We start from the raw sequence: 114,435 nt of genomic DNA, 5'->3' as shown, positions 1-114,435 counted from the left end.
TCGACTTGCATGTATTAGGCACGCCGCCAGCGTTCGTCCTGAGCCAGGATCAAACTCTCCATAATAGTTGAACGATTGCTCGTCCTTATTGAAAGCTGAATAGCTCAATTGACTTGCTAGCGAGATTGTTAATCTCATTAATGAACGATTGCTCGTTCATGTTTACTCACTCGTTGTTCAGTTTTCAAAGATCAATGTCTTTCGTACACTGCCGCGTTTCCGAAGCAGCGAGAAGTAATATACCACACTAACTTTTAAAATGCAACTTTATTTTATCAAGTTACTTTTTTATATCTCGCAACTTCATTTTATCAAGTTACTATTTCCTGTCTTACGACCGGATTGATAATATACCATGTATATCTCTTGTTTTGCAAATGTTTTATTTTCCCAATCCCCAATCTAATTTGGTTCGTTATCATCTCGCGGCAGCCATCTCCTCATATAGCTTCAATCATTCAACATATAGAACATCCATCTCTTCTAATTGTTGACTGTTATAACCACTTAAATGATCTGATGACACCCACTCATAATGGGTTAAACCAATTCTTTGAGCTATTAGATAAGCAGGTGGGTTTTCATAGCTTAGTTTACTATCTTTAAAGTCGAAGATTTGTTCTAGATCGCCAATGGGATTTCCCTGGGCTAAAATCAAATTCTCCAAATACGGGAGATTAAACAAATCCTTTTCGATGACCAGACTTTCTCCTGCCCAGTCCGCTTTATAATCAAATACAAGCTCATCTTTCTCATAGATCTTTAATGACCACATATGGTCCTCAAGGTAAACGTAATGAATGAATAGACTCGGATTACTTTCACTTAAAACATCATTTGCGTTTCTTCCTCTATAATCAATTACAAAGGAAACCCATCCATTTTGTTCACCAAAGACATACCCGCTCATTTCTGAGTCTCGTAAAAGAGTCACTGCCTTCGTTTGATCCAAAGTCTTGAGATGATAACTTTCACTAAATTCACTCATCTAACGTTTAGCCTCCAATTGTAGTTCTCCGATCTGTCAACAATAGAACCAGCATCCGAGGCATTCGCGCTCCCCAGTCGCCGCTAAAAAACTTCGTTTGATGCGAGCGAAGTTTTCTATTATCGAGCATCTTAAGTAGAATCGTCCCTCTCCGGTCCGCCGCCCAAGCGAGCTTCTCGGACAAGGCGCGCGGCTTCGCTGCGATTCTGGACCTGCAGCTTGCCCAGAATGTTCGTCACATAGTTGGCCACTGTCTTGCCGCTAAGGTCCAGCTTATCGGCAATACTGCCGTTGCTCGCCCCGTCGGCGATCAAATACAGCACTTCCCGCTCGCGCACCGTCAGTTCGGGGAACACTTCTTCATTCGCTGCAGGACGCGCCATCGCGAAATAGTCAATCATGCGTGCGGCAATGTTCGGGCTGAAGATCACCCCTCCACCGGCGACGGCACGAATGGCCCGCATCAAATCGTCCTTCTCCGCGTCCTTAAGGACATAGCCGCGAGCCCCGGCCCGCATCGCAGTGAACACGGATGCGTCGTCCTGAAACATCGTCAGGATCAGCACGCTGACGTTCGGGTGCTTGGCGACAATATGGCGCGTCGCTTCAATGCCGCTCACGCCCGGCATGCGGATATCCATCAGGACGACGTCCGGTTGCAATTCGCCGGCCAGGCGAACGGCCTCATCCCCGCTCGCCGCCTCACCGATGACTTCCATATCCGTCATACCGGCAAATAAAGTGCCGACACCGCGCCGAAACAACGGATGGTCGTCGGCAACAAGAATACGCAGCTTATGCTTCTTCATGAGGCGACCCCCTCGTTCGTCGGTTTCACCTGAATCGCCGGTTCCTCTTCCTTGAGTGGCAGCCACGCCGATACGATTGTACCGCCTTGGGCCGGCCGTTCAATACGACAGTCTCCGCCCAGCTCGGCTGCCCTCTCACGCATCGTGACCTGGCCGAGCCCGCCCCCGCCTATCCGCAATTGCGGAGGCCGCTCCGCCGAGGCGGCGCCGACGCCATTGTCGCTGATCGTAAGCTCCATCTTCCCGTCCACCGTCCGCAGCGTGACTGCGCAGCGGGTTGCGGATGCATGCTTCGCGACGTTGACAAGAGCCTCCGTCGCAATGCGGTACGCCGCCACCTCGACGGCGGCGGGCAGCGGTGGGAGAGCTTCAGGCGCATCAAGCTCGATGCGCAGCTGCGGCGCTCCCACCGCCGACCCGCTCAGATCGGCGATGCGCTCGCGAATCGCGCCGATCAAGCCAAGCTCATCGAGCGCAGGCGGCCGCAGATCGTACACGAGCGTGCGGATGTCTGCAATCGTGCGTCGAATGTGCCCGCGCAGTTCGGCGATCATCGACTTAGCGTCGTTGGGTTCCGTATCGACGCGCATCTCGGCCGCCGCAGACGTATACAGAAGCGCGGCGAGCCGCGGCGCGAGGTCATCGTGCAGGTTGTGGCGCAGCCGCCGGCGCTCATCCTCTCGTGCTAGCACAAGCCGTTCGCGCGATTCCTGCAGATCCGCCGCAAGCTGCTGTACGGCGTACGTCGCCTGTACGCCGTGCACGATTGCACCGGCGTGGCGGCTAAGCAGCTCGAGGAACCGCCGGTCTGCTTCGGCCAAGCCGTCACGGTCGGGGTCCGCACCGGTTCGGGGCAGCGCGGGCAGATGCAGCTCGCCGACCTGTTCTCCTCGGTGCACGAGCGGCACACGCCGCACATCCTCCGGCACCTCCCCGTCTTCCGCAACCGGCCGGCCGTTGCCGTTCTCTTGAAAGAATCCGGCATTGGAGGTACCGACTCCAACCGAAATGCCTGTATAAGATAACCGCAGCGCTTCACGGACCGACCGGGCGACGGCGAATAGCGCTTCCTCCGGCTTAAGCGGCTTGGCGAGCCGCTCCCCAAGATCGGCTAACGTTGCCACGGGATCTCCTCGTTCGCCGTACATCCACCTGTCGACCGCCCGCTGCAATCGTACTCTGAGCGGATGAAACAGCACCGCCACGAGTCCCGTCGCTGCGAACGAGACGAACCATGACCCCGACGTCTGAAACAGCAGGCTTAAATAGCCAACCGTTCCGCCGTATAAGGCGATGATGCATAAGGTCAGCAAACCGTATACAACCGTCCGGTTGACAAGCGGATCGATGTTCCACAACCGATACCGCAGCAGCGCAACGAGCAGCGTCACCGGAATCACACACATCGACATCTGTACCCCTATTTCCAATACATACAACAAGTAGGGGCTTTCTACCCACGCCTGTTGGTTCAATAAATAAACGGCCGACCATCCGGCGAGACCGCCTAAGGCGATGACGAAGCCGTAAACCGCCCACTTCGTTTGGAGCCGTTCCGTCGGACTCAACTTGAGACGATACCGGTAGACGACTAGCACAATCAGCGAACAGATCCATCCGACGAACCAGGCATGAAATAATGGCGTAAACTGCTGCAAATCAGCCCATGTGCCGGGAGCGAGCATTCCCGGAATGCGAAGTGCCATGATGACGCCCAGCAGCCAACCGGTCCAGGGAGGAGAAAATTTACCGTTCGGGAATGTCCCGCAAAACAGCATGAAGCCGACCATCCCGAGAGCGCCGATCGTCTGGACGGCCAATCTCCATACTGGACCCGCTTCTTTCAATACGTCCATAACCGGAATGAACGTAGCGCCGCAAATGATAAGCGTCAAAGTGCCCAGCAGCCCGACCGCATCGCCCCGTTTATACGCAAACAACACAGCACCTGCGGCAAAGAACAGCAGCGAAAACAATACATAAAGCCAAGTATACGCAGATGCATACGCCGTTGGCGTCAAGCCATGGGCGTCAAGCCACTCCATTCCGGGGGGCGGATTATAGAAAAAACGGCATTCGCTGACAGCGCAGCGATCGCGCATTTCCCGAAAAAAAAGCGGCACTGCATATGCATAGAGTGCCGCGCAGAGCGCCGAAATGAAAGCCACAACCCAACGGGCGGTTCGGATGAAAAGCAAAAGCGACAGCCTCCACGGACCAGATTAAATTCACTTTCAATTATAGCAGCAGCTTTATTTTTTAGTAAATGCTTTCACCCTCATCCGGAGAAAATACCCGGCCGAATTTCCCGGATTCGGGAATCGCCTCCTCTGCCGTTGGGATACCTCGGGAAGGTATGATGAAGCTATCAATTGAAGGAGGTATTTGCCAAATGAACGTATCAATCAGTCCGACATATTTCCGCCTGTCCGGCATCGCCATCGTGATCGGGGGGCTGATGGGAGCGGCCGGCCAGCTCATCCATGCCGAAGACACACCGGCCTCGGTCGCCGATATCCCTAGCTTCGTTTCTTTCGCTGTCAATACGCATGTGCTGCTCGCTTGGGCGTCCACCTTGCTGCTCCTCGGTCTGCCGGCGGTCTACCTGCGGCAAGCTGCAAAGCTGCGTTGGTGGGGATGGCTTGGTTTCCCGCTGCTTTTTATCGCGCTCATGTTCGAGATTTTCCACGGCCCCGTCCAAATTTTGGCGTACCCGATTATTTTCCATGACGTGACGACATTTGAACAGCTCCAAGCCGTTTCTGATCAAATCAACAACCTGGCCATCGACCAATATCCGCTGCAACTTGCCGTACTCATTCCCATCGTTCCTTTCCTGTTTCTCGGTCTCATTCTTACTGCTGCCGGGATTTTACAGACGCGCATGCTGACGAAAGGGCCTGGTATTTTCCTAAGCGTCGTAATCGGGATCGCCGTGCTCAGCCAATTCATTCATATTCATTTGCTTGAAGTTTCCTTTTCGTATATTCACCTCGCTTTCGTTTATATCGGCGCTGCGCTTGCATTCGGCCGCAGCGAAGCAAGCTCCTCCGCCGGGCACAGCCACATTGCCTGAACGAAGTCGACCTTCCCGAATTTCCCGATAAACTTCCCGGTTTCTTAGGTAGGGATGACTCTCGTGGCAAGGAATTCCTGTTTGTTATGATCATTTCAGGGGACGAATTAACAGATGTTCAATCGAATGCAGCACTTCATAGACGATAACCAATTCAAAGGAGAGATCAATCATGTCTTTTTCAAGCAAAAACGTAATCCGGAAATCCGTTATCGGACTTCTGCTCGCCGGCTGCTTGCCGTTCGGCAGCTACGCCGCCGCGTTCGGCGAAACCTCGCCTGCCGGCGTCCAGATCAAGGAATTCAGTCTGCTCGATACGGCGTCCGACGTTGTCGGCGCGGCGGACTTCACGCCGGAGGGTAACAAGGACGGCCACTTCAAGCTGCTTCTGAACCTGGCGCAAAAGACGGTCATCAATGCGGTCGTCCTGCGTTCCACCGACGATTACGGCAAAGATAATCAGCAAGGAGTCTGGAGGACGAACCGCGCCACCACCGGCTGGCTGCTCGGCATCGTGCAGGACAAAGTCGTAACGACAGCAAGCGGCACTACTCATGAAAGTGAAATCGTCAACCCAGGCTTTCGCAAAGATGTGAAAGAACCGGTCGGCGAGTTCGAAGGTCAGCTTACGCTCGACTTGTATGCCAGCAACAACGGCACGATCAAAGAAACGCAGTATTATGTGCTGGAGATCGAGACGCCGCAGGGCACGGTCGTATCCAAACCAATCAAATACATGAAACCGATGAAATCGGATGGATCTGCTCCAACATCATCACCGGCTCCAAGTCCGACACCTGTGCCTGTGCCTGTACCTGCACCTGTACCTTCGCCGAATCCGACGCCTTCACCGACCCCGGCTCCGGTTCCGGCTCCCGTCCCTGCTCCGGAGGATGGCTCGAAGGATATTGCGATCCATGTGTTTTTCAAAGGAACCGAGCTGCATTTTGAGAACGCGCAGCCTATCGTCAAAGACGGCCGCACCCTAGTTCCGTTCCGCAAACTGTTTGAAACCCTCGGTTTTACTGTGCAATGGGTGGAACATGGAGACGTTCGGAAAGCGATCGGTACGAAGAACGGTCTCTCCATCGAATTGACGATCGATAGCAAGAATGCGAGCGTCAACGGCAGCAACGTCGCCCTTGACGTCCCTGCCCAAATCATTGACGGAAGTACTATGGTGCCTTTGCGCTTCGTGTCAGAGAACAGCGGCTATCAAGTCGACTTCTCCAGCAGCGGCAATGTTTGGAATATTAAGATCGATGGCGCCGGAGATATCCCGGATCCCGGAACGAGTCCGGCACCGACTCCTGTGCCGACTCCTGCGCCAACACCGGTTCCTACGCCGGAACCAGCACCAACGCCCACACCTGTACCCGTACCGTCCGCAGGGGATGTTGAACCGTACGTCGTGAAGGGCTACTTGCTTAACGGGCAGGGTAACCCGATACCGGATGTTATCATAAATGCAGATAACTTATTGCTGTACGACAGCAATATGCAAGCGATAACCGACGAGAACGGATTCTACCGGCTTGACTTGGCTCACGTTCCCGCTACTTGGCGCATGAGTACGAGATTCTCCCTCGAATACCATGGCAAACAGCTCGATTTATGGTTAGCAGCCGACGGCGATAAACCGTTCGCCGGAAGCACAGGGGCCATCCGCAATTTCACCTTAACGAATCTAGTAGGAAAGTTTGAAATCCATCCCGATTTCTGGTCGTTTCCCGACAACTTGCCGCAATTCGATTCGGCCGACCTGGAAGTTACGCTTACGCCTGTCGGACCGTTGTTTGACGGAAGCGCCGGCCAAACGATAACGAGACACGCTGCAGCACTCGAAACAGGCGGGCACGGACTGGATCAAATCCCGCTCGGCCGCTACAAAATGTCGGCCAGATGGATGCCGGAAGGTCACGAGCCCATGCCAATGCTGGTAAAAGTCACAGGTACCAACCAATTTGCTCCATCTGTCGAGTTTGATTTTAATAATGTTCAGGGTGGAGGCTCCACCATCTTCGTCAACGCAATTGACGTCAAGCTTGCAAGTTCGACTAATAACTAACTCAAGAAGCCTCCGCTTTCACGGCAATCGTGAAGGCGGAGGCTTCTCTCTTTATTTAAAGCCATGAAAACGGCTTAACGGAAACCCTCGTACGTTCCGAGCGTTCCATTTCTTCTGCAATGATGCGAATGCCCTCTTCAATGTCACGTTCATCTGTCCGTATGATGCTCATGCGTAACAGGTTCATTTTCGGGAAAGTTGTAAGGAACTGCGGATCGGCCGCTAGAACGTCAACACCGCGATGGTTCAACTGTTGAATCAATTCCTCTTTATTAACGTCTGAAAGGCGTAAGGCAGAAAAGAGTCCTCCGCTAGACTCAATAGAATATAAGGAATCTTCGGGCAGCAATCTCCTGGCTATGTCTTTCAATTTATTGATCCGCTGATTATATAAAGATCTCATTTGCTTAGCATGATGGTCATACATGCCGGACTGTATATAAATCTCCAGCACCCCTTGAGAAAGAACGGAAGTACTCAAATCCGCCGTATGTTTGTACAACTGAAGGATTGGGATTAATGAGTTCGGTACCGCCGCAGCAGCAAGTCTTAATCCGGGCAGCATCACTTTAGAAAAACTTCGCAGATAGATGACATGACTGGAGCCATTATAAGCTCGAATGGGATCTGCTTTGGAGTTTGTTTCTAAATCTGCAAGGTAGTCGTCCTCAACAATGTAGACGTCGTAAGCCTGAGCAAGCTCTGCCAGCCTCTGCTTCTCTTCTTGTGTGTAGGAAGTCCCTAAAGGATTATGAAACCTTGGAATGGTATAAAAAAACTTGATTAGATTGCTTTGAAAATGACGCTCTAAAGTTAACCAGTCAATGCCGTCTGGCGTTCTTTCGATGCCAATTACGGTCTGTTGCTGCGCCTTTAAGGAAGCCAGCATCCCCCAATAGGTCGGCTGCTCAACCAAAATGTTCGTCTTCCCGTTCGGAAAAGGCATTCCGGCCAAAAGATGCAGAGCTTGCTGAGCGCCTGAGAATATAAAGACCTGCTGCTCCGAAGAAAAGACTTGCTGCTGGTGGAACAGCTTCACAATTTCCTGACGAAGAGAGAGTAAGCCTTGCGGATCGGGATAAGTGAATATGGAGGCCTCAAATAATTCCATGGCTTTGTTCATACATTGTCGAAAATCCTTTTGTGCTATGGATGAGGGATCCGGTGCCGCCGATGCAAAATCGATCCGCTTTGTTTGTATCAAAGGCAGCAGCGCTTCCTGGGCTACAACAAAGTAACCGCTCTTCGGGCGCGAATAAATCAGATACTCCTTCTCGAGTTCCTGATACACGCTAATTATTGTGTTCATGCTGCAATCAAATTTCCGGCTCTGCATGCGGATAGACGGCAATCTCTGGCCAGGTGCCATAAGACCTTTGACGATGTCGGAGCGGATACTTTGCAGAATCAATTCTTTTTTATAAGTCATATCCTCACCCTTTGATCTGTATCCATACAGATGAACCTTTTCTAGATATACACATGTTTTTGTACCCATTATAATGCAGATTATCATACAAAAGTATATCTGGGGTGACGATAATGAACAAATCGACGAACGGCTGGATCAACGGATTCTTAGGTGTGCTGATCTTCAGTGGTTCTCTGCCGGCAACACGTTTGGCTGTCATGGATTTTGACCCGCTGTTCCTCACGGTATGTCGTGCCGCTATAGCCGGGGTGCTGGCTGGCGTGCTAATCCTCATCTTCGGGCAGCAACAACGCCCATTCCGAAGCGACATTCTTCCGCTGTTGTTCGTAGCACTTGGTGTGGTAGTGGGGTTCCCTCTGCTGACAGCCTTAGCGCTTCAATATGTTACAACCGCGCATGCGATCATTTACGTTGGGCTTCTGCCGCTCTCGACTGCGATTTTTGGTGTACTGCGTGGCGGCGAACGTCCGCAGCCGATTTTTTGGGTGTTATCAGCTCTAGGAAGTTGCCTTGTAGCGGGGTTCGCTTTAGCGAACGTGGCTACCTCCTCACCCATAGGGGATGGACTCATGCTGGCTTCAATTCTTGCCTGTGGTTACGGTTATGCGGAAGGAGCACGACTCTCACGGAGGTTAGGCGGTTGGCAAGTTATCTGTTGGGCGCTCCTATTCTCGCTTCCCGTCATGCTATTGCTCTCGTTTTATTACATGCCTCAATCTTGGTCTAATATAAGTGTCGCGGCAGTTCTGAGCCTTGCTTATGTTTCTCTATTCAGTATGCTTATCGGTTTCGTGTTCTGGTATCGGGGTCTTGCTCAGGGAGGCATTGCAGCAGTCGGGCAGTTGCAACTCCTACAACCATTCTTTGGTTTGTTACTCTCAGCCGTCGTTCTGCATGAGTCCGTCGGTTGGCCGATTTTCATTGTCAACATTGGGGTCGTATTGTGCGTGGCGTTTGCCAAACGTTTTTCATCGAAATAGTTTCCCTTTTAGACCTCAAACAACTGGTTAAGCATCTTTTCCTTATTATTTACAAATTCTTTCATGATCACGTAATGCTCTGTTTCCTCCAAAGAAAGGCTTTCTATACCATCTGGCTTCAGATTGTATAGAATCGAATCCGGATATGCCATAAGAATCGGGGAATGCGTTGAAATAATAAACTGGGAATTTTGTTGAACTAATTCATGTATGCGAGCAAGCATCGCCATTTGGCGCAGAGGAGATAATGCGGCTTCCGGTTCATCCAAGATATATAATCCCTTACCTCCAAAACGGTGAACAAACGTAGAGAAAAACGACTCGCCGTGTGACTGCTCATGCAAAGACTTCCCGCCATATGCTTCTTTAATCGGAGGTCCAAATGAAAATTGACTATCGAGTTCATCCATATTTGTAGCAAGATTATAATAACTTTCGGCTCTAAAAAAGAAACCATCTTTGGGCCGACGAGGACCTTTGATCAAATGGATATATTCATATAGGTTAGAATGTGTAGATCGCGTCGAAAAGGAAAAATTGATGGTACCGCCCTCAGGGTTAAACCCCCACGCTACAGCAATCGACTCCATTAAGGTCGATTTACCCATGCCATTTTCGCCAACGATATAGGTTACTTTGGGGTGGAAATCAAGCTGGTTGAGGTTCTTAATCGCCCCTAGATTGAATGGGTAGGAATTGTAAGATGGGATCCCCTTTCTATTAAGCTGAATTTGCCTTAAGTAGGAGTTAGGAGAATTCATTTGTCAGCACTCCAGTGCAATCATATTTTCTGAGAAGCTTGTTTCTTTTCTCAATCTTACCATATAGCCAATCGCTAATTGTACTACTTAACAATGGCAAAAAAAGACCCGCAGCAGCAGGCCGAGGGTCGTAAAGCAAGCACTTATTTCCACTTAATCAACTGTCCTGATCACGATCACTGTGAACGCTTCCGGCTATTCCGCATGATCCCTGGTAACCGTCGTTCATTTGCATGTCCTCAAGATTCTCACGCATTTCCGCATCCCCGGCTATATCAGCCACCAGCTTTACAGGAGGTTGCCTGAACTCCACACGCCCTTTTCTTTTGTGCTCCGTCAATTCTGCTCACCTGCCGTTAATGAAGTTGCAATCCCAAGTAGTTTGTAACCAACCAAGGAATGCTATCCAATCTTTTCGATTCCAAACTCAGAACGAAACTTGATCAGCTGAAATAATAAAGTTAACTAAACCCATCTTGTTGTTTTGTAATAGGACATGAAACTCATATCGGTTATTGACTTTATATACTTCCTCATACAGCCACCATGAATCTTCCAATGACCCTTCTTGCTTTATTATATTAAAATTTTTGAAAGTGACTTGATTGATATTGGTAAAACCACCTGAGTTATCAAGGCGTATTACGAAGGACTTGTCTTCCTGTACGGTGTTTGTAATCGTACAATCATGGAATCTGAATTTGTTAATAATTTCTTTATCCATTGTATTGGAGACTTCCCGCATATATCTTCTATAATCTTCAATTGTCGCCTTTACCGACCTTTCGTTATCCTCACAATATGTAGTTACCGCATTTATTACTGCTCGGGTTGCTTTATTTAAAGTAAAAACCCTTATATCAGCGATTTGTTTCAATATTGCTGCTGGTAAATTCCTTTGTAAATGCTCTTGATTATAGTTGAAACTTTCATGAAATTGTTCGATACTCTTAGCTCTATTAAAGGGCTCATATCCATGATTATTATTTATAAATGCTGCTTCGTCGTTTTCTATTATAGAAGAAATTTCTTCTTGTAAATGAAGCCAACTATTTAACTCTGTGTTATAAAGTTGTTGAAAATACGGTTCTGAAAATGTTTCAGCGTGCTTTTCTTCCTCTAAGCCTAGATGGAAACTTGTTTTTTGACACAACTCATACCATTCTTTCGTAAAATATTTCATTGTATGTCGCCTCTCCGTTATTCAATTGTAACAAGATGATTCCGCATTCTTCCTCTCGCTGATTCTTTGTAATAATAATGGTGTGCTCATGCTGCGCCACAAAGCTATATGCAGGGCTTTCCCAATCCCGTGGCTGCGCAGATTCTTAATCCAAAGACTGCAACAGCCCACGAATAAGGCCGCGCAGCGAAGACGCGGTTCCAACATCTATAACATCCCCATCAGAACCTAGCTTCTTACTGGCAAATGGAACGGCAAGCGTTGCTTCCTCCGGAATCATCGCGCTCATCATCTTAAGAGTCAGTATCAAAGATGCCAGCGCCGTAGCGCCACCCTCCGGATGCGGTGATGCACTGATAACCGCGGTCGGCTTATTCATGAACTCGCCAGAGGATACAATCCAATCCAGTGCGTTCTTGAGCGAGCCTGGCACTCCACGCGCATATTCCGGCGTACAGATGACGATTGCATCCGCTGATCGCAGTTGTTCCCGCCATTCGGCCACCGCCTTATGCGGTCCGGATCCTTCAACGTCGAAGTCAGGGTTGAAATGTGGCAAATTCCCCAGCTCATCGTAAACACGATAAACTACACCTGGGGGCATCATTTTCTCCATAGCTGAGAGCAGGCGAGAATTGGTCGATTCCTTGCGAAGACTTCCGGATATACCTAACACGACAAGCTGTTGTTTTGTCATTCCGTTCACCGACTTTTCTTTTGATACCGCAAGTATAAACCATATCGTCAATGTTATAGTCAACAAGAATATCCTAGATGCATACCGCGGTAATGCTGCCTAGCCCTTATTCATTCATAGTTATCCTTATAATTCCTATTCATGACTCACTTCTTCTTCCGCAAGGGTGCAAAGAAAGCTTCCTCGACCTTACCAGCGGATAGCGGCTTGCTGTAGTAATAACCTTGAATCTTATTGCACTCATTATCCATTAGGATATCTAGCTGCTCTTTCGTTTCGATGCCTTCGGCGATAACATCCAAGTTTAGATTTTGCGCCATTGCGATGATTGTAGCCACAATGGCTTTATCATTCTGGCTTACCGCGATGTCACGGATGAAAGACCGATCAATTTTCAGTTTATGAATGGGCAATAGCTTCAAATAACTCAGTGAGCTATAGCCTGTTCCGAAGTCATCAAGACTAATACGGACCCCCATTGCAGTCAACTCGTTCAAAATGCTTCTTGAAATTGAGGCATCCATCATCATGCTCTCCGTAATCTCAAGCTCCAAATACTGAGGCTCCAGATTTACTTCCTCCAAAATCCCCTTGATATACGCTGCCAAATTGGTTTGGTGAAATTGTTGCGACGATAAATTAACCGAAACCGGTATCAACGGTCCGCCCGCTCGATGCCATTCCTTCATTTGCTTGCAGGCTTCTCGCAGCACCCATGTACCAATCTCATAGATCATCCCGGTTTCTTCCGCAATCGGAATGAAAATACCTGGAGAAATCATCCCCTTGATCGGATGATGCCAACGAACCAGCGCCTCAACTCCGATCATTTGACCGTCTACAGCTCGAATTTGCGGTTGATAATGAAGTGAGAGCTGTTTGCAAGCGATAGCTTTCCTCAAATCTGTTTCAAGTACAATCTTCTCTTGCAGCTGTGCATTTAAATCGCTGGTGTAGAACTGATAACCATTCTTCCCGTTTTTCTTCACTTCGTACATGGCAGTGTCTGCATTTTTAAGCAGCTGCACTGCATCTGTTCCGTCCGCAGGGTATACAGCAATTCCTATACTGGCTGTGACATAGAATTCATTATCCTTCAAGCGATAGGGAGTAGCAATCGCTTGAATAATGCGCTCGGCCAATTTGGTTACTCCATGATTGTCGTAACTGCTATCGCACAATAACGTAAATTCATCTCCGCCCATACGTGCGAGTAACACATTCGTTTTATCCATGCACTGTAGAATTCTCTCGCACACTTCCCGCAGGAATAGGTCGCCATACGTATGTCCGAGAGAATCATTAATTAATTTAAAACGATCTAGATCCAGTACCATAACCGCGAACTTCTCGTATTTATTTTCAATTAACTTGGAAATTTTTTCATTGAACATCCGCCTGTTTGGCATACCTGTTAGTTCATCATGATACGCCAAGTATTTAATTTTTTCTTTGCTCCTCTTTTCTTCGGTAATATCCTTGGCAATGATGTAGGTTCCCACAACTTGACCATCCAGAATAACCGGTGCATTCACGATACTAAGTTCAATCCTTCGCCCGTCTTGGCGGATGATTGCGGTTTGGAAATTTTGCATTTCACCCTCACTGGACTTTCGGAACATCTCCATCGTGTGCTCCTGCTCTTCTTGTACAATAAATGGCAGTAGTTTGTGAATCGTCTTGTTCCGAAACCAATCGGCTTTTACGCCTGTAAGTTCCTCTGTAGCAGAGTTGAAAGCAAGTATGCGATAATCCCTATTAATAGAAATAATGCCATCATGATTATTCTCAAATAAGGATCTGAACCATTTCTCATTCACCTCAATCTCAGAGTCTTTACTAGAGAAGCGGTTAGATATAAAAATGCCGAATAAAGACAAAGCTAGCGTAAACAGCGTTCCTCCCGCAATGACATATGCTAATAGTTTCTGGTCCAAAAGCATGCCGTTTGCAACAGTAAAGGCATCATCCATATGGAATTCAGCTGCATACATGCCCGTATAGTGCATCCCTACCACAGCTACTCCCATAATTAGGCCGCTTCCGAGTTTTTTCCACGATCTGCTAGGCCCATCCCCCTTGCGGAAGTAAAAAGCCAACCATAACGCTGTAATGGAGGCAACGACAGCAATGACTATCGATAATATAAAATAGCCTGGTTTATATGTAATTCCAATCTCCATAGCTGCCATACCAATATAGTGCATCGCCACGATCCCAGTGGCCAGCAGCAAGCCTCCCGTCAATAGTAGGTGCAGTGTCAATCGGCTACGTCCTACAACCCATAATGCCAGGAAAGAAGCTGCAATAACGACAACAAAAGAAAGGAAAATTGTTCTTACATTATAAGTAATCTCAACATTGAGGGAGAATGCAAGCATTCCGACAAAATGCATCGACCAAACGCCAAGACCCATCGCAATCGCTCCAAATAAAAGCCACGACCACCGATGCCGTCCCTTAGAACTGATGATTCTCCTTACAAGATCAAGAACCGTATAAGATGCAACTACCGCAACCATGTAGGAAAAAGCAACTAAAACCATATCGTAGGAGCCATGTAAGTGATTCATCATACGACCTCATTCTTTCATACGATAGTTTCGAATTTAATTAAAATGACTTTCAGTGAAGAAGCAGACGACTTTATTTCCATAAAGAAAAAGAACAGGAGCCCCGAAGGGCCCCTGCTTGTCCAGCTTCTTCTACCAGAGTGATTCAGGAATTAGCTTGCTTAATGTTTCCGATCCATCATCATTGCGCTTATACTCATGCGTATTCGCGCTTTCCTCTACCTGTTCGAAGCCCCAATAGGACGGCGACACGTCTGGGAAGGACTGACTCGCATTTTTAAGAGGTCCGCGGTGCAGCAGTCGATTGATCATCGTCACCGCTTCCGCACGAATCATGGCTTGCCCCGGTTGGAAAGAACCGTCAGGGTAGCCGTTAATAATATGATAACGGTAAATCTCTTCGATTTCATTCTTCGCCCAATGCGTTGCGATATCATTGAAATGAAGATTTCCAGAAGCATCTGAGCTTAGTTTCAGGAACCGAGCAATAACAGCCGACAGCTCGGCACGCGTGATGGCGTTATCCGGGCGGAAGGAACGATCCTCGTACCCGCCGAATAAACCGGCCCTCGTCGCGGCCTCGATATACTCGCTGCCCCAATAAGCGGCAGGCACATCCGGGTAAAGCACTTCCCCTTTGACTGTGCTGCGCAAATCCATGATTCTCGCGAAAATCGCTGCCACTTCGGCACGCGTAATATTGCGAAGCGGTTTGAATTCCAGATCAGGGTATCCCATGATATATCTCATATGTCGGCCATTCTCGTAGCGATTCGAGAATAACATCACTTGAAGCTTGGAACTATCGTCCTCCAGATGAGCTAATGTTGTCTGGCTCGTAATAGTCGCTTCATTAGTCACGTATTGCTCCGCTTTAGGCAGAACATTCGGTAGAACCTTCACTTTATAAGTCAAAGTCCCTTTTCCATTCGCAGCCAAATCGCCAATCGTCCAAGTTATGGTACTTCCGTTCACAGAACCGCCCGCCGCGTCAGCGATAGCTGTGTAGGCCGGGACTTGGGCAGTTACGGCCGTTCCCTGCGCCAACGTGCCTGTTTTGTTGCTGTACTCAATTGTGAACGTCAGTTCTTGACCTTCTCCATAGTTCGCTTTATCCGAGAATAAATGGACGGATAAATCCGTTTGCCCCGGCAGAACGATGGTATTGCCGTTGCCGATACTGCCGCCGCCGCCGCTGTCGGATGACTCCGGCTGCATCTGCAGGTCGTGTTTAACAATCGCGAATTCTACGGAAATCGTCGGGCTGACATACGTCACATACCCCGGTTTGGTGACTCGCAGGTAATAGTCGGAAGTCGGGAAGACCATGTAGGCATAGTCACCGGCAGCGTCTGTGTTCTGCGGATTTTTATTATCGTTCGGTGCGAACCCTGCTTGAATAGGAAGTGGTACCAACGTATGCTTCACTTTCCCGTTGCCTTCATTCCTTGGCGTATCCGCGTAATACAGCTCAACATGGGCACCCTCGATCACAGCGCCCGTAACGGCATCGGTTACTTTCCCATAGGGATCGATCAGCTCTAGTGCGATATTCAGTTCGCCGTCACGGCTGATTTGCAGCTTCGACAGCTCCCCTTGCGCATCTTCATTCAGAACAATGAACACACCCGGTTCGACTTCATAGCTGATCTCCACTTGGTATTCCCCTTGCGTCAGGCCGTTCACGCTGAATGTCCCATTCGATTGAAGCGGAGTACTCGCCACTTCATGATTCGAGCTGTCCAGCAGCCGCACCTTCATTTTATTCGTCATCTCCGCCGGGAATATGCCTACACTGCGGTTATCGTTACCCACTGCAATGAGACCGCTGGCCCCTTTGCTAGGTTTAAATTCTTCATATCCTGTTCCGGAAACCACACCTGCTGTTATCGTTTGCGTATAGGTGATAAGCTCCGTGTGCCCGCCGATTTGGACAGGCTTCGTAATTTGCATTTGATAATCGGCGCCTCCGCGCGGGATCGCGATCTTGTAATACCCTTGGTACGTATCCTTCGTAACCGTATAAGCTTCACCGGTAAAGTCGATGTCCGGATTCGCGTCGAAGTTAGCTGTAATGACGACGTGAGCTCCATTAACAGGCGTTACGACGCCGTCAATCATTTCGGTGACGACCCCTACAATACTTGCCGGTTCGAAGGTCATCATAATTTGCGCTTTGGCATGCAGATCGCGCGGGCTATCATCGGCGGTCGCTTGAATGGGGAACCGCTCAGAGATGATGCCCTCGATGACAGCAGACTTGAACGTTACTTTCGCTTCGCCTTTGTCATTCGTAACGGCCGATGAGCCTCCAACGAAGGTTCCTACTGGAGCACTGAAGTTAACCGGCACATTCGCAAGCGGATGACCCGCTTGATCCAGTACGACAGCCGTTAACATGGAAGTGGATTGCCCGTCGCCGACGATGGAGCTAGGGTCAGCCGTAAGAATCAGGCGATATTGACTAAGCTCGGCATCTACGATGACCTGGTTGCTGGCAACCGTGCTTGGAATCGCATAGAACGTCTTGCTCGCTTCCGCATAATTCTGGGCTGCTACCACAATGCTGTAACGTGCTGCCGGACGTTGGCCGAAATGATAGCCTCCGTTTGCATCCGTCGTTGCTTTCGCAACTTCTTGATAATTAGCATCATCGTTGAATAAAGTGACCGCAGCGCCAACAATAGGTTGGTGGTCGCCTGCATCGGTGATGGTCCCAAGAATTTCTATTGCATTCTTTACCGTAAAGCCATTATTGCCGCCGAAGACGCCCGTTGGCACATCCGTCTGTATATCTTGACCTCCGGTTGTTGAATCATAACCTTTGAATGTTAAAGTGAATGAAGCTGAAGGCTGATCGCCCAAAATATCATCCGGTAACCGCGTAAGCACGTTCTTCCATTCTTTGTGTCCATCAGCGATAAAAGTATCCGGATTCACCAGCACAAACGGAATGCTTACGGCGTTTGTGCCAAATACATAGGCAGCTTCCACTCGCTGCACATCATTAGAACTGATAGCCGACAGCTTTAGAGGATCTCCCGGTGAGAGCACCGGTTCTGCCCACGGCGAGCGCGGCTGGCTGCCCGACCATCCGTCAAGCGGATCACCGACAACATAAAGCTTGTCCTGAATACTTTCTTCTTTCCCACTCTGGACTGCAGATGCTTTCAAGCCAATCAGATGCGGTTGATCGTTGTCATAAGGCGTTCCTTCCGGAACATGGACGACTAGCTGCAGCGCCTGCTGCTGCCCGGCATTCAGATCGAAGCCTGGAACACCGCCTTGATTAACATCCGAAGAGAGGAACGTCCATTTCCACTGGCCTTGGTCAAGCGCCCACGTAGCGATTATTTGGCCGTTAACAACAACATCCGTGGCGAATGGTGTTTGTAAGGAAAGCTTGAAGAGATCTACGCCCGCCCCCGTATTTGTAATCGTATGCGGGAAAATAGCGGTTTGCCCGGCCTTCACGCGTTGGTCCGGAGCCGTATTCAGCGTGTGCTGCCCTAGTACAACGGCATTGATCAAGTTCGAGCTCAGCTCGTTATACTTCTTCCCGCCCTTCTCAGGGAGCGAGTAATACTCGTTCAGTGTGTATTTAACGCCATACACCGAGCTAACCACTGTAGCTTGATTCGCTTGTACTTTGAATTGTAATTCACTAGAATTGCCAGGCTGAATCACCGGACTTTCCCATGTCAAATCGTAAGTCGTTCCGCTTACCGTAGCCCCAGGAGCTGCCCAGGTGATGTGAATACCCTCTGGAAGCTGGATCGTCGTAAACGGATTAAATGCCGGGCTTTGCCCGTTATTCGTCAGCTTCATCGTGAAGAGAAGCTCTTCGCCGGCGGTGTCCAGCGGAATCGATCCGTCCGGACGGGCAGCCTTGCCATTGCTCAGCAGCAGGGAAATGTCAGGCTGTACGACATTCACGGATAACAGGCCTGCAGAAATCGATCGAGACGTGCCGGCGGTTTCCGCTGTTTGATAGTCAAGCTTAGGTGTGAACTGCGCAATGTAGCTGCCGGTCGGACCATCTGTTCTCAACCTGGTAACAACTTGATACTGCGCAGATGGCTCTGTGGGGCCGACATCCCCCGTAATATGGCCGAGCGGGTACGAATCTCCGACCTTCGGAATGTCGGTGACCGTGCCGGCACTGACCTTGCCTACCGAAACGATTTCCTGCTGAACGAGCCCAGTAATCGAATCAAGACCAACATGGTACACCGTCGTGTTGAGCGGTGCGTCCAGATTCAGGATGTAAGTTACTTCATCCCCAGGCCGTACCGTTGTTGTGCTGCTGTTCGTCGATTCCTTGATTGCCGCAGATAACGTCAATACATCCACGGAGAGAATCTGCGGCGCGGACACGACAGCGTCGTAGGTGGCAACCGGTTCGCCCTCCCGGGACTTATAACCGGTGACTTTACCATTGATCGTAATCCCCGTTGTTCCCGGCGCAACCTCCGGCTTAGTAGTTACGGTGAAAGTTACTTTCTTCGTGCCGCTTACGGCAAGATCAGGGAGCGAGGACCATGTAAGTTTGTCTCCATCGCTTAGCGAGCCGTTGTCCGAGATCGAGCCCGGCTTCACATGAAGCTCGCCCGGCAGCTTAACTTCTACCGATGGCTTGTACGCAGTCGCGTTGCCGGTGTTTTTCAGTTCAAACTCGACTTTAATTTCAGTATTTGTCTTAGAAAACTTCGAATCGGCAATCGCTACCGGCTCTATGGTCAGCTTCGGCTGCATAATCGCAATGCTTGTTACCTCAGCATCCGTTTGCGCCGGTTGGGAACCGCTTTGCTTGTTCCACTTGGCAACAGCCGATGTTAGATACGGGATAACTTCCCCAGAGGCGAAAATTCCTGCTTTCGCTCGCACCTGGAACGTGTATGTGAACACTTTCTCTCCCATGGATGCATCGGTTTCCGCATCGCTCAAAGCCTTGGAGAGCTTGTTTCCCGCAACGGTAAAGTTGTCGGGGTTGCCCGTTAATGTAAAGTTGCTTCCAAGAGAGTCAACTATATCCTCGACAACTACGTTATAGGCTCTTGTCCCTTCCGGAACCGTCACAACGACTTTATAGTCGACCGTATCCCCGGGTCGGATTGACGCCATATCTCCGCTCGATGTCGCTGTGATTACATTCGTAATCGTGACTCGCGGAACCTCTACCGCAGCGGCTCCTGTTACAAAGTCATATTTGAAGCCACCCGCTGCGAGACTGTCGTAGTCTCCTGTGGAAGCTTGTATCGTTTGTGTAGAGCCGGAACCTTTGACGTTGTCCAGTTGGACTGTAAACGCGTATGATTTCTCGGCATCCGCAGCAAGCGTAGTCACTTGCGGGAACGACATTGTAACGCCGGCAGGCGTGCCATCACCGGTTACGAAACTAAAACCGTCAGGCAGCGTCACCGTTGGAATGAAGTTATAGGCCGGATTCAATCCCTTGTTCTTCACTTTCACCATGTAGCCCTGGGTATCGCCCTTTTTCATAGAGGTTGAATTCGGATCCAAGGTGATTTCCAATTGTGGGGCTTTAATCGTTACCGTAGGCTTTTGTGCATTTTGGACGGACAAGCTTTTGGCCGTACCTAAAGGTTCCGTCTTCCATTTAAAGGTGGCACCGGAGGTATCGTTCTCCGACGTACCGGCATTAATTTTCTTGACGAGAGTTTTGACATAGTACGTGTACGTCCAGCCTGGTGTCTCATCCACTACGACAGGTTTAATGATTCCGGCTATTGCCGTATCGACAACAGGCGACCCTGTCCCTGTATCTGTCGAGGCATTATAACTTGTATATGTCGTGTCGTAGGTTTCATTACTTGGGACTTCAATCTCAAGCGAAGGCGTATAGGCCACGTTATTGGCAGGGACTTTCACTTCTACCTTGTACACAACCCAATCGCCCGGCTTCAGTGCGGTTGCCGTACCGGAGGTGTCCTCAACCGTCTTCGTAATCGTCGGTGCGGCCGCCGTCAGCTTGGTCGTCGTCGTTTCTTGTCCGTTGTACGGGCGGTTGATTACGCCTTCCGACGTATCATTTTGGCCATAGTAGGTCCATGTAGCATCTTTCAGCACAATCTCTCTGCTCGCGCCAATGGGATCGATCAACGCTGCCGTGTATGTCAGAGTCTTGGTCTCTCCTGGATCCATAAGAGGAATTTCATCGAACTTGATCGATGTACCTGTCTGCTCATAGCCTGGACTTACCGGCAAGTTCTGCAAGCCATCCGCCAATTTATCCGTCAACTCAACATGATAAGCTGGGGTTGATCCGTTATTTGTTAATTTAATGGTAATCTTAACAATCTCGCTCCCATGAAGGTTAGTTGTTTTATCCACCGTGCGCACCATTGTCACAGCAGGTTCCACATACGTTAGTTCAACTTCTGTACGCTTGCTTTCAACGATGCCTTCCGAGTTCTCAAAGGTAAGGACGACCAAATTTTTGGCCCCTTTGTCCTTGACGACGTGACTGGTATCATCCAGAATCCGCACCTTCAACTCCGCCGCAAGTAAGCCGACCTGATTCTCATCTATATCCGTATTCCCAAAATCCCATATCAGGGCTTGCATATCTGCTTCGTAGGTAGGTGTGATTGAGCCGATTCTATAGTCGGTAAGGGACCCTACATACGATGTGCCTAGAGGCAGATAGTCATAAAGCTTTACCTTATGCTGTTTCGCCGGTAGTCCGATGGCATCGTATGCCACTTCGAAGCTGGCCGTGTCACCTACGGTTACCGCTTGCTTCAGGGGATTAACCGCTTGTCCTCTCACCAATGTCCCATCGTTAACTTTAACAATCTTCTCATTGATTGCTGGTGTTGCTACATGAATCTCCGTTGAATCGGAATCAGTCACCGTTCCGGATGAATCGGACAGCCCGCTTACCTCTGCCGTATTAACCAGAATGTCTGCCGCCACGACGTTGTTTCCGCCCGGCTTCGCAGCCTTCCAGGTTGCGCGAACATTTGTTTCATAGGTAATCGTAAACTCACGATTCGTCGTACTCGCGTAAGTCATGTTCCCGAGCGTCCACGTTAATCCCGTTGTGCCGTCTTCCTCGTCTGTCTTGAAGAAGTCGGGGGATACCGCCGCGCCGGACGCATCCATGACCGCAATCGAACCGTTGACGAAATCCTGGCCGTCACCTAATGTATCTTTCACTGTGACTCCTGTCACTGGCACATACTCATTTACTTTCACATGCAGCGTATATACGAGCCTGTCATTGTACCCCGCATCGCTTCCCGCCGAGGAGCCCGCCTTCTTCTCTACACTTTTATAAATAACGATATCTCTTGCGGTAATCCTATGGGCTATAGATCCCATAAAAGTTTGGCCATCTACTACAGCCGTATAGGCAAACGTATCGTCTTTCTGCGTACCATGCGTCATGATCTGATTGCCTGCATCCGTATTCAGAAAAGCAGCCTGGTAACTAAACGTTTTCTTACCCTTCCCATTCTCGCCTGCCACTGTTAGTGTCGGAAGCGTCCAGTTAACGGTACGCACGCCGCTGGCGACCGATTGAGCCGGGGTTCCGGTCTGACCTGCAAAACCATAAAGTTCAACCGCTGCATCCGTCGTCTCTCGGAAAACCGTGAATGTTGTAGACGAACGTGCATTGTTAATCATCTCGATCGTATAAGGGAGTTCTCCCCATTCCGAGCCCCCTGCGCCAGGTGGCGAATCATCCGGACCGGCCCCTTTCACATTCTTCACATCGTCGACGATACGAATGGAGAATGGGGTGACCTTGATCGATTTGCTCCAAGTCTTGGTAGGTTGTGTGTTGTCATCGTACAGCTTCCGTGGATCACTACTGGCATATAGCCGAACTGTAGGCGTCAGCAAAGCCCCGAACGGAACAAGACCCCCGCCATTCGCTTTCCTGTAATTATTGGAAGCTTTAATTTTCACAGGGAAATCGAAGCTTTCTCCCGCAGCTATATCCTTAATATCTTTCCAAAAGGCGGTAATGGTTCCCGTAGTACTATCCGCAACCATCGTACTAGGACTCATATCCGATGCCAATTCGAGACCATCCGGCAGCACGACTTCAACGCCAACGTTGAAGGCCATCGCTTCAGAATCCTTATTATGGGTATGAATCAGGATATCTGTATCTCTCCCTAATACCGCTTCCGTTAACTCCTTCTTTTCCAGCCCATCCGGGTCGCCAGGGTCCGCATCATACCCCGTAACACGAAGCTCATCGAGCTTGCTTCCGTCAAATGCATGAGCTGCCGTGGCAGCCTGCACTGTGCCAAACATGCCGCTGAATAGCTGTATGACCAGCATGAGCGACATGAGAATGGCTATTTTCCTCCGATAATGCTGCATGTCTTACCTCCACAATCATTGTTGCAACCAATGCAATCCGCTTCATCTCCCGAAGTGAAAATATGCCATATATAAATAACTTGATGTCTTGACTTTATCTGTACGAATATGGGTATGGGTTGCCTTTCGACATTACACCACATTTCACTGAACATTCTCTGAACATTCGACAAAATTCCCGTTCATTCTGTTCCAAAAAACAAAAAAGCCGCCAAAGGCGGCCTTATTCTTATCCGTTCTATCTCTGCTCAAATAATTGATTCATCCATACCATCAATCCGGGACTTGGCCGTATGCCCAGCTCCTCATCGAGACGGCTGCACAGCGCCTCGTATTGCTGCTTAACTTCCGCATAATCGCCGCGCAGCTGATTCACCCTCATCAGCCCCCAATACCCGTCTTCGACAAGCGGGTTATGCTCCCGCATCTGCAGGTAGGCACTCCCCGCTTCTCTTAGCAACCCTTGAGCCAGGCAGAAGTCCGCATACGATTGGAGGTACTGCCACCTCAGCAGTCTTAATCGCTCTCGCTCCCCTTCTACCCAATGAAACTGAAAGTCAGCGAAATAATCGCCTTTGTACATATCCAGCAATTGTTTATATAACTCTACTGATTGCATATCAAGCGCTGGCGCTTTTGAAAGAGACTCCTCCCATACATCGACATCTACGTGAACTTGATCAAGTTGTAAACGGTACCCCTCTTGTTCGTATAGCACTTGAATTGGAACCCCAAGATCTTTCAGCATCTTTCGTATTTGGTACACAGTAGTATGCAACTGCACTGTAGCACGTACCGGATCGTGGTCAGGCCATAGAACCTCAAGGATGGCTTCCTTCCGGATGGTCGGTTCATGGCGGTGGTGAAGCAGAAGGATGAACAGTTCTTGAGACTTGCTTGTCCGCCATACAAATGATCGCTTATCAACTGCACTACTATGAATCCATCGCAGGGAATGAAAGCAAGTCAATTGCGTTTGCTCACTTTCTTTCATCGGGTCATGATGAGGGGGGACTTTGGCCTTGTACAATCTATCCATCGTTTTATCCAAACGCACTTGGGAAATGGGCTTTAAGAGGTAGTCCAAAGCGTTCAGCTCGAATGCTTCCACAGCGTATTGATTATATGCGGTAACGAAAACAAGCTGCACATCCGGCTGCACGGAGGAAATTCTCGCTGCTAATTCCAGCCCGCCAATCCCCGGCATCTCCAGATCAAGGATAACGGCGTCCACCTTCTTCTGTCTACTCAGTTTCAATGCTTCCATAGGATCTATTAGAGAGGCAATAATCTCAACATCCTCGTATTTGGCCAACATATTTTCGATAATCCTTAATGCTAGCGGTTCATCATCAACTAAAAGCACTTTCATGTACATCAACTCCACTCCATAATTCATTGTGGATTCAATATCGATCTCTGCTATGTCGACAAAATCCAAGTTATTTCGATGAAAGATGATATAATAAATTGAAAAATTTTTGTTGCTGAATAGAGGTTGATTGGATTGCTTACCAAGAAACGGACGTTAATGACCTTTGCAATTTTCATTCTAGTCCTAACAGGGATACGACTAACAGTGCTTAGTTTCCAGAAGCCCATCGATCATCCGCATGTTGCAAACGGAATCTTGGACCTGCGAGGGTGGACGATTCCGAAAGATAAAACAATTTCGTTAAATGGTGAATGGGAGTTTTTCCCGAATCAATTCGTAGTACCAGGAAAAGAGACCGGTTCTCCCCTACCTGAAACGACATATATTAAGGTTCCTGGTCCATGGGAACACTTTTTTCCAGCTGATGGCGATTCTTCTTTTCTTTATGGTACATATAGAATGCGTATTTTGATTGATGATCGTGTTGATCAAACTTTTAAAATTAGTACAACCGAAATCAACAATGCATCAGCTGTATTTGTAAACGGAGTGTTAGCTGCGGGTTCAGGGCAACCCTCGGATAAGCAGGATTTGTACAAACCTAAGGATACCCCCTACTCTTTCACATTACCTGCAGGCAGTAAATCGATAGAGATTAACATCCATGTTTCTAACCATGCAGGTGCTGGTGGTATAACGAAGGAGATACGATTCGGAACCCTTGAAGCGGATCATTATCGAGTACAGCTTTCCACCGGGCTGCAGATTGTTTTATGCATCGTATTTCTAGTACATAGTTTGTACGCACTTATGCTCTATTTCTTGGGAGCTGCGAATAAGGGATTGTTCTACTTTGCACTGGTGATCCTTTGCGCAATTCTCAGTGTACTTACAGCAGACGATAAACTACTGTTCGTATGGTTCCCCATACCATTTGAGATCTCAGTTAAATTAACCTTCCTTTCTTATATTGGCGTAGTTGCTTTCATGCCGCCATTGCTTAAACACATGTTTCCCGAATGCGGTAATGCCATGGTTATCCGCTTGTTTTCCTATTATTGTCTTATATATGCAACATTCGTCTTTTTTTCGCCATCGCAGTACACGATTCCTTCAATTAAAGTTCTAGGGACTGTCCTTCTAATTTCGGTAATCGTCTCAGGCCAAATTTTATACTCCGCAAGGAAACAGCAAGATGTGATCTATTTACAGTTAGCCTGTGTCAGCCTAGGCATTAATATTATATGGATTATGGCAAAAGCTCACTATGAAATGATGCATTACCCCTTCGATTTGATCATTGCGGTATTTACTTTTGCAGCTTTCTGGTTTAAACGTTTTTTTAGATCAGTTACACAAACAAAACAGCTTGCTGAGAAGCTTCAATTGGCTAACCAACAGAAAGATGACTTCCTTGTTAATACTTCACATGAACTAAGAAATCCGCTACATGGCATCATGAATATTGCACAAAGCGTTTTAAACAATCCGCTCCATACGATACATGAAGAACATAGAGCAAGACTAGAGATTCAGGTCTCTGTTGCCAGACGTATGACCTTATTGCTTGATGATCTGATTGATGCGGCTCGATTAAGAGAAAAAAATGTTCGTTTGCAGATCAGCAGCGTTAACTTGCAGTCCGTTGTTGCGAGTATCGTCCAAATGATTCGGTACCAAATAGAAGGGAAGCCCATTAGTCTTCATGTTGATATCGCTGATAATTTCCCGTTTGTCAAAGCAGATGAAAACAGGCTGATTCAGATCATGTTTAATCTTCTTCATAATGCCGTTAAATTTACAGATAAGGGTGACATTACAGTCCATGCAAACATTGTAAACGGAATGGCGCACGTTCAGATTAAGGACACTGGAATAGGGATGGATCAGGAAACATTGGAACGTATATTTCTACCGTACGAACAGGGAAATCTGAACATGACAGAAATTTACGGAGGTTTTGGACTTGGATTAAGTATTTGCAAGTGGTTGGTTGAGCTCCACGGAGGTTCCATTCATGTCGTTTCTAATATAGGGGACGGATCCGTCTTCACTTTTACCCTTCCAATATCTGAGAATGCTAATCTAGAGATAACAGAACTCACTTCGATTATCAGTCATACCGAGTTAACTGCCTCTGATAAGAATATGTCCGTTCAAGCAGCCCTAACTTCAAATGGTAATAAGAATAATCCGAAAATATTGGCAGTGGATGATGATAGTATTAACTTGAAAATATTGATAGATATCTTAGGCACCGCGCAATACGATATGACTACCGCTTTGAGCGGTTCCGACGCTTTGTCCAAGATGGAGAGGACAACTTTCGATCTCATTATATTGGACGTAATGATGCCTCATATTTCCGGTTACGAATTAACGCGCATGATTCGGGAGCGATATTCTATTTCTGAGCTACCCATTCTATTGTTAACAGCACGTAACCGATCCGAAGATATCATTCTAGGATTCCAACTGGGTGCTAATGATTACATTGCTAAGCCGGTAGAAACTTGGGAGTTACTATCTCGGGTTCGTGCATTAACAGAAATGAAGCGTTCGATCGAGGAACGTATGCGTATTGAAGGCGCGTGGCTCCAAGCTCAGATTCAGCCGCATTTCCTTTTCAATACCATAAACACCATTGCCGCGCTTGGAACTGTGGATATTCCTAGGATGCTATTACTACTTGAAGAATTCAGTAATTACTTGCGAACCAGCTTTGATTTTCATAATTCCGATCGTGTGATTTGGATTGAACGGGAACTCGCTCTCGTTCGTCATTACTTATTCATAGAGAACGAGCGGTTTGGTGATAGACTGAAAGTTCATTGGGACTTGGAGGCCAACTTACATTTCCTTTTGCCCCCTCTCTCCATCCAAACACTCGTAGAAAATGCTGTAAATCACGGAATTTTGCGTCGCTCTTACGGTGGAACGGTACAAATTAGGATTACAGAGACTTCAGAATCATATGAAGTTTCGATTTGCGATAATGGAGTAGGAATGGATGAGGAAACTTTGCGGGAATTGTTTACTAATTCGTTAGACATAAACAAGGGGATCGGACTTCGAAATACGGACCGGAGACTTAAGCAGCTGTATGGAAAAGGATTGATAATTCAGAGCAAACCGGATCATGGAACAACCGTGACCTTTCAAATTCCCAAACAAATAGCCTATACCTAATAAAAGTTGCTTCCTACCGTTTGTGCTTCTACAATAACAATGTCCAAGCGAAACATACCTCCCAGAATACATTGTTAGTGGAGGTGTATGTAGCGATGGCCAAATACTTGCATACTGGATCGTTTAACTATCCAACTGCTGGTATCAAAACGTTAGTTGTGGTCCCGGTAGGAGTTGACGCAACTCTCGCAATTGCAAATAATTCCAATCAGCCCTTTACTATTTTGCTGAGCGGGGCTGTTACTGTTGCAGTAAAACCTTATGGGATTGCACGAATTGGATTTGGCAGTGGTGGGTTTACGACAACTGTTGCAATAAGGACGAAAGGACCCAGCAACGGGGCGTTTATTGTTCAACAAACCGCGTCCACATTGAATAGAAAAAAATGATCTAAACAATTCTGAATCCCTATATTCCCCCAAATAAAAAGACGACCCATTTCCATTTTTATGGACTTGAGTTGTCTTTTCTTTTCTCTTACATCTTTAATGCTGAGTTTTATCAGTCATACAGCCTCAATCTTAGGCCATGCCAGTTCGATGCCGTTCGCCGTCAGTAAAGCTTGAAGTTCTTTGAGCTTTGCTGCGTCAGCGCGAACCTCACTAGGGGTCATGCCTTGGTTCAAACAAAAAGCAGCTGTATAGCCTGCTGACTCCCCGATATTCCATTCAACGGGATGAAGCCTGTAGCAGCCGTTGGTAATATGGGTTGTTCCTATATTTTTGCAGGCAGCCAGCAAATTCGTAACCTGCTTGGGAATCAGACTCCCTAATGGAATTTGAAAAGGTAACGAAGAAATATCGAGGAAATTCCGTCCCTTCATACTCGGATGCAAATCAATACGGTAACATCCGATGCCTACGCTGTCCGGGAACTCTACTGCCCCTTGATCGCCTCGTATGGCTGTGCTTACATGCTGTTCCAAAACGGTGAACTCCGCTTTGATCCTACGCGATTCCCGAACATACGGCGCCTGGGCCATGCCATCAGCGGTCCCGACGACGTCCGGACGCAGCCGAAGCCCCGGATAGCCCACTCCCCCGTCAGGCCGAGGAGCTTCCGTCTGCAGCCAGTATAACAAAGATAAGCTTAGCTGTTTCGCTTGATGCCGATGCTTTTCGGCCAACTGCTCAGGTACATCGTACACATTGCCAAGAAAGTAATCGTTCTGCGCCCAATTGACTAACGAAATATCCGACGGGTATGTCCCGGCTGCGAAGTTCGCTCTATCTACAATCCGGCGATAGATAAATAAAGGATATTTATCCGTACCGGGAAAAAGCGTTTCTTCTGTTGGTTCCAGCGTCTTGGGATCGGGCGATACCCAATTCAACTGTGGATTCGGCCAAAACGGGGCTTGAAAAGAGCGCCAGAACTCGTAATCGTCGGGTTTATCAATGACATGATTCTCACCCTCGATGTAATCCATCGCAAAGCAGTAAGTAAAAGCCTGTATATCGTGAGGATCTGGGTCACCCTCCAAGGCATGTGGCTCATTTGTTTCTAACTTCGATTCTGCCCCAACTACATATTCGACTTCCGCAAGTGGCAATACATCCCCGCATTCCGTTGCATCAAGAAAATAAGGTGCGTGAACCGTCAGCTCTTCCCCGTTGTCGCGTTTGACAGTAACTGCTTGGATCACGTTACCCTTTCTATGTGCATTTACAATTTTACAACGTGTATGAATGATAAGTTTCCCGCTGTTAACGAACGGGGCAAGCAGCTGCTGTAATACAGCATGAAAGACGCGTGGTTCGGCGCACAGCCGGCTTACCCCGCCATTTCCCGGATTTAAATAGTATGCCGAACGCCCGTACTCTGATAACGGATAGTGTTGACGGTAGTATTCTCTGACCTCGTCGCGGAACTTGCGATAGCTTCGCGTACAGCCGAATTGCTCAATCCATTTATGCTCATCTGGCGGCACTGCCTGACTCGTCAACTGACCGCCAATCCAGTCGTATTCATCGGTCATATACACATTCTTTCCCATCCTACAGGCGGCTAGAGCTGCAGCGCACCCCCCTACTCCGCCGCCTATAATTGCAACATCTGTGTGTAGATCACTTTTCATATTCACCATTCACGAATTACCTCCTTCATCCACATTAGTTAATTTAAACCTATTAAATAGACGGCAGGTACCTTCTTAAAGTTGCAAAATTAGCTGAACCTCATAAGCTTCTAAGGGTTCCTCGATCGAGGCCATTCAATGGGAGTATGTGCCCATTCATGCATCTAATTCCAAACGTTGGGAATCATACGTTCAATTGATTTCCAGTAATCGTGGGGGGGGTTCAGCATTGGCCTTCTTTTTTACCAAAGATAAAAAACGTAAACTCAACCGGATTCCACAAGGCTCATCCGCTATGTCCAATGAGCCGGACAAGCTCAATCCCTCTCTTTCCATGAATGTGCTGCATTGTCGGTAAGCACCAAAGGCGGACCTGTACGTTTCATCTCCGAGCCGCAGACAGAGGCTGTCGTGCGCGGCCCAAGGCAAGGTTTCTTATACCGAGGGAATCGCCAGCCCTAATGTGCTGGAAGAAGTTCGGGCCCGGCAAGCACAAATCGATGTGGATACGATTCTGGACAGTTGCTGTTTGTCAATCCTATTGGTCCAACCGGACTCCTAGCCATGATAAAATTCCTGATGAGCAAGGGTTTCGTCTTACGTTGATAGATTGGACCGCTAAGAACAAAGGTTAATCCGCAGGAAACGGTATTTCGCATCAAAGCGCTTTGGAATAAGCGCACACCAAAAAACCCCGGCATCCTTCATCCTTGGCTGGGGTTTTTTCGTTTATGGGCCGATATTATACGCGGAACCTATTGAACAAATGAATTGTTCCGCTCCCAATGCCCGCCTTCATCTGTGCTTCGATAACTCATTATTGCAGCTTGAAGTGCACCCTTTGCAGCTTCCTCTTGCGTTTTATAGCTGTTTTCCATCGCTCCCGCATAAACAGGACCAGCATTATCAGCACCTTTGTAAAAGTGACTGAGTTCATAAAAATAACTGCCCTCACGATTTTGGAGAATATGAATACCAATAGAAATGCCATCAACGCTAGCTTTCAAACTTCGAACAACCTCGTGAACGGATTCAATATCTGCATGAACATTCTCCAGCTCGGATAAATTTAACATGATCTATGCCCCTCCAACTCTCATCAAAAGATATCATGGATAGTTTATCCAGTGTTCTCAAAACGATTCAAATGACTTACATCAAGTAGAAAATGACCTGTTTTTAACAAAACTAAATTGCCAACGCCCATTAACTTAATGATTACAAATGATCGGGTAGACCATGAAGATACATATTTATGCAGTCCGTGCTGCTCCTTAACACGCCAATGGTCTTAGCATTCGGAGACTTATAAATGGTCAAGTAATCAGCTTCGTCATAATCTTCCCGGATCGGGAAAGCAAGTTTTTCCTCATCCAGTGAGAACTCTGCGTGAATGCCAGGTTTATTGCCTCTTGGGTCCAAGCGGATCCACTTTTCCAACTTCTGAACATAAACAGCGTTTAAAGCATGAATACAGTAGCCTGTGTCTGGAGTGTCTCCGAGCGTAAGTCGTTGATAACAGAAGCCAGCGGGTATGCCCGCTCTTCGTAATATCGCACATAAAAGGTTAGCTTTTGCATAGCAAATGCCTTCTTCATGAATCAATGTTTCCGACGCGGAACAAGTAATTCTAGAACTTTGGATATCCCAAGAATGATCAATCTCATCACGGACATATTCATAAGATTTTTTAATAAAATCCACTTGATCTTGTGATGAGGCTTCCAATTTGGAAGTCAATTCGGCAATCAATTGGTGATCATAATCAACCTCTTCTGTCACGATCAAGTAATCGTTAATGACTAGCGATTCACAGATCAGATTCATTATAACAACTCCTAAACGATTATTTGCCATATAGTCTATCTGAATAATTATGCATAATAAAGATAATATATTCAATAATTTCATTGCCCGTTACCTTAACAAAACTAGGGAACAGCTGCACCATTGCGAGTTGCTCCATCATTCTTCTAAGTGTACAGGGCAAATTATTTTTTCGACACATGAGACAACTATATCTAATATCCTAAATTAGCCCATTTATTTAAAGGAGAGTTTGGATGGAAAGGAAATTAATTTATGATTACATTGTTGTGGGTACAGGACCCGCAGGAGCGGTAATTGCGAAAACCCTATCCGACGATAAAAGAACATCCGTCCTTATTTTAGAAGCAGGCGGTAACAACGATAAAGACAAACCGATTAGCGACTCGACGATGGCTTCCGAGCTGGAAGAACAATTCTTTCCTCAGTATTTTTGGCAAGGAGAAGGTGTCCCGCAAGCCGGGCTGGACGATCGGACGTTCGAATGGACAACAGGTCGTCTCTTGGGAGGCGGTTCATCGATTAATGGAGAACAGTACGTGCGCCCAACAGGCAAGGTATTTAGAGAATGGGCAAGGCTGCTCGGACCTCTCTGGTCTCCTAATCGGGCGGTTCTGCGATTCAAAAGACTTGAGAAATATAACGGGAAAACAAATAATGCCTCTGCACGCGGTTATAGTGGGCGCATTGATATTCGCCAGGCTCCTCTAAATCCGACATCGATGGCAAATAAATTAGTTGCTGCAATCGAACGAGCTTCCGGCTTCCCTGAGATTTTGGATTATAATAACCCGAAAACCACAATTGGCCCCTTTACGCGATGGCAATTATATCAGAAACCGAATGGCAGGAGGGAAAGCTCCTCCACTGCATTTTTGTCCTCGGATGTCGTAGCGTTGAATGGCCGGGGAGTAAATGGCCGTAAATTAAGATTATTTTCTGATTCGACCGCTTTAAGGGTCATATTTTCTAATAAGCGCGCCCGCGGAGTGGAATTTCTAAAAAGTGGGAAGCGTTTAATCGCATACGCAAGGAAAAAGGTCATTATCGCGGCAGGGATTAACAGCGCTCAGCTCTTACTGCTATCCGGGATAGGATCTGCAAAAATACTTAAAGAAGCTGGTATTCGCTGCATCTTTAATAACCCCAATGTGGGGAAAAGCTTAAGAAACCATACACTTAACTTTGCTGTATTTCAATCGAATCCGAGCGACAGACCTTTACCTTCGAATGATCCCAACGCCCTTTATACCGGCGGGGCTTTCCTGCCTGACCCTCTAGGAATAAAGCGTCGAGCGGTTCAAATTCTGGGTATAGGCTCTGAAGACGATACGTTAACATTAGGTTTGATCTACTTGCGTCCGAAGAGTCGCGGTACCATCCGCATCCAAAACAAAGATCCTCTTAAACTTGTGCTCGCAGATGAAGGATTTCTAGATAATCCGAATGATTTGGAAGCCGTAAAAAACATTTATAAGATCTATGTAAAGAATATAGCCGCTGAGCTAATGGCCATTGATCCATTATATCGGCTCATTTCACCTACTGTTGAAACAATTGATAACGATGCCGAACTGGAACAATTTATTAAAGACAACTTTGATCATAATCATCACCAACAAAGCTCGCTTCGAATGGCCCCCTTACAAAATGGAGGGGTTGTTGATCGGCGTGGAAATGTTCACGGTGTAAAAGATTTAATTGTTGCGGATGCTTCAATCATCCCTTTTACAGTGGATGGAAACACTTCAGCGGCAGCCTATCTAATCGGATATACCATCGCTAAACAAGTCATATGGATAGATAAAAGGAAACAGCGGAGGAAGATTCGAGAGAAATTTGAAAATAGCGAAGAATAACTGAAAACATTTAAGTTCAGTTTTCATAAAGGCACTCTATACTCAGAGTGCTTTTTTTCGTGTTTTTTCTGTTCCATGGAATTCGCACATTTTTGAATCCATAGGGATTAGTCCAATTCGCTATTCTCCATTAAGAATACGCTATGCTGAACATGACTAAAGGAGGATTTATATGGCACAATCAGTGAAATTAAGTCCGCAATTCAGAAGACTTTGTATGCAGTTTGGCAGAATCTTAGGAGGAGAATCGGAAATTGAAGCAGGTCCTGTTTGTTTTGTGACGCGAATGACGAATTTAAAAGAAACGATCTTAGGAAGAAGAACGCGCTCCCCGCTGGTTCAAATGCAAATGTTCTCGTTTGAATCGCTGGATAGCTCGGGTCGTGCACTATGCTTGGGTGAGACTGCCGTTCATCAAGATCAGGTTAACCGTTTAATAACGAACCTCCGTAGACGCGGGATTAAAGTAACTGCGATTCATAATCACTGGTTAAAAGAAAATCCTCGATTAATGTATATGCACTGGGAAGCCATCATGAATCCTGTCGTATTTGCGAGAAGAACCAAGGAATCTATTGCATTCTTGGGTTAATTGCCGTTGAGTTTTATTCGTATTTTATTATGAAGGGATGATTACGTATGGCGAAACAAGTGCAAGTAAGTCCTGCCTTTAGAAGACTATGTGATCGGTTTTCAACCATTTTAGGTGCAACGGAGCATGAAATTACAAAAGGTCCCGTTTGTTTTGTTACTAGAAATCGGAGAGTAAACGCTGCCATTTTAGGAAGACGTACTACATCTCCTTTAGTCCGCTATCAACTGTTCTCTTTTGAATCATTGGACAAATCGGGTCGCGCACTCTGTTTGGGGGAAACGGCTCTCTTCCAAAACCAAGTCAATCGTTTGTTGACCAATCTTCGCAATAACGGGATTACAGTAACTGCAGTCCATAATCACTGGCTGTTCGAGAACCCGCGCCTTATGTATATTCACTGGGAGTCGATTGATAATCCTATTGAATTTGCAAAGAAAGTAAAACGTTCTATCGCTTTTCTGGGTTAGTTAATATCCCTTATTTATATAAGTTTTAATATTTTCTAATTTGCATTTTTGTTGGGCTCTTACAACAATTAATCCTGTTATTGGGGAACCTTAATTTATCGGGGTTCCCCATTCTTATTGTTCTGCATTATCTGCTTTAGATGAAGAATCATTATCACGATCCGCACGTATAGCGTGAAAGCAATTGCCACCGCGTTTACAAATACGTCCTTTTCGACTTAAAAACCTCCTGCACTTTCTTTAACTCTTAGGCGTAATCCGCATATGATGAAGAAAATCCTTAATAAGGGAGGTGTTTTTTTGTATTATCGTACTTATGACGCACCGAATGCCGCTATATATGCTCCCTACGATTTAATGTGGTGGAATTATCGCCCAAATGGCATGCAGCCGCCATATCAAGCCCTGCAGAAATCGCTGCACGCTATTCAAGAAGCTGTAGCTAACGAGAGCAACACTGAAAAGTTCTACCAGAAGCTGCTTGAGCTTTCCCCATCCGAGGAAGACCGCGGTGTAATTACTTCTATACATGAAAATGAACGAGCACATTTGCAAACGTTACGGGAGATTTATTTTGCATTTACAGGAAGCCAAGTTCCGGCATCTCCACCTACAACGGTGTATAAAGAACCGGCATCATATAAAGAAGGATTAAAGACGGCTATATTCAATAAATGGAAAACTAACCTGATTGCCGGAGAGCTGTTAGCTGCTATGCCTACTGGATATTATCAGAACTTGCTGGCAAAAATCGCAGTAGACAACGTGACGATTGTATCGAAATTTAATTATTTGCTAGCAAACCTGCGTTAAACGAATACAAAAGCTCACGAGGCAAATACTTGGTTACGAATACTTAGATCCTTAAGACAACCGATCCATACGACGGCTGTCTTATTTTATTTGATGGATGATTGGGGACGGTTTATAGCGTAGACGGCTCGGTTTGTTGAGACAGGCAATTTTTTTACCAAAAAAAGCAAACCAGAATCCTTAAGTTTCTACATTGTAATTTTTTTCCCAGAGCTACATAATAGGACTCCTCGAGCAGGGAAATGCTACGCGGGCAGGAGCAAAAAGACTTTTGAGATTTCTCGCATCTCGGGCTCAAATTTATCATACAGGTGCTTGTTCGAGTTGTTGCGAAAAGAGGCAAAATTCAATAAAAGTTGTTATAGAAACTACTGTAGAACCCCGTGTTTAGACAATTTATCTTGCCGAATAATGCTGTACATCTTTAATGCGTTTATTACGAGGTGACCCAATGTACTATTGCATCAAGTGTAAAGAAGTCCACTTGCGTTCTGAATCAGAGCAAATCCTCATTTTTATTTCAGGGTTCCATTACTTTAATTCAACCATTTATAATGCAGGAGTTTGTAATGCTGAGAAAAAGTGGGAATGTGATGTTCTTACAAAGGAATTAACGGCAGATTAAGTTTAAATTGAAACGTTAAAATTAAAGAAGAGGCTGTCTGAGAAGTCTGTATGACTTCATACGGATTACCGATATAGCCGGCCTAGAGGGGAATGTATATATTTTTTCATATACATTTACCGATGTAGCCGGCATGCAGCCGGATTCGAGACGAAGAGGGTGTCCCAAAAGCCATGAATATGACCTGGGAACACCCTCTTCTTCTTGCCGCCCCAATGGCAGATTTGCCAGGGACAGCCCTTATCGAGGAAATTTATGGATTAATCAGTTTTGCAGCTTGCAGCATGCGGCGTACAAGAGCAGCCGTTTCGGCACGAGTCAGATTAGCGTCAATCAACTTCCAGCTTTTCTCCTCGTCCGTTCATAAGGTTAAGGCTGATCGCAGCGGCGACGTTCGTCGTGCCCAGGGTATTCCCTCCTTATACATATGTGTAATTTTTATTGATAATCAGTACATTCACGCGCCACTGGGAGCTTGCGTTGGTGCTGAATCTCAGCTTCACGTATCCATCCTTCCTCTGTATGACAGGCAGCATGTCTGTTGCAAATTCGCCGGCCTTGAGAACACGCTCAGGCTTCCACGCGCATTGGCCGACAATCTCGACCTCTGTGTAAGAGGGCGCAGCTTGATCTCCCGTTACGAAGACCAGATCATACCTCCCCCTGGGCAGCTCCACCAGCAGCGTCGCCTCGCATTTGCCTCCGATAAAATCCCTGCGCAGCTCATCCGGCTCGCCGCGATCCTCGGCAATGAGGGCTTCCGCGGTCTCCCAGCCGATGCCTGAATACGGATGGAAGACAGACTCCTTGGATATTTGGCGGAACGTTTGGCCTAGAACACCTTCCTTATGAATCTGCCTAGGCAGTGCTTGGGTATAATCTTTGTCCAGCACATGCGAGCCCACGCCGAAGTCTAACCGGTAAGCGGCCAGCCTTGATTCACGGGAATTGCCGGCATAGTAGTCGAACGTGAAATGGTCGAGCAGCCTATAATGCTGCGTGTCTTTATCTTTGCCAAGGAACACGCGCCTCTGGGTATGGGCTGTGTGAACAAGCGGAGTTGTCCGCTGCTCGGGCACATGATCGGGGCTGGGTGCAAACGGCTCCATCGTTATAGGTTTCGAATGAGGATACAGCGCGTACTCGCCGTTTTTCTCCGTCTCGAATGAAATCCGTCCATTCTCCTCCCCATATTGAATAGGACTCCAGGCATTCTCGCTTTTCCTGACAACCGCCACCCTGTCATTGCACGGGAACGGGTTGCGAACCACCGCCCGATGACCTGCCTTGCTGCGCACATAAACCCACGCCGTGCGGCCGTCCTTGAGCTCCGCGCTTACCTCGAATGCGCCTGCGGCCAGCAAGCCTCGGAAGGAGCATTGACTCCACTTCTCATAGCGTCCGCCCAGCTTCTCTGCCTCATGGGCGTACAATCCTACCCAACGCTCGGGCTCAGCCTCCCCGGAGGGCAGCGCCGGAAACACGTCGATCACCCCATCGTAGCTTTGCAGCAGCATTTCGTTCACGGCAGCGACCATCTCACCGGAAGCCTCCATCATATGCGGATGGTATAACGGTTCATTCGTGATATTGCAATAGTTCATCCAGCGCTCCGTCTCTTCCGCAAACAAGCCGTTGCACCTGAGCGACAGGTCAATTCCTTGCTCATACAGCAGCCTTAGCGCCGTGCTGCCCTTCCCTAATCTGGATGCGGCGCAGGAAAGCCAACCGAACTGAAACATGCCGAATTCCGTCCGGTTCGCTGCATAGCGAAGTGTATTCTCAGCTCTCTTCCTCAACGTGGGGTCGCTATTTTTACCTATTTCTCCAATCGGGTAAATCGGCATAAGAAGTGAAGGATGGCGCAGATGCAGGTCAGCAGGCGCCCATTCGGAATCTGCCAGCACATCGCCGTACAGCTTGGAGTCTGCTGTTGGATACAAAGCCAGGTTATCCGCAATATGACTCCATTTAAGCCGGTCAGCTTCCGCTTCGCCCAGCAATTGATTCGATTCTATAGCAATCTGCATCAAATATTTAACGGCGGCCAAGGAGCAAGTCGAGTTACGGGTCAATGGCCCTTGTTCCGGCGAGATATCAGGGAAGATATGATACCGTCCCGTCTCAGCGTCAATCTGCAAGAAGCCTTCGAAAAATACGGCCAGCTGCTTAAACAGCGGATACGCCTTTTCCTTTAAGAATGCCATGTCCATACTATATCGGTAATAATCCCAAAGGAATTGCGCACACCATGGCCAGATGCTGACATACAGCGCATGCGGGTAATCCCCTGCAACGCCATCCAGACCATAGAATTGCTTCGCCATTTGCTCGGCAAGCTGAACATGAGAGAGCAATCCCTCGTTAAACGCTTCCGCCACTTCAAGGTGGTTCGCCGTATAGAGCGGCCAAAATGCGGCTTGAATGTTCACATCCCAATACCACATACTGCCCCATTTGGTTGGCTGCTTAATGTCCCATAAGCCGTTCAATCCGCACGCTTGCCCGCGCATTCTGCCGCCTTTTCCGCTGCAGCAGGCGATTGCATACAGGTTGATATACCAGAGATCTTCAACCATTTTATCCGGCAAGTCGATGGAAGAGCGAGACCAGAAGCTTTCCCAATGCGCTTGATGATGGGCTATGAGGTTCTGCACATACGAGGCGGTACTATTCAACCTCATCAGAGCGGTGGCGAGCAGTTCCTTCGTTTCCTCTTCCGTTACCACCGTTGTGAGCAAGGTTATCGTTGCTTCCGCATCCCGCAGATCCATGTGAAGACCCTCTTGGGAGCCGGCGATAACGCTGCCTTTGGCTCCGATGATTCTCATCATCACAAGGAAGGAAAACGGACCGTACTGCTCCTTATTTTCACCGTCAGGATAGAAGGACCCCATATAGTAGAATGTTGCATCATCCAATTGATGAAACTCCACTTTCATATCCACATATCTTCCCTGGGGAACAGCCATCGCAACTGATGATAATAATGACGGTTTCGTCTGGTTGACTGTGGTAATAACATAATCGCCGTCCTGGGAAATGACCGTGTCTATGCTGAGCTGATCCTGGCCTTGCTTCACTTGTAACTGAACAACAGCCCTTTCAACATCCAGACTAAGGGAATAATGTTCGGGTTCTACAAGCTCCGCCGAAGGCATGAGGTGAATTTCTCCAGTCGGATAATGGGATGCTCCGCCGGAAGGCTTGCCATACTTTCTATACATGCTGTTAGCGGATAACACATCGCCGTACAGAAAGACAGGCTCCTGTTCGGGATTTCGGTACATCGCTGCAGCCAGCTTCTTCAGCTCGTCATAGGTACGTCCGTATTGAAGCGTAAAATCTCGGCCTTCACTATTCCGGTATTTTTTACTGTAGCAATGAAGCTTCTGATAATAAACCTCGTAATGATTGAGCGCTAGGGTTAATTGGTTGTCTTCATAATAGGCCATACCGCCAAAATGCCCGTTGCCAAGCGGTAAAGCCTCATTCCAACTGCTCGGAGCATTCTCGAATGTAACGCCTCTCACTGGAACCTCTCCTTCTGCCTGAAGTCTCTTGGTGAAATGTTTCAAATTTACTCCTTAATAGCCCCAATCAACACGCCTTGGACAAAGTACTTCTGAAGGAACGGGTATAAACAAATGATAGGAAGTGTCGAGACCATAATTGCAGCATACTTGATCGTTTCTCCGATTGCATATTTATCATCGCCCCCGCCGGCCATCATGGAATCCGTATTGTTGGAGATCAGAATCTCCCGGAGCACAAGCTGAAGAGGATACGCCTCACGGTTCCGCAAATAGACCAGCGCGCTAAAGTAGGAATTCCAGTGCCCTACCGCATACCACAAAATCATGACGGCGATCACCGGCATCGAAAGCGGAATGACGATACGAAATAAAATTGTCCAGTCGTTAGCGCCGTCCATTCTAGCCGATTCCTCCAAGCTGACCGGGATGCCTTGAAACGAAGTCCGCATGATAATCATATTGAAGGTATTGATTGCACCAGGAATGAGGAGAGCCCACATCGTATTCATCATCCCGAGCGAGTTCACCAGCAAGTAACTCGGAATAAGCCCCCCGTGGAACACCATCGTCACGACAATCACCAACATGATCATATTTTTAAAATAAAGGTTCGGTCTGGACAGCACGTAAGCGCCGATCGACGTCATTAACAGGTTGATGGCTGTACCAAGCACAACGTACAATAGGGTATTTTGGTATCCTTTCACAATCATCGGATTCTCGAAAACGGCTTTGTAGGCGCCAAGATCAAAGCCCGCCGGTTTGAGCATAATTCCCCGATGCTGCAGCAGCGATGTGGCATCGCTAAGCGAAGCGAACGCTACATACAGGATCGGATACAGGGTTACTGCGCAAAGTATGAGCATCAAGAGCGCATTGAAGTAACCGAATGTTCGCTCTCCTCTGGTTGGTTTCATGTGCGAATCTCCTTACCACAGTTTGTTCTCGCTGATCCGCTTGACGAAGCTGTTGGCCGCTACAATGAGCACGAAGCTGATCACCGAGTTGAACAGCCCGACCGCTGCGGTAAAGCTGTAGCTTGCTTCCAACACCCCTTTACGGTAGACATAGGTCGAGATAACGTCCGCCGTTCCGTAGGTAAGCGGATTATAAAGCAAGAGCACCTTCTCACTGCCGACCGTCAGCATATTCCCCATTTGCAGAATAAACAAGATGACGATTGTCGGCATGATGCCCGGAATCGTGATATGCAGCGTTTGCTTCCAGCGGTTTGCGCCATCCATCCTGGCCGCTTCATACAGGGTTGGATCGATCGTGGCCATTGCCGCCAAATAAACGATCGAGCCCCAACCGATTCCCTGCCAAATACCGGACGAAACGAACAGAAAGCGGAACCAGTTCTCATCCTTCAAGAAATCGATCGCTTCGATGCCGAAGATTCCCAAGATTTGATTGATCAGACCGTTTCGGCTCAAGAAATCAATCATCATCCCGGCCACAACCACGATGGAGATGAAGTGCGGCAGGTAGGAGATGGACTGCACCACCCGCTTAAATACGCTGTGACGGATTTCATTCAGCAGTAATGCGAGAACGATAGCCGCCGGGAAGCCGAACAGGAGATCGTATAAGTTAATAAGAATCGTATTCTTGATTAACCGCCAGAAATAGATCCCGTTAAAAAAGCTTTCAAAATGTTTAAATCCGACCCAAGGACTTCCTATAATCCCTTTCGCCGGCGAGAAATCTTTAAAAGCAATTTGTAAGCCGTACATGGGCCCGTAGTGAAATATGAGATAATAAGCAATAACGGGAATAGCCATCACATAGATGGACCCGTGCCGTTTTACATCCGCACGTATGGTTTGCAGAACGGTTGGATCGCGGTTGATTTTCTTTGTTGTTACGGCATTTCCAGGCTTACCATTAACCGTACTTGGCCTCATCTTCTCCCTATCCTTTCTTCTCTGTTTCTAGGCGAGGACGGGGGATAAACCTCATCCCCTCTCCCTGTTCTACGCTTCCCTTAACGTTTATTGAAACGTTCGAGTGCGCCCTGCTGAATTTTAATCGCCTCATCGATCCCCATACTTTGAATCTTTTTCACGTATTGATCGAATTGATCGAGCGGTTCGACGCCCATGATGAATTTTAAGAGCATCTCATCTTGGTACGTTTGGATATCGGTGACAATGGAAGCGAACTTGCTGCTTTCATCCTGCGTCGGAGAAACAAGCGGGATTTTGCGCTCGGCGGTTGGCTTCGACCAAACTTCCAAGGCCTTCTTCTGCTGTGGAAGCGCGAGATACTGCATTTGGAAATTATCGCTAAGCACGAAAGGAGCGCTCCACGTTGCGCGGTTATATTTGGCAATGGCTTGCTGGATGCTGGTGCCTGCCGGCGGATTCAGTATTTCAGGCAGGAACGTCGCTTTGCCGTTCTCCATCTTGTAGCTGGCGCCTTCCACCCCATAGTTGAAGAGCAAATCCCCTTTTTCCCCGTACGCATAATCCAGCCATTTCACGGTTTCGATCGGATTCTTGTTAGCTGTCGTGATCGCTGCTCCAACCCCGTTATAGGCAAAATCCTTTTGTCCCCAGATCGCTTTATCGCCAGCCTTCAAGACGGGATAAGGCGCCGCTTCCAGATCGAATTTGGGATCCTTATCTTTCATGAGTCCTGCATATTTGCCGATTCCTCCCCCGTTAAAGGACGCGGTCGCCCCCAAGAGGTTGGTCGTCATTTTGTTGTCGAACAGCTTATCGTTCGGCGCTGCGAAATCTTTATCAAGCAGGCCCTCCTTGTACCACTTGTTCATGGTAGCCAAGAACTCCTTGTACGCCGGCTGGATCGGGCCGTACTTGACCTTGCCTCCATCCTGATAGAAGCTGTAGTTGATGCCCCATGCGCCGAGGAAAGGCGCGTCGGTTGCGAACAAGTTTTTATCCAAATAGATCGGAATTTCATCCGCTTTGCCGTTGCCGTTCGGGTCCTTCTCTTTAAACGCCTTCAAGACGTTGTACCATTCGTCGATCGTCTCCGGCATCTTCAGTCCCAGCTTATCCAGCCAATCTTGGCGAATCGACGGGCCGAAGAATACCCTGACTTTATCGTCCCCGCGCAGGAACGGGAATGCGTAAATGCTGCCTTCATCCGTTGAAATTTGTTTCTTCCAGTCGGGATGGTCGGCAAGCAGCTTCTTCAAGTTCGGTGCATACTGGTCGATCAACTCATTCAGCTTAATGATTTTTTTGTCCAAGATCGCTTTTTCCGGCCCGCCGGGATAACGAATGACCGCACCGCTTGTCGCCCCCCAGCTTGCTTCAATGACATCCGGAAGCCCGCCACTCGCAATCATTAAGTTGAATTGCTCTTGCGCCTGCGAAGCCTCGATCGGAGGATGCTGGAATTCAACCTTCACGCCGGTTACTTTTTCAAGTTCCTTATACATGCCCATTTCTGCATACGTTTTCATTTGTGAGGAAGCTGCGGTGTGGTTAGGAACCCAATACGTCAATTTCGTCAACTTGGGCGGCTGGGCTTCGCTGCCGGATTGCGGCGATGCGGAGGATTGCCCGCTTTCCGTATTACTGCTGCAAGCCGCTGCCGACACGACAACAGCAGATAACACAAGAACAGAACCAATCGATCTCAAACTTTTCTTCATTTTTCTTGCCTCCCTTTTCTCATCATAACCGGAGCCTAGCCGGTACCGGTCACCCGGCACCTGCACCTAAGTATGCTTCACCTGCACAGTTCTGAATACTGCCGACTTTTCATTTGCACTGTACTTTCGTAAGAAATCAGCCCATTCTGAGAAATCATCAGTCCGTCTTACAAATCGTCAGTTGCCGTTATATGAATAAAGCAGCCTCCTAGAGGCTGCCAATTATTAATCTGATCCAACGATTTCCGCCAACATCGCCTCACGATATTTGCCAGGCGTTACGCCCTCAAGCTTTTTGAATGCCCGGATGAACACGGCATCATTGTTGTAGCCGACCTTATGGGCAATCTGAACAATGGTGAGTTCCCTATGCTTCATCAGCAGCTTCGCTTGCTCCATTCGTTTGTTGGTGATGTAATCCAGCAGGTTTTGTCCATGATGCTTTTTAAAAAAAGTCGAAAGATATTGCGGTGTCATTTGAATACTCTCAGCTAATTGTGCAACGCCAAGGCTCGGGTCGCCAAGATGGTCATGGACAAGGCTAATGACTTCCTCCAGACGCTGCGTACTGTGATCGGATCGATCGATATTAAACGAACGGGTCAGCATCTCGTACAGGTCTATGGTTTTGGCGTACATGCCTTGCGCGGTTGGATAGCTGAACACTTCCTTGATCGGATCGAAGTCCGCGCCCAGCACTTCCACCTGATCCGTATGCGTGGAGTTCACAATTTTCAAGAGCGTACTCGTCACGTTGAAGAAAAGGGCTTTCCCTAACTCGGGGGAAATATGTCCGGAATCGAAATTCATCGAGTAAATTTTATCGAGCAGCTTCTTCACATTTTCAATATCCCCGCTGCGGACAAAATTAATGAGCTGTATTTCAATTTCAAGCGGATAATAATAATGGTGCTTAACCTCGAGAATATCTTGAAAATGGATCACCGTATGCTTGCCAAGAATTAACCTGTATTCAAGAGCTGCGAGCGCTTCCGGGTACGCATCGCGAATGGCTTTGGGCCCGGAATGAATACCGCCAACCGCGATCGTGATATCGATTTGAAATCTCTGGGAAATGATGCTAAGGAGTGATTCTGCGATTTCGCGAATCGTGCTCTCAGCCGTATGCTTGTGCTCTGCCGATATGTTCACGAGAAAGGCAATGCGATCCCGATCAAGCTCGACGTGGAAGCCTTTATGATGGACCCCAATGAGATCCGTTCCGATGTTGGATACGATAAACCTGGCATGTGCCCACTGCCGCTCAGCTTGTTCCTCCGAGAAATGAACATCCTCAATGTTCACAAGGAGAACGGTGAAGCTTTCGCTGATAAAGGCTAGATTCATAAATTGGAGTGAGTCTCTGCTTTCATCCGAGAGCTGCAGATCCATATAACCATTCAGCAAACGGGACAAGTAGTTAGCGCGGATGAACGGAACCTGCTGAGCTAATGTACTGCGCAAATTTTTCTCTTCATGAATAGAGCCTTCCACGGTCTGTTGAATAAACTCGTATTCGTTCGCAGCAGGGCGTCCGATCATTTCTTTTCCTCGCATAATCGCATTAACGGTCCTCTGCAGAGGCTTATACGTACGGTATGCTCCGATACTGACAGCAACCAGCCCGCAAATGAGACAAAGGATAAATAAACCGAGCGACCAGCGCTGGATCTGATTCACCTGCTGCATAAAAACGTCATTCGGCATAATGGACACATATTTCCACCCTGCTTTCTGCGAAGACGTACTCGAAACCACTTGATCGACATTCCCGAGCCGGTAATCGAATGGTCCGTTGCTTTCTTGAATGCGTGTCAGGAGCTCAGGAGGAAACGCTAGTTCACTGTTGCTCATAATCGTATTTCCTGCGCCGTCAATGATATAGATGGAGCTATGGCTGGCCGATTCCATCTGCGCGAACAGTTCCTTGACGTGATTGCCGTCAATCAGCACGATAAAGCTCCCGAGATTTTGAGATTGCGATTGAACGGGCAACGACTGCATATAGGTGATAACTTGCTTGGGGGCTTGATCAGTACCTTCGGATAAGGAAGCTAACGGCAGATAGGACATCTTATGCTCCTTGGCCAGCAGCTGGCGCCAGCTGTCATAGGTCAAGTTTTTATAAGGGTAGTAGATGGAATAAAAGGTGCGGGAGTCCGTCACCAGATCCGATTTCACAATCGTATCGCTGTTTGCGAAGAAAACATAGTAATCAAGGATGAAATCGCTAGTCATGCTGTGATATTTGCTCATCTTGTCGCGCATGAATTGAATAAATTCATACTTGTCCACGTCTTTGGCATCCACCGGAATTTTAAGCATGTAATCCAGCTTCGGGTCAAACACAACCTGGCGCATTAACGTATCCACTTCCGAAATTTTATTATCAAGTGACAGCTTAAGCTGCTCGAGCATGGCTACATTAGTTCTTGTCGTGCTCTTCTCCAGGCTTTGCTCAACCTTGCTGTACAAGAATACGCCCATTGCAAGCGGTACCAAAAGTATAAATAAATTCGAAGCGATGATCGTCGAAAGTGCGCTTTTGCGGCTATCGAGAAGGCGTAAAATAAAAGGAATTTTCATAATTAGCCACCCTCCCTTTCTGGAAAAGAATTTACTATAAATACTAGCTTCTCTTCTTCAGAGTTGCAAGACAACAAACTAAAATACACGCAGCCTTTCTACATACTGTCATCGCAGAGAATGCAAGAAGCCAGCAAACCCAATGGGCTGCTGGCTTCTTCGTGGATATAAATAAAGGCTTGAGTGGCGAGGGCTATTTCTCCAACTCATAGCGGGTCGCGATAATCCCCGACTTGAGCGTCCGGCTGGATAGCAGCTTGAGCCTGATTTTCTCGCCGCCGTCGAATGCCGATTTTCCGCCGCCAAGGACGACCGGACAAATCGTCAGCAGGAACTCGTCGATCAGGCCGAGCTCCAGCAGCGTCTTCGCCGCTCCCGGACTGCCGAAGATAACGAGATTTTTGCCAGGCTGCTCCTTGAGCGCCTTGATTTCCTCTGCGATATTGTCCTTGATCAGCGTCGTATTGTTCCATTCCGCCTTGTCCATCGTACTGGAAATGACGATCTTCTTAACATCCTGCACCCATTTGGCATGTTCCATATCGTGCCTCGACGCATTCGGGTTGTCCAGTACCGTGGGCCAGTAGCTCTCCATCATCCGATACGTCGTGCGTCCGTATACGGGAGAGCCGACTTCGGCTACGACCTCCTCGGCGTATTTCTCGATTTCCTCGTCATACGGGATCCAATCGAGTCCTCCGTTCGTATCCGACGCATACCCGTCCAGCGACACATGCATGAACAATACGAGTTTTCTCATGATTATTTCTCCTCCAATTTCGAATTTATTTTGTGCGATTTTTCGGCCGTTGGCCCGTGTTTCGTCCTGCTGTTACGTTCACTATAAATCATTACGTTACGTAAGGTTCAAGTAAAAATTAAAATTTCTTTTTGAAGACAACCATGTGGTGCAAAACTGCCCACTTATTCAATGAAACAAGGGTCAGCTGCCAGCCGCGGCGCTCTGTCCCATAATCTACTTATCTTCGGCGATTTCACAAATTTTATTAATAACAATCGGTACATCTTCTTCATTACGGGTAACGACAAAGAGGTGGTCAGCTTCGCTTATTTCTGGGGTAAGAACTTCGCTCTTTTGTTGTCGAGCAAGTACATCCCCGAACGTTGAGGCACTCCTAAAAATGTCTTTGCTTCGCTGACTTTCTGTTACTCGAACTTGTAGTACATGATCTGGAATATTAAAATAGACAAGAATGGTTATAAATCCATTCTTTCGAAAATAGTTTAGTACCTCCATACGACCGTTTCGTGCAAGATTAGAATTGCATAGAACGAGGTGAGAATCGGTCTGATTGACTGCGTAGTCGACTATCGTTTGAGTAATTGTGTATTTCAGCGTATTTGGACCTTCTTTCGGACGTAACGATTTATAGTAAGCGTTAATAAAAGATGCTTGATTATCTTGGTCAATAGTAACTGAGTTTTTCAAGTGCAATTCTAACTGTTTAGCGAAGGTCGTCTTACCACTATGCGTTTTACCTACCGTTACGACTACAATCCTATTCATTGTTTAACCCCCTTTAATTGTCATATATTCAGACGAATTCCTTTTTAGAGACGTTCAATCTTCATCCCTTCACAATAAGAATAAGCAACCTTACGGGAATGGCGGGTATCCGAACTCCATACCAAGTTATTTTTCAAAATTTACGCTTCCCAATCCATGAGACCGATGAATTCCCGGATTAGCTGTCGTCTATATAAACGAAGGCATAAATGAACACAAACTAATTTGACGAAGAGGTGTTTTGAAAATGGCATTAACGTCCGCATTCACGAGCTTCAACCTGCCTGTAAAAAACGTACAACAATCGAAAGCGTTCTTCACCGGACTCGGATTCGAGCTCAACCCGCAATTCCCCGATAACGAGAATTCGGTAGCCATCGTGATCGGCGACAACCTGCAGGTCATGCTGATCAATCAAGCATTCTTTAATACGCTCACGGAGAAGGAATCCGTCGATACGAGCAAGTACGCGCAGATGACGATCGCCTTGGCCTTCGAGAGCCGGGAAAAGGTCGATGAAATCGTGAATACCGCGGTCTCCTTGGGCGGGAAATTGCACGCTGATCCTGAAGATCATGGGTTCATGTATCATTGGGGCTTCGTGGACTTGGACGGCCATCTGTGGGCCATTAACTACATGAACACGGATGCCGCGCAAGGTTAAGGCTAACGGAGAGCACGCTCGTACTAGGGTTCAAAAAGAAAGACGCCGGGCATCTTCCCCGGCGTCTTCTTCGCGATGATTAATTTTGTTCGGTATAGGCTTTGAAATTGTCCATGATCGCTTGCCAGCCTGCTTGCTGGAACTCGACGGGATTGGAGCTTTCCGCGTCGAACGTTTCAATGACCTTCGTCTCATCCCCTTGATCGAAGAAAGCAATATCCACTCTTCTTCCGTCCTCCATGGTGTAGCCGATCGCCTCATGCCGATTCACGACATCGTAGACGCCGCCAAAATCAAAGCCCATGCTGCCATCCTTCGCTTCCATCCGTGTCAGAAACTTGCCGCCGACCCGCAGATCGTTTTCGGCTCGCGGCGCATGTCAGTCCTCGGACGCTTGATTCCACTTCGTGATGTGATCCGGCTCGGTCCAATAGCGCCATACCTTCTCGACAGGGGCTTGAATGACGGCTTGCACGGTTACTTTCGTCGGTTGACTCGTTTCCATTTTGAATAGACACCTCTCTCATGATATTCGTCGTTTGGTTATTCTCAATAATATAGACGTAAGCCAATGACGAAATTCATCGGTCAATTCGCTCAGGCAGCCCAAATCGCGAAAATAATGGCGTATGAATGAAGTTTTGAACGTGCAGGATTTGATTTTCTTTGGTTTCGATGACGTGGATGCCCCAGGGTACCAGGCCAGAGCCCTCTTTGCCCGGCATATACTGGGCCAACGCCGGATAACCTCCATTCACCGTAATGGGCACAAATCGCGAACCCTCGCAATGCCAGCGAGTAAGCGAATAGAAGGCGGCCAAATCTTCCTTGCCGCGGATCCACATCTCGAAGGGCGGCATCGACATGCTGCCTTCCTCGTGGAACAACGCGACGAGCGCAGCAATATCGAATTGCTCGAAGGCCTCCACATACCTGGACAGCAGCTGCTGCTCCGGTTGAACGTCCATGCTGCTGAGCTCATCCGAGCGAAGCTGCGCCCGGTCCATCGTCTCCCGTGCTCTTTGCAAGGCGCTGTTCACCGCTGCCGGCGACATCGCCAACGTTTCCGCGATCTGCTTGGAGGACCATTCAAATACATCTTTCAAAATGAGTACCGCTCGCTGCCGCGGAGGCAAGGTCTGCAGGAGAGCGATGAAGCACAGTTGAAGGGTTTCTCTGCGGACGAGCCGATCCTCCGGATTGCCCCCAAAGTCGGGAGACGGCCAAATCCAGGCAGAGTCCGGCAGCGTGTTGCGCGGCTCGACGATGGCGACGGCCGGGTCGAACAGGTCAACGGGAAGCGCGCGGCGTTTGGATTGTCTCAGCTTGTCCAAGCACAGGTTGGAAGCAATCCGATAGACCCAAGTTTTGAACGAGGAATCCTGTCTGAACGTGCTCCAGCTCTGCCAGACCCGAATACTCGTTTCCTGAACGGCATCGTCCGCATCGTCCATGGAGCCTAGCATTCGGTAACAGAACGAGGTTAAGCCCGGCTTCAAGCTTGTAAATAATGGTTCGTCAAATGCGGTCTCGTTCATCGCAGCCTCCCTTAACGATCTCCCCGAAGGGTGGTACCTTCATTATATGCAATGAAGCGGACGGCCTCAATCCGAACTTAAATATAATAAGCCAGCAAACTCGAGGGTCTGCTGGCTTTTTCATGAAATTATATTCACAAATAATTTATCCCGCGTATACTCATTCATTCACTCTAAGCATCACCTGGTTGATCGTGTGTATTATTTTGTGCGGACTGGTCAGGCGATTTTCGAGTTCGGGATTTCAGTTCCTTATCTACGGTTCGCTGAGATTTGGTTATCTTCGTTTTAGTTTTATCGGACATTAAGTTTACCACCTTTCTATTTTGTTCAAATTAGCAAAAAAAATCAGCCTGTTTGGTGGGAAATTTCGTTCTCAGGCTTATTGCATATATATTGTGCTCACTTAAAAAGTAATATAAGCAGGCACTTTGTGCCAATCACTTAGTTGGTCAGCGAAATGAAACAATCATTTCTTACTGTGAACTAAAGCTTTTCAAATGAGATTGTTCTTGCATAATCCCCCCTTAATCTCCACAAAATAAAGCACATTGTTTTTTCCGAAATTACTTTATTCGAATGACTACCTTTCCTTTAGCCCTTCCGGACTCAAGGTAATTAAATGCTTGACCGGCATCATTCAAATGGTACACCTTGTCAATAATCGGCTTAATGAGACCTCCTTCAATAAATCCCTTTAAAACTCTCAATTGTTCTCCGCTCGGTTTCATGAAAAGAAAATGATATCTCGTTTGGCTCTTCTTCTCTAGGGCCTTGATCTTACGGCTCGCGATGGACAAAATTGTTGTTTTCACCCAACCCAAATTCGCCTCTTTTCCAAATCTGCCGTTTGGCATTCCGGAGATGGATACGATTTGTCCGCCAGGCTTCAGTATGCGGAATGATTTTTCTAAGGCCTCTCCACCTAAAGTATCAAAAACAGCATCATATCCGGTAAGAATTTCTTCAAAATTCTCTTTTTTATAATTAATAATTAGATCGGCCCCCAACGATTTGACCAATTCATAGCCTTTTTCGCTCGCTGTTGTGGCAACAAAAGCGCCTAACAGCTTGGCCAGTTGGATGGCGAAGGTTCCTACGCCTCCCGAACCTGCGTGAATCAAGATTTTTTGGCCTTTTTGAAGGTTTAGTATATCAACAAAAGCTTGGTAAGTCGTAAGGCCAATCAGCGGTATCGATGCTGCCTCTTCAAAGGTTAGATTCTGCGGCTTCAGCCAAATGTCTTCTTCATGAACAGCAATATATTCGGCTAATGTTCCGATTCGGTTTTTGCGGGGTCTTCCGTAAACTTCGTCTCCGGGTTTAAACGTATTCACCCGATCACCGACTTTGACTACAACACCGGAAAAATCATTTCCTAAGATTAGAGGAAACCTGTAATTCAACAGGAATTTCATTTTCCCTTCCTTAATCTTAAAATCAATTGGATTTAAGCTTGCTGCATGAATTTCCACCAGAACATCATGTTCCCCGATAGCAGGCAGTGGTTGTTCAGACAATACTAATGGAACGTTTTCCCCGTATTTCTCAATGATCATGGCCTTCATTTCAAATCATTCCTTTGTGATTATTAGTTTAAACAAATGGACCAATTGTGCATTATAAGTTTCTCCCTAAAGTATTCCCTTCAAGTCTTAGGGTAATCATTGGACCAATTGCATGCGTGTTCAACGGCAGAAATCAAGGATTTGAGTTGTTCAAGCGGTTTGCGGACGGTCAATACATAATAGTTTTCTACGCCCTTTTTTTCGGCTTTAATGTAACCAGACTGTTTCAGCACCTTTAAATGATGGGATACAGCCGGTCTAGATAAATTCATATGGCCTGATATTGTATTAACATTAAGTCCTAATTTGTTCTCCGCCAACAGTATAATAATGGCTTGACGGTTTTCATCCGTCAGCACTTCCAATAATGGGATACAATCTTTAAATTGTTGTAGAACATGCTCGGTTTGTTGGCTCATTCAATCCACCTCTTTAGTTCATTCGTTTAATCCCTTAAACGTAATTATAGCTATATCCTTCACATAATCAAGCTAAAGGACGAGGGGAATTTTGGGAGGTTACTTGTTTGTCATTTCAAAACGTTATTGTCCACTTCAAACATATTTGTCATCCAACAATAACTGTCGGGTGACAAATAAGTTTTGAAGCACTTTTTTCATAAAAGCTATTCAACTACCGTTCCCCAATAGCTATCCGGATCGGGTTTATTGGAAGCGTTAAACGGTGCGGATGGTTCCGCCGTCAATGACATACTCACAACCCGTAATAGAAGAAGCTCTGCTTGATGCCAGAAAGGCGGCAAGCTCGGCAACCTCCTCAGGTTTGGCCGGCCGGCCGAGAGGAATGCCGCCAAGCTCGTTCATTAATTGCTGGCGTGCGGCTAAATAGTCGGTTCCCGCTTGTTCAGCCATTCTCTCGATCAACCGTTCCGCTGCTTCCGTTTCGGTAAATCCCGGCGCCAATGCGTTGATTCTTATTCCCTCAGGGCCAAACTGGGTCGCCAGGTTTTTACTGTAGTTAACGAGCGCAGCTTTGGCGGCTGAATAAGGCATCGTCATGTTGCCCGGCAGCTTGCGCTGGATCGAAGATATATGGACAATTACTCCGCTTTGCTGCCCAACCATGTAAGGCAGAAATCCACGGTCCAGGCGGACGGATGAATACAGGTTGGCGTTAAACGTCGTGTGCCAATCCTCATCTGTTAAAGCTAACGCCCCTGCCGTGCTAGTTGAGGAACCTCCCACATTGTTAATCAAAATATCCAGACCGCCGAATTTATGAAACGTTTCCTGAATGATATGATCCACGCCTTCCGGAAGTCCGACATCGGCCTGAATGAACCCTACCCCCTCTGGCAATGCTTCGGGCAATGATCTTGCCGTAGCTATAACTTCAGCTCCTGCTGCATGCAACCGTTGGACGATCGCCCTGCCGATCCCCCGGGTTCCGCCGGTCACCAGGGCTCGTTTACCTGCAAATTCTTTGCTCATATCCAATAAGTACGGGCTGTTTTCCATCGTTTTGCTGATTCCTCCTTCGAATGTTGGGTACAAGGTTAGTTTAATCAACAGAACCTGACAGCAGCATGTCCAGTTATCTCAAATATTTTTCGGCCATTTTGGTCGTGCGGTTTTTCATTTCCAGCCTGACAGTCTCCGGCTCAATGACTTCCAGTAAATGTCCAAAGGAAAGAAGATAATGATAAAGCCATTCGCCGGGAGGCATATCTGAAGTGACCAGGAAAGACCCGTCTTCCTGTTTCAAAATGTCCTCTTCCTTAAACTCATCCACGATGCGATAGGCTCCAGCCGATTCTATTCTTAATACCAGAGGGATCCTCAGAGGTTTTTTAACCGAATCTTCTGCAGGAGAAGTCCCGGATGGCCAGCCCTGCTGAAGCTCAAGAAGCTCAATCCCGTCCCCGTCTGAAAGCCGAACATTCGACATCCTGGTAATCTTGAAGGTTCTTAAAGCGTTTTGTTCGAAGCAGTAGGTTTCTACATACCAGGCTCTGTCCTTAAAAAGCAGTTTCACTGGCGCGGCTCTCCGGCTTTTATGTTCTCCAGTCGCACTCAAGTAGGTAAACGAAATCACTTTATGCTCCAGAATGGCCTGTTTCAGCAATGCATATAGCTCTTTTTGTCTTTGCCCGCTCCCCCAAGAGGAGAAATCCACTTCAATCCAGTTGGTGCTGTTTTTCCTAAACAGGCTGCTCAGTTTCGAGAAAACCTCGCCGGAATCAGGGAATTGGGCCGCGGACAAGCTTTGCAAGGCAAAAAGGATCTCATCCTGCTCCTTGTCGGAAAGCAAAGATTTGTTCAGGACAAACCTGTCGGAAAGGGAAATGCCGCCACCTTTTCCTTGGCTGGTATAGATTGGAATTCCAGCCTGGCTTAAGGCCTCGACGTCTCTATAGATCGTTCTGACAGATACCTCGAATCGCTCGGCCAGCTCTTTTGCCGTAACGGTGCCATTTTCCAATAACATATAAACCACTTGAAATAATCTGCTGATTTGCATCCGCTCACCTCTAGGTTTCAGTATATCCGTTAAAACTTGACAATAATATGTCAGGTTAAGCTCAACTAACCACCTGTCGGTCCATACTCCCCTGACTCATATTTCAATGTTGTTGGTCCTTCGTCATTAACAATACCGAAATGGTTCAAGGATTCAATCATATTCGCTATGCTTCCATCCACCTCACGTTTTTTGTCACTATCCTTTCTCTTGAAGGATTTAAAGAAGTGGTGCATCCTGACATGGGACATTTGGAGTTTGATCATATTACCCTGCAAATCCCCAATGATCCTGATATGAGAGTGATGATTTACATGCCTCTCACAGCAACAAGGTCTAAGCTGGAAAAGTATTTTACCCACTTATAGAAAGAAATCAAAAGGCACCCCCTTGGGTGCCTTGATTCTGTCTACCTAAGTTTCGGTTGTCTCATACTAAACTCTTTGAGAAGATTCAAGCAGCCCTGAATGCTGGCTCCGATAGTCACCTAACAACCGCTGCATTTTTTCTACCGTGCCGTCTTGATGGGGAACGTGGATAGAAACGGTCAAGTTTGCATCGTTCAAATACTGAAACGATACAAGATCAAAATTCAATTTCCCAAGATTCGGACAATGCAGCGTCTTGGGAGCATCGATGGCATCGAGAACCTCCTGGGAATCCCAAAATTCCCGAAACTCCCTGCTAACTTGCGACAGCGCCTCAAATTGCTCGGACCACCATAGATCGTCACCGTGACGCCCATAACCAGCATGGAAATTAGCTACGATCCGTCGCGCATGCAGTTCCCATTGTTCTCCTTTAACGTAGCGGAAACGGGGAGAAGTAAACGTCATCCAGACAAAATTCCTTTCCCTATCCGAAATAGCCGCGAGATCCCCATTCAATGCGCAGTAAGCTTCATTCCAGGCAATGATGTTCATTCGCGCATCCATGACATTCGAAGGGGACAGGTTTTGGCTATCCAAAAAACGTTGAAGTTCCGTCGTTACCTTAGAGGGTTGCTGCGTATTGATCAAGGGAAATTCCTTACGGGCAAGATGATACAGATGCCTGCGTTCCGATTCTTCTAGTCGAAGCACTTCCGCTATTCGATCAAGAACCTCGGCGGATACGTTGATATGACGCCCTTGTTCCAAGTAGGTGTACCAATCCAATCCCACGTCTGCCAGCAGAGCGACTTCGCTGCGGCGAAGCCCGGGCGTTCGTCTTCGTCCGGACCCCGGCAATCCTGCTTGCTTGGGGGTCATTCGTTCACGGCGTGAACGCAAAAAACGAGACAATTCCTCATAACGGTCCAATCTGTTCGCCATGACCTCCATGCCTCCTTTCTATTCATGTAAATAGGATTCGCAATCCTACGATAACCAGATCTCTCCCTAGCCTCGTTAATCCCATATACACTAGTCTATGTCTTCCTTAGGGAGAATAGCAAGAATGGATAAAGTAGGATCTTCCATGGGATTGTTGGGATCAATTAAAGAGCAAGTCCATCTGCGCGACATTCTGTTCTCGTCCGGCATCTCCTCGCAGCTGTTGCCGGGGAATGAAGCGTACATCGGCCTGGTTCATGAGAAGCTTAATGAGAAGGGGGATCGAACGGACGAACCTACGATAAAGTACCTAGATCTCGTAGTCCCGATTGAAGCAGTTGCAAAGCGAACAATATTCAGGAACCTTGGAGGGAGTAAGATGTTTGAGCATATCGTACTATTGAAATTCAAGCCCGATGTTTCTATTGAAGTGAAAGAAAGGGCGGTCATGCGTGCGCATGACTTTAAGGGGAAAATTCCGGGAATCGTCGATCTTAGTGCCGGGATTAACATGACGGAGGAAATCGACCACGCACAAGGTTTTACGCTGGGGATCCGAGTTACTTTTGAGGATCAGCAGGCTTGCCGGAATTATGTTCAGCACCCCCTGCATCAAAATTTATTGCAATCCATCGGCCCATTTGTCGAAGGGGTCGCCGTTGTGGATTACCCGTTTGCCTGATGTTCCCCTTTAACCTCTAAACCACATTAGAAAGGGGATTCGCGGAAATGGATAAGAAGCTTGCCGGCAAAGTAGATATTGTAGTGAATAATGCGGGGATCGTCGTCACAAAACCTATTGGCGATGTAAAGGAAGCGGATTACGACCAGTTGTTTGCGATTAATGTCAAAGGGATCTACTTTTCATGCCAGCTTGCGGCCAAGCATTCTAAATCCCAATGGCCGCATCATCAACTTCTCCACTTCGGCGACCGGTCAGATGTTTCCGGCTTACAGTCTGTACGCCGGCTCTAAAGGAGCCGTCGAACAATTCACGCGCCACTTGGCCAAAGAGCTTGGAAAGAGACTTATCACGATTAATGTCGTAGCGCCAGGTCCTGTCAATACCGAGCTGTTCACGGTTGGCAAAACACCCGAGGGGCTTGCTAACATGAACGCATTCGACCGTCTCGGGGAGACCGAAGACATTGCAGGCGTGATCCTCTTTCTTGCGAGCGAAGAATCGCAGTGGGTAACGGGTCAAACACTACGTGTTAATGGCGGTTTTTTAACGTGCAGGAGAGTTTTTTAGCCCCTTTCACTGCTAAACGCTGTAGGGGCTATTTGTTTTTCACAATGGATCTAACCCTCATTCCCCGCTTCGACATGCTCAGGCGATTCGCTTATGAGATTGTTTGCAGAATATGAACGATTTTTCTTTCCATATCGGAGTCGTCTATTCGGTTCAGATATTCAGGTTTTAGCAGTTGATACTTCTTCATGTGGTAGAAATCCATAATTGCTTGTTTCAAGGTGATATCATACTGAATCGAAAATGATGGCTCGATAAAGCGTCGCAGCACAGCGTCATCTTGAACCATAGACAACACGGCATTCAATCTGTTGAAAATCTGTTGCTCCATTCCGGATTCAAAAAATGTTTGTAAGCTTTTATTCCGACTTTGCAGGGCAAAAGACAGATTCTCCAAATGGTGCGGATAAAATTCCTTCAGATCTTGCAAGAACAAATCGGAGATATACGCGGCACACATCAAAGATTGTACAAATGTGATTTGAAACCGATCCAAAAAAGAGACGGAATCATCTTTGACCACGGTGTCGGCTTGCTTCGAGTAATCAATGTAGTAATTTACAACTTGTTCGATGATGTCATCTTTGGAGGCAAAATGCTTATATAGTGTCACTTTGCTGATATCCATATATTTTGCGAGATCGTCGACTTTCAGTTGGCTGAATTTTGTTCTTCTTATAACGGGTTTTATTTTTTCGACATATGTCTCCACACTCGCGGCTTTTCTCACAAATTAGTGCCTCCCTTTGATACGTGTCAAACACATTATAACAAATTTACCGCCTTTTATTTACACCCATAATCAAATGAATTAAATTAACTAATTTAATTAAAGTAGTTTATTTTGTTAATTGATTGTTGTATAATCGTTCCTGTACCTAATCATCCGATTGCGGATTATACAAAGGGAGGACGATTCAAATGGAACCAATCGGCAAAGGCAAATTCTCCGGCAAGAACGTCGTGATCACGGGAGGTAGCAGCGGAATCGGCCTCGCGACAGCGAAGTTGCTAGTGGATGAAGGAGCACGCGTTCTGATTACTGGACGTACTCAGGCGACGCTTGACGCGGCTCGACAACAACTCGGCTACAACGCAATCTCGTTCTTGAGCGATGCCGCCTCATTGAAGGATATCGACGCGTTAGCCGATCGAGTGAAGGCTGAATTTGGAACAATAGACGCCCTGTTCGTTAACGCAGGTGTCACGGGCTTTGCTTCTTTCGAGTCAACGACCGAAGAAGCATACGACGAGATACATACAATCAACGCCAAAGGGCCGTACTTTACCGTACAAAAACTCGTTCCGCTCCTGAGCGCAGGAAGCGGGGTAGTCCTTACTACGTCAATCGTGAACGTAGTGGGTCTCCCCATGCTCAGTGCGTACGCAGCTAGTAAAGCTGCGCTGCGCTCCATGACTCGAAGTCTGGCACGCGAGTTATTATCTCGAAATATTCGCGTCAACGCAGTCAGTCCTGGCGTCATTGATACAGGTATTTTGGAGAAGTCAATGCCGATAGAAGCTGCCCAACAGACAAAGGCACAGATGACGCAGCAGATCCCGATGTTGCGTTTGGGCGATCCAGTCGAGGTCGCCAAAGTCGTAGCCTTCCTAGCCTTTGACGCCACCTATACCACTGGGGCTGAGTTTCCTGTTGACGGAGGCGGCTCCCAGATCTGAGCAGGAATGGAGGGAACATCGCAATGGACAATTTGAGCAAAGATGTGAAGAATCAGGCATCTAACCCTGTTACCATGCGGACGATCCGCTTCCGCGACTACGGCGAGCCGACCGATGTCTTACATTTGGAGGAGGCGGCGATCCCAGAACCAGGACCGGGACGCATTCGCGTGAGCGTACGCGCTTGCGGGTTAAATCCGGTTGACTGGGCGATGTGCCGAGGACACTTTGCCAGTCAACTGCCGGTTCCTCGCGGTATTGGACTGGACGTGTCGGGGATTGTAGACGCAGTTGGAGAAGGCGTAACCAATGTCGCCATTGGCGATGCCGTCCTTGGTGCCGCAGATTTCATGGACGGATCGAGCGCCGGCGCGTCCGACCGAGCGATTATGTACTACTGGTTCCGCATGCCGGCCGGACTCGACTTTGTACAGGCTGCAGCGCTGCCAATGGCGGTCGAAACCGCCTACCGGGGGATTGATACTCTCGGGGTGAGGTCGGGCCAGACCGTACTCGTTCACGGAGCCGGCACAACCGTAGGCTTCGCCGCCGTCCAGATTGCCCTTATGCGCGGCGCTCATGTGGTCGCAACCGCTGGTTCCACCTACGCCGACCAACTCCGCGCCATGGGAGCGATGGTGACCTCGTACGGTGATGGATTAGTTGAGCGAGTAGCAGAACTGGCGAAGCAGCCTGTTGACCTCGTCCTGGATGCCGCACCGATCGGGGGAGCCATGAAAGATCTGATTCATATCGTCAATGGGCTTCCCCAGCGCGTCCTAACCGTCAGCGATTTTGCCGCGGCCGCCGAACTTGGCGTTCGCGCCAGCTACGGAGAAGTACACACCCTGCGTTATGACGTTGTCGGCGACTTTGCCCAGTATACCGCAGAGGGCAAGTTCACGATCCCGGTCGCCCGGACTTTCTCACTCGACGACTGGCGTACAGCCCTGGAGATCAGTCAGAGCAAGCGTGCCCACGGCAAACTGATTCTCCTGCCCGCCGCTGACTGATGTGCTCAAATAAGCGGAGAGTTTTGAAATATGAAGGGGGGACATCCATTGAATACGAACCAACGAGAACATATCGCACTGATTACAGGCGCAAGCCAGGGGATCGGATTGGCATTAGCCCGGAAATTTCTGTCGCAGGGCTGGCAGGTGATTACTTTGAACCGTTCCGATTTTCCGGCGGACGATACGTTCATTCGAAATGCCCTCAAGAACGGATCGCTTCGAGCCTATAAAGTGACGGATCTCGCCGATTATGACAGCTTGAGACGCTCTTTGGAAGAGATCAAAGGAAAGGAGCGGCAGATCGATATTTTGTTCAACAACGCCGGAGGTGGCTTAAGTGAGCTGAGCTATTCGAAACAAGGCCGCGAAAAGCATTATGAATTATTGACGGTCGTTCCTTACATCATTCTGATGGAATTGAAGGAACTGTTGACAAACGGTCGATTAAAAACGGTTATTAACACTTCATCACAGGTGCTTAGATTTACGAAGGAGTTCTCAATCGAAAACTTAGAGCATCCCAAAATTTTCCGTAAAATGGTCGGCCCTTATGCGGCCTCAAAGATGGCGCTATCGTTGTGGACACAAGCCGTGGCGCCGCAACTTGCCAAGGAAGGCATCAAGATCCGCAGCGTTGACCCGGGACTAAACAATACTCTAAGAAAAGGAAAAGACTCGGGAATGCCCGTATGGTTTGAACTGCTTTTTAAGGTTCTTTCCTCTCCGCCTACCCACGGCGCCGATCAATTATATGAGGGGGCCCTCGGCAAACACCGCAATGAGAGTGGCGTATTTTTGTTAAAAAGTCGGATTGCGGACTTGAAATTTGTAGAACATGCGCAGCGTGTACTGGACAGAATTTCGGACATATATAGCCACGAGTTTCTTGACGGAAGTGTTCTTCTTGGCTGAGGTCCAGAAGAACGCTGCTTAAAGCGCCTATTCGGGCTCTCAGATCCCTTTACGCATCTGTCTTTTCACGCAAGGGAGCTGACGGGGGCAGCTCCCTTCGAGCATTAAAGTAGTGAATCTATTGATGTCTTAACTTTTCCGGATTGGCGACGTTATAGGCATGCATGGTGATCAAATTCCGATGTAGCTTCAGCACGCGCTCGAATCCGACATAGTTCAATGCCTAGATGATAATCAAACTTCTATTTCATAAAAGGCTGTTGGATACTTTCTAAACAACACTTGTTCCCTTACCTTACTAAAACCAATGGACTCATAAAATGAGCACAACTTAGGTCTATCAGCTGCACAATCCAATCGGAGGTATCTTTTATTCCGATTCTGTGCCTCTTGTTTTGCCCACTTGACCATATCCCTAGCCAATCCAAAATTGGCAAACTGACGTCGTACACTAAGCTTGTGTAGAAAAAGCGACTCATTTTTAACCACTGATGGCCAAAATACATCATCTTCTTCCTGTAGAATCATTGTTGATACAGGAACATCCTCCATGTAACCCAGAAACATTTCTTCAATCGAATACTCACTTAATATTTTTTCCCTGGATACCTGTTCAAGACTCCACATACCTTGACCTTGAGTATGCAGCCACATAACTACTTCTTTTAGAATTGAACAAAAATCCGCTACTTGGTTATCCGAAATATTTTTCACCTGGAGATCCACAGAGAATTCATCCTTTCGTTGTAAAGTTCAAACCCAAATTATAACCCCTAGTTATTGCTATCGTATTCGTTAGTTGAACGACTAATATAGTTTTTATCTGAAATGTTTTATCGATTTATTAACCGCAAAGCCGACTAAATACCAAAAGCCAATAGCCAATAATACTGTGATTAATCTGAAATTGTAATTGACGATATCATCGTATCCAAGTAAGAACTTAATGAAAAATTCGATATTGCTTACATAATTGGCTGTTACTTGATTAACACCCTCGCCACGCCCATGGTTGAAACTTTGATCTATTAGTACAGAAATAATAGTGAGAATGATTTGGATGCTTGGCAAAATTAATTTAAAATTCAAGGTCCTACGCATATTTCCCACCACCGACTTCCTTGTTTTTTCTACATAATATTAGACATTATAACAAAAGAGAAAGTTGCATATTCCTGCCAGTTAACGTAATAAAGCTGCCGATCAGATCGGCAGCTTCAACCTGGTTGCTTATTCAACTATCGTTCTCCCGTTAGGTTAATCATCCGGTTCTACTGCTGTCAATTTTTTAACAATTGTAAATTGAAAACCTTTGTACTCTCGGCATGGCCTACAATTCTAGACCCTTCTTGAATATTTATTATTTTACCAATCCACAAAGTATTCGGATAAGCTTCTGGAGAAATGAAGGTAATCGTTCCTAATACAGTCTCACCCATTTCAACTTTGTCTTTTTCATAATGATGGTGTGCTCCAGAAGTTAGATAATTGTCAGTAACCAGATGGTTAGGACGGTACCCTGTGAAGACAGGTCTTGTTCTTACGCCATTCTTTAAAAAAGTTATTTTCGCTTCTACATCAGGTACAGACATGTTCATCACTCCTAGACCCTGTGCATTATCCTATACGTCGCTCTTGCTGCCTTCATTTCTTGATTGAACTATAGTCTCCCAGTGCAATGGTCTATTGATGTGCTTCAATTGTCTATCCCTTCTAATATTTCGACTTCTATGAAAACATTGAATCTAAGCCGCTAACGACACTGCCGTGAATTGGGGGATATCCTGCAACATCTTTTCTTCACAACACCGATGACCCTTTTTTAGGACACCAAAGAGAACTCGAATCAGCTTATTGCATAGCGCAATGCGCGACTGCATCTTTGTCAAGGGATTATCTGACCGTTTGGTGTAGTACTGATGTAAGGCCTTAAATGCTCGGTTCTTAGCCACCAGTGGCATGATGACGCGAAATAGTAGTGCTCGTAGCCGCTTACGACCACGCTTGGTGATCTTTGTCTGTCCCTTGTGTTTACCGGACGTATTTTCTTTTAAGTTCAAGCCCGCTAGCTTTATGATTTGATTAGGATGCCGGTAACGCTCAATGTCGCCAACTTCAGCCAGAAATCCAGCTATGCTAACCCGACCAATACCTTTAATGCAACTCGTACTGTGTTAACAGCAGCTTAAGTTCGAGCTTTGCTAATTCTGTCGTATTTGTTACGAGTAAGAATAATAATAACACTTTTTCAAAGAACAAATATTATCTATCAGCTCTCGGCTCTCTTGACAGATTGAGATAAGCGCTTTCCCGTCAACGAGAGGCGTCTTATCATACACCTTCCGTACCTCAACCTTCTCGGCACCTTCAAAATCCCCGGAATGAATGACTACTTTCTCAGGATACCACATTATTATTGACATTATTTTCCGGACCTCTTCGATCCCGGAACTCAGTAGAAGATCAAGTAATTCGTTATTGGTCAGAGGAACAATAAATTGTAAACCCACTCGTTGATTTTTAGCGAAGATCGCGATTGCTTTAGACAAAAGCGCATCCAATGCTAACGTAAGCGGGTGAAGAAAAGTAATATGATCGTAATGAATCGCGCTCAGAATACTTTTGCTAGTAGCTAGATCCGCCTCAACAAAATTACCATTAAAACGGATGCGCTTCAAAATAGAAGCCGGATGGATTGATGCCCTCCCAAGCATGTATGAATCACGTAAAAAGCTGTCCAAATGATCCGCGCTTAAAAACGGTGTTTTATGTGAGAGCGGAGAATCAATATTTAAGATTTCAATGATGCGATCGGGTGAAAATCCATACTTTTTCAATATAGTTGAGACTTCATTCCCATAGATCCTTTCTTCTGTAATTGTATGGTGGTTAAAACCAAGCGTATTTTCTACCGCGTGTGAGAAAGGCAGATGCCCAATGTCATGAAGTAGGGAGGCAATGCGCAACTCCTCATCCTTCGGGAAGAAAGTAGAAACAATTGTCCAGACTCCAATCGTATGTTCAAATCTGCTATGCTTAGCGGATGTGATGAACGAGCCTGTTCCGTAATGGGATAAAAACTTCAGCCTTCGAACAGCAGAAGTCTGGATCAGCTCCATCTCCCATGGAAACACCTGAATTTGGATCTGATAGAAAGGATCAAAGTATTCATTGATCTGATCGAAAAGATACATTTGAATTCTCCTTTGGCAAAAAATAAAGAGCCGGTTCATATCTGCAAGAGATACGAAAACCGGCTCATCAATAATGAGAGTGGGATAACCACAGTTTAACAGTTTGTTGATTCCATAAATTGTACATTTTTATTATACATATTAATGAAGCTGAGTCAATAGTCTTGCATTCTGTAATACGCATGTGAAAAGAGGAGGTCATGGACATCTCTTCTGAGATGTCTAGCCAATCGACCTCATTTATAAACTGAGCGATGGGGATGCCTATTCAGGAGATGCAGCAGTTTGTCGCGTTGCAAAATAGTGAAGTCTCTACAATAACAGCAAGACGAGGATTTATAGAAACGTATCGCGGGAAAGTTATCGATCAAATGAAGGAGCTTGAAAAGACGCTGGAGAGAATCGATGATAAAATCAACAACTGTCCATTCCAAAGATTTCTCGTGAGAATAGTGGCTCACCTAAAAAGATACTCCTGCTATTTTTTCTAAATAAGCTTATTTCGACATTTCCTTGAATGCGGATGGACTGGGCTGGAAAGCAAACTTCGGAAGCTTAAGCAGAACAGCCACCAGCAATAACAGACTGCCGTTGATAACGAACACGACGGGAATGGACAATTGCGTTGCGAGAAAGCCTCCAATTAGCGGACCCATCAGCAGGCCTAGTTGATTGGCCGATTGATTCAGACTGAACGCGCGACTGCGAAAGCCAGGTTCCGTATGGATAGCGATAAAGGCATTAAGCGCCGGAAATACGCCAGCGAAAAAGAGGCCGTATACAAACCGCAAAGCACCGAATCCGATCAGATCATGAAACCATAATTGCAGTAAATTTCCGATCCCACCGCCGATGAGCCCGATGAACAGCACCTTCTCGTAGCCCCACTTACTTCCGAGCTTGCCCCAACGCGGCGCTGCGATCAATGTAGCGATGCCTACCGCAGAGAAAATAATACCTGCATAAAGCGATGCGGACGACTGGCTGGAGCCCAGCTCAAGCACATAGATCGTAAGCAGCGGCTCCACAATCATGATCGACGTTGATGTAATGAAGACAATGAACAGCGCGGAAACGAGCGTCCGATTGGCCGCCGCATCCTTCAGGTCGTTAAGCACTGCGGACCGCTTCGCTTCGGATTTAATAAAGGAAGGCTCCTTGACCCAAACCCATGCAATGATAAAGGCGATCAGTACCATCACGCCGGCCATTAAAAAAGTTTCACGTGTGCCGATCAGGTGACTTACAACCCCTCCCACAAGCGGTCCTAATACGGAAGCAGCTGCGCTGGAAGTGGAGATGATGCCAAGAGCATAACCAACATGTTTCTCCGGCGTATTGGTGGCTACCACGGCGATGGCGGACGGAATGTATCCCGCAAGTAAACCTTCCATAATTCTTACAAGGATAAGCTCATAAGGATTTTGGACGATGAAATATAGAAAATACGCGATCGACAGACAAATCCCTGCGCGAAGCATCATAGGCTTCCTGCCATACTTATCGGCCATGGAGCCCCAGAACGGAGCGATCAGTGCCGCGGCTAAAAACGTAATGGCGAATACGACACCTGTCCATAGCTCCAGATGGCTTCGTACACCTAGATCATCCTGCAAAAATATTGACATAAACGGTATGGATACCGTATAGGCCATACTAACGAGAAAAGTCCCTACCCACAGTACGAAAAGATTACGTTTCCAAGAATTGTCGATCAAAGAAGCACTCCCTTTTCTTCCGTTTGCCTACCATCATACCATTATTAAGGAGAGCTCCTCATAAAACGTTTTTGTAGGATGATAAAATGTAGTAATGGATACAGGCGCGCGAAGCCATTCCCCCAAAAAAAGGCCTGATTTCTCAAGCTTTTTTTCAAATGGGATGATGTGGACCCTTTGCATCTAAAAACTCTCTACTGTACGAATAGCGCGAATGATCATGTCTGAAGTAACAGGAAAGTTCATATTCCCCGTTGTGCTTTCTGGCAGAAGGGAAATTCTCGAAATTTCATTCAATTCTTCCTGTGATAATTCGCGATGGATACCAAGCTCATTTAGCTTAAGCGGCAGCCCGATCGATCTGTAAAAATCACAAAGCTCCTTAATCTCCTGCTTCGGGCGATCTTCAAGTACGACCTGAACGAGAATTCCATATGCCACTTTTTCTCCATGATAAGCTTCGTGTGTCTCCGGGATGACCGTCAATCCGTTATGAATGGCATGGGCCGCTGCAGAGCGGCAGTTATCCTCCCCGAGTCCGCCGACCATTCCGCTGAATAAAATGGATTTGCCGTACTTGGCGATCCACTCTCCCGCTTTTCGAACGATTCCCGGTTCTTGAATATAGCCATTCGGTGACCCCAGAACAAAATGTACGCCATCCATAGTTACTCTTCTCCCCTACTGTGAATGTTGTTTAGAACTACCCGATTCAGGCCGTATAGAAGATTGTGAAAAATCCGCATTGCAGATTCACCTCCGCAGGCAGAGCATTGCCTGACCTTTACTATGAAGCTATCGTTCGCCGTTTCTTTAATGATGAATTTAAGATGAGTACATTTCTTTTTATGATTCTCGAAATTCAACGAGAAAAGGATGAGTTTGATTGTTTAACGCCATATCTACTCTGTCCATGAAATTACCCCAAGTTATCATTTTCCTTGCCTCTTCCAATGAAAAGTAACCTACCTCATCACTCTCAATACTTGTTGTTAATGAACCGTCAACTGGTTTACCTGTAAAAATGTTATTACATACCCCCCGAGTTATGTTCTGATACAATCCACAGAAATTAATTAATTCAACTTCGATTCCTGTTTCTTCTTTCACTTCACGGACAGCGGCTTCCCGAATAGTTTCCCCTTCTTCGACACATCCTTGTGGCATCTCCCATCCACGACGACCTCGCATTAATAGAATTTCGTTATTTTCATTGAGTACAATTACACTCGCTGAAACGATGAATTTCATCAGATGCGCCTCCTAAATCACACTTTATTACTTAAACGCTTTTATGTATTAAAGTACATAATGTCCGGATATTCCTGTAAACAATTTTCTTCCACGCTATGCTGCCCGTTAATTTAATCCCTTCACCTCCTCCCACACGCGTGACTAATAAACCCATATGGTCCTTCGACTTCACGCAAACCATCACTTAAGTGGCCAAAATTTCTTATAGCCGTTGAAGCATGATTTATCTTTTAGTGACAACGGAGTTCTTAATCTTCTTCAATTGCTGTTATGCTTACAGAGCCTTTCATTAAATAGCGATCTGTTAAAACAAACTTTCCACTTGTATCGACAAATACATTATTGCCGTTGTCTGAGGCTAAATAAGTCGCTACTTTTTGAAATGAACCGTAATCAATCAATACATTTTGACCGTTTTCAAAGTCGCCCATTGTGTTCGTACTCCCTATTCTTGGCAATATGGGTATTTGACGTCATGTTTATAGACCACCACTTCTGGTGCATTAACAATGGCTCACGTTTCGTCCCGCTCCAGATATCAAGCGAGCCAATTGCAAAGTAATCCAACTTGGAAATATCCAACTTTATTTGTCACTTCATAACTTTATTGTCTACTTCAAAACTTATTTGTCACCCGTCAACAACTGTTGGATGACAAATTGGTTTTGAACTAGAGAAAGCCAGCAACCACAAGGGTTTGCTGGCTTTTCCACGAAAAATAAAATGACAAATAAAGTTTTGAAATGGATTTTAAGGTGAATTGTTTGAATAACAAATTAGTTTTGAAGTACTTCTGACAAATTAAATAGAATTACAAATCATAAGACTTGTTGAACTAACGTTCTCCGTTAGCTTAATCCTTTTTTGCTGTGAAACCTTTTAATTTAAGATAATTATCCATTGGAAAGTCAAAATTAACCCACTTTTCTTTGTAACCTTCCCGTCCATATTTCCTCAATAACATATCCAATGTTTGAGCTATTGTTCTAATAAACTCATGAATTGAACAGGTTTCATCCAGTTCAATAACTTGATTTTTCTTGTTCCTTAAATCTTCATAAGACTTAATTTGTACACGTAAGGAATTAACATTAATCTTGCTTAATGTCCACACAGTTCCACCGGGCTCCTCGTTCCATTCAAACTGCGCCATTGAGACAGGAAATGGACTTACTTCTGGAACAAGTGAATTTACGGCTTTCAACATGTCATAAAGAGCGTCCGTTATATAGCTTGCCGCGAAGTGAACGGTAGATGAGTTGATTTCAATGCAACCATCAGCCCAACCAATACCTGTTAGTTCATATTCAAACTTCATAACGCCCTCCGCTTAAGTATGGAATTTTCCCTCATCAGTAATTCGGAGCATACGCCACGCAATCCTGCCCGTTACTTCAATGAAACAAGGGACAGCTGCCTGTCGCGGGATCTCTCCCTTGTTTTTGAACTATCTTTTCCATTTTATACCTATATGAGTTCCTAACTATAGCCTTACGTAAAGATAGCACGTTTGAAGTAAATTGCCCGTTTCGACACTTTTTGTTGTCGGATAGGGGCCATAGCTGAAAAGGAGAAGAAGATATTTGCTTATTCCTGATAATATTTCAACCTCTTAGTCGGGGATGCTAAGTTATTTAGGGTACTGCTGTCTGCATTTTTAGTCTATTTTTTTGATCCTGGACGTTGCCTGTGACTCCCTATTTTACGGCGAATTAACTAGATTATAAGCACACGCAATATTACTTTAGTTTACATCTATTAAGTAGTGTACTAAGTAAAGGAATTTGAGGAGGTTATAATCGTGACAATTAAAAAGAAGATTAATAGAAATGCAACTGTAAAACGGAAAATCAAATTTAGTTCAAAAGATGCACGTATTACACAACCCATTGGGAATGGCTTTCGACGTTTCGTATTTACTAGAGTGGTGATACCACCAAAAGGGATGGCAGTACTCATTATGAATGCTGGAGCAGGAAGAAGAGTAGTCTCTGGTGGTTGGTCACAAAGGCCTATTGATCCAAAAACCTCAGAAGTGTTCTCAACAGAGTCTTATCCTATAACTCCTAGCGAATGGAGAATAACTGTCTGGAATAATACTACAGATTTTCAAGCTGTCATCCCTTATTTAATAGATAAGAGGAGGTAGTTAATAAGAATTATCTGATGTTTTATTGATCATTCCTTTCGCCTGCATATGGCTGTGCGCAACCATGTGCAGGTTTTTTTGTTCGGGAATTTCAACTATACAATAGAGCCCTTTGTTTATAGGGAGTGAACTTTTAATAAAGTTAATTAATATACCATTTCTTTAATTATTCTTCCGAAAAACAATAAACTCTTGCCGTCTTCCGTTAAATTTGAGCGTTCGCCTTTGGAACTTGAACAAATTGATAATACCCAGACTGTCATAAGGTTTCCTCGAGAGTGAAAGTATTTCCACGTTAAACTGCCCGTTAGCTGAATGCCACTACCGTTAAAAGCGGGCAATTGTTATTTAGCTCCCGTGCCAGTTAGATCAACCACTGCGTGATCAAGAACAAATAGCGGCTATCCGTCGGGAATGTCATAATGTTCTTGTCAAATTCGGGAATGTCCTCAAGTTCTTGTCATTTAAATTTGACAAGAACTTGAGGACATAAAAAGAAAAAGCCGCACCACATGCGACTTTTAATGTAACCATGTTCTTGTCATCCGACATCTGTCGGATGACAAGAACTTTATCCCATTCCCGCGGGGCGCAAAATTAATTTCGAAATCAAAAAACACACTCGTCCCAATGAGGTGCGTGTCTTCTTTATTTCATAATTAAAATTAAACAGAAACTTTAACGAGAACCTTGCTCTTTTGGAGATAACGAATCTCTTTGTTCAAACTGTTCGTGTCGATCAAGCTATGATCTTCTAGATCTTCCCCTGTATTATCGAATTTTTTGACATTGTGCACACGAAGCTATGTAAGCTGTGCTACATGGACCATTTCGTTTATCCTTTATCTCATCCACAGGTGAATAATTAATTTTTATTGCTTTTTGCTCGTCCATCTTTATTTGAAGTTGTGCAAAGATAATATCGTTAACACGTCTCGCCTACACAGATTAGCTTATTTTTCCCGTTCGCTTCGCTTCGTTCGAAAAGCCGATTCCTTAATGCCTGTCTCCTAACGCTTACATAGTTCTTGCTATCAAAAAAAACCACCCGCGATAAATTTCGCAAAGTGGTTATTGCTTATGCAGTAAATTAAATTTTCTTTAAGAGTTACTCAACTGTACGTTTAGAATAAGAGCATCTTTGTCTGGAATTAATCGGATACCTGAATCTTCAACAGTCCAGGTCGCACCCTCTACGGACTCTACTTCGTGTACACCGCGCAAAATGATTTCCCATGGTTTATCAGCGCCGCTCACATGAACGGTCATATTTCGGCTGCTTCGTTCTACACTCACGCTTAGTTCGACCTCTCCCTTCGTGCTGTACACAGTAGTGTATGCCGAGCGGCCGTCTTCAAGTTCAAATAGATGCAATGCAACGTTTTGAGCATAATCATAGTCTGGGCGAAGATCATTATTGCCGATTGCAATCAGGCTGTTCGGTCTGACCATAAGCGGCAAGCTGAAATAGTTGTGCTGTTCACGCATCCAGCGGCCGCCCTCTACGATCTCTCCACTCAGATAGTTCGTCCATCTTCCATGAGGCAAATAATATTGAGCAGTCCCTTGATCATTGAAGATCGGGGCAACCAGCAGTGATTCACCTAGCATATACTGTCGATCTAATTGATCGCAAGCAGCATCTTCGTTAAACTCCAGTACCATGGCACGCATCACAGGCAGGCCGGTTTGGGTGGCTTCTACAGATGCGCTGAATAAATACGGCATAAGTGTGGACTTCAGTTTAGTGAAATAGCGAAGTACATCGGAAGCTTCATCATCAAATAACCAAGGCACACGGTATGATTGGCTTCCATGCAGACGACTATGAGAGGATAACAGTCCGAATGCTGTCCAACGTTTGTAAATATCAGGAGTCGCTGTATTCTCGAAGCCACTAATGTCATGGCTCCAGAATCCAAAACCGGAAAGTCCTAATGATAAACCGCCACGCAGCGTCTCGGCCATGGAGTTGTAGCTTGCCGAGCAATCTCCGCCCCAATGTACTGGAAATTGCTGACCGCCGGCTGTAGCCGAACGGGCGAATAGCATCGCTTCGTTTTTGCCCTTCGTTTCCTCCAGCACTTCAAATACAGCTTTATTATATAAATGTGTATAGTAATTATGCATTTTAACAGGATCAGAGCCGTCATAATAGACGACATCGGTTGGAATACGTTCGCCAAAATCGGTTTTAAAGCTATCGACACCCATCTCTATCAATTCTTTGAGCTTATCTTTATACCACCGAACAGCTGCCGGATTGGTGAAATCGACAAGCCCCATTCCACCCTGCCATCTGTCCCACTGCCAGACATCCCCATTGTTCGTCTTGACAAGATACCCGTTCGCCTTGCCTTCATCAAATAGATAGGATTGCTGCGCGATGTAGGAATTGATCCATACGCAAATATTGAGACCCTTATCTTTAAGCCGCTTCAGCATGCCTTGCGGATCAGGAAATACATCCTTGTCCCACTGGAAGTCGCACCATTGGAACTCCTTCATCCAGAAGCAATCAAAGTGGAAGACATGTAACGGAATTTCACGTTCAAACATGCCGTCGATGAAGCTGTTCACCGTATCTTCATCGTAGCTAGTAGTAAAGGAAGTCGTCAGCCACAAGCCGAAAGACCAAGCCGGAGGCAATGCCGGTTTTCCTGTCAATGCCGTATAATTCTGCAGCACTTCCTTCATAGAAGATCCGCCAATGATATAATATTTTAACGATTCGCCTGGAACACTGAACTGGACTTTCGACACTTGCTCAGAAGCCACTTCATAGGAAACTCGTTCTGGATGGTCGACGAATACGCCATAGCCGAAGTTAGAAATGTAAAATGGAATGTTTTTATAAGCTTGCTCGCTGCATGTTCCCCCGTCTTCATTCCATAGGTCCACAACTTGCCCATTTTTTACGAATGGTGTAAAGCGTTCTCCAAGCCCGTAGATGTATTCGCCCACACCGCAATCGAGCTGTTCTCTCATATAGGTGCTTTGATCCTGCAGCTTGATGTGACCCGGACTTTTATATCCGCTGCCAGTCAAACGCTTGCCTTCATACATAAAATGAGTGCTCCAGCCTTCATTTTTATGAATTTGCACACTGAGCTTGCCGCTTGTAAAGCTGGCAACTTCCTCGCCGTTCTCAACTTTAACAGGAAGATTAGGTCTTACATTTTTTTTAAATTCGGGACCTTGATGCTCTTTGCCATTATGATGGATCAATTCAACGCAGATTACATCTTCCATTGGGGAAGTATAGTTCACAGTTAAAATTGCCGTATTCAATGTATCCCCGCGAGTAACGATTTTCTTACATGAAGCTAGCACCGTCAGAGTATCTGGCTTCGTTCGAATATTGCGGATTTCCACAGGGTAGTTAAATGTTACCCCTTGTCTCATATGCCAATACCCATCCGTAAATTTCATTTCGATTTCTCCACCTATCGTATCTTTATATTTTTTATTTTTTAAAGGCTGCTTGCAATTCAGGAATGATATTCACATTGGAACTGCCTAATAAGCCATGTACGAGGTTCTGTGCAGCGATTTTGGCCATATTCAATCGTGTAGCCGCTGTTGCTGAACCGATATGCGGAACAGTTACGACATTGGGAAGCTTTAACAATGGATGATTCACATCAATAGGCTCCTGCTCATACACATCCAGCCCCGCACCGTAAATCTGTTTATTTTGCAACGCTTGAAGCAATGCCTGTTCATTGACCGTCTCGCCTCGTGAAACATTAATGAAAATAGCATTCTTCTTCATTAAAGCAAATTGAGGAGTATCCATGAGATGTCTAGTTTCAGGCGTTAAGGGTGTCATGAGCAGCACGAAATCCGATGTTTGAAGGAGCTCTTCCAACGTACAATACGTTAATCCAAGCGATTGTTCCGTTTCAGATTTGCGATTTCGGTTGTGGTAGACGACATCCATAAGAAAACCCAGTTTGGCACGTCGGGCTATCGCTTCTCCGATACGTCCCATGCCAACAATGCCTAAGCGCGCATGATGGACATCTACGCCAAATAGCTCGGCATCCTGCCCCTGTTGCCACTTGCCTGATTTCACAAATTGATCCAATTCAGCAACTCTTCTTGCTGTAGACAAGATTAAGGCAAAAGCCAGATCTGCTACGGTTTCATCTAACACATATGGCGTATGAGTTCCCACAATTCCGCGTGCTTTTATGGCATTCAAAGACAGATTGTTATATCCGACCGATAAATTACTAATGACTCGTATGTTAGGGCCTGCTTGAAGCACAGCTTCAGTTATGGGTGTTCCGGTAACCAGCACACCTTCAGCATCACTCACTTCCTGAGCTAGCTGCTCAGAGGTAATGGCTTCAGTTCCTTCCCATTTTCTAATTTCACAATAATCTGCTACATATGCTTCAACTTCTTCAGGCAAGCTTCTTGCTAGATAGACTTTTGGCTTCACCGGGTATTTCCCCCTTAATAGTAAACAGTACGCTAGTCCTTCATAGAACCTGCCGTCATGCCACCCACGACATATTTTTGCATGGAGATGAAGATGACGATAATTGGAAGAGCAGCTAAGGTAGCAACAGCCATCAGGTTATTCCATTCCGTGCCGTACTGGCCGATAAATCGGTACAAGCCCAACGTTAACGGACGTACGGAATTGCCTGTCGTTAGTGTCAGGGCAAAAATAAAATCCCCCCATCCAAACAAGAAGCAAAAAACAGCAACCGTTAATAAACCAGGCGTCACCAGCGGCAAAATAATTCTGGTAAATGACGTGAACTTGTTACAGCCGTCAATCATCGCCGCTTCTTCCAGTCCACCAGGCAGACTTAAGAAGAAAGGGCGCAGCGTTATGATTGCAAACGGCAGCGCGTGAATTAAATCCGCAAAGATGAGACCAACGAAATTATCCGTCAGGTTCACTTTGGAAAACATCATAAATAAGGGCATTGCCATCATAATTCCTGGAAGCATTTGAATGGATAACAACAAAATCATGATGACAGCCTTCCCTTTAATAGAAAGCCGCGCAAGCGCGTATGCTGCCGGTACAGCCAGCAAGAGAGAAAGCAGCATAGTGCCGACTGCGATAATGACACTGTTGCCGATATAGCCGATCATATCCTTATTGCGAATGAAATTATTAATATAAGAATCCAAAGTAGCCTTCACAGGAACGATATGAGGCGGATTGTGGTAAAGCTCCGTTATGGGAGTAACGGAAGTCTTGGCCATCCAGTACACAGGGAATAAGAACACAATCATAATTAGTACGGCAATAAGCGTAGCACCAGACGATCTCCATCTTGATTCAGCCATTAATGTACCTCCTCTTTGTTCGACATTCTCAAGTAGACGATAGCAATCCCGATTAAAATCAAGAACATGATCATCGAGACAGATGCGCCTTGACTGAACTCAAACGCTGTAAAGGATAGCTGATAAGCATAGATAGGCAGCACGGTCGAGGCCGTCACCGGTCCTCCAGCGGTCATGATGAATACAAGATCAAATACTTTAAACGTATAAATAATGCCTAGCATAAATAAGACAAGAATAGTTGGACGCAAAAGTGGCAGCGTAATATGCCTAAACTGCAAAAATCGATTCGCCCCATCCAATTTCGCAGCTTCGTATAAGTGCGTAGGCAAAGTCTGCAAACCTGACAATAGAATAATCATGTTGAAAGGAATGCCCGTCCATATATTCGCTACAATGGTACCAAGCAGCGCTGTGCTAGCCTCGCTGAGCCAGTTGACAGGACTGTTAATAAGACCTAACGACTGTAAGAAATAATTGATTACGCCATAATCGCCGGAAAACATCCATTGAAAAACAGTTCCAGTAATCACAACAGGCAGCATCCAGGCAAGCAGCATCAAGGAACGAAACAAATTACGTCCCGGAAATTTCATATTGAAAAACAAAGCCAATCCAAAACCGATTGCAAATTGGAAAAAAATGCTTAGTACTGTGAATACTACGGAGTTCTTCAAGGAAATATAGAATACCGGATCTTGAAGCGACTTGATGTAATTGGCCAATCCAACAAAGTGGTGCTCTCCCTTCAAGTTATAGACATTCACGTCTTGAAAGCTGAGTGTAATATTGTAGAGGATTGGATAAACAACAAATACAGCCATAAATGCGAGTGCGGGCACAACAAATAAATAGCTGTTCCATGAAGAAAACCATTTTGCGCCTCTAGTTGATTGGGACATCATATCTCCCCCTATTTCTAAAAAGTAAAGGGGAATGCGGTACATACTGCATTCCCACTATTATGTTGTGATTACTTTTGCAGTAGCGGATTTATTTTCACACCTGCATCTTTAACTGCCGCTTCCGGCGTTTTGGCACCTGTAATGACTTCTTGCATCATATTTTGAATCGCTTCGGAAATCTTCGGATAGCTCGGACCATAAGCTCTAGCCTTGGCTACTTTCATGGCATCTGCGAAAACCTTCATTTGCTTATCATCCTGCCAGAATGGATCCATCAAGTAGTCTTCACGACTTGGCAGACGACCTGCTGCTTTGGTAAACTCCTTCAGACGATCTGGTTCATTAGCAAACTTAATAATGTCAAAGGAGATATCTTTATGCTTCGAAGCAGCCGTGATCGCCCAGTTTTCGCCGCCAAGAATAGTTCCGCCTTGTTTGTTAATTGGAAGTTCCACAACATCCCAGTTCACCTTACCTTCTTTTCTGAGCAATGGTATTTGCCAAGGCCCATTAATCATCATGGCGACTTTTCCGGTAGAGAATTGTACAACCGTATCGGATTGCTTCTGATTAATGACTTCTTTGGACATATAACCGCCAGAAATCATATCCTTCATTAATTGTGCTGCTTCAATTGTACCCGCGCTGTCAAAAGTCGGAATGTCAGATCCCGATTGATACATAAGAGGAAGGAACTGGAATGTGCCTTCTTCCGTTTTAACAGCCGTCATCGCAAAACCATACACATTAGGCTTCGTTAGCTTTTTAGCGGCTTCCTTAAGTTCATCCCAGGTTTTCGGCGGATTTACGCCTGCCGCTTTTAACATATCTACGTTGTAGTAGAGCGCTAAATCGTTACTTCCAACAGGAACACCATAGTTTTTACCTTTATACATTGTAGAGGACCATGGACCCGAGAAATACTTATCTGCTTGCCCCCACTCTCCTACTTCCTTCGTGATATCCGCAAGAATACCAGCAGCGGCAAAAGCTTGATGATCCGGGTTATCAATCCAAACAATATCAGGAACCTGATTTCCCGCAGCTCCTAGCAGCAGCTTATTTTTAATATCCGCGAAGGAAATAAATGTCCGCTCAATTTTGACATTCGGATGAGCAGCCTCATAATCTGCAATCGTTTTCTTTAGAGCTCCTTGTGTAGCTTCACTTGTCATTGAATCCCACCATTGAATAGTAACTTTGTCACCTGAACCCGCTGCATTCGAAGCTGTGGTTCCAGAAGATGTTGTCGTCTCTCCGGTTGATGTTTCTGGTGCGCACGCTGTCGTCAGGACAACCAACGCAGACATTGCAAGAATGGCAACCTTTACATTTCTAGACATTCTTATTTCCCCCTTGAAATGAAGTAATTATTATTGGATAACTGCATGCTTTTTACTAAAATACGTAAACGGTTCAAGCAGCTACATACCACTTTGCAATAGATACCAAAACTTAACTCACAAAATGATGTACGTACATCATTTTTGGTTAAAGAAAAAGTCGTTATTTTCTTTTAAACGAATTAAATATAATAACGGCCATTCTCTTTCGTTGCTAATTCCAGCTTCGTTATGTTTTCTTTCACATTTACTTTCTCTCCAGTAACCAAGTGATCAAACATCGACTTTATCGTCAGATAGCCCTGATTTACAGGATCTTGGCAAATGGTTGCCGTAACAACGCCTTTTTGCATGTAGTGATAAATTTCCTCTGTCATATCATGCCCAACCAGTACGATAGGCTTTGATAAATTCGCGGCCTCCAGATGCTTCGCTACCACGTGCAGCCTAGCACTGGATACATAAATACCATCAACCTGATGAAAATAATCAATAAATGAGTCTAGCGAGTCGTAATCATCCTGCCGCACTTTTAATGGACCATGAAGCTCGATATGATCATATTCAGCGACAACCTCACGAAAGCCCGTTATTTTTTGCTGCATTTGGAAGTTCGTATAGGACATAATGAGTCCTACCTTCGTTTTTTCGCCAATAAATTTGCACAGCATATCCGCAGCAAGACGTCCGGCAATCCGATAATCGCAACCGACATAGAACAGTCGTTTGCTTAATGGGGAATCACTGTTAAACGTGCAAATCGCAATGCCCTGATCCACGCCGTAATCAATAATATCCGCCATTTCTTGAGGATCATTCGGAGATAAAGCAATTGCATCAAATTTTTTCGAATCGATCAGCTGTTGCAGCGTTTTCTTTTGCTGGTCCAAATCGTATTTCTCGGAACGAACAATATGTACGTTTAAACCATAGTCACGAAATTCATCTATGGCAATTTGCACACCTTTTTCTACCTGCTTCCAAAAATATTCAGGAAGTTCCGGGAAAACTATGGCCATTGCATACTCGGTCTTGCGAGACAAAAAACTAGCTGATTTGTTAGGCGTGTAGTTCAGCTCTTTGATTTTGTCCATAACCTGTTGATATGTTTTGGGTTTGACATTTCCTCGGTTGTTCAGAACTCGATCTAGCGTAGCAACCGAAACACCGATTTCTTTAGCTAATTCTTTCACCGTTAGCCGTCTGTTGTGATCCATCTTTCATCCTCTGCCTAACTTCTTAAATTGTATCATCTCCGCTACCTCATCATCATAACAAGTTCGAAATTTCCTGTCAACGCTTCCATGATGTTTTTTCAATAATTTATGATTTACGAACATCATTTTCTAAGCGGTCGGTGTCCGATGCTTGAATGAGTGCTGACAAGCATCCACCGCTAGATTCTTGCGATCCTCTCGGCTTATAACTTGAGAACGGAGCCATACGGAAAGTCTGAGTTCGTCATTAGCCTCTGATACTTTTTTAGGATCAACGGACAAAAAGAAGGCTGCTAATCATCATGATTAACAGCCTTCTTTTTGTCCGTTGATTTTTTAATCGATATCAAGAAGCTCGAGAATGACGCCTAAATCGTCTGTGCTCTCCACATAAGCATATTTATCGACATTTTGAATAAGCGGGAAGCCGAATTCTCTCAGCAGCTGTTTCAAGCATTCTATTCTTCGCCTTAAATGCGATGTGATGAACCCCCGGACCTTTCATGGAATTCCTTCCATTTAGCGGGGTCTTCAGTAGGTTCAATAAATTCTATAACCGTATTCTCCATGCGAAAGCAGGATAGCCTTACCCTTCATTTCATGGGCTGCCCCATAAAACAGGGAGGTTATTGCCACAGATTAAACCGGAACCCCTTCGGAGTCCCGGCCCTCATCCTAATTTTTGTATATGCTCTTCCTACGGGTTGATCCGTTGAATAATTGGGATTTCATTAGAGTATCTCCCAAAAGATTATTAAGGATACAATAGCCCTTATGATGAAATTTGAAAAGATCATTCAACTACTACTATAAAGGATTCGTCAGTAATTTCCAGTTACTTTATTTGTAATTTCAACAATGGTTCATCTGTATATTAATTGCGTTAACCTGCCCGTTAACGTTAATCCCCCACTGCAACTAAATTGTTGTTAATCATATGCTTTAACTCAGCAAAAAAGCGTTCACCCAGAGTTGATGAGTGAACGCTTTTTTATTTCAAACTTTGTTTGTCATTTCAAAACCAATTTGTCCTCCAACATCAAGCCACCTGCAGCCAAGCTAGACAGCTGTTGGATGACAAATTGGTTTTGAACTAGAGAAAGCCAGCAACCACAAGGGTTTGCTGGCTTTTCCAAGAAGAATAAAATGACAAATAAAGTTTTGAAATGGATTTTAAGGTGAATTGTTTGAATAACAAATTAGTTTTGAAGTACTTCTGATAAATTAAATAGAATTACAAATCATAAGACTTGTTGAACTAACGTTCTCCGTTAGCTCAACGGATTATCGGCTGTTGAGGAGATGTCATAAGCTCAAGCTCTCTTTTCGTTTCCGGATGAACTATAATGCTATCTGTAAGGTTTAGAGTAGACTCTTTTACTTTTTTCCCCCATTTCCTTGAAAAGGAACGCCAGTCACATACCATTTCAATTACATACTTCTTTGGCATGGGCAACGCCTCTTTTGTGTTGGGGTTAATAACCCAATACTCCCAATGGTGCTTATTCTTACGTTGGTGACGAAGCCAAGCATATTTCCAATTCAGTTCCTCATCCAAGTCTAAAGGTCTTCCCGAATAAAATTTCTTTGCATAGGGAAAGAACTCAGCTGGTGAAAATTTCGAAAAATCATGAATAACTCCCTGAATGTACAAGCCTTCCTTCCAACATTCAATCAAAACGTTGATTTTGTGATTCATGATATATAAGGAATATCTCCAATAAGCTTTCATCATCGCATATACTTCTCCTCTCCAAGATAAATTTCATTCTGCTTGAAGAAATAATGTTTTATTAACTGTTCAGAGAAAACAAAAAGAATCCCACCTCCAAGAACAATGTCTTGGGGACGAGATTCGTCGTGGTGCCACCCCAGTTTACTAATCCATCATCAGATTAGCCTTATCGAGTACGGTATGATACTACATGCTTATACTCTAGCTCTGTAACAGGAGCTCCTGTCACACCACCCCCTGAGCCAATTCAGGTTCCGATGTGATACTCAGTGACTTGGTTCAACAAGGTATCCTTTACTCCTTTTCAGCTATCGGAGCTCTCTGTAAAAGTACGCCTTGTTTACTCTTCACATCATCGCATTTGTTTAATATTACCAGTGAAACGTTGTGTTTGTAAATACAAAAGCGTTGAAAGTATCCTGCCCGTTAGCGTAGAAAAGGCACCCGTCGTCATGACCGGCTGCCGCGGTATTTCAATTCAACCAACATTCTCCATTAGAGTTGAAGAACAATAAATTATTATCAATTTTCAAATCATACCTTTTTTATTACTTCATCAATACGCTACTTATTATTTTGCTTAGTTATTTTCATAAAAACTTTGAGGTAATTCAACACCATGGATACAGTAATCAAACCAGCGTCTTAGTCTTGTCATATAATCTTTTTTATACAAATCATTCCATCCACCATTATGAAAAGCATCTGGATAGTAAACTAAATGAGATTCAATGTTCTTGGATCTAATTCCATTCATAAATGGAGTGGCCAAACTCCCGTAATACGATCGCTCAGCTCTTGTTTCAAAAAATAAAATTGGTGTAGCAATCTCATTTACTTGTTCAATCGGTGAATTCAATTTATAAATATCTGTTTGTACCCATTTATCAGTAAATAGCCCCTTATTGGCATATCAATCATCGTAAAGAAGATCATAGACACCGACGGCCGCTGCTGCACCTTTAAACATTGAAGTTTTAGAAACAATCCATGTTGCCAACATAGCCCCAAAACTTGATCCATATATTCCTAATTTATCAGGATCCGCAATTCCTTGATTAATAAGATATTCGATACCTGCAATAACATCTTCATATGGAGCATGCATGAGGTTTAGACCACTCGCTTCCTCCTTAAACCTATCGCCATAGCCACCGCTCCCTCTAAAATTAGGAAGGAAAATAACATATCCATGCAATGCAAGGTAGTATGCGGCGCTTAGACCTCGCGCTGAAATGAGATCATTCAAATTCGCGGTAACAGTACCATTTGCTGGTCCACCATGTAAATATACTAATATAGGGCAACTTTTGATTTCTGAATTAATGTTTGGCGGGAAAACTAAGATTCCCTCGATTACTTCATCACCACTACGGTAATGTATAATCTCAACTTTTAAATCAGAAAAAAGATTATTTTGATTAATTTCACTAGTCGTAATCAAGTTTCCATTGAGGTCAGCAATAACTAATTCTGCAGCGGAGCTTGGATTGCCCAGTGGGAAAGCAAGATTACTGGAATGATGAAAGCTCTTTACTCCAGCACGATGCATAGGAGACCAAACTATATGATTCATAGGCGTAATTTGTTTTATTTTAGAATCTGTTCTTGCCATCCTATACAATGCATTTGTAACACCTTCCTGAGCACTGAAAAATAAATACGCTCCATCATTGGACCATGTATGAAGAATAATATTGTAACTAGGAAAATTTATAGCGCTTTCAATTTGAAATTCACCATTCGCAATATTCCCCACTTGAATTCCATTTGCTATTCGTTTTGCCATTATGATCTCATTGCCAGTAAATTGGATCAACTCGATGCGGCCTTTATATAAGCATGTACATTGACTATTGTCCAAATCTAAGCTTTTAAGCTCGTCCCCAATTGAAAAGATTAATTGATTCCCTTCAGGTGACCAATGCTCAATTTTTATCATCTTCTCTTTTATTGAAAAAACTTTCTTGTTCTCAAGCGTGTTAACATCTATGATATGTAATTCAGATTCAAAGACTGATAATTCACTACGAATTTTTTTATTAAGATCATCACTGCCCATATACATATAAATCTCACTGGGATTCTGATAATATTCTTTGAATTTTTTTACTAATCCATATTTACTGCCAAAAGGCATTACTACATAAGCTAGATATTGAGAGTTTGGAGACCAGATTAATGTTGTTCCGTTAAAGGGATCCCTGCCACTGAATTTTGATTGAGTTAGTATTTGTTTGCCGGACCCATCCCTGTCCATTAAACAGAGTTCTTTTTGCCCGAAGTTTAAAGAAGTATATGCGAATTTCTGACCATGAGGAGACCAAGTCACTTTTGACGAATCTTCCTCCGGTAATGTCATTTGAATAAAATCCTTGCTTTCCAAAGAATACTTCCAAATAGATCTGTTATATTCGTCGAAAGCATATTTAGGTTCCGGAACATCCGAACTCCCGAAGACAACCAAGATATCTTTGTCATCAGGTGATACTGCAATCTCCAAAAACCCATGATAATGAAGTTTGTTAATCTCCTCGATTAGCTTTTGATTATCCATCTAGTTGTCCTCCACTTCCACATTTTATTACAGCTTGCGCTTAAGCAGGGATGAGTACTACATAAGGTTATATATACTGTATGTTTCGAGAAAGCATTTGGAAAACTTTATTCAATTAAACCTCCCACATCCAATGATATTGCCAATATTCCCCTCTTACAATAGGTCGATTTAATCTTTCAATTACATTGGAAGTAACCTGCCCGTTAGCTTAATGCTCCATTGTAACTAAATTGTTGTTAATCATACGCTTTAACTCAGCAAAAAAACGTTCACCCAGAGTTAATGAGTGAACGCTTTTTTATTTCAAAACTTTGTTTGTCTTTTCAAAACTTCATTTGTAATTTCAAAACTTTATTTGTCATTTCAAAACCAATTTGTCATCCAACAACAATCGCGTCACCAACCCGACAACAGCGCCCATTGACTTTCCATTCCCCACGTAATAAAATGTTTTTACGTAACATATTCATTGTACTGGAGGCAACCTCTCCATGCTAAACGATATTCAAGACAGCTATTACATCGAGTCCCCGGAACAGGCCACGGTCCTGCTGAACCCGATTCGCGGCGAAATTATCGCACAGCTTCTCGAACCGGGATCCGCCGCTGAGGTCGCTCGGACATTGGGAGAGACGGCCCAGCGTATCAATTACCATTTGAAGGCGCTGGAGAAAGCCGGACTCGTTCGGCGAGTCGGCACTCGCCAAGTCCGCAATCTCGTGGAGGTGCTCTACCGATCCATCGCCAAGACCTTCGTGCTGGCAGACTCGCTCAGCATGAAGCCCGAAACGGTGCAGAAGCTGAAGGATCAAAGCTCGCTAGCCCATCTCGTCACTACTTCGGAGCGAATTCGGAGAGACGCCATGCTGCTGATGGAGCAGTCCGATGTCGGGGCAACCATTCCCAGCGCAACGCTTCAACTGCAGGTTCATTTACCCAATGAGCAGCAGCGGCAAGCGTTCGTCGAGGAATATGCCGCCATGGTGCAGCAGCTTGTAGAGCGTTATTCCGCCCCTGCGGGTGAAGAAGAACATGAGCCCTACCATGTACTAGTAGCCGTGTATCCCAAACCGAAAGAATGAGGAGGCCACTGCGATGAGCAATCAACGTGAACAAGAAACGAATGTACCGCCCAAAGAGGAAGCCCCCACAGCCCTTGTGGCGCCGCCGACGCCTGTGATTACATGGGAACGGTCTGCACGACGCCCGAAGCAAGCGAACAGCGCGAACACCCATGTCATCCCCTTCGACGCTAAGCGCCGCCAAGGCGTACCAGAGTCTGAAGCTACCTTCACCGTTCGCGAAATCCCTTCCCTGCATGGTGAGGAGCCCGTTCGTCTCATCGTCATCTCGTCCGGATTTGGCCAGCAACTGCCTGCACACCGCAACACGGTACAAGGAATGGCCGCTGCTTAATAGAAAACTATCTTACTGACAGAAAGGATGATTCCTATGAGTTTCATACCTATGGTTGTTGAACAAACCTCGCGCGGCGAGCGTTCTTACGATATCTATTCCCGCTTGCTCAAAGACAGAATCGTGTTCCTTGGAACCGAAGTGAACGACCAGGTAGCCAATGCCATCATTGCGCAGCTGCTGTTCCTTTCCGCCGAGGATCCGGAGAAGGACATTTCACTGTACATCAACTCGCCTGGCGGCTCCACTTCTGCGGGATTGGCCATTTACGATACGATGAACTTCATTAAACCTGACGTGTCTACAATCTGCGTCGGCATGGCGGCATCGATGGGCGCCATTCTGTTAACCGCCGGAGCACCGGGCAAACGGTTCGCGCTGCCCAATGCCGAAGTCATGATCCACCAACCGTGGGGCGGCGCCCAAGGGCAGGCCAGCGACATCCATATTCGCGCCCAGCACATTCTCAAGACGCGCCAAACCTTGAACCGCATTCTAGCGGATACATCGAAACAGCCGATTGAGAAAATCGAACTCGATTCGGACCGCGACTACTATTTGGATGCCGAAGCGGCCAAAGCTTATGGCTTGATCGATAAGGTTATCGAGAAAATTTAACATCCTTCTATTAAACACGAAGGGCTGATCCGAAGTAGACACATCTACCTGGGTCAGCCCTTTGTGCTATGCGGATGTACAATGTCCGTCCCGGAACGGCATTAACCTTTTACCGCAGAACCTGTTATGCCTTGAATAATATATTTCTGTCCGATCAAGAATACAAGCAGCATAGGAACAATACCTGCAGACGTCGCAGCCATCATCCCGTTATAATCGATATTGAATTCCAGAATGAAGTTTTGCATCCCTAGCGGCACCGTGTACAGATCGCGATCTAACAGGAAAACGAGCGCGTTCTCGTAATCGTTCCAATGCCAGGAGAAATCGATAATGGCCAGCGTCGCGAGCGCCGGTTTGGCCAGAGGCAGCATCAGCTGAAAGAAAATGCGGAAGTGCCCCGCCCCGTCCACGAATGCGGACTCCGTAATCTCATGAGGAATCGACATGAAAAACTGTCTCATCAGAAATACGCCGAATATCGTGAACAATCCAGGTAAAATCAAAGCCCAATGCGTGTTATAAATGCCCACTTTATCAAACAGAATAAACTTAGGAACAAATAACACCTGAGGCGGCACCATCATCATGGACAGATAGAACATGAATAACGCGTTTCTTCCTTTGAATTCAACGCGCGAGAATCCATAGGCAGCCAGTGACGATAAGAATGTAGCCCCGATCGTGCAAATGACCGCGATTTTCAAAGAATTCCAGTAATACGTAACGAAACTTTCCTTGCCTGTCCACACTTTCATATGGTGTTCTAATGTCACTTTATCGGGAATCCACTGGATCGGATATTGAAACACTTCGTTCGGCGTTTTGAACGAGGTGCTGATCATCCACAGAAACGGCATGATCATGAAAAAGCCCAGAAAAAGCATAATAATCGTTGTAAGGATCTTCGTTGATTTCATCTCCATATTTGTATCACCCCGGTCGATTGACTTAATAATGAACCCAGCGCTTCTGACCGACCCACTGAACCATTGTTATAATAAAAATGATGGCGAACAGCACCCATGAGATGGCGGAGGCATATCCCATTTCGTAATAGCGGAAAGCGTTGTGATAGATGAAGAGGGATAAAATCGTCGTGCTGCCGCCGGGTCCCCCTTGCGTGACCGCTTCAATCATTCCGAATGTTTTCATAGACGTAATAAGTCCTGTAATCAGCAGCAGGAACGTAGAGGGACTGACCAACGGGAAAATAATTTTCCATACCGTCGTCCACGTATTAGCGCCGTCAATTTTGGCCGCTTCCATCTGCTCCTGCGGAATTTCTTGAATAGCAGCCAAATAAATGATCATATTGTACCCGAGTAAAAACCACACCCATATGATGTCTATCGCATACATGGAAGATGTCGTTGTCGACATCCAGCCCGGCGGGTGTTCAATCCCTATAGAGCGAAGAAAGCCGTTAATCGGTCCTTGCGTCGGTTGAAACAACAGCATCCAGACGAACGATACGGCGACACCGCTTGTAATGTAGGGCATGAAAAACATAGCCCGAAGCAGGCTTTTGACATACACACTGCGGTTTAGCACAAGGGCTACCACAAACGCCAAACCGATGGAAATCGGGACTGCCGCAAGGAATAGTGCCGTTTTCTTCAAAGAAACATAAAAAATAGGATCTTGAAACAGTCTCGTAAAGTTATCCAGTCCCACCCATTGGATATCCGGGGATGTATATTTATAATTCGTAAACATAATGCCCAATGAGAAAATCGCAGGAATCACAAAGAATAAAATGACGCCCAACATATTAGGTAAAATGAACAAGTAGCCTAATCTCTGTTGTTTTTTTGCCCAGTTCATGCGTCTAGCCCCTCCTTTTTGAACGAAAAAGGGGAGGTGCCTCTTTGCCTGATGCAGCTCCCCTTTTTTCTTGCTTATTTCTTATTTTTAGCCAAATAATCGTTATGGCGTTTGACCGTATTTTTCAAGGTATCGTCCAAAGATTGTGCCTTCAAGAAATACTTCTCGTATTCTTCTCTTCTTGCATCGACAACTTGTTGAGGAATCGTCGCCGTGAATGTCGGGAACTTGCCGAATACGACTTTTTTGAGCGAGTCGACATCGTAGGTCTTCTCATTGTCGCCCAGCAGCAATTTCAAGGCTTCTTCCACATTCGCATCCTTCGAGGATGGGAGGCGTCCGCCGGATGCAAGCGGCAGCATGCCCCCGTCTGCGTACCATTTCAGGAACTTCCAGGCCGCATCTTTATTCTTCGAATTCGGGTTAATGGAGATCACATCGCCAAGTCCGCCCGGATATTTAAAAGTCGTTTGATCCTTCGTTACTTTCGGAACGGTAGCGAAAGCAATCTTGAAGTCGCGCGGGAAGTCTTTCATGTTGTTGGATGAGCGGAAAACGAACTCGCCTGCGCCCAGCATCGCGGTTTCACCTTTCAGGAACATCGTATCCGTCGGCATTTTGCTCGTAATCTGCTCGCCGAGAAGCGGCATCGATTTGTCGGTATACATCATGTTAAACATCGACTCATACGCTTTGCGAACCGAAGGCTCGTCCAAATTGGAGGTGCCGTCCGCTTTCGTAAACCCTGCTCCCGCATTCGAACCGTCGAAGAAATTCGTGTAGCCGGAGATATGCTGCGTGAAGCCCCAACGTGTGCCTTTTTTCAGCTTAGCGGCATACTGCTGCAGATCTTCCATTGTCCAATCCAAGGAAGGGACAGCAAGATCAGCTTCATCCAGTGCATTTTTGTTCAACCAGATGAACGAGACGTTCTTTTTGGTAGGAAGTCCGTAATACTTGTCCTTCACTTTCCAGTCCTTCGCGTCCGCGCCCATTTTCTCATCGATGTTGTAATCCTTAAATTCGCTCAAATCGAGAGCAGTCCCAGCTTCAACCCGCTTCGTCAACAGAGGCAACGCATAGTTCACATACAAATCAATGCCTTGATTCGTTGTCAGCGCGGTATCCAGCTTCAGATTTCCGGCATCGTCATTCACAAACCGCTCATATTTGACCTGAACATCAGGGTTCTTGGCATTCCAATTATCAATCACGGCCTGCGGACCGGATTCTGCCGGCACACCGCCCCACAACGTTAATGTCACGGATTTCTTCGCATCGGGAGCCGCACCTGACGTATTGGAGCCAACCGCCTTCTCACCGGATGCCCCGCACCCTGCGGTGATGCTCAGCAAGACCGTTGCGGACAGAAGACTTAGCATGGTGGTTTTCATATTCTTCTTCATTTGACCCTCCTGAATTTCTGATGTCGTCTGGCTATAAGGTAACTATAGCATCAGGGCTATTCAGTTCGAAGGAACAAATTCTTGTTCTTATAGCACAAAAGTTTGATTTCAGCCTTGCTGCCGAAACACGCTTGGGGGCTTGCCGACTTCCCTGCGAAAAATCCGGGCAAAATAATTCTCATTGGAAAAGCCGACCTTAGCACCGATAAGTGCGATGGGCTCATCCGTTTGCAGCAGCAGCTCGCACGCCTTCTCCATACGAATGCCCGTCAAATATTCGGTGATCGTTTTCCCGGTTTTTTTCTTAAACAGAACGCTGAGATACTTGTCGTCCATCATGGCAACCCCCGCGAGCAAAGATAGAGGTAAATCTTCCTCATAATGCTGGTTCAGGTAGGCGATGACTTTATTAATTTCGGCATGGTCCGTAACTTCATAACTAGATTCCTTCCAGTATGCCACATACATTTCGATCCTATGCTTGAATAGCAAGCCGGCCGCTTCATGCGAAACCGCCTCTGCATACACCTGGGTTTGTGAGACCGGAGCGCCGGCAAGATCCGCGAACAGACGGTCAAGCCGCATAGCGAACTCCTTCACCCGCAGCACCGACAGCTGGGCCTCCGCCATCCACGACCAAATCTCCTTCCAGGCGTGAAGTAAATTAGCTTGATTTCTTTGTTCGAACGCCTGAATCAGATTCTTCTCTAGCAGCCACGGTACATTGGAAGAAGCATGTCCTTGTGGGCTCTCCACTTTCGGCTGATAGAGGTAGACGCCCTTCCGGACGCCATACCATAACTCCGTTACACGGACAAGCATCCCCTGCCATACCTGCTGCAGGTCATCGGGCTTGAATCCGGACGCAACAACGACAATGGCATCGCAGCTGCGCTGCTCGCCGGTTTGCAGGCTAGGCCGGATACCTTCAGGCATGCTGAGGAACACCGTTGTTAAGCCATGTTTCGTATACAGATGAGCCCTGCTGCCAGGAGAAGCATGCTCCAAGTCCAAGACCGGCAGACGCGCCAAATCCTTTTTATCGAAATCGGCTTGACCATGCAGGATAAGAAGCAGCATATTCGGACGAAACGTTTCGTCAAACTGATTAGGGCCGGCTGCGGTCCGCTCTTGTGCGGGGGTTACGTGATACAGAGCTTCGCAATAATCGTCCAACTCTTTCGTCATTAGACGGGTACTGCGTTCCAACTCGACTTTCACCTTTGCAAGCGCTTCGGACATTTTATCGGGAGTCAAATACAGCTTCAGGACATAGCCGGAGGCTCCAAGCTCCATCGCTTGTTGAATATAGGCAAACTCGTTCATGACCGTGAGCATAATGAAGCTTGTTCCGAGCTGATCCTCGCGTACCTGGGCGAGCAGCTCAACGCCGTTCATCACCGGCATCATAATATCGCAAATCACCAGATCCGGCTGGTTCGCGCGAATAAAATCCAAAGCTTCCTGCCCGTTGCCGCACTCCCCGATCACTTTAAAGCCGTTAGCCTCCCACGGCATCCCTTTGCGAATGCTGCGTCTTACGAAGGCCTCATCCTCAACCAAGAGAACCGTCCACATGCAAGCTTTCCCCCTTCAAATATGGTGGCGACAGCAGGAGAAGCATGCGAAGCCTTACGAGCGTTCCCATCTCCAGACTCTCCAGCGTGATCTTCCCCTGCTTCCGGTACAAGAGCGCCAGCCGCTCTTCCAGATTTTTCAGTGCAATGCCGTTTCCCTTCTTGGTCGAAGAGAGGCTGCCGCTGTTCTTCAGCCCGACGCCGTTATCCTCAACCTCGATGACGAGCTCATCTTCCTCCCTGCGGAACCGAATGTCGATTCGGCCTACTCTGTCCAAGTTCGCAAACCCGTGGTAAATGCTGTTCTCAATCAGCGGCTGCAAACTTAGCTTGGGGACGAGGGCAAATCTGAGCTCCGGGTCGCAGGAAATGGCCACATCGAATTCCCGGTCGTAACGAAGTTTCTGGATGCTGATATAGCTTTGAGCGAGCTCGATTTCATGCTCCAGATGAATCAAATCCACGTCTAGCCGAATCCCCGCCTCCAGCAGCTTCCCCAGCGACTCGCATACCTCGGGAATTTGCTTGTTGCCAATCTCGATAGCCAGCCATTTCACCGTATTTAACGTATTTAACAAAAAGTGCGGATTCATCTGCGAGAGCAGCATTTGGAACCGCATGGATTCCTTGTTGCGCTCCTCTTCCTTCAGCCGGTGCAGCAGATTTTCCACATCCCGGACCATGTTGTTAAAAGCCTGAACAAAGGTGAGAATCTCTCCCTTGTAGCTCTCCTCAGGCAGTTGGATCTTCAAATTCCGGCGCACCACGTCGGACATTTTGCGCTGCAGCAGCTGCAGCGGCCGGGTGATGGTCGTCGATATGAGAAAGGTCATCACAATGAACAGCACCGCAATGAACAGCGTTGTTAAGATGTATGATTGCTGCAATTGATTTACTTTTTGGAATAAATATTTCGTTGGAACACTCTTGATCAAGAACCAGTTCAAATTCGGAATTTTCGAATAGCTGATAATATGATTATTCTCCACCTGCGAGCCCGTCGGCTCCCAACTCGCGACTTGAAGCGGATTGGGGATCGCGTCGTTATTTCCCTCCGAGCTGCGCGCATGGATTTGGCCTTCCGAGGAAGCCAAGACGTACTGCTCTTCGTTAACTTGGCTGGGAATGGCGCTTCTCAGCCAGCTGCGAAAGTCAACGCCGATGCGGATCACGGCGTAGATGCGATTATTTTCGTCCCGCAGCACTTTATACATCGTCAGCAAGGAAGGGTTAATGCCAAACACAGAGTCAGGCCCCCCTTCCTCCAGCAGCCAGCTGGACAACGATTTCCCTTGGAAAGCCTCCTGCACTCTCGGCTGAGCAGCAATTGTCTCATAATTTAGAATACGGTTAGGTCCATACGACATGTACACATGCCGATCGGCATCTAGAATGGTGTAATACACATAAGAATTCGCTAGAAACACGCTATTGTTAATGGCATTGAATTTCTCTTCGATTTTCAGCTTCTGCTGAACAGCCGTATAGGAGAGGCCGGATTCCGGATTTTTGAGCATCGCCGTCAGGAAAGAATCTTGTTCAATGAGCGTAAACGTTTTCTCGGAAACGCTTAATAAATTTCCCAATGACGACGTAATCGTTGTCATCTGTTCGAGGTTTTGCGAACTGACTTGCTCTCTCATTAACGTCTCGAACTTTTGAACATGCGTCATGTTCAGAAGGATGATCGGCAGTAGAATAATTAACAGGAAAGCTAAGAACAGCCTGTACTTTAAAGTTTGCGGTATCCAATGTCGCACGTCCGTGTCCCCTTATTCCGTTTAATATGCGTCTAGTATACTTGCTTGCCTAGAAAAAACAAAACGGCACAACAATAAACCCGGGGATGTTCATCCATCTCCGGGTTTATTTGCAAGTCTATTGGTCAGCCAATACGCGGCATCCACTCCACTCAAACCCGGATCAAGCCGCCCCGCGATACCGTCAGCTTCTCCCAGCCGGTATCCGTAATCAGATACGTATCCTCGATGCCGACTACACCGCGCCCGGGGAAGGTGAACTTAGGCTCGATCGCGATGACCATGCCGGGGGCCAACGGATATTTGAAGCCCTTGGCGAGAACGGGCAGCTCGTCGATCTCGAGCCCGATGCCGTGACCAAGGAATTTCACTTGGTCGGCGCCGTACCCCATGAAGTGGTCGCTCAGCCCCGCTTCCTGCACTTGATCCAGCGCGAGCAGATACAGATGCTCGGCGATCGCCCCAGGCTGCAGCCTGGCTTCCGTAGCACGGAGTACCGCCTCCGCCGCGTCATAAGCCTTCTGCAGCTCCGGGTCCAAATCGCCGATCACCAGCGTGCGCGTCTGATCGATTAAATAGCCGTCCGTCATGCACCCGATGTCGACGAGGATCGGTTCGCCGCGGCGTATGAGCGCGCGGCCTGAGCTCTGCGGGCTGGACGGGTGAAGCCCCGTGCCCCCGGCCGGCCCGTCGAAATAAGTGGGCACCGCCGCCGATGCGCCAGCCGCCACCATTCCGGTGATCAACTCGGAATTGTACGCGCGCATGCGCATCAGCCCTTGGTGCCCGCGCAGCCGGAGCTGATGCTCAATGAGCGCCATCAGCTCAAACTCCGCCATCCCCTCGCGCACGAGGGGGATGACCGCCTCCAGCGCCGCATCGACGATGCGCGCGGCCTCGCGAATCGCCGTGACTTCGTCCGGCGATTTGATCATTCGCTGCTCGCGCACGAGCAGTGAGCCGTCCTCCCAGACCGCGCCGGGCAGCGCGGTCTGGAGCTTGCTATACAGCTGGACCGGTAGAACGTCCAGCTCGGTTGCAATCCGCAGCGGGGCGTCCGCTGCGGAGCCGTTCGCTGCGGAGCCGTTCGCGCTGCGCGCGCGAAGACGCTCAGCCAGCGTCTTCCAGGACCCCAGCGACTGTACGTCCGCAAACGCTTCCTCCGAAGCGCGGATCAGGCTGCGGCGGACGAGATACAGCGCCTCGCCCTCCGCCGGGATGAACAAATACCCCGTTTGCATCGAACCGCAATAATAATATATATCCACGTGGTGAGTGACCAGGAAGCCCGACCACCCCCGCTTCAACAGCTCCACCTGCAGCAGCTGCTGCCTTTGTCGATAAATTGTCATGCCTACCTCTCCTAACTCGGCCTAATGTACACCTCACCTTCTATTATACATTCAAAAGACCATTTCCGCAGACCCCTTAATCGTCCACGTAATCGGCTGCATGATTGTATAGGTCCGCGGATAGTTCAAACGAATGAACATGATGACGCCAGGCCGCTCCAGCGTGACCGAATACCCATAAACCGGATTGGTATATGTATATGGAAAGACTTCCCCGTCATTAACGATCTTAAATACCTCCACCTCAACTCTCTGCTGCAGAAACGTTCCGGGCAGCGGATCATTCGCTGCGTCCAGCCTCAGATTCGCCTGCAAATATTGCAGAGCCGCAGTTTTTGCCTTGCTCTCATCGATCGCAGGAATGCCTCTGGCCAGCTTCGACTGATCGCTTTGCTGGGCGGCGGCATGTACTGCCCGGTTCAAAGCGTGCTTGCCGCGAAACAGCGTGTGCAACGCCACTTCCTCATCCGCTTGTAAGGCAAACATCGACATGATGACTGCACTCAGCAGCACCATCAACAGTAGCTTATACATGGCATCCCCTCAAACCTTAAGGCACATATTCGCTCATCTTCATGCCGCTTGCTCCCATCCGGTCCAGCTCGGAAGGAACGGGTATGCCGATCAATCGGTCAATGACGAAAAGTCGATGATACGGATACGTCAACTTTAGCCGCAATCCGGTCCCTCGCCTAACCGGCGAATTGCGGTCTGTGCCCCAGTTACCGTCCGTCGTGTCAACGGTGTACACGAGATCTTCAGCAATGAACCCTCTGGCCTCCATACGGGCTTTCGAATCCCGAATCATCACGCTATCAATATAGCCGTGCATTCCATTAGCACCAATCTCCAGCAAATAGTCAACCTCCTTTTGCAAAACGGCCTGCCTGACAATCAGCACATGCTTATACACCGGTGCAAACATAAGCCAGCAAATCACTGCAGCAAGCAGAACGAACACCAAAATCTGCTTCATGGATCAATCCGCTCAATCGTCCCATTCAATCTTGCACCGCTCGTATGCACCTGGGCACGCGTACCCGCGCTTCCCCCAAGCGAATGGTTATAAATTACGATTACCACCATAATCAGCATTATCGTCATTAGAATCGACCTCATAACAAAATGTCCTCTATGCCTAAGGTCTCAATGCCGAAATTTCCGTATTCGCTTTGCTGCCGTGTGTTGAAATATTCCGTCTTAACCCTGTCGAACCGTCGTTGACAATTGTCGTAAAAAGAAAAGCCACCACAATCAGCATCATAACGGTGATCAAAATATTTCTCATACCTACCCCTCACGCTCCTTAATTAATCGCATCAAATAAACGTTGGCCTTCCGCAATCCACGGATACATGAATACCCGAAACGTATTCATAATCGGCAGGCCGGCAAGCACGAACAACACATACGACACAGTTTCCTTTCGGCTGTCCCGGACGAGATCCATCTTTTCCTTGTAATCCTGAACGCGCTGTTGCAGCAGCTCATAATAACGGGCATGCTCGTTCAGTCTTAGCGCATTCAGCGTCTCCCCGAAGCTGTGCGCTTCGTCAGTTCCGAGCCTCATTTTAAACCGCACAATCGCCGCCTCAGAACCTTGGTACCACTCATTCAGCAGAAGTCCGAACTGCGTCCGGATTGTCCGCACCTGAGACGAGCATAGCGACAGCTTGGTGTGTAAACTCATTCGGGATTCATTGTAATACAGCAAATGATGACTAATGACATAAATCTCCCGAACAATGCGATGCGCCCTTCTGGCCTTCAATTGCATCAATACCCTTCTATCGAATAACAGAAGAACGAGCAGGCACGCACCTCCTGCCATAACAAAGGCGGGTTCTATGTGTAAAGTGAACATCGGCCGCTTCCACGCGGCATATCCTGCGCCGATCATCATGAATGCGCCGCATACCAGAAGTCTTCTAACGCCTTCATATAGGCCGCCGTTTAAGCGAATGCCGCAGCCCAACAGAAGCTGTTGCTTCTCTTCCACCATCTTCGCTTTCAAACCTAACAGCTTAAACAACCAGGACGGGAGCTTCGCGTCCTTCACCAAGGTCATGTGCTCTAAAGGTCTCCACCTTCTCACACGGACAGGAACAAGATGAAAACCGTGATATAGAGCCATCAAAACAAATACGAATAGCAGCAAATTAGATGCGATTGGCATCATGCCGGACCTCACATTCTCCGCATTGACAAGTAAATCCCCATCAAAAAGGATACGAAAATTAACAAAAGCGCATCGAGCAGCATATTTCGCCCTACCGGGTCGACAATGTAATACAAATAAGCATTGTCTGCATTTACCTTGAAATTAATAAACAGAAACAAACCGAGAAACAAAATCGGCGAGAAATTGGCAATCCTAATCTCCAATAACCGGTTTCGCTCCATTTGATCGAATCGCTGCGCTTTTCTCATGGCGGCAATCAAATCCTTCAAGCTATCCCCGACATAACATCCTTCTGCCAGAGCAACGCGCACGATACCAATGAAATAATCCCCCCAGGTATGTCCGAGTGTAAGCGAGAAAATACGCAAACTCTCCTCCGTATCCCTTTGAGTCATTAAATTGCGGTATAGCTGCTCAAATACGGGCTTGATCGGGTATAAAATACGATTTTCCTCCAAACAGTACTTCAATGCGGTCTTCAAATTTTTATTCGGATCCACCATGTAGTACTGATAAAATATTTCCACTGCAGGCAGAAACTCCAGCCTGGTTTGCAGCCGGATACTGACCAATTTGAGCCGAAGCATGAAGTAAGGGAACGATGCGCCAATCAGTGTCAACACCGTCACTCCTTTGAAAGACTGAAAAAACAACAGCCCTGTCAGCAGCCCGGCCAGAGATAAAATCACACTGAACATCAGCATCGCTTGCACACTGAAGCCCGTTTCGACGGATTCCATCAACTCCCTCACATGCCGAAACAGCCGGCTCCTATTTCCCAAAAATTCGCTGAAACGATGGTTAATCGCAGCCGTTTTGACATATTGCAGCCTCCACCTGGCTTCACGCTGTCGGATAGCGGCGTGTAAAACGGATCGCACAACCACAAAAACCAATAGAAACAGCAGTAAAACAAAGACATATTTGGCGACAATCATTCCATTACTCGCCTTCTTTCTCAATAAAACCGAGCTTCGACAGCACAGCATGTCCCTCTTGGTCAGACTTGCTGATTTTCCGCGATGCAGGTTGCGACAATTTCCCGGGAAATTTCCATCCATCTGTCGACTTGTCATAAACTGCGAGATCCGTGACGCAAACCTCCCCATTCTCGAAACGATATTCGACGATCCGCACAATTTTTCGTTTCCCGTGAACGACAGCCATTTCCATCCCGATTTGTGTCACAAACTCCGTGATCCGTTTCGTTAACCGCAAAGGATCCATCCCTCGGCCATCCAACATGCACATATCCGTGAGCGCATCGGGAACATCCTCCAATTCGCTAACATGGACGGATGTAATGCTGCCCTCATGCCCGCGCGTACAAGCTCTGACATACAGATTCGCATCCTCATCCCGAATTTCCGCATGACAAATCCGTTTCGGCGATTGCCTAAGCGCCAACTTAAAAGCCTGCAATCCGGAATGCCGGGAATCCTCCTCGTCAATTTCATATTCGACGATATTTTTGTACGGGAAATCCTTCTTCAAATTTAGTTCGAACCTAGATTCGATCGTGATAATCCTTTCGTTATCATCCATCTCCGCAATGATTGCCTTAATCAGGTTCGTTTTCCCTGAATTCGTCGGACCAATCACGACCATATTGAAATACGACCGGACCAGGCAGCGAATCAGTTGTTCCATCCGTGCATCCATCGTCGCAAGCTCTGCAGTAGCCAACGAAGCCAAATCAAACTTTTTCACCGTGTAAAAGCGGATCGTCAACGTCGGCTCCGACGTGAACCCGAACCCTGTCATCGTAACCCGCGACCCGTCCCGCAGCACGACCTCCGCCCACTTTTTCCTAGGACTCAACGTATCGTTATTAAAAAGCACCAGGTTTTGCTGAATTCTTTCCAATTCTCGCACGGACGGCAGCGTATAAGCAGAAGGAAGAGCGCATCCGCCCCGCACCTCGAAGATCTGCCTACCCACTACCTGTATCTCCTCAAGTCCCTCCTTTCGCTTCAAAACAAGCTCAAGCACATTCATCCCTATAATTTCTGCAAAAACCGCCTCCGGCAGCGACGTATATCCGCTAAATCTAGGAGGTCTGCCTTTCAGGCTTCTTTTGGAAACTATATCGTCAATCATGGCAAGCAGCTTTCCACGCTCTTCCTCATATCCGAGAATGGCCCGATTCAGCGTTTCGTTATAGCTCTGCTTCTCCTCGTCCGTCCTCCCCTTGATCGCGACAAGTTCGCCCCGTATCTCCTGCACCCATTGATAAAACAAGCTATCTTCCATCTCCGCACGGCCGGACCTGCCAGTTCCATCAGACAGGTGTTGGGGACTTATTCTCGAAGCTAACCCGTCATCATTGGCATCGCTCTTTCGTTCATGCATATAAGTAATAATCGAAAACCTTTCCTCGTTCACTCCCTTCATCTCATCCCCCCTTCTTCAGCTTGCCGTTCTTCTTCCTGCCATCAGCTTCTGCAGCCATGTGATCTGCCCAACATTCACTTTCCTCGATAGCTGGTAGTAATCTGCGAGCTTCAGGGCCGCAACTTTGATCTCCTCATACATGGGATGATTGGGACTGAACATCTCAAGCAGCTTCCCTTGATTGCATCGAGACAGCGCATCCGCATGCCTGGATATTTGCCCGACCAATGGCAGCTGTGTTTCTTTGCGAATATCTTTAATCGAAAACTCATGATTTCTGGAGTGCCGCTCCATCTGAACCGCCATTAACTCGAAACTATTCGGCTGGAGCCCAAAAACCGAACCAACCTGCCGGATCCACCGCGAGAAATCCTCTTGGAAATGGGCGATGTCTGCCGTAGTAACGACAACCTTGCTATCGGCCTCCAATAATCCGCACACCGTCGCCGCATTGTCCCAATACGCATTAACCTCAATGATGCAGATATCAAAGGCACGCCGCGCCACGCGAAGCAAATGTACAATTTCCGAGGGTGTGAAAAATTCCGCCTGCTCCCGGAGCATATTTCCGTACAGCACATGAAGCCCATGCGCTTCCTTGGGTTGGTCGCATACAAGCAGCAGCCTTTCCGCCGTGAGACTCTGCGCCTTTAACTCCGCACGCAGTCCATCGAGCGTGAACACTTGCTTATCTTTGCCTAAATAACGGTGAAGCTTGGAGCTTTTCAAATTCAAACACAGGTAGCCAACCTTAAGGCCGGTCTCCAACGCAAGCAAATACGCCACTCCAAAAGAGGCAATCGTTGTTCCTATATTCGGGGTAGAACCGATGAAAGTAATCAGCTTACCTGCCGGCTCTTGAAGCTCCCGGTCGCCTGCTCCACCATCCACCCAAGCCCGAATATCGTCTGCGATTACTGCCGTGCTGCGCCCTGGCTGAATATAGTCCAGCCGCATCCATTTGCACATTTTGACATACTTCTCATTGATTGTAACGTCATGATAGTTCGAGAGCAGGACAATAACTTTCATCTCGCCGTTCATCTGCAGCATCCGTTCAAGCAGCTCTTCCAGACCGCCGAAGTCAAGCACCCGATCGGAGATAATCGCATGCGATAACGTCATCTCCGCCAAACGAGCCTCCAACTCAGCCGCCGTAGATGCCACCACCCAGCTCAAGGGCTGTTCATAAACCACATGAATAATTTCGTCAATTAATCGTTCATCCGTTGAAAGTAATCCGACATTCCACTTTCCATCCAAGCTCCATCCCACCTTTCCCCCCTCTAGTTAGGCTTCATTCTTCCCGCAAAATCGAAGAGGAGCTGAACGCAATGACCAGCTTGGCTTTCTTCGGGCTGCACAAACGGTCGATCTCCAACCACTCATTCTCCGTTAAATTCAGGTTAATTTGATCAATCGCACCGTTAGCCTCCAACCGGGACGCATACATTTTCTCTTGATCTCCCTCTACCTTGGACAGAAGATTGGGATTCTTCGGATTATCCACCTCCACGTTCGATGATGATTTGACAGACGCGACCTTAATCTCCTTCTCATCAAAAAGCCGCCGTGAACTGCCGTCAGTCCCCGACACATACAGCCGGACTCGGTCACCCGCGCGAATTCCATTCGACACCGACAACACATACTCTTTTGGAATTTGAAATGTGGCTTGCAATTCGTTCGGCAGGAGATGGTAGCGGTTCACCTTCCACTTCAGAATCGGCTCCTCCTTCCCCAGCGGAATCAGCGTCTCCTGCCCAACAATCTCCTCCAATCGGGATAGCATACTACTTGTATAACTTCCTTTCTGTATAGACCTAAGCTCCACCATATCCTCTTGAATCAAAACGCCCGCCCTGATAAAATCCCTCGGAACCGCCACCTGAACAGTCTGCTGCATCTCCACCTGATGGACTTGCAGCAAATATAGGCCATATACAAGCAACGCCGCCAATACTGCAGACACCAATGCGATCAGTAAACTTCTTCTGCGATTCAACCTATCACCTCCCTTCCCTCAAACGCTGCATTTTCTAACAAAAACAAAAAAACGCAAACCCCGGAGATTCATCCGAAATTTGCGTTCTTCGCAAAATAAAAATATCACAGAAACTGCCATTTTTCAATAGAAAAATATTACGTTTTTCCGGCACGATCCCTTTCACTCAGAAAACTCTCTACCCTTGGGCTCTATGACCCGACCGCACCCTAAAAACGCAACCGCCTCACAGTCCCAACTCTCTCTGTTCCCCCTTCCCTTCGGACATTATCCCTTCCACTCAGAAACTCTCTATTCACGGGCTCTATGCCACGAACGCAACTGCCCATGCTGCCAACAATCTCTGCTGCCCCTCCTTCGGGCACTATCCCTTTCATTCAGGGAATCTCTTTCCATGGCTTCATGTCTATTGCTTCATCCCCTTTTGTATGTATCACAGAATTAGCCATCTAAAGCATTATCACATCAAATTATTAAAGCGCTTTCAATCCTTTGGTTACAAGGCTCTCCCCTCAATACTTCCCCCTTCACTTTCGTGACCACCTTCCTCAACCTCATCACTTTGTAGATACAACAGAAAAAAACAAACGCCAACTACAACGCAGCCAAGCCTCTGCTCTTCCTCAAGCCCCGAACACAAAAAGCCCCATTCCTCACAGCACAACTCCCCTTCCATTGCAGATACAACAGAAAGAGCAGTGCGGAGAAACGGAGCCCCTACCCAACTCGAGCCAAAAATTATTGTGCTTTATTGCACTTCCGCAAGCGTCGGCAGCGCAGGTATAGCACCGCGGCGCGTTGTAGTGATAGCACCAACGCGATTGGCGAAGCCAAATACGTGCTCGGCGACACCCGCCTCAGCGAGCGCATCAACGATACCAGCTGGCGTCACGCCCAGCGACGCCAGCTGGTAAAGCATGCCGCCGACGAAGCTGTCGCCGGCGCCCGTCGTGTCCACGGCAGCCACAGGCGTGCCGGGGATCACGACGTCCTGCCGCGCGCTCACCACGCGGCAGCCGTCAGGACCTAAAGTGATGATAATCACTTTAGGTCCGCGCTGCAGCAGCTGCTGCGCCCCCGTGGTCGCGTCCACGCCGAGGAGGAATTCGATCTCCTCCTCGCTGACCTTGACCACATCCGCAAGCTCCAGCTGCGCAAGGATTTCCGACCGAGCCGCGTCAGCGCTCGGCCAGAGCGCCAGGCGCACATTGGGGTCGTACGACACCAGTGCGCCAAGAGCTTTGGCGCGGCGCGCGGCGTCCAGCGTCGCGGTGCGGCAAGGCTCGGCGATCAGCGACACCGAGCCGAAGTGAAAGACCGCAGCGTCCTCAAGCCACTGCGCCTTCACTTCGTCAGCGCGCAGCAGCATGTCCGCCGCCGGATCGCGGAAGAACAAGAAATCGCGCTCACCATCCGCGCGCAGCGATACGAATGCCAGACCGGTCTTCGCCTCGTCGGTCTGGATCACAGCCGTTTGCACACCTACTTCGTCCAGTGTGCGTACAAGAAAATCGCCGAAAGGATCCCGGCCGATTTTGCCGATAAACCTGGCGTCGCCGCCCAGCTTGGCGACCGCCGCAGCAACATTGGCCGGTGCTCCGCCGGCCGCCCGCTGGAAGCTCGCGACGTCGGCCAAGGCTTGTCCGTTGACGTCCGGCACGAAATCAATAAGCAGCTCACCCAAGCATACGATACAGGTTTTTCCCATTAATTATTCCCCTTTACTGTGGTATCCCAATGCGTTCATCACATAGGTTGTTGTTTGTCGAATAAGCATGTCGATATCCGGGCGAGGGTCCGTAAATAACGGCTCGAAGAAATCTCTTTGCTTATAGAAGAAGATCGAGCCCAATACAAACATGAGCGTACTATCCAGCGATTCAAAATGATATAGCCCCTCCTGCCGGCCTTTCTCCAGTAGTGCTCTCACCTTGGACCAGACGGGGAAAACCAGATCTCTCATTTTCTCCATCCGCGGGGTTAAGGTGATGATCTCCATCTGCAAAATGCTGATCATTTGCGGATCCTGATTCCGGATTAAAATAACTTCTCTGATTATCGCTTTGATTCCTTCTACAGGGTCTTGAATGTCCAGGAAGTCCCCAAGCTTGTGAGACGGAAAATACTGATGAAAAATCTCGTAGAAAACGCTCTCTTTTCCGCCAAAATAATAGGAAACCAGAGCCACATTGGCCCCGGCTTCCTCACATATTTGACGGACGCTAGTAGCATCGTAACCGTGTTGGGCGAACAGCTTTTTTGCAGCCAGTACAATCTTCACCTTCATGTCCGTTACTTGTTGTGCCATACGATAGCGCCCCTTCCTACTGAATAATGTTATGCAGTTTGTGAACGATGGGCCATCGCAGGCGCTGCCTTTGCTTTTTTCGCAAATACAACGATAATATCAACTACGAGTGCAATAGCCGCGATCATAAGCAGGAACCCAACCTCTGTCCCTACGCCGGGTCCGCCGAACAAAATGTTCATTAATCCGTTGACCGCATACGTTGCGGGAAAAGCATTGCTTAAAGAATGATAGAAGCTCGACAATAGCTCTCTCGGTACGATGGCTCCGGACGATACGAGCTGCAGAGACAACATCGCGATGTTAAATAGCATACCTGCGTTCCCAAACAAAGTCAAAAACATCTGAGCAACAAAAGCGAAGGTCAGCAGGAACAAGGATTCGAATCCCCAAAGCGCCAAGAACCCCTTCTCCACATGTCCGCCCAAAGCAACGACCATCGAGGCGCTGATCAGGCCTACCACCACCGCGGCGACAACGGTCAAAGCCAAACGTGCTCCCAGTTTACCCCGTTTGCTTACGGAAGCCCCAAGTATATTCGTAGAAACGCTGAAATTCATTCCCATAATCATAGTACCTACGATCGATGCCAGCACAAGCATCATAGGAAGCATCTGATTAGGCATATCTTTTACCTTATTCGTGCTTTGAATATCGGAGGTTACTTTCGCAGCCAAGCCCTGCGCAATGGTCCCCGCTTGATCGGCAGGAAGATTCGGGTTCATCTGAGTAAGCACTGCGGTAGCTCCTGCCGCTACAGCTTCTTTATTCACGGTTGCCGTAATATTGGCGGCTACTGCCTGCATGACGGACTTCGTCATTGAAGGGTTCGACTCATTGATTGTATAAGAGATCGGAGCCGTTTGCCCCGGTGTTTGCAGCTTTTTGGAGAAGTCCGCTGCGATGTGCATGACCATCTGAACGTCGCGGTTATTCAGCATCTCTTGCGCCTGGTCGTTCGAAGCTATCAGCTCCGTCTGGAACGGCAGGTTCCCTTGCAAGTTGCTTACCACTTTGCTGCCCAACCCCTGATCCTCGTTCACAATGGCAATCTTCAAATTTTTCGTGTTGTCCGTGACACCGTCGTATCCCGTCATCCAAATCAAGCTGAACAGCAATTGAAACGTAATTGCCGTAATAATTCCGACCTTCGTCGTGGCCTGCTTCAGGAATGCTCCCACTGCATGCTTCATATGATATACCACTCCCTAAAAATTAAATGACCGTTTTAATTAAACGTTTGTTTAAAGTATAATTCCTCGTTGAATCGCTGTCAACTCCCCCTTACAATAACATCCATATTAATGAAGACTTATCAATACAATCACAAACAAAAAAGAGCCAGCTGCATACTGGCTCATCTTTCTCCCTTATTTCGATTTCAAATCCTCAATCGATTCAATATTCATATAGGACGGAACAACTAATCCTAATTTAGTGCCTTTGAGATTAGCCCCCAAATCCTCAAATTTCCCTGAGAACTTATCGAAATAATCCTTATGCGTCGTCGGCAGCCAAGCCGCTACCAAAGCGTCGGCGCTTCCGTCCGAGATGCCTGCCCACATTGGACCCGCTTCTACTTGAAGCATATCCACTTTGTAGCCCAGCTTCTCTTCCAGCACCGTTTTCACGACATTTGTGCTAGCAATCTCGGAATCCCATGCCACATAGGCCAATTTCAGCTTTTTGCCCTTCTCTTGGGCGAGATCTTTCACCCAGCCATCCACTTTGGCGGCATTGTCTTTCACCCATGCGGACGCAGCTTCTTCCGGCTTCTTGCCATCGGTGATCGCGGACATGACGACGGCCATTTCCTCCGGCGTCCATTCGAATCGATCCAGCATGGTATAGGCCGATGGGGCATCCTTTTTCAAATTGCTGCGTACGATGGTGTGAATTTCTTCATCTTTGCCATAGACCCCTTTAGGGTCGCTCAAGTATTTGAGCTCGTATTTGGCGAACATCCAATGAGGTGTCCAGCCTGTCACGATAATGGGCTTCTTCGCTTTATAAGCCTTATCAAGAGCCGCGGTCATGGCCGCACTTGATCCCTCAACCAGCTTCCACTCCTTCAGATCGTAATCCTTGATCGCCTGAGCGGTTTGCTTCATCAAGCCTGCTCCGGGATCGATTCCGATAATTTCATGGTCAACCTGGCTGCCGATGCTCGCCTCGGACGATGTCGATGCTTCCTTGGCGCACCCTGTCATCACAACGACGGCTAATATACTTAAACATGCCATAGCTTTGATTTTATTTTCCAGCATTCTTACACGCTCCTTTTTCTTTTCAACATATACTGGGTCATACGATCGAGAAGTATGGCTAATACGACAATGGCTAAGCCTGCTTCGAACCCCTGGCCTGTCCGAATTTGCGTGACAGCGCGATACACATCGGCTCCGATGCCTTGAGCTCCAATCATGGAGGCGATAACGACCATCGATAAGGACAGCATGATGGTTTGGTTGATGCCAGCCAGAATCGACGGCATCGCTAGCGGGAATTGAAGTTTGAACAACTTCTGCGCAGGTGTGGAGCCATAAGCATCCGCGGCTTCCACTAAGTCCTCCGCTACTTGACGAATCCCCAGATTGGTCAGTCTGATCGTTGGCGGCACTGCGAAAATAACGGAAGCAATGACGCCGGGAACGACTCCAAGCCCAAAGAAGGTAACGGCTGGAATCAGATAGACGAAGGCCGGCATCGTCTGCATGAAATCCAAGAGCGGTGTGACGATACTGCGAACCTTATCGCTTTGTGCACACCAGACGCCAAAGGGAATGCCGATGATGATGGAAATCAGTGCGGAAGTGAGCACGAGTGCCAACGTATCCATCGTATGGCTCCAGAAGCCTAAATTATAAATCAGCCATAGACCTAGCGCCGCGAAAATGGCGAATGTCCACCGCCCCAAATAAAAAGCCAATATGGTTACGAATCCGATGAGTATGAAAACCGGTATGCCCTGAAAGACTAACGATAAGGCGTTCACGCAGCCTTCAATGCAAGTGGAGATGAATTGAAAGAGGCCAGCCAGATGCGCTTCCAGTTGATCTACGCCGAACTCCACCCATTCATCGAGCGGTATCTTGTTGATCATCCCTGTTTCCCTCCTCTTTCATGACAGGCTGTCCGGCTAATGCACCAAGAACGGCGCCCCGAACGATTACGCCAATAATTCGATTCGTTCTATCAACGACAGCTACGGGATATTTCGAAGTGCCGCATATTTCAAATAGTTCATATAACATTTGCTCAGGCGAAACGGTGGGAACTTCCCGGATTACGATGTCCTCGAGCGTTTTCCCGAGCCGCACAGCTTCGGAGGCGTCCTCGGCCGTGATGACACCTAGCAGTTTTTTACCGCGGTCAACGACAAACAAGTTGGAAATGCCGCTCTCACGCATCAGTTGAAGTGCTACCCTAGGGCCTCTGTCCAAACCAACCGTTTCCGGTCTGCGCATGACGGACGAGGCCGTCAAGACTTTGGACAGGTCCACGTCTTCAACGAATCGCTCTACGTATTCATTCGCAGGGTTCATCATAATTTCTTCCGGTGTCCCGATCTGAACGACGCTCCCATCCTTCATGAGCGCGATTCGATCTCCGATCCGAAGGGCTTCATCCAGATCGTGCGTGATGAAAATGATCGTTTTCTTCATTTTATCCTGCAGCTCCAGCAGTTCGTCCTGCATGTCTTTGCGGATCAGAGGATCCAAGGCGCTGAAGGCCTCATCCATCAAAAGAATATCGGGATCATTCGCCAGCGCTCTGGCCAGTCCTACCCTTTGCTGCATGCCGCCGCTTAACTGGGACGGCATACTGTCCGCCCATTCTTGCAATCCGACAAGACTCAGCGCTTCCATCGCTTTCGAGCGCCTCTCCTTCTTGCTCTTCCCTTGAACTTCGAGTCCGTACTCCACATTCTGCACAACGGTTCTGTGAGGAAATAAGGCGAATTTCTGAAATACCATGCTAATCGTCTCTCTACGAACACGGCGAAGCTCCTCATCGTTCATTTCGACAATATTTTTGCCGAGAATGTTGATGATCCCTTTGGTAGGTTCAATTAACCTGTTTAACAGCCGGACAAGTGTTGATTTGCCGCTGCCTGACAGCCCCATGATGACAAAGATTTCACCAGGTTGTACGGAAAAGCTGACTTCGTTGACCCCCACTGTATGCTTCGTTTCCCTGTAAATCTGCTCTTTGGAATACGCCTTGGTCATTAGCGGAAGAACAGACTTGGGATCTGGCCCAAATACTTTGGTTACCTGATGCACATCAATAATTGCCACACGCTCACTCCTTTCTGTATGCGTTAATGCCCTGCATCCTTCTTAAGTGTATAGAACTAAATTACGTTATGTCAACCGTAAATTCAGTTTAATCCGTTTGTACAGAAAAAACTGTACGTTATAAACTGTATTCTCCATCAAGCTCCAGTATGCTATTCGATGACATTCTTTACTTTATTAAATTTGTTTTTTACAATAACGTTGTACACATGAAGGCAGGGTGAATGATGGCATGGAACAACTACACAACATCAGCTCCGAACAGGAACTGGTTATTCACAAAGCTCGCAAACGCGTCATTGAATCTATTGGCAAGAATATGGATCTCTATGGCATCTCCCAATCAATCGGACATTTATACGGACTGCTCTTCTTTCAAAACAAACCGATGACCCTGGACGCCATGGGAGAAGCGATGGAAATGAGTAAAACCAGCATGAGCACAGGCGTGCGTACGCTGGTTGATTTGAAAATGGTAAATAAAGTTTGGGAGAAAGGATCTCGCAAAGATCTTTATGAGGTGGAGTTGGACTGGTTCCAAACGTTTGCCGATTATTTCTCATTGAAGTGGCGCAAAGCGTTGGAAATCAATCTTAGCTCTCTCCGCAAATCCAGGCTTGAACTTAGCCAGCTTGGTCAGCAGTTCCCGGACGATACAGAGCTGCATGCCGTCTTGCAAACGGATATAGCCAAAATCGATGAGGCGATTCGATATTACCGGTGGCTTGACCGGCTTATCGACTCTTTTGAAAACGGGGATATTTACAACTTGGTGCCGAAAGAGCTGCCAGATGAGAAATAAATTCTAAAAAATACCGCTCACAGAAAAAAGAGCCTTCGCAGGCTCTTTTCTCATGATTTAATCTAAAAGTCCGCTCAGCTCCGGCGATTTGACCGCCTCCGGTTTGTTCCCGGGAAGTAAGCCAAGCCGCTGCGTCATCTGGGAGCTGATATCCCCGAGGCGTTTGGTATGCTCCGTCGCCGACTGGATGATCGTCCGGTTGGACTGCTCGAACATATCCAATGCCGTAAATAGGTCGTTCATCCCCCGCTCGATGGAGTCCATTTGCAGCCCAGGCTTCCCGAGGAGCTCGTTCGTTCTCTGCGTCGTTTCTTTGAGCAAGCGCGAGTTGTCCTCAAACATCTTGTTCAAGGTAGCGTTCGCCGAGTTGACGGCATCGATCGTCTGCACTTGATCATCGATGGCCATAGAGATCATCGCGGATACGGTAAGCAGATTTTGCGTTTTGTCGATGGTCGCATCGACGGCATCAATCAGTTTATCGTTATTGTCGTTAATAATGTCCGTGCCGGCAATGGCCTGCTGGTACAGAATGACCATCTCTTGGAACGATTGTATACGCGTCACGACCTTGCGAAGCCCTCTCTCAAGGTGCGTTCTGCGGTGTTCGTTCTCCGGCTTGGCAATCTCCTGTTCGAAGAGCTGCTTCAAGTTCTCGCCCATGGCGATCCGCATTTGCAGGTTATAGACGGATTCCAGTGAGTTTTTCTTCAAGGTCTTCATATAAGCCATATTTTCTTCGAGCGTTTCTTTGCCGTTGCGCAGAGATTGCACGATGGCGTTGACGTTCGTTTTCACGGACTGATACTTGTAGATGTAGTTCTTGAGAGGCGTTTTCTTCAGCATTTTATCGAAAAAGCCAAGCTGTTTGCTCTTACTCAGCGCATCGATCTCGGTGCGAAGCTTCACGATATTGTTCTGAACCTCCGAGCGCTTGCCCGACATCAATTCGTTGACCGGGCGCTCCAGCATCGCCAGGTTCTGCCCGGCCTGCTCCATCGTTTTGGACCCCATCCGTCCGATGGAATCCATCAGGGTCTCCAGCTCCATCGTATCGGTGGTCGAAACCTTCTGAAGCAGTTGTTGCGCTTCCTGCTCTACTTTTTGCAAGTCCGTCGACTTCAGTTGCACTAATTGGGTTGACATGGTTCGTACGTTCCTCCTTTAGTCTGTTGAACGATAGCGCTGCTGGATAAGCTCCATTCTCGTCTGCAATTCAATTAAATCTTTCTGCTCGATGGTTTCTACATACGAAGAAAGTTTGGAATCAATATCTTTAATTCCGGTAAGCAGCAGCCGGCGATTTAACCGCTTCGCTTCCCCGCCAAGCTTGAGAAACGGGTTGATGGCGCCATTCAGGTCTTTGAAAATCAATCGTTGTATGTTGTAGTTCATGTTCGCGTCATTCAATTCCTTCAGTTGGGGAATGAGCCGGCCTACTCGCGAGAGCAAGCTGAGCGCCTTCTCGACGATCTCATTATCCAGCGCATGCTTCTGGCCTTCGGAAATAATCATTTCCTCGAGCACATGAATATACTCGGCGATCGGATCCCAGAACGGATCGCTTTCGCGCACCGGTTCGACCGTCGCCACGGGCTCTTGCTTGGAACCTTGCGCAGCAGCCGGCAGCTCCGTTGCGGATTCGCCTGCGGCATTCAGCCTGCTCTTCCTCTGCTGCGCGGCTGCCTGGAGGCTTAGAACGTAAAGACTGCCTATGGCAAATATAGTCGGGACTAATAAATTCAGTGCGTCGGGCACATAGTGGCCTGTTATGAGACTAGCTACATATCCGGCAATGGATACGCCTATAGCGATTTTGAATTTTAGTTGCACGATACTCTCCCTCCCAATTCATTTACTTGAAACCCTTCTATCCTTCTGCCATGTTCATTTTCATAGAGTATCAAACCTAATTATACCTTACCGATGAGAACTTTACACATTCAATGTTTAATGCCCCGAAATATATAGAAAAAAAGAAGGCCACCGCGGCAGCTCCGGGCTGCATCCATGACCTTCTTCCCTTATTTAACGGCGTTTATTTCACAACGCTTTTCAGAACATCGTCAATCATTTGACTGTTAGCGATCGTTCCGGTATACAACCAGCTGGAGTTGTTATCGAAGTCGTAGACTTGCCCTTTTTTGACAGCTGGAATGCCTTGCCACACCGGCTCTTTCAAAAATTCTTCCTTCGTCACGCCCTTGCTGTTCACAATGAACAGATAGTCGGCGTCCAGCGTAGCCAGCTTCTCCGCAGAGAGAGGCAGCCAGTTCGCTGTTCCCGTTGCGGAGGCTTCTTTCACGACGTCGGGAACGTTCAGCCCCAAGTCCTTATACAGCACGTCTCCGCTCGACAGCTTCTCGCTGACGACATAAACGGCTTTGGCCGTCACCCACAATGCCGCGGCCTTCTGCGTGCCAACCGCTTTCGCAAGCTTTTCTTTGGCATCCTTCACTTTCGCATCGTACTTATCCAAAGCTTCCTTGGCTTCCTTGCTCTTGTTAAGCACTTCGCCGATCGTCAGCAGCTCTTGGCGCCAGTCATTGTTTTGCTCGCCGCCAACCGTATAGGTCGGAGCAATTTTGGCATATTGCGCGTATTTGTCACCGGCAACGGTCTCCGCACTGTCCATAATGATCAGATCCGGTTTAAAGCTCATGACCGCTTCAAAAGGCAGATCGAACGGGATCGGCGGAATGCCGTTCAAATCTTTCTGCAAATAATTTTGCACGGACGTAGTCCCTTTATTAATGGACCATTGCGCAACCGGCTTAACGCCCAGTGCGACAAGATGATCCTCCAAGTATGTAGCAATAACTCGCTGCGGATTAGCCGGTACCTTCACTTCATGGCCTAACGCATCTTTAAGAACCCGTTCCGCTCCCGATTGCTCTTGGGCTTTGGAGGTGGATGCCGGCGCTTGTCCGCTGTCCGCAGGACTTGGCGAGCTGCCGCAAGCCGTTACAAGCAAGGTCAGGCTTAATAGTAAAATGAATGCAATGGACGGTTTGGAACTTCTGAACATCGGTAATACCCCTTCACTCCTGTATTGAGAATGATTCTTATCCTCAATCATAGTATGCCCTTCCGACGCATCGAATGCAATGGAAGATATAGACATCGGGAATGGATTATTCAGACGCTGTACAGCATGCTGCTGATTTTCTTTATAGTGAACCGGCGCATAGCCGGTATGCTTCTTGAACGTACGGCTGAAGAAATAAACATCCTGATAGCCCACACCGGATGCGATCTCCTGCAGCGAAGCGTCGGTTTCCAACAGCATCTTCTTAGCTTGCTCCATCCGGTAACGAATCAGATAATCGATCGGGCTCGTGTTCAGCCAGGTCTTGAACATCCGGGTCACCTGCCTCGGCGAGCAGTCCAACACGTCGGCCAACCGTTCCAGCGTAATCGGCTCCGCATAGTGCTCATGCAGGTAGCGCAGCGCTTGCGTGGCAGGCTGCCCGCTATGCATGGGGACATTCTGCTCGTGAAGCTGCTGCATCAGTTCATAGATGAAGTCGTACAGGAGCGTCTTGGCGTGCAGCTTCGCCAGTTTGCCGGGGCTGTTCCACGCCCGCTCCAGCTGTTCCAGCTTCCGGTAGAGCAGAACCGGCAGCTTCGGCAGGAAGCTGTACTGCAGACTGAACGGATTGCTGCCTCGACTATCGGGCGATTTCCATTTATCCTTGAGCGCAGGCAGAGGCACGGATGCCTTATAGAGCACGAAATAATACTCGAACCCATCCTCCGTCCGTTCTATGTCCAAGTAGCTTCCTTTCCCGCCATGCAGCAGATGGAATTTCCGGAGGAGGTGTTCGCGCTCATCCAGCCTGACGACGGCGCGCCCCTGCAGCGCGAACATAAAGGCATTGGACGGGAACCGGTACGCCCGCAGCGCTTCGCCCGATGTCATCTTCACATGCCGGACATCCATGATTCGGATCGCGGCTTGATACCATATTTGTAATAGTTCCTCCAGCTGCATGTCCTCCGCCATGTTCTTGCCCCCTTATCGTATGCCCATATTATAAAATAGGGAGCGAATGGAAAGCTATCCTGATGCTATAAATCAAGCAGGTTCGCCAACGAGGAAGAAGCCGTCTCTTCAACCTGCAAGCGTAAGAGACAGCTTCTTCCTCATAGCCGTTTATGGAGTCATGCTTAGGCGGGGCTGATCCGCCGCTACCGTGCTTTCGCCATCCCCAACTTTTAAAGCATTTACATTCTTCAAAACAATAGGCTCATACGAGCCGGCTAGTACCGCTTATTACACAAAAAAATAACCCTTACAGGACTGGATGCCCGGTTCGGGTTACTTTTTTCCTGAATATTAATATTTACAAATGCCGCGTGTAATGATGACAAGCAAAATAAAGAGGACCAGAATGCTGCCGACATTGTTATAGGAGCTGACTTTGGCTACTGGTGCTGCGGCAACGACCGCCGGTTTAGGGAATACGAACGAAGTCTGTTGGTAGGAAGCGTGCAAGTGAATATCGTTATGAACCGGTTTCTGAATAATAGGCGCTGGCGCTGGTGCAACGGGCATTGGCATGGGAACAGGCATCGGCATCGGCATTGGCGCCGGCATCGGGGTCGGTGCAGGCATTGGGGCAATTGGATACGTTGGTTTTACAAACTCCATAATTGGAGCACCTCCTTAGAATAATGAAGCATTTAACCTCAGGGTTGTAATCGTTTAGGTTGGGTGAATAGCTTACAACATCAGTCTATGGGGGAGCACCTACAACGAACACGGTAAACACCCAGTTTGCCCGAAAATGGTTGCCTATCATGGGCGAACGAGCCTCCGGCATCCGCCTGCTTGTACAGGACAGGTGTCCTTGCAGGCATAGATGCCCCTTTATCCTCACATAAAGGCATCAGCGTCCGTTAGCGAGCGGAGCCCTGCCGAACAGCGCAAAAAAACGGCGGTCAGGAACGATTCCCGACACGCCGCCAGCGCTTATACATATGGATTATTGTCTCTTTCGAAGCCAATCGTCGTTTTGCCGCCGTGTCCCGGATAGACAACGACATCGTCGTCAAGGAGGAACAGCTTCTCTTGGATGGAATCCAGCAGCTCGTTGTTGTCACCGCCAGGCAAATCCGTCCGGCCTACCGACAGCTTGAACAGCACGTCTCCGCTGAACAGTTGCTTTTCGTACAGGAAACTGACGCTTCCCGGCGAGTGGCCCGGGGTATGGAACACCTTGAGCTGGATGCCCAGGAACTCCAAGGTCTGCCCTTCATCCAGCGCGTACTCAGCCGGCTCGGTCTCTATGAGAACGCCTAGCTCAGGCCAGCGCGCGGAGCCGTTCTTCTTCGGATTCGTCAGCCAGTCCGCTTCCAGGTCGTGCACATACACGGGACAGTTTTTGAGCTTGCGAATCTCGTCGACACCGCCGATATGATCGAAATGCGCATGCGTCAGCAGAATTGCCTCGATATCCAGATCGGCAATTTTTTTGAGCAGCGCCTTAGGGTTCATCCCGGGATCAATAATAATGCCTTTCTTCGTTTCCGGATTCGAAAGTAAGTACGCGTTGGTGCTAACCGGACCCAAAACAAAAGTTTCTATGTTAATCATATGTCCTCACCCTACATTCTTTCATTCGCTTAGAACGACTCGATTAGGTCGCGTAGTTCTTTCACGATAACGGCGTGATAGCCGTTGCCTTCGCCGTATTGACGTCCCATTTCGGCTCTGGCGACTTGAATTTTCTCATTATAGTCAGGTGCTTCACGATCCGGATTCTCTTTCTTGAACTGCGTCATCACCGCTTGCACATGCTTCGGACGAGGTCCCCAATGGCCAAGTACGAAACCGCCCGTATCCGTGAACACAACGACCGGGATGGCACGGCCGCCGCCTGTCAGGAACTGATCGATCACATCGTAGTTTTGCTCCATAATGAGCACTTCTACCGGCACTCCGCTGTTCTCCAGCGCTTTGAATACGACAGGCACGTTGCGGACAACGTCTCCGCACCAGTCGGCAGCAATAATGACACAGCGCAAATCGTCGCGGTTATTAAGGGAATCGAAGTATTCCTTGTCGCTTTCATTATCCCATTCGAATCCATTGTAATAGGCCAGGAATTGCTCTTTATTTTTCTCCATGCTGTCAATGAATTGTTGCGGCTTTAAGCCTGTACGCAGCTTGCTCGCGAGATTCGTACTCATCGTTACTCAGCCTCCTAAGATCGTGATTCTTCATCGTTATTGTAACAAATTGAATCGAAAGCGCAAATGCAGGAAATTACGTTCTGCCCTTTCTTTTCAAATAAAGTTGGTAGCCTACATATAGAACTGTCAAAATCACTGCTGCAATGATAAGAGGTTTAATATAAGGACCCGCGATTTCGTCAATCTTTTCCCAGTTGTCTTTGAGCTTCATGCCCAGATAAACATAAATTATTGAATAAGGTACTAAAGCAAGAGCCGTATACAAAGTAAATTTGCCAAGCGGCATTCTCGCCATTCCCCCCGGCAGGGAGATAGCATGGCGAACGATGGGAATGAATCTGGCCGTGAACATCATGCCCATACCGTAGCGATTGAACCATGATTCTGCAACGTCCAGATGATGCTTGCTGATTAGCAAGTACTTGCCGTACTTCTCCAGGAAAGGTCTGCCTCCGTAGCGTCCGATCCAATACAGCACTATTTGGGCTAGCGTCCCGCCAATAACCGCACAAACGATGGCTCCGACAAAATTAATTTCGCCTTTGGAAACCAGATAGCCGGCATAAGCAAGAAGCAGCTCGTTCGGAATCACTTCCAGCATTAATCCAAGGAATATTCCCCAGTACCCTAGCCCTTCCAAGTAGAGCAAAACATTGTGAATCAACTCACCCATCATGAACCCTCTTTCCCCTAAATTATCCAAATCCTAATCTATCTCATTCTATCACAGACAGGCTCCAATCAACCACTTTCATGCTGAACATCGGCGAAGCAAGCGATCAAATGCTCTTTGCAAGCTTTCACCGGCGCGCTCAAATCTTTGCCTGCGCGATGAATTAACCCATGCCGGAGCGGAACGGCCGGCTCGCTTGCCAGCCGCAGCAGCTTCCCGGCCCGCAGCTCCTCCCGCACAGCCGTCAGCGGCAGCATTGAGAGCCCCATTCCGTGCATCAGCGTTTGCTTGACCATCTCGGAGCTGTCGAATTCGAGCGAGGGCCATGCGCTATGCCCTTTGTCCTTCAGGCACTGGTCGGCCATCGTCTGGTAGATGCAGCGCCCGCCGAAGCCGATAACAGGCAAGTGCGCAGCCGCTTCCCACCCGTCCCGCTCGAGCAAACGCACCAACGGAGGCGCTCCGACCCAAATCAACTCATCCTCTATAAGCGGGATGAAGGTGAGCTGGCGTTGTTCCGGATCGCGCGGCACGATGCCTAAGTCCACGCGGTAAGCCGCCACCTCCTGCGTAATATCGCGGTGAAAGCCGGTTTCCAGCTGCAGCTGAATCTGCGGATAGCGCTCGAACAGAGACGGCAGCCATTGCGGCAGGTGCGGCACGCAGAACGACTCCAGCGCACGAAGGCGCACGATCCCTTTCGGCTCCTGCAAGCCGCTGAGCTTATCTTGCAGCGACTCGCCGAGCTGCATGTACCGGTATGCAAAAGGCGCCACTTCACGGCCTGCAGCCGTCAGCTCCACGCCTCGCGGCAATCGTTCGAACAATGTCTGCCCCAGTATCTGCTCCAGCTGATGGATATGCATCGTTACCGTCGATTGCACATAACCCAGCTTAAGCGCAGCCTTGCTGAAGCTCTTCTCCTCCATCACCGTAATAAATGTCTTCAGACTGCGTCCGTCCAACTGCTCGATCATGGTGCTCCCCCTATCCATCGGTAACTCGAATACCTCTTATCATAATTATTCGTTTCTCAAATACCTATAATCATGATAGCATCGGAACAACGATTAGAAAAGAGGAGTGAAACCCAATGTCAACTTCGGAGCACATCGCTTCCGCATCTACATCAACATCAACATCAGCATCAGCTTCCGCACCAGTCTCAGCCTCTACCGCCACCGTCCCTTTCACCATCGCCCGGCGGTTGGGCTTCTTCCTCCCCGGCATCGGCGGCTTTCTCGCCATCCTGCTCTGCAGCGCAGCCGGCGACCTCGCGCGCGTCCCGCTGCTCATGGCGCCCTTCGGCGCATCCTGCGTCATCGCCTTCGCGCTGCCGCATAGCCCGCTCGCGCAGCCCCGCAGCCTCATCGGCGGCCACGTGCTGAGCACGCTCGTCGGGCTCCTCGCCCTCGCCGCCTTCGGCGTGCACGCGTGGAGCCTCGCTCTCGCCGTCGGCGCCGCCATCACCCTGATGCAGCTGACGCGTACGCTGCATCCGCCCGCCGGCGCCGACCCGTTGCTCGTGATGCTCAGCGGCGCGAGCTGGGGTTTCCTGCTCACGCCGGTCCTGCTCGGCGCTGCGCTGCTCGTCCTCGTTGCCCTCCTGTATCACCGGGCAACCGGCACCCGCTATCCCAACGCGTGGTGGTAGCTTATTCATACGGTGACAAGCTCCCGCATAGGATGTACAAGTATGTTTGTACAGGAGGCGGGCTTCGATGTCCCAAGTATGGATTATTAAGCGCAAGCATCTTTATCTGGCAGCCCTTGCCCTGCTGCTCGTCCTCTCCGGGGTCCTCTACCTGAACCGGAGCAAGATCGTTCCGACGATGGCGGAGCCGGCAGCGGAGAGAACGATTCATATGGTTGTCGGCGAGTTCAAATCGACGACCAAAGACGGCAAAACGATCGAATCGTACCGCTGGGATCCGGGCACCGTCCCGATCCAGAAGGGCGAGCGGATCAAGTTGAGCATCTACGGCGTCAACGGGGAGAGCCACCCTTTCCTCATCGAAGGGCTGAACATTAGCGGCGAAGTCAAAAAGGGAAAGAAACCGTCGTCCACTTCACCGCCGATCAGGAAGGCACGTACCGGATTATTTGCATGTCGCATGCGGATATTGCCCACAACGGGCCGATGATCGGGTACCTGGTCGTGGATTAAACGATCTGTGAAGGCGCAAATGCGGCAAGGCATCCGCACCGAACTTGGGCTCCGTAGGTTGGCGCCCAAGAGTGGCTCAACGCCTACTCTCTGCATACACATAGCATAGAGGAGTGTGGATGCCGTCATGATCAACAACAAGCAGAATGAAAAACATAAACAGCAATTCCCCAACGCACGCAGCATTCGAAGAGCATGCAGCAAAGAGCTATACCGGACCGTCAAACGGTTGAAGGTATGGCTCACCCCCGAACAAATCAAAGAGGCCGAGGAGCTTTATGTCAAAAAGGTGATGCTCAATCTCTCCTTCATCGTGGAGAACGGTTCCAACCGCAAAGCGCTGTCCGACTGGTTCGACGTCAACGTCGGGCCCGAGATCGCTCCGATCTGGAACGTCGAGCTTGCCGCATTGAATCATGCCTTCCGCGATGCGTTCGGGGGCTAACTATTGAAATGCCCCTGTTGTTAAACTTGTGAACTGTGACCCAGAAAGTGGACGATTAAAAAAGAACCTTATGCTGTCAATAGATGACTTCTGTATTGATCAGGGGTCATCTTTTTTAATGTCCACTGGTACCTTGCTGAATTGTAATAGTGGATA

Annotated in this window: 99 protein-coding genes, 1 rRNA gene, 3 pseudogenes and 1 other annotated feature; of the genes and pseudogenes, 26 read left to right on the top strand and 77 right to left on the bottom strand. The window is 47.3% G+C overall.

Annotation, left to right across the window (positions count from 1 at the left end; translation table 11 throughout):
* The 4 genes from PUT07_RS32350 to PUT07_RS32335 all read right to left on the bottom strand — a co-directional run.
* Positions 1 to 65, bottom strand: a 16S ribosomal RNA gene (locus tag PUT07_RS32350); the annotation flags it as partial.
* 389 nt (positions 66 to 454) lie between these two features.
* A complete protein-coding gene (locus tag PUT07_RS32345) occupies positions 455 to 988 on the bottom strand; it encodes a hypothetical protein (protein ID WP_274472911.1) in 534 nt (177 codons plus the stop codon).
* A 131-nt stretch (positions 989 to 1,119) separates the two neighbouring features.
* Complete coding sequence (locus PUT07_RS32340) at positions 1,120 to 1,797, bottom strand: response regulator transcription factor (RefSeq protein WP_274472910.1); 678 nt, start codon at positions 1,795 to 1,797, stop codon at positions 1,120 to 1,122.
* Positions 1,794 to 3,995: a sensor histidine kinase gene (locus tag PUT07_RS32335; protein WP_274472909.1), complete on the bottom strand. Its 2,202-nt coding sequence runs from the start codon at positions 3,993 to 3,995 to the stop codon at positions 1,794 to 1,796. The genes PUT07_RS32340 and PUT07_RS32335 overlap by 4 nt, the downstream gene beginning before the upstream one ends.
* 194 nt (positions 3,996 to 4,189) lie before the next feature.
* On the opposite strand from PUT07_RS32335, the gene PUT07_RS32330 reads away from it, so the two are divergent.
* Entirely contained in the window at positions 4,190 to 4,873 is a 684-nt protein-coding gene (locus PUT07_RS32330; protein WP_274472908.1) for a hypothetical protein, read from the top strand.
* 172 nt (positions 4,874 to 5,045) lie between these two features.
* Positions 5,046 to 6,941, top strand: a complete 1,896-nt coding sequence (locus PUT07_RS32325) for a copper amine oxidase N-terminal domain-containing protein (protein ID WP_274472907.1) — start codon at positions 5,046 to 5,048, stop codon at positions 6,939 to 6,941.
* Between the two features lie 55 nt (positions 6,942 to 6,996).
* On the opposite strand, the gene PUT07_RS32320 is transcribed toward PUT07_RS32325, so the two are convergent.
* Entirely contained in the window at positions 6,997 to 8,370 is a 1,374-nt protein-coding gene (locus tag PUT07_RS32320) for an aminotransferase-like domain-containing protein (protein WP_274472906.1), read from the bottom strand.
* A gap of 113 nt (positions 8,371 to 8,483) precedes the next feature.
* Between PUT07_RS32320 and PUT07_RS32315 the strand changes: the two genes are divergently transcribed.
* Positions 8,484 to 9,353, top strand: a complete 870-nt coding sequence (locus PUT07_RS32315; RefSeq protein ID WP_274472905.1) for a DMT family transporter — start codon at positions 8,484 to 8,486, stop codon at positions 9,351 to 9,353.
* Positions 9,354 to 9,361: 8 nt separating this feature from the next.
* On the opposite strand, the gene PUT07_RS32310 is transcribed toward PUT07_RS32315, so the two are convergent.
* From PUT07_RS32310 to PUT07_RS32285, 6 genes are all read right to left on the bottom strand, one after another.
* A complete protein-coding gene (locus PUT07_RS32310) occupies positions 9,362 to 10,114 on the bottom strand; it encodes an AAA family ATPase (protein ID WP_274472904.1) in 753 nt (250 codons plus the stop codon).
* Positions 10,115 to 10,541: 427 nt separating this feature from the next.
* Positions 10,542 to 11,297, bottom strand: coding sequence for a DUF4085 family protein (locus tag PUT07_RS32305; protein ID WP_274472903.1), 756 nt, complete (start codon positions 11,295 to 11,297; stop codon positions 10,542 to 10,544).
* A 145-nt stretch (positions 11,298 to 11,442) separates the two neighbouring features.
* Positions 11,443 to 11,994: an NADPH-dependent FMN reductase gene (locus tag PUT07_RS32300; RefSeq protein WP_274472902.1), complete on the bottom strand. Its 552-nt coding sequence runs from the start codon at positions 11,992 to 11,994 to the stop codon at positions 11,443 to 11,445.
* A 146-nt stretch (positions 11,995 to 12,140) separates the two neighbouring features.
* Positions 12,141 to 14,570 carry a bifunctional diguanylate cyclase/phosphodiesterase gene (locus PUT07_RS32295; protein WP_274472901.1) on the bottom strand — a complete coding sequence of 810 codons (2,430 nt, stop codon included), beginning with the start codon at positions 14,568 to 14,570 and terminating at the stop codon, positions 12,141 to 12,143.
* Positions 14,571 to 14,699: 129 nt separating this feature from the next.
* A complete protein-coding gene (locus PUT07_RS32290) occupies positions 14,700 to 22,928 on the bottom strand; it encodes an S-layer homology domain-containing protein (protein ID WP_274472899.1) in 8,229 nt (2,742 codons plus the stop codon).
* A gap of 238 nt (positions 22,929 to 23,166) precedes the next feature.
* Positions 23,167 to 24,300 carry a response regulator gene (locus tag PUT07_RS32285; RefSeq protein WP_274472898.1) on the bottom strand — a complete coding sequence of 378 codons (1,134 nt, stop codon included), beginning with the start codon at positions 24,298 to 24,300 and terminating at the stop codon, positions 23,167 to 23,169.
* A 135-nt stretch (positions 24,301 to 24,435) separates the two neighbouring features.
* Between PUT07_RS32285 and PUT07_RS32280 the strand changes: the two genes are divergently transcribed.
* Together PUT07_RS32280 and PUT07_RS32275 are read left to right on the top strand one after the other, a co-directional pair.
* Entirely contained in the window at positions 24,436 to 27,492 is a 3,057-nt protein-coding gene (locus PUT07_RS32280) for a sensor histidine kinase (RefSeq protein ID WP_274472897.1), read from the top strand.
* Between the two features lie 95 nt (positions 27,493 to 27,587).
* Entirely contained in the window at positions 27,588 to 27,881 is a 294-nt protein-coding gene (locus tag PUT07_RS32275; RefSeq protein ID WP_274472896.1) for a hypothetical protein, read from the top strand.
* A gap of 116 nt (positions 27,882 to 27,997) precedes the next feature.
* Here the strand turns inward: PUT07_RS32275 and PUT07_RS32270 are convergent, their stop codons facing one another.
* Positions 27,998 to 29,569: an FAD-dependent oxidoreductase gene (locus PUT07_RS32270; protein WP_274472916.1), complete on the bottom strand. Its 1,572-nt coding sequence runs from the start codon at positions 29,567 to 29,569 to the stop codon at positions 27,998 to 28,000.
* A gap of 348 nt (positions 29,570 to 29,917) precedes the next feature.
* Between PUT07_RS32270 and PUT07_RS35720 the strand changes: the two genes are divergently transcribed.
* Positions 29,918 to 30,031: a hypothetical protein gene (locus PUT07_RS35720; RefSeq protein ID WP_379241152.1), complete on the top strand. Its 114-nt coding sequence runs from the start codon at positions 29,918 to 29,920 to the stop codon at positions 30,029 to 30,031.
* Between the two features lie 293 nt (positions 30,032 to 30,324).
* Here PUT07_RS35720 and PUT07_RS32265 read toward each other — a convergent pair whose 3' ends face one another.
* Positions 30,325 to 30,645 (bottom strand): hypothetical protein, encoded by a 321-nt coding sequence (locus PUT07_RS32265; RefSeq protein ID WP_274472895.1) that lies wholly within the window; start codon positions 30,643 to 30,645, stop codon positions 30,325 to 30,327.
* A gap of 142 nt (positions 30,646 to 30,787) precedes the next feature.
* Positions 30,788 to 31,396 carry a transglutaminase-like domain-containing protein gene (locus PUT07_RS32260; RefSeq protein ID WP_274472894.1) on the bottom strand — a complete coding sequence of 203 codons (609 nt, stop codon included), beginning with the start codon at positions 31,394 to 31,396 and terminating at the stop codon, positions 30,788 to 30,790.
* A gap of 236 nt (positions 31,397 to 31,632) precedes the next feature.
* Between PUT07_RS32260 and PUT07_RS32255 the strand changes: the two genes are divergently transcribed.
* From PUT07_RS32255 to PUT07_RS35715, 5 genes are all read left to right on the top strand, one after another.
* On the top strand, positions 31,633 to 33,255 hold the full coding sequence (locus tag PUT07_RS32255) for a GMC family oxidoreductase (RefSeq protein ID WP_274472893.1): 1,623 nt from the start codon (positions 31,633 to 31,635) through the stop codon (positions 33,253 to 33,255).
* A 172-nt stretch (positions 33,256 to 33,427) separates the two neighbouring features.
* Positions 33,428 to 33,847, top strand: a complete 420-nt coding sequence (locus PUT07_RS32250; RefSeq protein ID WP_274472892.1) for a DUF1259 domain-containing protein — start codon at positions 33,428 to 33,430, stop codon at positions 33,845 to 33,847.
* Positions 33,848 to 33,894: 47 nt separating this feature from the next.
* Entirely contained in the window at positions 33,895 to 34,317 is a 423-nt protein-coding gene (locus PUT07_RS32245; protein WP_274472891.1) for a DUF1259 domain-containing protein, read from the top strand.
* Between the two features lie 264 nt (positions 34,318 to 34,581).
* Positions 34,582 to 35,130: a ferritin-like domain-containing protein gene (locus PUT07_RS32240; RefSeq protein ID WP_274472890.1), complete on the top strand. Its 549-nt coding sequence runs from the start codon at positions 34,582 to 34,584 to the stop codon at positions 35,128 to 35,130.
* Between the two features lie 427 nt (positions 35,131 to 35,557).
* Positions 35,558 to 35,755, top strand: a complete 198-nt coding sequence (locus tag PUT07_RS35715; protein ID WP_379241148.1) for a DUF3973 domain-containing protein — start codon at positions 35,558 to 35,560, stop codon at positions 35,753 to 35,755.
* A 419-nt stretch (positions 35,756 to 36,174) separates the two neighbouring features.
* On the opposite strand, the gene PUT07_RS32235 is transcribed toward PUT07_RS35715, so the two are convergent.
* The 7 genes from PUT07_RS32235 to PUT07_RS32205 all read right to left on the bottom strand — a co-directional run bounded on the left by PUT07_RS32235 (position 36,175) and on the right by PUT07_RS32205 (position 47,033).
* Positions 36,175 to 39,288, bottom strand: coding sequence for a glycosyl hydrolase family 95 catalytic domain-containing protein (locus tag PUT07_RS32235; RefSeq protein WP_274472889.1), 3,114 nt, complete (start codon positions 39,286 to 39,288; stop codon positions 36,175 to 36,177).
* Positions 39,289 to 39,335: 47 nt separating this feature from the next.
* Positions 39,336 to 40,208, bottom strand: coding sequence for a carbohydrate ABC transporter permease (locus tag PUT07_RS32230; RefSeq protein WP_274472888.1), 873 nt, complete (start codon positions 40,206 to 40,208; stop codon positions 39,336 to 39,338).
* Positions 40,209 to 40,220: 12 nt separating this feature from the next.
* Positions 40,221 to 41,198, bottom strand: coding sequence for an ABC transporter permease (locus tag PUT07_RS32225; protein ID WP_274472887.1), 978 nt, complete (start codon positions 41,196 to 41,198; stop codon positions 40,221 to 40,223).
* Positions 41,199 to 41,278: 80 nt separating this feature from the next.
* Entirely contained in the window at positions 41,279 to 42,919 is a 1,641-nt protein-coding gene (locus tag PUT07_RS32220; RefSeq protein ID WP_274472886.1) for an ABC transporter substrate-binding protein, read from the bottom strand.
* A 225-nt stretch (positions 42,920 to 43,144) separates the two neighbouring features.
* Complete coding sequence (locus PUT07_RS32215; protein ID WP_274472885.1) at positions 43,145 to 45,505, bottom strand: helix-turn-helix domain-containing protein; 2,361 nt, start codon at positions 45,503 to 45,505, stop codon at positions 43,145 to 43,147.
* 193 nt (positions 45,506 to 45,698) lie between these two features.
* Positions 45,699 to 46,265 (bottom strand): dihydrofolate reductase family protein, encoded by a 567-nt coding sequence (locus PUT07_RS32210; protein WP_274472884.1) that lies wholly within the window; start codon positions 46,263 to 46,265, stop codon positions 45,699 to 45,701.
* A gap of 216 nt (positions 46,266 to 46,481) precedes the next feature.
* Entirely contained in the window at positions 46,482 to 47,033 is a 552-nt protein-coding gene (locus PUT07_RS32205; RefSeq protein WP_274472883.1) for an AAA family ATPase, read from the bottom strand.
* Positions 47,034 to 47,280: 247 nt separating this feature from the next.
* Between PUT07_RS32205 and PUT07_RS32200 the strand changes: the two genes are divergently transcribed.
* The gene (locus tag PUT07_RS32200; protein WP_274472882.1) at positions 47,281 to 47,697 is read left to right on the top strand and encodes a VOC family protein; all 417 of its coding nucleotides are present in this window, start codon (positions 47,281 to 47,283) and stop codon (positions 47,695 to 47,697) included.
* 79 nt (positions 47,698 to 47,776) lie between these two features.
* Here the strand turns inward: PUT07_RS32200 and PUT07_RS32195 are convergent.
* The 6 genes and pseudogenes from PUT07_RS32195 to PUT07_RS32170 form a co-directional block, all read right to left on the bottom strand.
* Positions 47,777 to 48,202, bottom strand: a pseudogene (locus PUT07_RS32195) (SRPBCC family protein).
* Positions 48,203 to 48,278: 76 nt separating this feature from the next.
* Complete coding sequence (locus tag PUT07_RS32190; protein WP_274472881.1) at positions 48,279 to 49,235, bottom strand: sigma-70 family RNA polymerase sigma factor; 957 nt, start codon at positions 49,233 to 49,235, stop codon at positions 48,279 to 48,281.
* Positions 49,236 to 49,801: 566 nt separating this feature from the next.
* Entirely contained in the window at positions 49,802 to 50,803 is a 1,002-nt protein-coding gene (locus tag PUT07_RS32185) for an NADP-dependent oxidoreductase (protein ID WP_274472880.1), read from the bottom strand.
* 80 nt (positions 50,804 to 50,883) lie between these two features.
* Entirely contained in the window at positions 50,884 to 51,222 is a 339-nt protein-coding gene (locus tag PUT07_RS32180; RefSeq protein WP_274472879.1) for an ArsR/SmtB family transcription factor, read from the bottom strand.
* 258 nt (positions 51,223 to 51,480) lie between these two features.
* Complete coding sequence (locus PUT07_RS32175; protein WP_274472878.1) at positions 51,481 to 52,281, bottom strand: SDR family oxidoreductase; 801 nt, start codon at positions 52,279 to 52,281, stop codon at positions 51,481 to 51,483.
* A 76-nt stretch (positions 52,282 to 52,357) separates the two neighbouring features.
* Positions 52,358 to 53,284: a helix-turn-helix transcriptional regulator gene (locus PUT07_RS32170; protein ID WP_274472877.1), complete on the bottom strand. Its 927-nt coding sequence runs from the start codon at positions 53,282 to 53,284 to the stop codon at positions 52,358 to 52,360.
* Positions 53,285 to 53,424: 140 nt separating this feature from the next.
* Between PUT07_RS32170 and PUT07_RS35710 the strand changes: the two genes are divergently transcribed.
* Positions 53,425 to 53,652 carry an MmyB family transcriptional regulator gene (locus PUT07_RS35710; RefSeq protein WP_310193893.1) on the top strand — a complete coding sequence of 76 codons (228 nt, stop codon included), beginning with the start codon at positions 53,425 to 53,427 and terminating at the stop codon, positions 53,650 to 53,652.
* 66 nt (positions 53,653 to 53,718) lie between these two features.
* Here the strand turns inward: PUT07_RS35710 and PUT07_RS32165 are convergent, their stop codons facing one another.
* The gene (locus PUT07_RS32165) at positions 53,719 to 54,597 is read right to left on the bottom strand and encodes a helix-turn-helix transcriptional regulator (RefSeq protein WP_274472876.1); all 879 of its coding nucleotides are present in this window, start codon (positions 54,595 to 54,597) and stop codon (positions 53,719 to 53,721) included.
* A gap of 124 nt (positions 54,598 to 54,721) precedes the next feature.
* Between PUT07_RS32165 and PUT07_RS35500 the strand changes: the two genes are divergently transcribed.
* Positions 54,722 to 55,279 carry a Dabb family protein gene (locus PUT07_RS35500; protein WP_338000790.1) on the top strand — a complete coding sequence of 186 codons (558 nt, stop codon included), beginning with the start codon at positions 54,722 to 54,724 and terminating at the stop codon, positions 55,277 to 55,279.
* 65 nt (positions 55,280 to 55,344) lie between these two features.
* Positions 55,345 to 55,849: pseudogene (locus tag PUT07_RS32150) on the top strand (SDR family oxidoreductase); the annotation flags it as partial.
* Positions 55,850 to 55,940: 91 nt separating this feature from the next.
* Here PUT07_RS32150 and PUT07_RS32145 read toward each other — a convergent pair.
* Positions 55,941 to 56,579: a TetR/AcrR family transcriptional regulator gene (locus PUT07_RS32145; RefSeq protein WP_274472875.1), complete on the bottom strand. Its 639-nt coding sequence runs from the start codon at positions 56,577 to 56,579 to the stop codon at positions 55,941 to 55,943.
* A gap of 191 nt (positions 56,580 to 56,770) precedes the next feature.
* Here PUT07_RS32145 and PUT07_RS32140 point away from each other — a divergent pair, with 191 nt between their 5' ends.
* The 3 genes from PUT07_RS32140 to PUT07_RS32130 are packed head-to-tail and all read left to right on the top strand — an operon-like array spanning position 56,771 to position 59,457.
* Entirely contained in the window at positions 56,771 to 57,529 is a 759-nt protein-coding gene (locus PUT07_RS32140) for an SDR family oxidoreductase (protein ID WP_274472874.1), read from the top strand.
* 23 nt (positions 57,530 to 57,552) lie between these two features.
* A complete protein-coding gene (locus PUT07_RS32135) occupies positions 57,553 to 58,542 on the top strand; it encodes an NADP-dependent oxidoreductase (RefSeq protein ID WP_274472873.1) in 990 nt (329 codons plus the stop codon).
* Between the two features lie 48 nt (positions 58,543 to 58,590).
* Entirely contained in the window at positions 58,591 to 59,457 is an 867-nt protein-coding gene (locus tag PUT07_RS32130) for an SDR family NAD(P)-dependent oxidoreductase (protein ID WP_274472872.1), read from the top strand.
* Between the two features lie 234 nt (positions 59,458 to 59,691).
* On the opposite strand, the gene PUT07_RS32125 is transcribed toward PUT07_RS32130, so the two are convergent.
* From PUT07_RS32125 to PUT07_RS32085, 9 genes and pseudogenes are all read right to left on the bottom strand, one after another.
* A complete protein-coding gene (locus PUT07_RS32125) occupies positions 59,692 to 60,183 on the bottom strand; it encodes a GNAT family N-acetyltransferase (protein WP_274472871.1) in 492 nt (163 codons plus the stop codon).
* 554 nt (positions 60,184 to 60,737) lie between these two features.
* A complete protein-coding gene (locus tag PUT07_RS32120; protein WP_274472870.1) occupies positions 60,738 to 61,049 on the bottom strand; it encodes a hypothetical protein in 312 nt (103 codons plus the stop codon).
* A 153-nt stretch (positions 61,050 to 61,202) separates the two neighbouring features.
* A pseudogene (locus PUT07_RS32115) lies at positions 61,203 to 61,616 on the bottom strand (transposase); the annotation flags it as partial.
* 60 nt (positions 61,617 to 61,676) lie between these two features.
* Positions 61,677 to 62,651, bottom strand: coding sequence for an HD domain-containing protein (locus PUT07_RS32110; RefSeq protein ID WP_274472869.1), 975 nt, complete (start codon positions 62,649 to 62,651; stop codon positions 61,677 to 61,679).
* 497 nt (positions 62,652 to 63,148) lie between these two features.
* Positions 63,149 to 64,369, bottom strand: a complete 1,221-nt coding sequence (locus PUT07_RS32105) for an MFS transporter (protein WP_310193869.1) — start codon at positions 64,367 to 64,369, stop codon at positions 63,149 to 63,151.
* A gap of 183 nt (positions 64,370 to 64,552) precedes the next feature.
* The gene (locus PUT07_RS32100) at positions 64,553 to 65,035 is read right to left on the bottom strand and encodes an iron-containing alcohol dehydrogenase (protein ID WP_274472868.1); all 483 of its coding nucleotides are present in this window, start codon (positions 65,033 to 65,035) and stop codon (positions 64,553 to 64,555) included.
* 180 nt (positions 65,036 to 65,215) lie between these two features.
* A complete protein-coding gene (locus PUT07_RS32095) occupies positions 65,216 to 65,620 on the bottom strand; it encodes an NUDIX hydrolase (protein WP_274472867.1) in 405 nt (134 codons plus the stop codon).
* Positions 65,621 to 65,871: 251 nt separating this feature from the next.
* Positions 65,872 to 66,054, bottom strand: a complete 183-nt coding sequence (locus tag PUT07_RS32090) for a hypothetical protein (protein ID WP_274472866.1) — start codon at positions 66,052 to 66,054, stop codon at positions 65,872 to 65,874.
* A 422-nt stretch (positions 66,055 to 66,476) separates the two neighbouring features.
* Entirely contained in the window at positions 66,477 to 66,941 is a 465-nt protein-coding gene (locus tag PUT07_RS32085) for a hypothetical protein (protein ID WP_274472865.1), read from the bottom strand.
* Positions 66,942 to 67,424: 483 nt separating this feature from the next.
* Between PUT07_RS32085 and PUT07_RS32080 the strand changes: the two genes are divergently transcribed.
* Entirely contained in the window at positions 67,425 to 67,772 is a 348-nt protein-coding gene (locus tag PUT07_RS32080; RefSeq protein WP_274472864.1) for a hypothetical protein, read from the top strand.
* 1,101 nt (positions 67,773 to 68,873) lie between these two features.
* On the opposite strand, the gene yicI is transcribed toward PUT07_RS32080, so the two are convergent.
* The 9 genes from yicI to PUT07_RS32035 all read right to left on the bottom strand — a co-directional run bounded on the left by yicI (position 68,874) and on the right by PUT07_RS32035 (position 80,845).
* Positions 68,874 to 71,204, bottom strand: coding sequence for an alpha-xylosidase (yicI, locus tag PUT07_RS32075; protein WP_274472863.1), 2,331 nt, complete (start codon positions 71,202 to 71,204; stop codon positions 68,874 to 68,876).
* 34 nt (positions 71,205 to 71,238) lie between these two features.
* Entirely contained in the window at positions 71,239 to 72,222 is a 984-nt protein-coding gene (locus PUT07_RS32070) for a 2-hydroxyacid dehydrogenase (RefSeq protein ID WP_274472862.1), read from the bottom strand.
* A gap of 32 nt (positions 72,223 to 72,254) precedes the next feature.
* Complete coding sequence (locus PUT07_RS32065) at positions 72,255 to 73,088, bottom strand: carbohydrate ABC transporter permease (protein WP_274472861.1); 834 nt, start codon at positions 73,086 to 73,088, stop codon at positions 72,255 to 72,257.
* A complete protein-coding gene (locus tag PUT07_RS32060) occupies positions 73,088 to 73,990 on the bottom strand; it encodes a carbohydrate ABC transporter permease (protein WP_274472860.1) in 903 nt (300 codons plus the stop codon). The genes PUT07_RS32065 and PUT07_RS32060 overlap by 1 nt, the downstream gene beginning before the upstream one ends.
* A gap of 71 nt (positions 73,991 to 74,061) precedes the next feature.
* The gene (locus PUT07_RS32055) at positions 74,062 to 75,336 is read right to left on the bottom strand and encodes an ABC transporter substrate-binding protein (protein WP_274472859.1); all 1,275 of its coding nucleotides are present in this window, start codon (positions 75,334 to 75,336) and stop codon (positions 74,062 to 74,064) included.
* A gap of 182 nt (positions 75,337 to 75,518) precedes the next feature.
* The gene (locus PUT07_RS32050) at positions 75,519 to 76,553 is read right to left on the bottom strand and encodes a LacI family DNA-binding transcriptional regulator (RefSeq protein WP_274472858.1); all 1,035 of its coding nucleotides are present in this window, start codon (positions 76,551 to 76,553) and stop codon (positions 75,519 to 75,521) included.
* A 1,276-nt stretch (positions 76,554 to 77,829) separates the two neighbouring features.
* Positions 77,830 to 78,288: a DUF5662 family protein gene (locus PUT07_RS32045; RefSeq protein ID WP_274472857.1), complete on the bottom strand. Its 459-nt coding sequence runs from the start codon at positions 78,286 to 78,288 to the stop codon at positions 77,830 to 77,832.
* A 106-nt stretch (positions 78,289 to 78,394) separates the two neighbouring features.
* Positions 78,395 to 78,653 (bottom strand) — a binding site (T-box leader).
* A gap of 215 nt (positions 78,654 to 78,868) precedes the next feature.
* On the bottom strand, positions 78,869 to 79,147 hold the full coding sequence (locus PUT07_RS32040) for a hypothetical protein (RefSeq protein ID WP_274472856.1): 279 nt from the start codon (positions 79,145 to 79,147) through the stop codon (positions 78,869 to 78,871).
* Positions 79,148 to 79,201: 54 nt separating this feature from the next.
* Positions 79,202 to 80,845 carry a S9 family peptidase gene (locus PUT07_RS32035; protein WP_274472855.1) on the bottom strand — a complete coding sequence of 548 codons (1,644 nt, stop codon included), beginning with the start codon at positions 80,843 to 80,845 and terminating at the stop codon, positions 79,202 to 79,204.
* 494 nt (positions 80,846 to 81,339) lie between these two features.
* On the opposite strand from PUT07_RS32035, the gene PUT07_RS32030 reads away from it, so the two are divergent.
* Genes PUT07_RS32030 through clpP form a run of 3 tightly spaced genes read left to right on the top strand, consistent with a single transcriptional unit; the run spans position 81,340 to position 82,882 of the window.
* Positions 81,340 to 81,930 (top strand): ArsR/SmtB family transcription factor, encoded by a 591-nt coding sequence (locus PUT07_RS32030; protein ID WP_274472854.1) that lies wholly within the window; start codon positions 81,340 to 81,342, stop codon positions 81,928 to 81,930.
* Positions 81,931 to 81,943: 13 nt separating this feature from the next.
* The gene (locus PUT07_RS32025) at positions 81,944 to 82,264 is read left to right on the top strand and encodes a hypothetical protein (RefSeq protein WP_274472853.1); all 321 of its coding nucleotides are present in this window, start codon (positions 81,944 to 81,946) and stop codon (positions 82,262 to 82,264) included.
* 36 nt (positions 82,265 to 82,300) lie between these two features.
* A complete protein-coding gene (gene clpP / locus PUT07_RS32020) occupies positions 82,301 to 82,882 on the top strand; it encodes an ATP-dependent Clp endopeptidase proteolytic subunit ClpP (RefSeq protein ID WP_274472852.1) in 582 nt (193 codons plus the stop codon).
* A gap of 101 nt (positions 82,883 to 82,983) precedes the next feature.
* Here clpP and PUT07_RS32015 read toward each other — a convergent pair whose 3' ends face one another.
* The 21 genes from PUT07_RS32015 to PUT07_RS31915 all read right to left on the bottom strand — a co-directional run bounded on the left by PUT07_RS32015 (position 82,984) and on the right by PUT07_RS31915 (position 103,994).
* Positions 82,984 to 83,808, bottom strand: coding sequence for a carbohydrate ABC transporter permease (locus PUT07_RS32015; protein WP_274472851.1), 825 nt, complete (start codon positions 83,806 to 83,808; stop codon positions 82,984 to 82,986).
* 25 nt (positions 83,809 to 83,833) lie between these two features.
* Positions 83,834 to 84,709: a carbohydrate ABC transporter permease gene (locus PUT07_RS32010; protein ID WP_274472850.1), complete on the bottom strand. Its 876-nt coding sequence runs from the start codon at positions 84,707 to 84,709 to the stop codon at positions 83,834 to 83,836.
* 74 nt (positions 84,710 to 84,783) lie between these two features.
* Positions 84,784 to 86,115, bottom strand: a complete 1,332-nt coding sequence (locus tag PUT07_RS32005; protein WP_274472849.1) for an ABC transporter substrate-binding protein — start codon at positions 86,113 to 86,115, stop codon at positions 84,784 to 84,786.
* Between the two features lie 108 nt (positions 86,116 to 86,223).
* Entirely contained in the window at positions 86,224 to 87,693 is a 1,470-nt protein-coding gene (locus PUT07_RS32000) for a response regulator (protein WP_274472848.1), read from the bottom strand.
* Positions 87,671 to 89,452 carry a cache domain-containing sensor histidine kinase gene (locus PUT07_RS31995; protein WP_274472847.1) on the bottom strand — a complete coding sequence of 594 codons (1,782 nt, stop codon included), beginning with the start codon at positions 89,450 to 89,452 and terminating at the stop codon, positions 87,671 to 87,673. The genes PUT07_RS32000 and PUT07_RS31995 overlap by 23 nt, the downstream gene beginning before the upstream one ends.
* Before the next feature lie 152 nt (positions 89,453 to 89,604).
* Positions 89,605 to 90,804: a M24 family metallopeptidase gene (locus PUT07_RS31990; RefSeq protein WP_274472846.1), complete on the bottom strand. Its 1,200-nt coding sequence runs from the start codon at positions 90,802 to 90,804 to the stop codon at positions 89,605 to 89,607.
* A 51-nt stretch (positions 90,805 to 90,855) separates the two neighbouring features.
* Entirely contained in the window at positions 90,856 to 91,338 is a 483-nt protein-coding gene (locus PUT07_RS31985) for a hypothetical protein (RefSeq protein ID WP_274472845.1), read from the bottom strand.
* Positions 91,339 to 91,354: 16 nt separating this feature from the next.
* Positions 91,355 to 91,780, bottom strand: coding sequence for a hypothetical protein (locus tag PUT07_RS31980; protein WP_274472844.1), 426 nt, complete (start codon positions 91,778 to 91,780; stop codon positions 91,355 to 91,357).
* Entirely contained in the window at positions 91,777 to 91,908 is a 132-nt protein-coding gene (locus PUT07_RS31975) for a hypothetical protein (RefSeq protein ID WP_274472843.1), read from the bottom strand. Before PUT07_RS31975 ends, PUT07_RS31980 begins: the two co-directional genes overlap by 4 nt.
* A gap of 34 nt (positions 91,909 to 91,942) precedes the next feature.
* Positions 91,943 to 92,092, bottom strand: coding sequence for a hypothetical protein (locus PUT07_RS31970; RefSeq protein ID WP_274472842.1), 150 nt, complete (start codon positions 92,090 to 92,092; stop codon positions 91,943 to 91,945).
* Between the two features lie 18 nt (positions 92,093 to 92,110).
* Positions 92,111 to 92,872, bottom strand: coding sequence for a hypothetical protein (locus tag PUT07_RS31965; protein WP_274472841.1), 762 nt, complete (start codon positions 92,870 to 92,872; stop codon positions 92,111 to 92,113).
* A gap of 119 nt (positions 92,873 to 92,991) precedes the next feature.
* A complete protein-coding gene (locus PUT07_RS31960) occupies positions 92,992 to 93,924 on the bottom strand; it encodes a type II secretion system F family protein (RefSeq protein WP_274472840.1) in 933 nt (310 codons plus the stop codon).
* Between the two features lie 4 nt (positions 93,925 to 93,928).
* Positions 93,929 to 95,380 (bottom strand): ATPase, T2SS/T4P/T4SS family, encoded by a 1,452-nt coding sequence (locus PUT07_RS31955; RefSeq protein WP_274472839.1) that lies wholly within the window; start codon positions 95,378 to 95,380, stop codon positions 93,929 to 93,931.
* 15 nt (positions 95,381 to 95,395) lie between these two features.
* Complete coding sequence (locus PUT07_RS31950) at positions 95,396 to 96,643, bottom strand: AAA family ATPase (RefSeq protein ID WP_274472838.1); 1,248 nt, start codon at positions 96,641 to 96,643, stop codon at positions 95,396 to 95,398.
* 34 nt (positions 96,644 to 96,677) lie between these two features.
* Positions 96,678 to 97,385, bottom strand: a complete 708-nt coding sequence (locus tag PUT07_RS31945; protein ID WP_274472837.1) for a flagellar biosynthesis protein FlgA — start codon at positions 97,383 to 97,385, stop codon at positions 96,678 to 96,680.
* A 748-nt stretch (positions 97,386 to 98,133) separates the two neighbouring features.
* On the bottom strand, positions 98,134 to 99,093 hold the full coding sequence (locus tag PUT07_RS31940; RefSeq protein ID WP_274472836.1) for a PfkB family carbohydrate kinase: 960 nt from the start codon (positions 99,091 to 99,093) through the stop codon (positions 98,134 to 98,136).
* 3 nt (positions 99,094 to 99,096) lie between these two features.
* A complete protein-coding gene (locus PUT07_RS31935) occupies positions 99,097 to 99,693 on the bottom strand; it encodes a TetR/AcrR family transcriptional regulator (protein ID WP_274472835.1) in 597 nt (198 codons plus the stop codon).
* Positions 99,694 to 99,722: 29 nt separating this feature from the next.
* Positions 99,723 to 100,886, bottom strand: coding sequence for a YhgE/Pip domain-containing protein (locus PUT07_RS31930; RefSeq protein ID WP_274472834.1), 1,164 nt, complete (start codon positions 100,884 to 100,886; stop codon positions 99,723 to 99,725).
* Between the two features lie 177 nt (positions 100,887 to 101,063).
* Positions 101,064 to 101,960, bottom strand: coding sequence for a glycine betaine ABC transporter substrate-binding protein (locus PUT07_RS31925; RefSeq protein ID WP_379241123.1), 897 nt, complete (start codon positions 101,958 to 101,960; stop codon positions 101,064 to 101,066).
* Between the two features lie 2 nt (positions 101,961 to 101,962).
* Positions 101,963 to 102,796: an ABC transporter permease gene (locus PUT07_RS31920; RefSeq protein ID WP_274472833.1), complete on the bottom strand. Its 834-nt coding sequence runs from the start codon at positions 102,794 to 102,796 to the stop codon at positions 101,963 to 101,965.
* Complete coding sequence (locus tag PUT07_RS31915) at positions 102,771 to 103,994, bottom strand: quaternary amine ABC transporter ATP-binding protein (protein ID WP_274472832.1); 1,224 nt, start codon at positions 103,992 to 103,994, stop codon at positions 102,771 to 102,773. The genes PUT07_RS31920 and PUT07_RS31915 overlap by 26 nt, the downstream gene beginning before the upstream one ends.
* A 232-nt stretch (positions 103,995 to 104,226) precedes the next feature.
* On the opposite strand from PUT07_RS31915, the gene PUT07_RS31910 reads away from it, so the two are divergent.
* Positions 104,227 to 104,796 (top strand): GbsR/MarR family transcriptional regulator, encoded by a 570-nt coding sequence (locus PUT07_RS31910; RefSeq protein WP_274472831.1) that lies wholly within the window; start codon positions 104,227 to 104,229, stop codon positions 104,794 to 104,796.
* Between the two features lie 57 nt (positions 104,797 to 104,853).
* Here PUT07_RS31910 and PUT07_RS31905 read toward each other — a convergent pair whose 3' ends face one another.
* The 8 genes from PUT07_RS31905 to PUT07_RS31870 all read right to left on the bottom strand — a co-directional run bounded on the left by PUT07_RS31905 (position 104,854) and on the right by PUT07_RS31870 (position 112,644).
* Positions 104,854 to 105,942: a toxic anion resistance protein gene (locus PUT07_RS31905; RefSeq protein WP_274472830.1), complete on the bottom strand. Its 1,089-nt coding sequence runs from the start codon at positions 105,940 to 105,942 to the stop codon at positions 104,854 to 104,856.
* Between the two features lie 18 nt (positions 105,943 to 105,960).
* Positions 105,961 to 106,629: a hypothetical protein gene (locus PUT07_RS31900; RefSeq protein WP_274472829.1), complete on the bottom strand. Its 669-nt coding sequence runs from the start codon at positions 106,627 to 106,629 to the stop codon at positions 105,961 to 105,963.
* A 205-nt stretch (positions 106,630 to 106,834) separates the two neighbouring features.
* Positions 106,835 to 108,802, bottom strand: a complete 1,968-nt coding sequence (locus PUT07_RS31895) for an AraC family transcriptional regulator (RefSeq protein ID WP_274472828.1) — start codon at positions 108,800 to 108,802, stop codon at positions 106,835 to 106,837.
* A 333-nt stretch (positions 108,803 to 109,135) separates the two neighbouring features.
* Entirely contained in the window at positions 109,136 to 109,450 is a 315-nt protein-coding gene (locus PUT07_RS31890) for a hypothetical protein (RefSeq protein WP_274472827.1), read from the bottom strand.
* Positions 109,451 to 109,771: 321 nt separating this feature from the next.
* On the bottom strand, positions 109,772 to 110,395 hold the full coding sequence (locus tag PUT07_RS31885; RefSeq protein ID WP_274472826.1) for an MBL fold metallo-hydrolase: 624 nt from the start codon (positions 110,393 to 110,395) through the stop codon (positions 109,772 to 109,774).
* A gap of 29 nt (positions 110,396 to 110,424) precedes the next feature.
* On the bottom strand, positions 110,425 to 110,991 hold the full coding sequence (locus tag PUT07_RS31880; RefSeq protein WP_274472825.1) for a thioredoxin family protein: 567 nt from the start codon (positions 110,989 to 110,991) through the stop codon (positions 110,425 to 110,427).
* A gap of 76 nt (positions 110,992 to 111,067) precedes the next feature.
* Entirely contained in the window at positions 111,068 to 111,670 is a 603-nt protein-coding gene (locus tag PUT07_RS31875; protein WP_274472824.1) for a DedA family protein, read from the bottom strand.
* 65 nt (positions 111,671 to 111,735) lie between these two features.
* Positions 111,736 to 112,644, bottom strand: a complete 909-nt coding sequence (locus tag PUT07_RS31870; RefSeq protein WP_274472823.1) for a LysR family transcriptional regulator — start codon at positions 112,642 to 112,644, stop codon at positions 111,736 to 111,738.
* 116 nt (positions 112,645 to 112,760) lie between these two features.
* Here PUT07_RS31870 and PUT07_RS35705 point away from each other — a divergent pair, with 116 nt between their 5' ends.
* The 3 genes from PUT07_RS35705 to PUT07_RS31850 all read left to right on the top strand — a co-directional run bounded on the left by PUT07_RS35705 (position 112,761) and on the right by PUT07_RS31850 (position 114,279).
* Entirely contained in the window at positions 112,761 to 113,321 is a 561-nt protein-coding gene (locus PUT07_RS35705) for an HPP family protein (RefSeq protein ID WP_443147237.1), read from the top strand.
* Positions 113,322 to 113,388: 67 nt separating this feature from the next.
* A complete protein-coding gene (locus PUT07_RS31855; RefSeq protein WP_338000789.1) occupies positions 113,389 to 113,811 on the top strand; it encodes a hypothetical protein in 423 nt (140 codons plus the stop codon).
* Between the two features lie 150 nt (positions 113,812 to 113,961).
* On the top strand, positions 113,962 to 114,279 hold the full coding sequence (locus tag PUT07_RS31850; protein WP_274472822.1) for a dehydrogenase: 318 nt from the start codon (positions 113,962 to 113,964) through the stop codon (positions 114,277 to 114,279).
* A 68-nt stretch (positions 114,280 to 114,347) separates the two neighbouring features.
* Here the strand turns inward: PUT07_RS31850 and PUT07_RS31845 are convergent, their stop codons facing one another.
* Positions 114,348 to 114,434 carry an IS3 family transposase gene (locus PUT07_RS31845; RefSeq protein ID WP_274469348.1) on the bottom strand — a complete coding sequence of 29 codons (87 nt, stop codon included), beginning with the start codon at positions 114,432 to 114,434 and terminating at the stop codon, positions 114,348 to 114,350.
* Position 114,435 lies beyond the last annotated feature (1 nt).

The sequence above is a fragment of the Paenibacillus sp. MAHUQ-63 genome (genome assembly GCF_028765165.1).
Lineage (GTDB): Bacteria > Bacillota > Bacilli > Paenibacillales > NBRC-103111 > Paenibacillus_E.
The sequence above is the reverse complement of the archived record's forward strand: the minus strand, read 5'-3'. Positions and strand labels throughout refer to the sequence as shown.

Coding starts and splice junctions, on each gene's coding strand:
- PUT07_RS32345 (WP_274472911.1), bottom strand. CDS start 988: ATGAGTGAATTTAGTGAAAGTTATCATCTCAAGACTTTGGATCAAACG.
- PUT07_RS32340 (WP_274472910.1), bottom strand. CDS start 1,797: ATGAAGAAGCATAAGCTGCGTATTCTTGTTGCCGACGACCATCCGTTG.
- PUT07_RS32330 (WP_274472908.1), top strand. CDS start 4,190: ATGAACGTATCAATCAGTCCGACATATTTCCGCCTGTCCGGCATCGCC.
- PUT07_RS32325 (WP_274472907.1), top strand. CDS start 5,046: ATGTCTTTTTCAAGCAAAAACGTAATCCGGAAATCCGTTATCGGACTT.
- PUT07_RS32320 (WP_274472906.1), bottom strand. CDS start 8,370: ATGACTTATAAAAAAGAATTGATTCTGCAAAGTATCCGCTCCGACATC.
- PUT07_RS32315 (WP_274472905.1), top strand. CDS start 8,484: ATGAACAAATCGACGAACGGCTGGATCAACGGATTCTTAGGTGTGCTG.
- PUT07_RS32310 (WP_274472904.1), bottom strand. CDS start 10,114: ATGAATTCTCCTAACTCCTACTTAAGGCAAATTCAGCTTAATAGAAAG.
- PUT07_RS32305 (WP_274472903.1), bottom strand. CDS start 11,297: ATGAAATATTTTACGAAAGAATGGTATGAGTTGTGTCAAAAAACAAGT.
- PUT07_RS32300 (WP_274472902.1), bottom strand. CDS start 11,994: ATGACAAAACAACAGCTTGTCGTGTTAGGTATATCCGGAAGTCTTCGC.
- PUT07_RS32295 (WP_274472901.1), bottom strand. CDS start 14,570: ATGATGAATCACTTACATGGCTCCTACGATATGGTTTTAGTTGCTTTT.
- PUT07_RS32290 (WP_274472899.1), bottom strand. CDS start 22,928: ATGCAGCATTATCGGAGGAAAATAGCCATTCTCATGTCGCTCATGCTG.
- PUT07_RS32285 (WP_274472898.1), bottom strand. CDS start 24,300: ATGAAAGTGCTTTTAGTTGATGATGAACCGCTAGCATTAAGGATTATC.
- PUT07_RS32275 (WP_274472896.1), top strand. CDS start 27,588: ATGGCCAAATACTTGCATACTGGATCGTTTAACTATCCAACTGCTGGT.
- PUT07_RS32270 (WP_274472916.1), bottom strand. CDS start 29,569: ATGAAAAGTGATCTACACACAGATGTTGCAATTATAGGCGGCGGAGTA.
- PUT07_RS32265 (WP_274472895.1), bottom strand. CDS start 30,645: ATGTTAAATTTATCCGAGCTGGAGAATGTTCATGCAGATATTGAATCC.
- PUT07_RS32260 (WP_274472894.1), bottom strand. CDS start 31,396: ATGAATCTGATCTGTGAATCGCTAGTCATTAACGATTACTTGATCGTG.
- PUT07_RS32255 (WP_274472893.1), top strand. CDS start 31,633: ATGGAAAGGAAATTAATTTATGATTACATTGTTGTGGGTACAGGACCC.
- PUT07_RS32250 (WP_274472892.1), top strand. CDS start 33,428: ATGGCACAATCAGTGAAATTAAGTCCGCAATTCAGAAGACTTTGTATG.
- PUT07_RS32245 (WP_274472891.1), top strand. CDS start 33,895: ATGGCGAAACAAGTGCAAGTAAGTCCTGCCTTTAGAAGACTATGTGAT.
- PUT07_RS32240 (WP_274472890.1), top strand. CDS start 34,582: ATGATGAAGAAAATCCTTAATAAGGGAGGTGTTTTTTTGTATTATCGT.
- PUT07_RS35715 (WP_379241148.1), top strand. CDS start 35,558: ATGCGTTTATTACGAGGTGACCCAATGTACTATTGCATCAAGTGTAAA.
- PUT07_RS32230 (WP_274472888.1), bottom strand. CDS start 40,208: ATGAAACCAACCAGAGGAGAGCGAACATTCGGTTACTTCAATGCGCTC.
- PUT07_RS32225 (WP_274472887.1), bottom strand. CDS start 41,198: ATGAGGCCAAGTACGGTTAATGGTAAGCCTGGAAATGCCGTAACAACA.
- PUT07_RS32220 (WP_274472886.1), bottom strand. CDS start 42,919: ATGAAGAAAAGTTTGAGATCGATTGGTTCTGTTCTTGTGTTATCTGCT.
- PUT07_RS32215 (WP_274472885.1), bottom strand. CDS start 45,505: ATGAAAATTCCTTTTATTTTACGCCTTCTCGATAGCCGCAAAAGCGCA.
- PUT07_RS32210 (WP_274472884.1), bottom strand. CDS start 46,265: ATGAGAAAACTCGTATTGTTCATGCATGTGTCGCTGGACGGGTATGCG.
- PUT07_RS32205 (WP_274472883.1), bottom strand. CDS start 47,033: ATGAATAGGATTGTAGTCGTAACGGTAGGTAAAACGCATAGTGGTAAG.
- PUT07_RS32200 (WP_274472882.1), top strand. CDS start 47,281: ATGGCATTAACGTCCGCATTCACGAGCTTCAACCTGCCTGTAAAAAAC.
- PUT07_RS32190 (WP_274472881.1), bottom strand. CDS start 49,235: ATGAACGAGACCGCATTTGACGAACCATTATTTACAAGCTTGAAGCCG.
- PUT07_RS32185 (WP_274472880.1), bottom strand. CDS start 50,803: ATGAAGGCCATGATCATTGAGAAATACGGGGAAAACGTTCCATTAGTA.
- PUT07_RS32180 (WP_274472879.1), bottom strand. CDS start 51,222: ATGAGCCAACAAACCGAGCATGTTCTACAACAATTTAAAGATTGTATC.
- PUT07_RS32175 (WP_274472878.1), bottom strand. CDS start 52,281: ATGGAAAACAGCCCGTACTTATTGGATATGAGCAAAGAATTTGCAGGT.
- PUT07_RS32170 (WP_274472877.1), bottom strand. CDS start 53,284: ATGCAAATCAGCAGATTATTTCAAGTGGTTTATATGTTATTGGAAAAT.
- PUT07_RS35710 (WP_310193893.1), top strand. CDS start 53,425: ATGGTTCAAGGATTCAATCATATTCGCTATGCTTCCATCCACCTCACG.
- PUT07_RS32165 (WP_274472876.1), bottom strand. CDS start 54,597: ATGGCGAACAGATTGGACCGTTATGAGGAATTGTCTCGTTTTTTGCGT.
- PUT07_RS35500 (WP_338000790.1), top strand. CDS start 54,722: ATGGATAAAGTAGGATCTTCCATGGGATTGTTGGGATCAATTAAAGAG.
- PUT07_RS32140 (WP_274472874.1), top strand. CDS start 56,771: ATGGAACCAATCGGCAAAGGCAAATTCTCCGGCAAGAACGTCGTGATC.
- PUT07_RS32135 (WP_274472873.1), top strand. CDS start 57,553: ATGGACAATTTGAGCAAAGATGTGAAGAATCAGGCATCTAACCCTGTT.
- PUT07_RS32120 (WP_274472870.1), bottom strand. CDS start 61,049: ATGTCTGTACCTGATGTAGAAGCGAAAATAACTTTTTTAAAGAATGGC.
- PUT07_RS32110 (WP_274472869.1), bottom strand. CDS start 62,651: ATGTATCTTTTCGATCAGATCAATGAATACTTTGATCCTTTCTATCAG.
- PUT07_RS32100 (WP_274472868.1), bottom strand. CDS start 65,035: ATGGATGGCGTACATTTTGTTCTGGGGTCACCGAATGGCTATATTCAA.
- PUT07_RS32095 (WP_274472867.1), bottom strand. CDS start 65,620: ATGAAATTCATCGTTTCAGCGAGTGTAATTGTACTCAATGAAAATAAC.
- PUT07_RS32090 (WP_274472866.1), bottom strand. CDS start 66,054: ATGGGCGACTTTGAAAACGGTCAAAATGTATTGATTGATTACGGTTCA.
- PUT07_RS32085 (WP_274472865.1), bottom strand. CDS start 66,941: ATGAAGTTTGAATATGAACTAACAGGTATTGGTTGGGCTGATGGTTGC.
- yicI (WP_274472863.1), bottom strand. CDS start 71,204: ATGAAATTTACGGATGGGTATTGGCATATGAGACAAGGGGTAACATTT.
- PUT07_RS32065 (WP_274472861.1), bottom strand. CDS start 73,088: ATGGCTGAATCAAGATGGAGATCGTCTGGTGCTACGCTTATTGCCGTA.
- PUT07_RS32060 (WP_274472860.1), bottom strand. CDS start 73,990: ATGTCCCAATCAACTAGAGGCGCAAAATGGTTTTCTTCATGGAACAGC.
- PUT07_RS32055 (WP_274472859.1), bottom strand. CDS start 75,336: ATGTCTAGAAATGTAAAGGTTGCCATTCTTGCAATGTCTGCGTTGGTT.
- PUT07_RS32050 (WP_274472858.1), bottom strand. CDS start 76,553: ATGGATCACAACAGACGGCTAACGGTGAAAGAATTAGCTAAAGAAATC.
- PUT07_RS32045 (WP_274472857.1), bottom strand. CDS start 78,288: ATGATGAAAGCTTATTGGAGATATTCCTTATATATCATGAATCACAAA.
- PUT07_RS32035 (WP_274472855.1), bottom strand. CDS start 80,845: ATGGATAATCAAAAGCTAATCGAGGAGATTAACAAACTTCATTATCAT.
- PUT07_RS32030 (WP_274472854.1), top strand. CDS start 81,340: ATGCTAAACGATATTCAAGACAGCTATTACATCGAGTCCCCGGAACAG.
- PUT07_RS32025 (WP_274472853.1), top strand. CDS start 81,944: ATGAGCAATCAACGTGAACAAGAAACGAATGTACCGCCCAAAGAGGAA.
- clpP (WP_274472852.1), top strand. CDS start 82,301: ATGAGTTTCATACCTATGGTTGTTGAACAAACCTCGCGCGGCGAGCGT.
- PUT07_RS32015 (WP_274472851.1), bottom strand. CDS start 83,808: ATGGAGATGAAATCAACGAAGATCCTTACAACGATTATTATGCTTTTT.
- PUT07_RS32010 (WP_274472850.1), bottom strand. CDS start 84,709: ATGAACTGGGCAAAAAAACAACAGAGATTAGGCTACTTGTTCATTTTA.
- PUT07_RS32005 (WP_274472849.1), bottom strand. CDS start 86,115: ATGAAGAAGAATATGAAAACCACCATGCTAAGTCTTCTGTCCGCAACG.
- PUT07_RS32000 (WP_274472848.1), bottom strand. CDS start 87,693: ATGTGGACGGTTCTCTTGGTTGAGGATGAGGCCTTCGTAAGACGCAGC.
- PUT07_RS31990 (WP_274472846.1), bottom strand. CDS start 90,804: ATGACAATTTATCGACAAAGGCAGCAGCTGCTGCAGGTGGAGCTGTTG.
- PUT07_RS31985 (WP_274472845.1), bottom strand. CDS start 91,338: ATGTATAAGCTACTGTTGATGGTGCTGCTGAGTGCAGTCATCATGTCG.
- PUT07_RS31980 (WP_274472844.1), bottom strand. CDS start 91,780: ATGAAGCAGATTTTGGTGTTCGTTCTGCTTGCTGCAGTGATTTGCTGG.
- PUT07_RS31975 (WP_274472843.1), bottom strand. CDS start 91,908: ATGACGATAATGCTGATTATGGTGGTAATCGTAATTTATAACCATTCG.
- PUT07_RS31970 (WP_274472842.1), bottom strand. CDS start 92,092: ATGAGAAATATTTTGATCACCGTTATGATGCTGATTGTGGTGGCTTTT.
- PUT07_RS31965 (WP_274472841.1), bottom strand. CDS start 92,872: ATGACCTTGGTGAAGGACGCGAAGCTCCCGTCCTGGTTGTTTAAGCTG.
- PUT07_RS31960 (WP_274472840.1), bottom strand. CDS start 93,924: ATGATTGTCGCCAAATATGTCTTTGTTTTACTGCTGTTTCTATTGGTT.
- PUT07_RS31955 (WP_274472839.1), bottom strand. CDS start 95,380: ATGAAGGGAGTGAACGAGGAAAGGTTTTCGATTATTACTTATATGCAT.
- PUT07_RS31940 (WP_274472836.1), bottom strand. CDS start 99,093: ATGGGAAAAACCTGTATCGTATGCTTGGGTGAGCTGCTTATTGATTTC.
- PUT07_RS31935 (WP_274472835.1), bottom strand. CDS start 99,693: ATGGCACAACAAGTAACGGACATGAAGGTGAAGATTGTACTGGCTGCA.
- PUT07_RS31930 (WP_274472834.1), bottom strand. CDS start 100,886: ATGAAGCATGCAGTGGGAGCATTCCTGAAGCAGGCCACGACGAAGGTC.
- PUT07_RS31925 (WP_379241123.1), bottom strand. CDS start 101,960: ATGCTGGAAAATAAAATCAAAGCTATGGCATGTTTAAGTATATTAGCC.
- PUT07_RS31920 (WP_274472833.1), bottom strand. CDS start 102,796: ATGATCAACAAGATACCGCTCGATGAATGGGTGGAGTTCGGCGTAGAT.
- PUT07_RS31910 (WP_274472831.1), top strand. CDS start 104,227: ATGGAACAACTACACAACATCAGCTCCGAACAGGAACTGGTTATTCAC.
- PUT07_RS31905 (WP_274472830.1), bottom strand. CDS start 105,942: ATGTCAACCCAATTAGTGCAACTGAAGTCGACGGACTTGCAAAAAGTA.
- PUT07_RS31895 (WP_274472828.1), bottom strand. CDS start 108,802: ATGGCGGAGGACATGCAGCTGGAGGAACTATTACAAATATGGTATCAA.
- PUT07_RS31890 (WP_274472827.1), bottom strand. CDS start 109,450: ATGGAGTTTGTAAAACCAACGTATCCAATTGCCCCAATGCCTGCACCG.
- PUT07_RS31885 (WP_274472826.1), bottom strand. CDS start 110,395: ATGATTAACATAGAAACTTTTGTTTTGGGTCCGGTTAGCACCAACGCG.
- PUT07_RS31880 (WP_274472825.1), bottom strand. CDS start 110,991: ATGAGTACGAATCTCGCGAGCAAGCTGCGTACAGGCTTAAAGCCGCAA.
- PUT07_RS31875 (WP_274472824.1), bottom strand. CDS start 111,670: ATGATGGGTGAGTTGATTCACAATGTTTTGCTCTACTTGGAAGGGCTA.
- PUT07_RS31870 (WP_274472823.1), bottom strand. CDS start 112,644: ATGATCGAGCAGTTGGACGGACGCAGTCTGAAGACATTTATTACGGTG.
- PUT07_RS35705 (WP_443147237.1), top strand. CDS start 112,761: ATGTCAACTTCGGAGCACATCGCTTCCGCATCTACATCAACATCAACA.
- PUT07_RS31855 (WP_338000789.1), top strand. CDS start 113,389: ATGTCCCAAGTATGGATTATTAAGCGCAAGCATCTTTATCTGGCAGCC.
- PUT07_RS31850 (WP_274472822.1), top strand. CDS start 113,962: ATGATCAACAACAAGCAGAATGAAAAACATAAACAGCAATTCCCCAAC.